112 protein-coding genes, 5 tRNA genes and 1 pseudogene are annotated in these 114,147 nt (G+C 55.9%); 54 read left to right on the top strand and 64 right to left on the bottom strand.

Annotated features, from left to right (window positions below; translation table 11 throughout):
- Positions 1–43: 43 nt before the first annotated feature.
- A complete protein-coding gene (locus CQ011_RS10780) occupies positions 44–700 on the bottom strand; it encodes a TrmH family RNA methyltransferase (protein WP_105677732.1) in 657 nt (218 codons plus the stop codon).
- 136 nt (positions 701–836) lie between these two features.
- Between CQ011_RS10780 and CQ011_RS10775 the strand changes: the two genes are divergently transcribed.
- Positions 837–1,688, top strand: coding sequence for an HAD-IIA family hydrolase (locus tag CQ011_RS10775; RefSeq protein WP_105677731.1), 852 nt, complete (start codon positions 837–839; stop codon positions 1,686–1,688).
- A gap of 409 nt (positions 1,689–2,097) precedes the next feature.
- On the opposite strand, the gene CQ011_RS10770 is transcribed toward CQ011_RS10775, so the two are convergent.
- From CQ011_RS10770 to CQ011_RS10755, 4 genes are read right to left on the bottom strand one after another with little or no spacing between them, the layout of a single operon-like run.
- Entirely contained in the window at positions 2,098–4,428 is a 2,331-nt protein-coding gene (locus CQ011_RS10770; protein ID WP_105677730.1) for a glycoside hydrolase family 3 N-terminal domain-containing protein, read from the bottom strand.
- A 49-nt stretch (positions 4,429–4,477) separates the two neighbouring features.
- Positions 4,478–5,350: a carbohydrate ABC transporter permease gene (locus CQ011_RS10765; protein ID WP_105677729.1), complete on the bottom strand. Its 873-nt coding sequence runs from the start codon at positions 5,348–5,350 to the stop codon at positions 4,478–4,480.
- On the bottom strand, positions 5,347–6,387 hold the full coding sequence (locus CQ011_RS10760) for a carbohydrate ABC transporter permease (protein WP_105677728.1): 1,041 nt from the start codon (positions 6,385–6,387) through the stop codon (positions 5,347–5,349). The genes CQ011_RS10765 and CQ011_RS10760 overlap by 4 nt, the downstream gene beginning before the upstream one ends.
- 6 nt (positions 6,388–6,393) lie before the next feature.
- A complete protein-coding gene (locus tag CQ011_RS10755; protein ID WP_105677727.1) occupies positions 6,394–7,695 on the bottom strand; it encodes an extracellular solute-binding protein in 1,302 nt (433 codons plus the stop codon).
- A 283-nt stretch (positions 7,696–7,978) separates the two neighbouring features.
- Between CQ011_RS10755 and CQ011_RS10750 the strand changes: the two genes are divergently transcribed.
- Positions 7,979–8,971 carry a LacI family DNA-binding transcriptional regulator gene (locus CQ011_RS10750; RefSeq protein WP_105677726.1) on the top strand — a complete coding sequence of 331 codons (993 nt, stop codon included), beginning with the start codon at positions 7,979–7,981 and terminating at the stop codon, positions 8,969–8,971.
- Positions 8,972–9,041: 70 nt separating this feature from the next.
- Here the strand turns inward: CQ011_RS10750 and pyrE are convergent, their stop codons facing one another.
- Positions 9,042–9,599 (bottom strand): orotate phosphoribosyltransferase, encoded by a 558-nt coding sequence (gene pyrE / locus CQ011_RS10745; RefSeq protein WP_170947861.1) that lies wholly within the window; start codon positions 9,597–9,599, stop codon positions 9,042–9,044.
- Positions 9,600–9,845: 246 nt separating this feature from the next.
- Between pyrE and CQ011_RS10740 the strand changes: the two genes are divergently transcribed.
- Positions 9,846–10,280, top strand: a complete 435-nt coding sequence (locus tag CQ011_RS10740; RefSeq protein WP_096256467.1) for a MarR family winged helix-turn-helix transcriptional regulator — start codon at positions 9,846–9,848, stop codon at positions 10,278–10,280.
- Positions 10,281–10,374: 94 nt separating this feature from the next.
- Positions 10,375–11,199 (top strand): NAD(+) synthase, encoded by an 825-nt coding sequence (nadE, locus tag CQ011_RS10735; RefSeq protein WP_105677725.1) that lies wholly within the window; start codon positions 10,375–10,377, stop codon positions 11,197–11,199.
- A 4-nt stretch (positions 11,200–11,203) separates the two neighbouring features.
- Here nadE and CQ011_RS10730 read toward each other — a convergent pair whose 3' ends face one another.
- The 4 genes from CQ011_RS10730 to CQ011_RS10715 form a co-directional block, all read right to left on the bottom strand.
- Positions 11,204–11,503, bottom strand: a complete 300-nt coding sequence (locus tag CQ011_RS10730) for a winged helix-turn-helix domain-containing protein (protein ID WP_105677724.1) — start codon at positions 11,501–11,503, stop codon at positions 11,204–11,206.
- A complete protein-coding gene (locus CQ011_RS10725; RefSeq protein ID WP_105677723.1) occupies positions 11,500–11,937 on the bottom strand; it encodes a hypothetical protein in 438 nt (145 codons plus the stop codon). The genes CQ011_RS10730 and CQ011_RS10725 overlap by 4 nt, the downstream gene beginning before the upstream one ends.
- Complete coding sequence (locus CQ011_RS10720) at positions 11,934–12,131, bottom strand: hypothetical protein (protein WP_105677722.1); 198 nt, start codon at positions 12,129–12,131, stop codon at positions 11,934–11,936. The genes CQ011_RS10725 and CQ011_RS10720 overlap by 4 nt, the downstream gene beginning before the upstream one ends.
- A 126-nt stretch (positions 12,132–12,257) precedes the next feature.
- Positions 12,258–13,400, bottom strand: a complete 1,143-nt coding sequence (locus tag CQ011_RS10715) for an acyl-CoA dehydrogenase family protein (protein WP_105677721.1) — start codon at positions 13,398–13,400, stop codon at positions 12,258–12,260.
- Positions 13,401–13,471: 71 nt separating this feature from the next.
- Between CQ011_RS10715 and CQ011_RS10710 the strand changes: the two genes are divergently transcribed.
- Positions 13,472–13,975 carry a MarR family winged helix-turn-helix transcriptional regulator gene (locus CQ011_RS10710; RefSeq protein WP_105678031.1) on the top strand — a complete coding sequence of 168 codons (504 nt, stop codon included), beginning with the start codon at positions 13,472–13,474 and terminating at the stop codon, positions 13,973–13,975.
- Here CQ011_RS10710 and mmsB read toward each other — a convergent pair.
- Positions 13,970–14,866 carry a 3-hydroxyisobutyrate dehydrogenase gene (gene mmsB, locus CQ011_RS10705; protein ID WP_105677720.1) on the bottom strand — a complete coding sequence of 299 codons (897 nt, stop codon included), beginning with the start codon at positions 14,864–14,866 and terminating at the stop codon, positions 13,970–13,972. The genes CQ011_RS10710 and mmsB overlap by 6 nt on opposite strands.
- Positions 14,863–15,915 (bottom strand): 3-hydroxyisobutyryl-CoA hydrolase, encoded by a 1,053-nt coding sequence (locus CQ011_RS10700; RefSeq protein WP_105678030.1) that lies wholly within the window; start codon positions 15,913–15,915, stop codon positions 14,863–14,865. Before CQ011_RS10700 ends, mmsB begins: the two co-directional genes overlap by 4 nt.
- 105 nt (positions 15,916–16,020) lie before the next feature.
- Between CQ011_RS10700 and CQ011_RS10695 the strand changes: the two genes are divergently transcribed.
- On the top strand, positions 16,021–16,821 hold the full coding sequence (locus CQ011_RS10695) for an exodeoxyribonuclease III (protein WP_105677719.1): 801 nt from the start codon (positions 16,021–16,023) through the stop codon (positions 16,819–16,821).
- Between the two features lie 2 nt (positions 16,822–16,823).
- A complete protein-coding gene (locus CQ011_RS10690) occupies positions 16,824–17,678 on the top strand; it encodes a DUF8083 family protein (protein ID WP_105677718.1) in 855 nt (284 codons plus the stop codon).
- Positions 17,679–17,767: 89 nt separating this feature from the next.
- Here the strand turns inward: CQ011_RS10690 and CQ011_RS10685 are convergent.
- The 4 genes from CQ011_RS10685 to CQ011_RS10670 all read right to left on the bottom strand — a co-directional run bounded on the left by CQ011_RS10685 (position 17,768) and on the right by CQ011_RS10670 (position 18,228).
- Positions 17,768–17,844: transfer RNA gene (locus CQ011_RS10685), tRNA-Asp, on the bottom strand.
- Positions 17,845–17,903: 59 nt separating this feature from the next.
- Positions 17,904–17,976 (bottom strand) — tRNA-Phe (locus CQ011_RS10680).
- A gap of 49 nt (positions 17,977–18,025) precedes the next feature.
- Positions 18,026–18,099 (bottom strand) — tRNA-Asp (locus CQ011_RS10675).
- Positions 18,100–18,155: 56 nt separating this feature from the next.
- Positions 18,156–18,228: transfer RNA gene (locus tag CQ011_RS10670), tRNA-Glu, on the bottom strand.
- 134 nt (positions 18,229–18,362) lie between these two features.
- On the opposite strand from CQ011_RS10670, the gene CQ011_RS10665 reads away from it, so the two are divergent.
- Both CQ011_RS10665 and CQ011_RS10660 read left to right on the top strand, forming a co-directional pair.
- The gene (locus CQ011_RS10665; RefSeq protein WP_105677717.1) at positions 18,363–18,734 is read left to right on the top strand and encodes a metallopeptidase family protein; all 372 of its coding nucleotides are present in this window, start codon (positions 18,363–18,365) and stop codon (positions 18,732–18,734) included.
- Between the two features lie 774 nt (positions 18,735–19,508).
- Positions 19,509–21,269 carry a C40 family peptidase gene (locus CQ011_RS10660; RefSeq protein ID WP_105677716.1) on the top strand — a complete coding sequence of 587 codons (1,761 nt, stop codon included), beginning with the start codon at positions 19,509–19,511 and terminating at the stop codon, positions 21,267–21,269.
- Between the two features lie 148 nt (positions 21,270–21,417).
- Here the strand turns inward: CQ011_RS10660 and CQ011_RS10655 are convergent, their stop codons facing one another.
- A complete protein-coding gene (locus CQ011_RS10655) occupies positions 21,418–22,386 on the bottom strand; it encodes a universal stress protein (protein WP_096256478.1) in 969 nt (322 codons plus the stop codon).
- Positions 22,387–22,556: 170 nt separating this feature from the next.
- Between CQ011_RS10655 and CQ011_RS10650 the strand changes: the two genes are divergently transcribed.
- A complete protein-coding gene (locus CQ011_RS10650; RefSeq protein ID WP_105677715.1) occupies positions 22,557–24,005 on the top strand; it encodes an NCS2 family permease in 1,449 nt (482 codons plus the stop codon).
- Positions 24,006–24,226: 221 nt separating this feature from the next.
- Positions 24,227–24,721 carry a DUF2087 domain-containing protein gene (locus CQ011_RS10645; protein ID WP_105677714.1) on the top strand — a complete coding sequence of 165 codons (495 nt, stop codon included), beginning with the start codon at positions 24,227–24,229 and terminating at the stop codon, positions 24,719–24,721.
- On the opposite strand, the gene CQ011_RS10640 is transcribed toward CQ011_RS10645, so the two are convergent.
- The gene (locus tag CQ011_RS10640; protein ID WP_286161166.1) at positions 24,714–25,538 is read right to left on the bottom strand and encodes a spermidine synthase; all 825 of its coding nucleotides are present in this window, start codon (positions 25,536–25,538) and stop codon (positions 24,714–24,716) included. The two genes, CQ011_RS10645 and CQ011_RS10640, sit on opposite strands and share 8 nt — an antisense overlap.
- The gene (locus tag CQ011_RS10635; RefSeq protein WP_096256481.1) at positions 25,531–26,046 is read right to left on the bottom strand and encodes a GNAT family N-acetyltransferase; all 516 of its coding nucleotides are present in this window, start codon (positions 26,044–26,046) and stop codon (positions 25,531–25,533) included. The genes CQ011_RS10640 and CQ011_RS10635 overlap by 8 nt, the downstream gene beginning before the upstream one ends.
- Positions 26,047–26,187: 141 nt before the next feature.
- On the opposite strand from CQ011_RS10635, the gene CQ011_RS10630 reads away from it, so the two are divergent.
- Entirely contained in the window at positions 26,188–26,565 is a 378-nt protein-coding gene (locus tag CQ011_RS10630; protein WP_096256482.1) for a hypothetical protein, read from the top strand.
- Between the two features lie 133 nt (positions 26,566–26,698).
- Here the strand turns inward: CQ011_RS10630 and CQ011_RS10625 are convergent, their stop codons facing one another.
- Complete coding sequence (locus CQ011_RS10625; protein ID WP_105677713.1) at positions 26,699–27,007, bottom strand: thiamine-binding protein; 309 nt, start codon at positions 27,005–27,007, stop codon at positions 26,699–26,701.
- 86 nt (positions 27,008–27,093) lie between these two features.
- Here CQ011_RS10625 and CQ011_RS10620 point away from each other — a divergent pair, with 86 nt between their 5' ends.
- The gene (locus CQ011_RS10620) at positions 27,094–27,543 is read left to right on the top strand and encodes a MepB family protein (protein ID WP_105677712.1); all 450 of its coding nucleotides are present in this window, start codon (positions 27,094–27,096) and stop codon (positions 27,541–27,543) included.
- A gap of 24 nt (positions 27,544–27,567) precedes the next feature.
- Here the strand turns inward: CQ011_RS10620 and CQ011_RS10615 are convergent, their stop codons facing one another.
- The 3 genes from CQ011_RS10615 to CQ011_RS10605 are packed head-to-tail and all read right to left on the bottom strand — an operon-like array spanning position 27,568 to position 30,150.
- A complete protein-coding gene (locus CQ011_RS10615; protein WP_096256485.1) occupies positions 27,568–27,885 on the bottom strand; it encodes an AzlD domain-containing protein in 318 nt (105 codons plus the stop codon).
- Complete coding sequence (locus CQ011_RS10610) at positions 27,882–28,613, bottom strand: AzlC family ABC transporter permease (RefSeq protein WP_286161165.1); 732 nt, start codon at positions 28,611–28,613, stop codon at positions 27,882–27,884. Before CQ011_RS10610 ends, CQ011_RS10615 begins: the two co-directional genes overlap by 4 nt.
- On the bottom strand, positions 28,594–30,150 hold the full coding sequence (locus tag CQ011_RS10605) for a glycerophosphodiester phosphodiesterase family protein (protein WP_105677711.1): 1,557 nt from the start codon (positions 30,148–30,150) through the stop codon (positions 28,594–28,596). The genes CQ011_RS10610 and CQ011_RS10605 overlap by 20 nt, the downstream gene beginning before the upstream one ends.
- A 73-nt stretch (positions 30,151–30,223) precedes the next feature.
- On the opposite strand from CQ011_RS10605, the gene CQ011_RS10600 reads away from it, so the two are divergent.
- From CQ011_RS10600 to catA, 5 genes are all read left to right on the top strand, one after another.
- Entirely contained in the window at positions 30,224–31,480 is a 1,257-nt protein-coding gene (locus CQ011_RS10600) for a DUF445 domain-containing protein (protein ID WP_105677710.1), read from the top strand.
- 181 nt (positions 31,481–31,661) lie between these two features.
- The gene (locus CQ011_RS10595; protein ID WP_105677709.1) at positions 31,662–32,555 is read left to right on the top strand and encodes a LysR substrate-binding domain-containing protein; all 894 of its coding nucleotides are present in this window, start codon (positions 31,662–31,664) and stop codon (positions 32,553–32,555) included.
- Positions 32,552–33,652, top strand: coding sequence for a mandelate racemase/muconate lactonizing enzyme family protein (locus CQ011_RS10590; RefSeq protein ID WP_105677708.1), 1,101 nt, complete (start codon positions 32,552–32,554; stop codon positions 33,650–33,652). Before CQ011_RS10595 ends, CQ011_RS10590 begins: the two co-directional genes overlap by 4 nt.
- A gap of 31 nt (positions 33,653–33,683) precedes the next feature.
- Positions 33,684–33,962 carry a muconolactone Delta-isomerase gene (gene catC, locus CQ011_RS10585; protein ID WP_105677707.1) on the top strand — a complete coding sequence of 93 codons (279 nt, stop codon included), beginning with the start codon at positions 33,684–33,686 and terminating at the stop codon, positions 33,960–33,962.
- Between the two features lie 194 nt (positions 33,963–34,156).
- Entirely contained in the window at positions 34,157–35,014 is an 858-nt protein-coding gene (catA, locus tag CQ011_RS10580) for a catechol 1,2-dioxygenase (RefSeq protein WP_105677706.1), read from the top strand.
- A gap of 75 nt (positions 35,015–35,089) precedes the next feature.
- Here catA and CQ011_RS10575 read toward each other — a convergent pair whose 3' ends face one another.
- Entirely contained in the window at positions 35,090–35,530 is a 441-nt protein-coding gene (locus CQ011_RS10575; RefSeq protein WP_105677705.1) for a cytidine/deoxycytidylate deaminase family protein, read from the bottom strand.
- A 96-nt stretch (positions 35,531–35,626) separates the two neighbouring features.
- Between CQ011_RS10575 and CQ011_RS10570 the strand changes: the two genes are divergently transcribed.
- The 3 genes from CQ011_RS10570 (at position 35,627) to CQ011_RS10560 (ending at position 37,014) form a co-directional block, all read left to right on the top strand.
- Complete coding sequence (locus CQ011_RS10570) at positions 35,627–36,067, top strand: VOC family protein (RefSeq protein WP_105677704.1); 441 nt, start codon at positions 35,627–35,629, stop codon at positions 36,065–36,067.
- Positions 36,068–36,185: 118 nt separating this feature from the next.
- Entirely contained in the window at positions 36,186–36,716 is a 531-nt protein-coding gene (locus CQ011_RS10565) for a hypothetical protein (protein WP_146112603.1), read from the top strand.
- A gap of 115 nt (positions 36,717–36,831) precedes the next feature.
- Entirely contained in the window at positions 36,832–37,014 is a 183-nt protein-coding gene (locus CQ011_RS10560) for a hypothetical protein (RefSeq protein ID WP_105677702.1), read from the top strand.
- Between the two features lie 28 nt (positions 37,015–37,042).
- Here the strand turns inward: CQ011_RS10560 and CQ011_RS10555 are convergent, their stop codons facing one another.
- The 6 genes from CQ011_RS10555 to benA all read right to left on the bottom strand — a co-directional run bounded on the left by CQ011_RS10555 (position 37,043) and on the right by benA (position 45,674).
- Positions 37,043–39,730: a helix-turn-helix transcriptional regulator gene (locus CQ011_RS10555; RefSeq protein ID WP_146112602.1), complete on the bottom strand. Its 2,688-nt coding sequence runs from the start codon at positions 39,728–39,730 to the stop codon at positions 37,043–37,045.
- A gap of 45 nt (positions 39,731–39,775) precedes the next feature.
- On the bottom strand, positions 39,776–41,119 hold the full coding sequence (locus CQ011_RS10550) for an MFS transporter (protein WP_105677700.1): 1,344 nt from the start codon (positions 41,117–41,119) through the stop codon (positions 39,776–39,778).
- Between the two features lie 151 nt (positions 41,120–41,270).
- Positions 41,271–42,110, bottom strand: a complete 840-nt coding sequence (locus tag CQ011_RS10545) for a 1,6-dihydroxycyclohexa-2,4-diene-1-carboxylate dehydrogenase (protein ID WP_286161164.1) — start codon at positions 42,108–42,110, stop codon at positions 41,271–41,273.
- Positions 42,107–43,654: a benzoate 1,2-dioxygenase electron transfer component BenC gene (benC, locus tag CQ011_RS10540; RefSeq protein WP_105677699.1), complete on the bottom strand. Its 1,548-nt coding sequence runs from the start codon at positions 43,652–43,654 to the stop codon at positions 42,107–42,109. The genes CQ011_RS10545 and benC overlap by 4 nt, the downstream gene beginning before the upstream one ends.
- A gap of 111 nt (positions 43,655–43,765) precedes the next feature.
- Positions 43,766–44,296: a benzoate 1,2-dioxygenase small subunit gene (gene benB / locus CQ011_RS10535; RefSeq protein WP_105677698.1), complete on the bottom strand. Its 531-nt coding sequence runs from the start codon at positions 44,294–44,296 to the stop codon at positions 43,766–43,768.
- Positions 44,297–44,315: 19 nt separating this feature from the next.
- The gene (benA, locus tag CQ011_RS10530; RefSeq protein ID WP_105678026.1) at positions 44,316–45,674 is read right to left on the bottom strand and encodes a benzoate 1,2-dioxygenase large subunit; all 1,359 of its coding nucleotides are present in this window, start codon (positions 45,672–45,674) and stop codon (positions 44,316–44,318) included.
- Between the two features lie 535 nt (positions 45,675–46,209).
- Here benA and CQ011_RS10525 point away from each other — a divergent pair.
- Positions 46,210–46,806, top strand: coding sequence for a TetR/AcrR family transcriptional regulator (locus tag CQ011_RS10525; protein WP_181148082.1), 597 nt, complete (start codon positions 46,210–46,212; stop codon positions 46,804–46,806).
- 47 nt (positions 46,807–46,853) lie between these two features.
- Entirely contained in the window at positions 46,854–48,065 is a 1,212-nt protein-coding gene (locus tag CQ011_RS10520) for an MFS transporter (protein WP_181148081.1), read from the top strand.
- Positions 48,066–48,127: 62 nt separating this feature from the next.
- On the opposite strand, the gene CQ011_RS10515 is transcribed toward CQ011_RS10520, so the two are convergent.
- Positions 48,128–48,907 (bottom strand): hypothetical protein, encoded by a 780-nt coding sequence (locus CQ011_RS10515; protein WP_105677695.1) that lies wholly within the window; start codon positions 48,905–48,907, stop codon positions 48,128–48,130.
- Between the two features lie 133 nt (positions 48,908–49,040).
- Here CQ011_RS10515 and CQ011_RS10510 point away from each other — a divergent pair, with 133 nt between their 5' ends.
- The gene (locus CQ011_RS10510) at positions 49,041–50,231 is read left to right on the top strand and encodes an alanine racemase (RefSeq protein WP_105677694.1); all 1,191 of its coding nucleotides are present in this window, start codon (positions 49,041–49,043) and stop codon (positions 50,229–50,231) included.
- Complete coding sequence (locus CQ011_RS10505) at positions 50,228–51,535, top strand: D-arabinono-1,4-lactone oxidase (RefSeq protein ID WP_105677693.1); 1,308 nt, start codon at positions 50,228–50,230, stop codon at positions 51,533–51,535. The genes CQ011_RS10510 and CQ011_RS10505 overlap by 4 nt, the downstream gene beginning before the upstream one ends.
- Here the strand turns inward: CQ011_RS10505 and CQ011_RS10500 are convergent.
- The 4 genes from CQ011_RS10500 to CQ011_RS10485 form a co-directional block, all read right to left on the bottom strand.
- A complete protein-coding gene (locus CQ011_RS10500) occupies positions 51,532–52,617 on the bottom strand; it encodes a hypothetical protein (protein ID WP_146112601.1) in 1,086 nt (361 codons plus the stop codon). The genes CQ011_RS10505 and CQ011_RS10500 overlap by 4 nt on opposite strands.
- 41 nt (positions 52,618–52,658) lie before the next feature.
- Positions 52,659–54,311, bottom strand: coding sequence for a thiamine pyrophosphate-binding protein (locus CQ011_RS10495; protein WP_105677691.1), 1,653 nt, complete (start codon positions 54,309–54,311; stop codon positions 52,659–52,661).
- Positions 54,312–54,481: 170 nt separating this feature from the next.
- Positions 54,482–55,522 (bottom strand): ECF transporter S component, encoded by a 1,041-nt coding sequence (locus CQ011_RS10490; RefSeq protein ID WP_105677690.1) that lies wholly within the window; start codon positions 55,520–55,522, stop codon positions 54,482–54,484.
- Positions 55,523–56,011: 489 nt separating this feature from the next.
- Complete coding sequence (locus CQ011_RS10485) at positions 56,012–58,846, bottom strand: FAD-binding and (Fe-S)-binding domain-containing protein (RefSeq protein WP_105677689.1); 2,835 nt, start codon at positions 58,844–58,846, stop codon at positions 56,012–56,014.
- Between the two features lie 126 nt (positions 58,847–58,972).
- Here CQ011_RS10485 and CQ011_RS10480 point away from each other — a divergent pair, with 126 nt between their 5' ends.
- Positions 58,973–59,638, top strand: coding sequence for a GntR family transcriptional regulator (locus tag CQ011_RS10480; protein ID WP_105677688.1), 666 nt, complete (start codon positions 58,973–58,975; stop codon positions 59,636–59,638).
- 33 nt (positions 59,639–59,671) lie between these two features.
- Here the strand turns inward: CQ011_RS10480 and CQ011_RS10475 are convergent, their stop codons facing one another.
- Positions 59,672–60,046 (bottom strand): ArsR/SmtB family transcription factor, encoded by a 375-nt coding sequence (locus tag CQ011_RS10475; protein WP_105677687.1) that lies wholly within the window; start codon positions 60,044–60,046, stop codon positions 59,672–59,674.
- Between the two features lie 144 nt (positions 60,047–60,190).
- On the opposite strand from CQ011_RS10475, the gene CQ011_RS10470 reads away from it, so the two are divergent.
- From CQ011_RS10470 to CQ011_RS10450, 5 genes are all read left to right on the top strand, one after another.
- Positions 60,191–61,774 (top strand): ABC transporter substrate-binding protein, encoded by a 1,584-nt coding sequence (locus tag CQ011_RS10470; RefSeq protein ID WP_105677686.1) that lies wholly within the window; start codon positions 60,191–60,193, stop codon positions 61,772–61,774.
- Positions 61,756–62,778 carry an ABC transporter permease gene (locus tag CQ011_RS10465; RefSeq protein ID WP_286161163.1) on the top strand — a complete coding sequence of 341 codons (1,023 nt, stop codon included), beginning with the start codon at positions 61,756–61,758 and terminating at the stop codon, positions 62,776–62,778. The genes CQ011_RS10470 and CQ011_RS10465 overlap by 19 nt, the downstream gene beginning before the upstream one ends.
- On the top strand, positions 62,771–64,336 hold the full coding sequence (locus tag CQ011_RS10460; protein ID WP_105677685.1) for an ABC transporter permease subunit: 1,566 nt from the start codon (positions 62,771–62,773) through the stop codon (positions 64,334–64,336). Before CQ011_RS10465 ends, CQ011_RS10460 begins: the two co-directional genes overlap by 8 nt.
- Positions 64,333–65,064, top strand: a complete 732-nt coding sequence (locus CQ011_RS10455; RefSeq protein ID WP_105677684.1) for an ABC transporter ATP-binding protein — start codon at positions 64,333–64,335, stop codon at positions 65,062–65,064. Before CQ011_RS10460 ends, CQ011_RS10455 begins: the two co-directional genes overlap by 4 nt.
- 187 nt (positions 65,065–65,251) lie before the next feature.
- Positions 65,252–66,235, top strand: coding sequence for a diaminopimelate dehydrogenase (locus CQ011_RS10450; RefSeq protein ID WP_105677683.1), 984 nt, complete (start codon positions 65,252–65,254; stop codon positions 66,233–66,235).
- Positions 66,236–66,253: 18 nt separating this feature from the next.
- Here CQ011_RS10450 and CQ011_RS10445 read toward each other — a convergent pair whose 3' ends face one another.
- The 7 genes and pseudogenes from CQ011_RS10445 to CQ011_RS10415 all read right to left on the bottom strand — a co-directional run bounded on the left by CQ011_RS10445 (position 66,254) and on the right by CQ011_RS10415 (position 71,583).
- The gene (locus tag CQ011_RS10445; RefSeq protein ID WP_105677682.1) at positions 66,254–67,141 is read right to left on the bottom strand and encodes an urease accessory protein UreD; all 888 of its coding nucleotides are present in this window, start codon (positions 67,139–67,141) and stop codon (positions 66,254–66,256) included.
- Positions 67,141–67,752: an urease accessory protein UreG gene (gene ureG, locus CQ011_RS10440; protein WP_105677681.1), complete on the bottom strand. Its 612-nt coding sequence runs from the start codon at positions 67,750–67,752 to the stop codon at positions 67,141–67,143. Before ureG ends, CQ011_RS10445 begins: the two co-directional genes overlap by 1 nt.
- 64 nt (positions 67,753–67,816) lie before the next feature.
- A complete protein-coding gene (locus CQ011_RS10435) occupies positions 67,817–68,512 on the bottom strand; it encodes an urease accessory protein UreF (protein WP_105677680.1) in 696 nt (231 codons plus the stop codon).
- Positions 68,493–68,966 (bottom strand): urease accessory protein UreE, encoded by a 474-nt coding sequence (gene ureE / locus CQ011_RS10430; protein WP_105677679.1) that lies wholly within the window; start codon positions 68,964–68,966, stop codon positions 68,493–68,495. Before ureE ends, CQ011_RS10435 begins: the two co-directional genes overlap by 20 nt.
- Before the next feature lie 37 nt (positions 68,967–69,003).
- On the bottom strand, positions 69,004–70,716 hold the full coding sequence (gene ureC / locus CQ011_RS10425; protein WP_105677678.1) for an urease subunit alpha: 1,713 nt from the start codon (positions 70,714–70,716) through the stop codon (positions 69,004–69,006).
- A gap of 254 nt (positions 70,717–70,970) precedes the next feature.
- Positions 70,971–71,267 (bottom strand): annotated as a pseudogene (locus CQ011_RS18060) (urease subunit beta); the annotation flags it as partial.
- 13 nt (positions 71,268–71,280) lie between these two features.
- On the bottom strand, positions 71,281–71,583 hold the full coding sequence (locus CQ011_RS10415) for an urease subunit gamma (protein ID WP_105677676.1): 303 nt from the start codon (positions 71,581–71,583) through the stop codon (positions 71,281–71,283).
- Between the two features lie 462 nt (positions 71,584–72,045).
- On the opposite strand from CQ011_RS10415, the gene CQ011_RS10410 reads away from it, so the two are divergent.
- Positions 72,046–72,498 carry a hypothetical protein gene (locus CQ011_RS10410; protein ID WP_105677675.1) on the top strand — a complete coding sequence of 151 codons (453 nt, stop codon included), beginning with the start codon at positions 72,046–72,048 and terminating at the stop codon, positions 72,496–72,498.
- Between the two features lie 32 nt (positions 72,499–72,530).
- Here CQ011_RS10410 and CQ011_RS10405 read toward each other — a convergent pair whose 3' ends face one another.
- The 4 genes from CQ011_RS10405 to CQ011_RS10390 form a co-directional block, all read right to left on the bottom strand.
- A complete protein-coding gene (locus CQ011_RS10405; RefSeq protein ID WP_105677674.1) occupies positions 72,531–72,986 on the bottom strand; it encodes a pyrimidine dimer DNA glycosylase/endonuclease V in 456 nt (151 codons plus the stop codon).
- A 17-nt stretch (positions 72,987–73,003) separates the two neighbouring features.
- Complete coding sequence (locus CQ011_RS10400; protein ID WP_105677673.1) at positions 73,004–73,417, bottom strand: DUF779 domain-containing protein; 414 nt, start codon at positions 73,415–73,417, stop codon at positions 73,004–73,006.
- 131 nt (positions 73,418–73,548) lie between these two features.
- The gene (adh, locus tag CQ011_RS10395; RefSeq protein ID WP_105677672.1) at positions 73,549–75,072 is read right to left on the bottom strand and encodes an aldehyde dehydrogenase; all 1,524 of its coding nucleotides are present in this window, start codon (positions 75,070–75,072) and stop codon (positions 73,549–73,551) included.
- Positions 75,073–75,181: 109 nt separating this feature from the next.
- Complete coding sequence (locus CQ011_RS10390) at positions 75,182–76,402, bottom strand: helix-turn-helix domain-containing protein (protein WP_105677671.1); 1,221 nt, start codon at positions 76,400–76,402, stop codon at positions 75,182–75,184.
- Positions 76,403–76,683: 281 nt separating this feature from the next.
- Here CQ011_RS10390 and CQ011_RS10385 point away from each other — a divergent pair, with 281 nt between their 5' ends.
- From CQ011_RS10385 to CQ011_RS10350, 8 genes are all read left to right on the top strand, one after another.
- Positions 76,684–77,022, top strand: a complete 339-nt coding sequence (locus CQ011_RS10385) for an ArsR/SmtB family transcription factor (RefSeq protein WP_105677670.1) — start codon at positions 76,684–76,686, stop codon at positions 77,020–77,022.
- An 11-nt stretch (positions 77,023–77,033) separates the two neighbouring features.
- Positions 77,034–78,005 carry an SRPBCC family protein gene (locus CQ011_RS10380; RefSeq protein ID WP_105677669.1) on the top strand — a complete coding sequence of 324 codons (972 nt, stop codon included), beginning with the start codon at positions 77,034–77,036 and terminating at the stop codon, positions 78,003–78,005.
- A gap of 58 nt (positions 78,006–78,063) precedes the next feature.
- Positions 78,064–78,765 carry a demethylmenaquinone methyltransferase gene (locus tag CQ011_RS10375; protein WP_105677668.1) on the top strand — a complete coding sequence of 234 codons (702 nt, stop codon included), beginning with the start codon at positions 78,064–78,066 and terminating at the stop codon, positions 78,763–78,765.
- Positions 78,766–78,866: 101 nt separating this feature from the next.
- Complete coding sequence (locus CQ011_RS10370; RefSeq protein WP_105677667.1) at positions 78,867–79,685, top strand: CPBP family intramembrane glutamic endopeptidase; 819 nt, start codon at positions 78,867–78,869, stop codon at positions 79,683–79,685.
- A 205-nt stretch (positions 79,686–79,890) separates the two neighbouring features.
- Positions 79,891–81,498 carry an ABC-F family ATP-binding cassette domain-containing protein gene (locus tag CQ011_RS10365; RefSeq protein ID WP_105677666.1) on the top strand — a complete coding sequence of 536 codons (1,608 nt, stop codon included), beginning with the start codon at positions 79,891–79,893 and terminating at the stop codon, positions 81,496–81,498.
- A gap of 72 nt (positions 81,499–81,570) precedes the next feature.
- The gene (locus CQ011_RS10360; RefSeq protein WP_096256816.1) at positions 81,571–81,822 is read left to right on the top strand and encodes a hypothetical protein; all 252 of its coding nucleotides are present in this window, start codon (positions 81,571–81,573) and stop codon (positions 81,820–81,822) included.
- 19 nt (positions 81,823–81,841) lie between these two features.
- Positions 81,842–82,432 carry a dienelactone hydrolase family protein gene (locus CQ011_RS10355; protein WP_105677665.1) on the top strand — a complete coding sequence of 197 codons (591 nt, stop codon included), beginning with the start codon at positions 81,842–81,844 and terminating at the stop codon, positions 82,430–82,432.
- 116 nt (positions 82,433–82,548) lie between these two features.
- Positions 82,549–83,043: a hypothetical protein gene (locus CQ011_RS10350; protein WP_105677664.1), complete on the top strand. Its 495-nt coding sequence runs from the start codon at positions 82,549–82,551 to the stop codon at positions 83,041–83,043.
- 83 nt (positions 83,044–83,126) lie between these two features.
- Here CQ011_RS10350 and CQ011_RS10345 read toward each other — a convergent pair.
- Positions 83,127–83,202, bottom strand: a tRNA-Lys gene (locus tag CQ011_RS10345).
- 225 nt (positions 83,203–83,427) lie between these two features.
- On the opposite strand from CQ011_RS10345, the gene CQ011_RS10340 reads away from it, so the two are divergent.
- The 5 genes from CQ011_RS10340 to CQ011_RS10320 all read left to right on the top strand — a co-directional run bounded on the left by CQ011_RS10340 (position 83,428) and on the right by CQ011_RS10320 (position 88,625).
- Positions 83,428–84,093 (top strand): hypothetical protein, encoded by a 666-nt coding sequence (locus CQ011_RS10340; RefSeq protein WP_096256819.1) that lies wholly within the window; start codon positions 83,428–83,430, stop codon positions 84,091–84,093.
- Positions 84,094–84,178: 85 nt separating this feature from the next.
- A complete protein-coding gene (locus CQ011_RS10335) occupies positions 84,179–85,411 on the top strand; it encodes a glutaminase (protein WP_105677663.1) in 1,233 nt (410 codons plus the stop codon).
- 119 nt (positions 85,412–85,530) lie between these two features.
- Positions 85,531–86,754 carry an MFS transporter gene (locus CQ011_RS10330; RefSeq protein ID WP_286161162.1) on the top strand — a complete coding sequence of 408 codons (1,224 nt, stop codon included), beginning with the start codon at positions 85,531–85,533 and terminating at the stop codon, positions 86,752–86,754.
- A gap of 230 nt (positions 86,755–86,984) precedes the next feature.
- Entirely contained in the window at positions 86,985–87,599 is a 615-nt protein-coding gene (locus CQ011_RS10325) for a hypothetical protein (protein ID WP_105677662.1), read from the top strand.
- Positions 87,600–87,605: 6 nt separating this feature from the next.
- Positions 87,606–88,625, top strand: a complete 1,020-nt coding sequence (locus CQ011_RS10320; protein ID WP_105677661.1) for an inorganic phosphate transporter — start codon at positions 87,606–87,608, stop codon at positions 88,623–88,625.
- Here the strand turns inward: CQ011_RS10320 and CQ011_RS10315 are convergent.
- The 9 genes from CQ011_RS10315 to pstS form a co-directional block, all read right to left on the bottom strand.
- Positions 88,622–90,943 carry an FdhF/YdeP family oxidoreductase gene (locus tag CQ011_RS10315; protein ID WP_105677660.1) on the bottom strand — a complete coding sequence of 774 codons (2,322 nt, stop codon included), beginning with the start codon at positions 90,941–90,943 and terminating at the stop codon, positions 88,622–88,624. The two genes, CQ011_RS10320 and CQ011_RS10315, sit on opposite strands and share 4 nt — an antisense overlap.
- Positions 90,944–90,961: 18 nt before the next feature.
- Positions 90,962–91,795: a formate dehydrogenase accessory sulfurtransferase FdhD gene (gene fdhD, locus CQ011_RS10310; protein WP_105677659.1), complete on the bottom strand. Its 834-nt coding sequence runs from the start codon at positions 91,793–91,795 to the stop codon at positions 90,962–90,964.
- An 88-nt stretch (positions 91,796–91,883) separates the two neighbouring features.
- Entirely contained in the window at positions 91,884–92,081 is a 198-nt protein-coding gene (locus CQ011_RS10305) for a helix-turn-helix transcriptional regulator (RefSeq protein WP_105677658.1), read from the bottom strand.
- Positions 92,081–92,593, bottom strand: a complete 513-nt coding sequence (locus CQ011_RS10300) for a hypothetical protein (protein ID WP_105677657.1) — start codon at positions 92,591–92,593, stop codon at positions 92,081–92,083. The genes CQ011_RS10305 and CQ011_RS10300 overlap by 1 nt, the downstream gene beginning before the upstream one ends.
- A complete protein-coding gene (locus CQ011_RS10295) occupies positions 92,593–93,066 on the bottom strand; it encodes a hypothetical protein (RefSeq protein ID WP_105677656.1) in 474 nt (157 codons plus the stop codon). The genes CQ011_RS10300 and CQ011_RS10295 overlap by 1 nt, the downstream gene beginning before the upstream one ends.
- Before the next feature lie 200 nt (positions 93,067–93,266).
- Entirely contained in the window at positions 93,267–94,046 is a 780-nt protein-coding gene (gene pstB, locus CQ011_RS10290; RefSeq protein ID WP_105677655.1) for a phosphate ABC transporter ATP-binding protein PstB, read from the bottom strand.
- A 49-nt stretch (positions 94,047–94,095) separates the two neighbouring features.
- The gene (gene pstA, locus CQ011_RS10285) at positions 94,096–95,229 is read right to left on the bottom strand and encodes a phosphate ABC transporter permease PstA (protein WP_105677654.1); all 1,134 of its coding nucleotides are present in this window, start codon (positions 95,227–95,229) and stop codon (positions 94,096–94,098) included.
- The gene (pstC, locus tag CQ011_RS10280; RefSeq protein WP_105677653.1) at positions 95,229–96,164 is read right to left on the bottom strand and encodes a phosphate ABC transporter permease subunit PstC; all 936 of its coding nucleotides are present in this window, start codon (positions 96,162–96,164) and stop codon (positions 95,229–95,231) included. Before pstC ends, pstA begins: the two co-directional genes overlap by 1 nt.
- A gap of 106 nt (positions 96,165–96,270) precedes the next feature.
- Positions 96,271–97,386, bottom strand: a complete 1,116-nt coding sequence (gene pstS, locus CQ011_RS10275; RefSeq protein ID WP_105678023.1) for a phosphate ABC transporter substrate-binding protein PstS — start codon at positions 97,384–97,386, stop codon at positions 96,271–96,273.
- Positions 97,387–97,632: 246 nt separating this feature from the next.
- On the opposite strand from pstS, the gene CQ011_RS10270 reads away from it, so the two are divergent.
- From CQ011_RS10270 to disA, 3 genes are read left to right on the top strand one after another with little or no spacing between them, the layout of a single operon-like run.
- The gene (locus tag CQ011_RS10270; RefSeq protein WP_105677652.1) at positions 97,633–98,763 is read left to right on the top strand and encodes an FUSC family protein; all 1,131 of its coding nucleotides are present in this window, start codon (positions 97,633–97,635) and stop codon (positions 98,761–98,763) included.
- A gap of 30 nt (positions 98,764–98,793) precedes the next feature.
- A complete protein-coding gene (gene radA, locus CQ011_RS10265; RefSeq protein WP_096256833.1) occupies positions 98,794–100,188 on the top strand; it encodes a DNA repair protein RadA in 1,395 nt (464 codons plus the stop codon).
- Between the two features lie 33 nt (positions 100,189–100,221).
- Positions 100,222–101,295: a DNA integrity scanning diadenylate cyclase DisA gene (disA, locus tag CQ011_RS10260; protein WP_096256834.1), complete on the top strand. Its 1,074-nt coding sequence runs from the start codon at positions 100,222–100,224 to the stop codon at positions 101,293–101,295.
- Here disA and CQ011_RS10255 read toward each other — a convergent pair.
- Complete coding sequence (locus CQ011_RS10255; RefSeq protein ID WP_105677651.1) at positions 101,292–101,894, bottom strand: hypothetical protein; 603 nt, start codon at positions 101,892–101,894, stop codon at positions 101,292–101,294. The genes disA and CQ011_RS10255 overlap by 4 nt on opposite strands.
- 85 nt (positions 101,895–101,979) lie before the next feature.
- Between CQ011_RS10255 and CQ011_RS10250 the strand changes: the two genes are divergently transcribed.
- Together CQ011_RS10250 and CQ011_RS10245 are read left to right on the top strand one after the other, a co-directional pair.
- Complete coding sequence (locus tag CQ011_RS10250) at positions 101,980–102,888, top strand: iron-sulfur binding domain-containing protein (protein ID WP_105677650.1); 909 nt, start codon at positions 101,980–101,982, stop codon at positions 102,886–102,888.
- Positions 102,889–102,940: 52 nt separating this feature from the next.
- On the top strand, positions 102,941–103,741 hold the full coding sequence (locus CQ011_RS10245) for a DUF1206 domain-containing protein (RefSeq protein WP_181148080.1): 801 nt from the start codon (positions 102,941–102,943) through the stop codon (positions 103,739–103,741).
- Here the strand turns inward: CQ011_RS10245 and CQ011_RS10240 are convergent.
- On the bottom strand, positions 103,738–104,256 hold the full coding sequence (locus CQ011_RS10240) for an amino-acid N-acetyltransferase (RefSeq protein ID WP_096256838.1): 519 nt from the start codon (positions 104,254–104,256) through the stop codon (positions 103,738–103,740). The genes CQ011_RS10245 and CQ011_RS10240 overlap by 4 nt on opposite strands.
- Positions 104,257–104,362: 106 nt before the next feature.
- Here CQ011_RS10240 and CQ011_RS10235 point away from each other — a divergent pair, with 106 nt between their 5' ends.
- The 4 genes from CQ011_RS10235 to CQ011_RS10220 are packed head-to-tail and all read left to right on the top strand — an operon-like array spanning position 104,363 to position 106,859.
- Complete coding sequence (locus CQ011_RS10235; protein ID WP_181148079.1) at positions 104,363–105,562, top strand: MFS transporter; 1,200 nt, start codon at positions 104,363–104,365, stop codon at positions 105,560–105,562.
- Complete coding sequence (locus tag CQ011_RS10230) at positions 105,562–105,951, top strand: helix-turn-helix transcriptional regulator (RefSeq protein WP_105677648.1); 390 nt, start codon at positions 105,562–105,564, stop codon at positions 105,949–105,951. The genes CQ011_RS10235 and CQ011_RS10230 overlap by 1 nt, the downstream gene beginning before the upstream one ends.
- Positions 105,952–105,998: 47 nt before the next feature.
- Complete coding sequence (locus CQ011_RS10225) at positions 105,999–106,406, top strand: VOC family protein (RefSeq protein WP_105677647.1); 408 nt, start codon at positions 105,999–106,001, stop codon at positions 106,404–106,406.
- Positions 106,407–106,418: 12 nt separating this feature from the next.
- Positions 106,419–106,859: an iron chaperone gene (locus CQ011_RS10220; protein WP_181148078.1), complete on the top strand. Its 441-nt coding sequence runs from the start codon at positions 106,419–106,421 to the stop codon at positions 106,857–106,859.
- A gap of 72 nt (positions 106,860–106,931) precedes the next feature.
- Here the strand turns inward: CQ011_RS10220 and CQ011_RS10215 are convergent, their stop codons facing one another.
- The 5 genes from CQ011_RS10215 to CQ011_RS10200 all read right to left on the bottom strand — a co-directional run bounded on the left by CQ011_RS10215 (position 106,932) and on the right by CQ011_RS10200 (position 113,971).
- The gene (locus tag CQ011_RS10215; protein ID WP_105677645.1) at positions 106,932–109,445 is read right to left on the bottom strand and encodes an ATP-dependent Clp protease ATP-binding subunit; all 2,514 of its coding nucleotides are present in this window, start codon (positions 109,443–109,445) and stop codon (positions 106,932–106,934) included.
- Positions 109,446–109,737: 292 nt separating this feature from the next.
- Positions 109,738–110,058: a histone-like nucleoid-structuring protein Lsr2 gene (locus CQ011_RS10210; protein ID WP_105677644.1), complete on the bottom strand. Its 321-nt coding sequence runs from the start codon at positions 110,056–110,058 to the stop codon at positions 109,738–109,740.
- Positions 110,059–110,196: 138 nt separating this feature from the next.
- Entirely contained in the window at positions 110,197–110,364 is a 168-nt protein-coding gene (locus CQ011_RS17825) for a hypothetical protein (RefSeq protein ID WP_181148077.1), read from the bottom strand.
- 5 nt (positions 110,365–110,369) lie between these two features.
- Positions 110,370–111,884, bottom strand: a complete 1,515-nt coding sequence (lysS, locus tag CQ011_RS10205) for a lysine--tRNA ligase (protein ID WP_105677643.1) — start codon at positions 111,882–111,884, stop codon at positions 110,370–110,372.
- 122 nt (positions 111,885–112,006) lie between these two features.
- Complete coding sequence (locus CQ011_RS10200) at positions 112,007–113,971, bottom strand: M13 family metallopeptidase (protein ID WP_181148076.1); 1,965 nt, start codon at positions 113,969–113,971, stop codon at positions 112,007–112,009.
- Between the last annotated feature and the right edge of the window lie 176 nt (positions 113,972–114,147).

Here is a 114,147-nt window from a genome sequence, read left to right as displayed (position 1 = left end):
CTTGAGTAAACTTCTGCTTAAAAATCAGATGTTTGGACTTTTGTTAACCTATGTGTTGCCCAAAGACGTGCCGGCGAACCCATGCGTGCATAGCTATCCCAGCTGCTGAAGCGGCATTTATCGAACGAGTTGAACCGAACTGCTCTATTGAAAGTGTGTCTTTAGCTGCCGCGTGCACCTCGGGGCTAAGCCCAGGACCTTCTTGACCGAAGACCAGAACGCAGTTTCGCGGGAGATCATAGGTTTCTAATGGGACAGAGTCAGGGAAGATATCAATCCCGATAATTGTCAGTCCTTCGCCCTCGGCCCAGGTCACAAATTCATCCACGGTTGCATGGTGGCGTACGTGTTGGTAACGATCGGTGACCATCGCTCCGCGACGGTTCCAGCGTCGACGGCCAATAATATGCACTTCCTTGGCGAGGAATGCGTTAGCCGAGCGCACCACGGTTCCAATGTTCATATCGTGCTGCCAGTTCTCGATAGCGATATGAAAGTCGTGGCGGCGTTCGTCAAGATCTGCAATGATCGCATCCATTGACCAGTACCGGTATTTGTCGGCAACGTTGCGCTTATCGCCTTCGGCCAGTAGCTCCGGGTCGTAGTGCGCCTCGGTGGGTAGCTCTCCTTCCCAGGGGCCGACACCAATAACGTGTGCAGCTGCAGGGTCTACCGTGGGTTCAACAGATTCTTCATTCACCCTTTAAGGGTAGTTGTTCTACGAGGTGTCCACGTTCACGGCGTTCTTGGTGTTTGCTGTGTAGGCTTTAAACATCAGGGAAGTTGATCGATGACGATACGTCCCACCATCACTGCCCAAGGAGGAATAACACCTCGTGACGACCGTAACTCGTGCCGCACGCACTATTCACGACATCAAATGCTGGCTGACCGACATGGACGGCGTATTAGTCCACGAAAATCAGGCTATCAAGGGTGCCGCTGAGCTCATGAAGTACTGGCGCGATAATGACTTGCGCTTCTTGGTGCTGACAAACAACTCCATCTATACCCCTCGCGACCTGCGTGCTCGCCTGTTGGCCTCCGGTTTAGATGTGCCGGAACAGAACATCTGGACCTCAGCACTAGCAACGGCAGAATTCCTTGCCCGCCAGCGTCCCGGTGGACGCGCATTTGTTATCGGTGAGGCCGGGCTGACCACCGCCTTGCATGACGCCGGGTTCATCATGACTGACCAGAAGCCGGATTATGTGGTTCTTGGTGAGACCCGCACCTACTCCTTCGAGGCCATCACCAAAGCAATTCGGTTGATCGAAGGTGGCGCGCGCTTTATCGCCACTAACCCGGATGCAACTGGCCCCTCCGCCGAGGGGCTCTTGCCAGCAACGGGTGCCGTAGCCGCACTCATCACCCGCGCGACCAACCGCGAACCATATGTGGTGGGCAAGCCAAACCCGATGATGTTCCGCTCGGCGCTGAACCGAATCGATGCGCATTCGGAAACCACTGCGATGATCGGTGACCGCATGGATACCGACATCATTGCGGGCATGGAAGCAGGCCTGCTGACCGCACTGGTTCACACCGGCATTACCTCCGCCAGTGACGTTGACACCTTCCCATTCCGTCCGGACCTCCAGTTCTCCTCAGTGGCGAACATTCACGCCGAACTGGTAGCCGATGGTGACAAAGGCTCAACGAAGGAAGCGAAGCCTTCCAAGGCCTAAGCACAAAATCTAAGCCGTATAAGAAACTAATAAATTGACCCTCTGTATCGGGATACTCCGATACAGAGGGTCTTCTTATTCAGTTGACTTTGCAGAATTCGATTCTGCGCCTTGCTACAGGTCCGCCGCTGCTCCAAGCGGTACACCGGTTTAGTTATTTCTACCTCAATGGCGACCTGTAATACGCACGTCATCGATATTTTCGATCTTCTTTCCCTGACTCATACCCGCCTAGGTCTGTACCGCTTCCAAAAAGGTGGTGAAGTTTCATCAAAAATCTTGCTGTCAGGCATGCCCAGGTGTCCCGGCTTAGGAAGCCGGTAAATACTAGCAAGGCCACGTCCTACCCAATGCCAAGGCGTTGGGTAGGACGTGGCCTTCATATTTGGATGGTCACAAGGAAGTATTCTTATTTCACCGTGACCGGGGTATCCATCACTCGACCTTCGGGGACCTCTCGCAAAGGCCCAATAATTCGGAATTCTGCGGCCAGTGGCAGGTCCTCACTGCTGGACCCCACGCGCACGCCAAACACTCCTGGTTCCACCACACGCTGTCCGGATACTCCGGTGAAGGAAGTACGGTCCGCGTGTAGTTCAAATTCCACCCGCTTCGATTCCCCGGCAGCCAACCGGACCTTGGCGAAGCCAGCGAGCCAGAGCCGTGGGCGCACTACTTGTGACACCTTGTCATCAAGATAAAGTTGCACTACTTCAGCACCATCTCGGTCACCACTGTTTGAGACCGTTGCGCTGATGAGAACCGCTGCATCCGAGGAAATCTCGGTGGTTGATAATTCCAGATCTTTGAGCTCAAAGTTCGTGTATGAACTTCCATGCCCAAATGGGTAGAGTGGCCGCGGATCGAGGTTCGATACGCCGTCGTTATTCCAGCCGAGCTGTCCGGTGAGATATGTTCCAGGCTGGCCACCGAGGTGGTCCGGTATCTGCACCGGCAGTTTCCCCGACGGGTTAACCGCGCCACTGAGTACCGATGCGAGAGCCGGTCCGCCTTCAACACCTGGCATAAATGCCTGCACGATAGCCTTCACCTGAGACTCGAACTGTCCTAAGGAATAGGGTCGGCCAGTTACCAGCACCAGTACCGTTGGTGTTCCGGTGGCAAGTACCGCTTCAACTAGCTCGACTTGTTTGCCCGGGAGAGCTAGATCCACCACGTCACAACCTTCGCCGGAAGTGCCCCTGCCAAAGAGTCCCGCCAGATCTCCCACGGTCACTACCGCAATGTCTGCAGCACGGGCTGCTTCTACCGCGGCGTCGATGCCGCTAACATCTGGATGCGTAAAATCGACGCCACGCTCATAGGTGAAGCGGCTATCGTTGAGGTTCGGTTCGCTACGGAGCGCTTCGAGGATAGATTGCATCGCAATTCCATGATCATCATCTGCCGCATACCGTGAATGCACGTGATTCGTAAAGGAATAACAGCCTAGATGAGTGCGCGGTTGGCTGGCCGATGGTCCAATGACGGCTACCGATGCGTGGTTTTTCAAGGGAAGAACTCCCTCGTTTTTCAAGAGCACGATGGACTCTTCAGCCATTTTTCGTGCGTGGGCCCGGTTCTCAGAAGAGTCCAAGTCGACGTCGGACCCAGCCCACTGGCCTTCGGGGGACCACTCGGAATCCAAGAGTCCCAGCTGAGCTTTCTGTGTGAGTACTCGACGTACCGCTTCATCAAGGATGCCTGGCTCTAGTTTTCCTTCGGCAACTGCGCGACCCAGATTACGGAAGGCGTTGGTTTCGGGAAGTTCCACATCCATCCCGGCAGAAAGCGAAATAATTCCGGCATCATTCAAGGTTTCGGCAACCTGATGCATTCCCTGCAAGAAGCTGACCGACCAGTAATCGGAAACGACAGTACCTTCAAAACCCCACCGTTCGCGCAGGATCTGCGTTAATAAGCGATGGCTCGCTGCCGGAGCTTCGCCATCAAGATCCGAGTAGGAATTCATCACCGAATGAACTTTTCCTTCGCGGATGGCTCGTTCGAAGGGTGGAAAGACAACGTCTTCTTGTTCACGTATTCCCATGGAAACCGGCGCGTGATTACGCCCTGCTTTAGATGCTGCGTATCCGGCAAAATGTTTCAACGTCGCATGGACACCACCAGACTGTAGCCCCCGCACATAGGCAGTTCCCAACTCGGCGACCAGGTGTGGGTCCTCGCCCATGGTTTCCTCCACGCGGCCCCATCGGTAGTCCCTGACCACGTCTAAGACCGGAGACAGTCCGAGGTGAACACCCATTTTTTTCATATCTTGGCCAATAAGTTGTGCCATCTTATTCACTAGAGCCGGGTCAAAGCTTGCACCCCAAGCGATCGACGCTGGGTAGCAGGTTGCCGCCATGGTGGTGAACCCGGTCAGGCATTCTTCATGCGCTAAAGCTGGAATACCGAAGCGGTTGGCTGCGGTCACCTCGCGCTGCATCTGTGCCAGCTTGTCGCGTCCTTCTGCCGGGGTCACTGGAAATGATCCGAAGGCCCTAGTGATCTGTCCCAGACCATCCTGAATTTCTTCGGTGAAACTCACCCCATCAACGAAGGTGTCTTCCATGGGTGCAACGTTTCCCTCGCCAGAGTCGTTGTCTTCTTGGGGGCGAATCCAATAGGAACCAAGTTGGCTCACTTTTTCTTCGATGGTCATTTCGCCCATCAGCGCGTCGACTCGTTCTGCGATGGACAGTGCAGCGTTACGCCACGTGCTTTCTGCGATGTTCATTTTGGTCCTTAGTACTGGGCATTAGCCCGAAAAGTGTTTCCGCGAGGCCTTAGCCTTTGACGGCTCCTTGCAGGCCGCTGACAATGCGGCGCTGCATGGCGAGGAAGAAAATCAGCGCGGGGATCATGGCCAAGGTGGTGAAGGCAAAGACTCCTGCGGTATCTGCAGAGTGCTCGGTCGAGAAGTCTGCGACGCCCAACGGAAGGGTGCGCATCTCACCTTGGAGTAGCAACAGCGGGAGCAGGTAGGCATTCCATGAGCCCACGAAGGCAAGTACGCCTACGGTGACCATGCCCGGGCCAGATAGCGGCAATAAGATGCGCCAGAAAAAACCGATGCGACTGGTTCCATCCAGCTGGGCCGCTTCTTCTAGCTCTTGAGGCAACGCCATCAAGAAGGGACGCAGGATGACTACCGTCATCGGTAGTGCGAACGCTGCCTGCGGCAACGCGACGCCCCACCAGGTATTGCCTAGATTCAAATCTCGGGAGATCAGGATAAATAACGGAACGATTGCCACCGTGGCGGGAAAGAGCAGGCCCAGCACGAAGACCATGAAGATCGGTTCGCGGAGCCTGAACTGGTACCGCGCCAATGGGTAGGCCGCCATGATTCCAAAAACCACCACAATCACCGTGGTGAGCACCGCGATCATCGTAGAGTTCAGGGCATACCGCCAGAATTCTGGGTTGTTTAGTACCCCGGTGTAATTGCTCAGTACCCATGGTTCCGGTAGTGCCGCGGGCGCTTGGGCTAGCTGCGCATTCGTACGAAACCCACCAAGTACCCCATAAAGCACCGGCCCTAAAGTAAGTGCTACCACTGCTAGGGAAAGCGCGTACACAAGTACGTTTCCACCATATTTACCCTGAGATTTTTTGGTCTTCATGGCGGGTTTTATTGAGGTTGCTGCAGTGCTCATCGACGCACCTTCTTTCGCTTACGCGAAGTATCGGGCTGAGTATCGCGTTTGAGGATGAACTGCTGATAAGAGACGGCGAGAATCAGCGCAACGATAAACAAGATCACCGATGCAGCCGAAGCGACGCCGAAGTTCTGTCGTTTGGTTCCCTCAGATACGAGGAATGTGGCCATCGTTGTCGTGGAGTTTGCGGGCCCGCCGCCGGTAAGAATCCAGACCATGTCAAAGAGCTGCAAGGAACCGACCATCGAGAGGAAACCCCAGGTGCGCAGGGTTGGCCCCAGCAATGGGATGGTGATCTTGCGTTGGATTTGCCACCATGAGGCTCCATCAATTTGCGCAGCCTCATAGAGTTCATCAGGAACCCCTTGCAGTCCAGCAAGGAACAGAATCACCGCGAGACCTAGGTATTTCCAGGTCAACACGATGAGCACGGTCCACAGCGCCAAATCTGGCGTACCTAGCCAACCTTGCGCAGGACCCTGAATGCCGAGTTTGGCCAATACGGTATCGATCAACCCGTACTGTGGCTGCAAGAGCTGGAACCATACGACGCCGGCGATCACTTCGGACAATACGTAAGGTACGAAGATGATGGTGCGCAGCAACCCTTGAATCTTCATCTTGCGGTTGAGTAACAACGCGATCGCCAACCCCAGCGGCAGCTGGATGATGATCGATCCGGCAATGATGACCAGGTTATGCACTAAAGCGTCGGTGAAGACCTCGTTTTGTAGCACCCTGACGTAGTTCTGCAGGCCGACGAAGTCTACAAGCGGTCCGAATCCTTTCCAGTTGTAGACGGAGAACCGCACCGCTTGAATGATCGGCACCAACATAAACATCGCGATGAGCAACAACGCTGGAGTGACGAAGAACAGGATCTCCAGGTTTTTTCGTTTATCCGCCGGCGCGCGTAGTTTTCGTTTTGGCGATCGGCTCCCACGCTCGGCCGCGGTGTTCCGCGGCCGAGCTTCGGCAGCCGTGCCCTGCCTGGCCGGTACGGTGGCAGAAACGACTTTGACCCCTTCTGTCACCGAGAATCACTTCTCCATATTTGCGGCGTCTTGGCTCTTAGCGACGATGTCTGCTGGTGAGGACTGTCCGGCAAAGAGCAACGCGATTTCGTCATTCATCGCTCCACCAATGGAGGCGCCGAAAGCGGTGTCGAAGTACAGCTGAACGTATGGGGATTCATCGCGGGCCTTGAGCAGCGAGGCGAGGGCCGGATCTGCCACGGAGTCATTGGCCGCCGGGTTAGTAGGCAGTCCCATGTCTAGCTTCGCGAAGCCTTGCTGCACGCTGTCGGAGAGCAGGTACTTGACGAAGTCGACTGCTTCGTCCGGAGCGTCTTGCGAAACACCCCATGCGTCGCCGCCGCCGAGCTGTGCATCCTGCGCTCCGGCACCGCCGTCAATTGTTGGGAATGGGAACCATCCGGTGTCATCGCCCAGACCTTTACCGTCTTCGGTGAGTCCCTGCATAATGCCCGGTTCCCAGTGGCCCGCCAATTCCATGGCTACTCGTTCGGTAGCTAGCAGGCCTGAGGCTGAGGTTGGGCCGGACTGTGCCGGAGTGGAAAGGAATCCGGGATTAAATGGCTCGGCATCAATGACTTTTTTGACATCTTCGCCGGCCTTGACGAAGCACTGGTCATCAAATTCCAGGTTCTTGACCGAGGCGTTGAGTACGTCTTGGGAGCATTCACGAAGTACCGAGTAGTACCAGTAGTGGGCGGCCGGCCACTTATCTCCCGCACCGACCGATACCGGATCAATTCCCGCTGCTTTCAGCTTTTTGACCGCGTCCATCCATTCATCCATGGTCTGTGGTGGGTTAGAAATGCCCGCTTCTTTGAACAGTGCCTTGTTGTACCAGAATCCGGCCAGGCCCACCGAGTATGGCAGCGCGTAGGTTTTCCCGTCGACCTGCCAGCCGGCAATGTTTCCACCAATCATGGAAATCTCGTCCGTGGCCAGCTCGCTGAGGTCACGGGTTAGGCCTGCTTCAACGTGGCCCGCCAGCTCACCACCGCCGCGTTCCATGTAGACGTCCGGAGCATCACCACTTTGGAATGCCGCATCGAGCTTGGTGAGCATGTCTTCGTGCTGCATCGCGCTGACCTCGACGGTTACTCCCTCATGGGCGGCTTCGAAATCGTCGGCTACCTTCTCGTAGTAAGCCTTGCCTTCACCATTATTGGAGTTGTGCCACCAGGTGATGGTCTTGTCTTCGCCGGCAGCAGCGGCGTCGTTGGTTCCTCCTCCGCCCGAACAACCGCTGGCCAACAGTGCGGTGCTGGCGAGCAACGCAAGAATTCCTAATCCTCTTTTTCCAAGCTCCATAGTGGACTCCTCAAGTGTGTTGGGCGACCCGCTCCATGCGGTGTCGGACGGTCTGGCTCACCCAAGAATGTCACCGTGACGCAAGTCATGTCAATCGTTTTCGATAACGTTTTCGAAAACGATGTCGAAATATAAGTTTTTATAACTCCAGACCGAGTTTCCTAGTGGGAATCGCGCCTTAGCGTGAGGTAGCGTAGGCCGAGTGATAACCCCATCGGCTGAAGTCTCCGGCATCCCTGAACAATCGCCTGGCTCTGCCCTGTCTCAAAGTACAACGAACCGCGTGACCATCAATGATGTTGCGCAGGCGGCCGGGGTGTCTGTCTCCACCGTGTCTAAAGTAGTCAACGCACGTTATGGCGTAGCACCGAGCACCATGGAGCGGGTCCTGCAGGTCATTGCCGAGCTGGGCTATGAAACTTCTCTTGTTGCTTCGTCTTTGCGCAGCAGTCGAACCAACATCATCGGGATCTTGGTCGCCGAATTTGAGCCCTTCGCATTGGAATTGCTCAACGGAATTTCGGCAACACTTCGCGGCACCCAGTACGACCTCATGGCCTACGCTGGCAACCTCGCTCCGGGCGGCCGAGCCGGCTGGGAACACCGCTCCCTGTCCCGACTCGGCGGGACCCTCATCGACGGCGCCATTATCGTCACCCCCACCGTCGAGATCCCACATAGTTCAGTTCCGGTGATCGCTATTGACCCGCACGCCGGCACGAGTGGTCCGGCGGCCATCGATGTAGATAACTTCGGCGGAGCCAAAACTGCGACCGAGCATCTGATCTCCCTGGGACACCGGCGCATTGGTCATATCAAGGGACGTTCAGATCTTAAGTCTGCACACTTGCGCGAGTCCGGATACCGCCAAGCACTACAGGATGCAGGAATATCCTATGACCCACAACTGGTCCATGACGGCGACTATCAACGAGATCTGGCGGCAATAGCCGCCACCGATTTATTGACGCTTCCGCAACCGCCCACCGCAATCTTTGCCGCCAATGACCTCTCGGCACTTTCGGCTATTGAAACGGCCAAAAGCCTGGGACTAAATGTTCCCAATGATTTATCGGTCATCGGTTTTGACGACATTCCCGAGGCAGCCCAATCAAAGCCCACACTGAGCACGGTACGACAGCCTATGCATGAGATGGGAGCCACCGCGGTGACCCTACTGTTGAGCATGTTGGCCGGCGAAGAAGTCACGCAACCCGCGCAGATGCCCGCATCCCTGATCCCACGCGAGTCGACGGCCACTGCGCCACAACCCTAAACTCGATATTAAACGTCTGGCCTCGTCCTAAGCTGGTGAGCTTTGGACGAGGCCAGATGATTAGTAGGCTCTAGAGCCCCAACTCGGTCTTCCCATAGGCGAACAGGTAAGGCACGCCAGCTTCGGCTTCGATACGTTCTTTCGCTCCGGTATCACGGTCAACGATTACCGCGACGGCAATGACGTTTCCGCCGGCCTTGCGTACACCCTCAACGGCGGTCAATGCGGATCCGCCGGTGGTTGAAGTATCTTCCAGCACAATCACGTCCTGACCATCAACGCTGGGACCTTCAACCTGACGGCCCATGCCGTAGGACTTCTGTGCCTTGCGCACCACGAACGCGTCTAGTTTACGTCCCTGATTGCGTGCGGTATGCATGATGGCGGTTCCTACCGGATCCGCTCCCATGGTCAAGCCACCGACGTTGGTGAATTCAAGCTTTGCCTCGTCGAGCAGGTCTAACATCACCTCGCCAATCAGCCCGGAAGCTTCCTGTTGCAAGGAGACCCGACGCAGATCGATGTAGTAGTCCGCTTCCTTCCCGGAAGACAGAGTCACCTTGCCACGTACGATGGCAAGTTCTTGGATCAGTTCTTTTAGTCGCTCACGGGCGCTGGTTTCGCTCATGGACATAATTCTAGTCGCCTGCGCATGCCGGGCGTCGCAATCGACATCCCATGTGACGCTTCCTCCAGCACACTATCCGCAGCCGTCCCCGCGTGATGGGTCATCGCGGCATAGCTGAGTCATCTCGGCGCTTTTTCTAACGCCAGACCTAGACACAGGCTGATTTCGGTGAACCGTAATTGAGTTGGCGTAACTGAGTAAAAATAGCCCCTAGCCCCAGCGGGAACTCCCGGATAAGGTGGGATCATGAACGCGACTCGCCCCTTGGGTTTCTGGTTGAAATTGGTAGATTCGCTGATTGACGAGCAGTTTGCAGCGACCTTAGAAGAACACGGCGTCACCCGCCGACAGTGGCAGGTGTTAAACCTGTTGGAGCAAAACCCGGCGTCTGAAGCCAAACTTATTTCTGGCCTTTCTCCGTTTTTTGCCTCGCCGGATGAGCCTCAAAACGTCACCGAGCATTTGGCAGAATTGGTTGAATCCGGCTGGATTTCACACCTAGACGGTGAATACACAATTACCGAACGCGGTCACGTTTCACTGGTGAAGCTCAGCGAACTAGTGGACCGGATCCGCTCACAGTTCGGTGAAGGACTAACCGAAGAGGAATATGCCACGACCGTGAGCTCGCTGGAGCAGATGGCGCGGAACTTTGGCTGGAGCGACGCCGAAACCGATTAATGGTGAATCGCCAAATGTTGAATACAGATTAACTTTCTGTTCCGACTCCGGTTAAAAGCCCAAGCTCCTTGTTCTCTTGCCTAGGATGGTAGGCATGCGTGAACTGCAAGCAGAGATCATTGAAGAACTAGGCGTCATGCCTGAAATCATTCCTACACAGGAGATCACCCGCCGCGTGGGATTCCTGAAGGACTATCTAGCCGCGACGGGAGCCAGTGGCTTCGTACTGGGTATTTCTGGGGGAATCGATTCCACCCTGGCTGGTCGCTTGGCGCAATTAGCCGTCCAGGAAATTCGTGAGGCCGGTGGAGAAGCACGCTTTATTGCGGTTCGGTTGCCTCATGGGGTGCAAAGCGATGCCGACGATGCGATGAAAGCTATGGCTTTTGTCGCCGCGGATGAAGAATTTGAAGTCAACATCGAAAAGCCGGTCAGTGCCTTGGATGCGGCATTAGACGATGCCGGGCACCCTCGCCTGACCGATTTCAATCGGGGTAACGCCAAGGCCCGGATGCGCATGATTGTCCAGTATGCCTTAGCCGGCGACCGCCGCTTCTTGGTGCTCGGAACCGACCATGCCGCCGAATCCGTGACCGGATTTTTCACTAAATTTGGTGATGGTGGAGCAGACTTGCTGCCGCTAGCCGGGCTAAACAAACGTCAGAATCAGGCATTGTTGCGTCAGTTGGACGCTCCCGAATTGCTCTGGGCTAAGGAGCCAACGGCTGACCTATTAGATGGGCAACCTTTACGTAGTGATGAAGACGAGCTCGGGCTGACGTACGCCAATATTGACGACTACCTTGAAGGTCGGGAGGTAGATTCCGCGGTGGCCGAAGTGATCGAGTCCCGCTTCTTGGGTTCGCGCCACAAACGCGCCGTTCCAGCTACCTACCGCGATACCTGGTGGCAGTCTTAGCCGATTACAGTCCGCTGGTGATAGCTCGCAACGCCTGAATATGCTCGGTGAGGCTGGAACGCCCGTGCGCAGAAAGTTTAACCCAAGTGCGCGGGCGTTTACCGACAAAACCTTTGCGGACTTTGAGGTAATTTTTTTCTTCAAGGCCCGTGATATGCCGGGAAAGGACCGAGTCGGAGACTCCGAGAGTCTCCCGCAGAGTCTTAAAATCGATTTCTTCTACTCCCTGCAGTGCAGCCATCAAGGACAAGCGCACAGGGTTAGTGAAGTCATCGTTCATCTGGGTGCGTGGGTGCTCGCTCATCGTTTCATCATCCAAACACCACCGAGAAGCAACGGCAGCGCCACCGCCAGTCCGAGCAATACGACCAGAAGCGGCGCCATCGGCGTGGTGATCAGGCTAAGCGTCACTGCGTAAATACCGAGGCTGGCAAATAGGCTTAGCAAGTATGCCTTACTCATTCCGCGAGGAAGCACACTACGGACCTTGAGATAGCCAAAGCTCAAAGCGAAGATTGCCAGTATGGCCGCTCCGACAAGGATAAAAAATGCGGTCAGGCTACGTTCCGGGTGATACACATGAAGCAACCCGTGCAGCACGCCGAGCACTAGCCCAAGGGATACACAAAGCATTCCTAATTGCTTGGCACCTCGTTTGGCCACCGGGGTCATCTCACGTTGCGCATTTTCAAAAGCGGCTAGTTGTTCCGCCGCGCTGAGTTCTGGTTCGCGGTTCATGCCAGAGCCTTACGATTTTTCTTCTGCTGCTGAACGTAGGCGCTAATTGAAGCGCCAATGGCTGCGAACCCTGACATTCCCGCAACAACCAACGCCGGAGCTTCAGTGGCCATTCCGGACACTGCCATGAACAGGCATCCGAGGGTCATGACGGACCAGAGTGCGACGAACCAAAATTTCTTCGAAACAAACATTGTCTTCTCCGTTGTTGGTGGGGCTTGTGCACTAAGACTAACAAGTACTTTCCATATTGGAAAGTACTTTCACGAAAATCTTTTTGAAGCCCCACCAGCTAGCCAAGCCAGCACCACATTTATGAGTTAGACGAAGGCGCTCACCCCGGTCAACGCTCGCCCGACAATCAGTGAATTGATCTCGTAAGTTCCTTCGTAGGTATGGATAATTTCAACATCGCAGAAGACTTTAGCCATCTCATAGTCGGTCACAACGCCGTTGCCGCCCAGCAATGCCCGCCCCAGGGAAGCCGACCGTCGAGCCAGCCGCGTAGCAGTCGACTTCGCCAACGCGGCATCAACCATTTCTAGCTCACCGCGTTCTTGCTTGCGCGCAACATCCACCATCATCGACAGGCAAGCGGTAGCGTTACCCGCTATCTCGGCCAAAGGTTCTTGCACCAGTTGAAAAGCAGCAATGGGTTGCCCGAATTGCTGACGTTCCTTCGCGTAGGCGGTACAAATATCTAAAGTTGCTAACATCGCTCCGACCGCTTGCCACCCGACCCATGCACGGGATTGCATTAGCAAGGCGTTAGCCGAGGCGAAGTCGACAGCACCAGGAAGCTTGTTTTCTAAAGGAACCCGTACGTTATCCATGACAATGTCGGCATTCTGCATAATGCGCAGGCCAATCTTGTTCTCAATTTTTGTAGCGCTATAACCGGGACGGTCACTCTCTACGAGAAATGCCCCAACCGCACCACCGTCAGGGCATTTTGCCCAGATTAACGCGAAATCGGCAAGAGTTCCCATGCCGATCCAACGCTTGGCGCCGTTGAGCACATACTCCTCACCTTCACGGGTCACCGTGGTGTGAATGCCACCGGCGATATCCGAGCCATGGTCAGGCTCAGTCAAGGCGAAGGCGCCAAAAGCTTGAAATTTGGTAAGTTTCGGGAGCCAGAGTTCACGTTGTTCGGCAGATCCGAGAGCGTCGATCATGCCCACCACCAGCTCGTTATGAATACCAACAATCGACGACAGTGAAACGTCTGCACGTGCGATTTCCGCATGAAGCAGCCCGCGAAAGAGATGCGAGGAGCCGTCGAGCTGGAGCCCGGCTAGCCCTTGACCTGCTAACCCTTGAACAAGTTCTGCAGGAAATTCCTCGCGATTCCAGAATTCAATCGACTGCCGGCGAATATGTTCCTGTAGGAATTCACGCACCTGATCTAGTCGTTTTTGATCGGCCTCGTGTAGTTGGTGTGCCACACCCAATAGGTCCATCAGTTTTCTCCTTCCAAACCCTTGGAAGTCCAAGTATATTGTTGGACTAAGACTTCTTCAGGGGGTAAATGTTGAATTCTCCGTTGCCACGCGACCCGATTGCCGACGCCCGAGAACAGTGGGTTTCCCATGGTTGGGCTTCCGAAGCCGATGCCATGGCGGCGATCACCGCGGTAATGCGCACCGCGTCGATCTATTTGCAGCGAGCCGATGCGATCCTCAAACCGCATGGGCTCACCTTTGCGCGCTTTGAGGTTCTTGCCTTGCTTGGGTTTTCCAAGCGTGGTTCGCTTCCCATGAGTCGCGCCAGCGAACTACTTCAGGTTCATGCAACTAGCCTGACCAATTCCGTAGATCGCCTTGAAGCCACCGGCTTAGTGCAACGCATTGCACATCCCACCGATGGGCGAACCCGGCTTTTAGAGCTAAACCCTCAAGGCTTAGAAGTGCTCAACGCAGCACGGGAGGACCTTAACAAGATGCTCTTCGCCCAAAGCAACTTGGCCCCTAAAGACGCGACGGAACTTTTCGAAATTCTCTCGCGCTTCCGTCGCGCCTCCGGTGATTTTCTATAATGACCCGTCGCGGATCGCATTGATAACACCCGAGAAATCCGTGCCAGCATTGCCCTCGTCACTGAATTTTCGGTAGAGGGCCGCCGCGAGGCTCCCGAGTTTGGCATCGGTCTGAGTATTATCTAAAGCGCTGGATGCTAACCCAAGATCCTTGGCCATCAAGGCTGCGGCAAACCCTGGCTGATAGTCACGATTAGCCGGCGATGTGGGGACTGGCCCCGGTACCGGGCAGTTGGTAGTTACTGCCCAGCATTGCCCCGAGGCCGAGGAGATCACGTCATACAAGGCTTGATGCTCCAGCCCCAAGCGCTCACCTAGGACAAAGGCCTCCGCGGCGCCGATCATGGAAATCCCTAAGAGCATGTTGTTGCAGACCTTGGCAGCTTGACCTGCTCCATGCCCGCCGCAGTGCACGATTTTTTTGCCCATTACTTCAAGCACCGGGTTAATCTGCGCCAAATCTGACTGATCCGCACCAAGCATGAAAGTCAGACTTCCCGCTTCAGCGCCAACAACTCCCCCGGATACCGGTGCATCTGCACTGCGGTGACCGGCGTCCACCGCGAGCTGCGCCGCTTCCCGGGCTTGGGCTACGTCGATGGTGGAGCATTCCAAGAACAGCGTATTATCCTTGGCCGTATCCAGCAGGTACCCCCGGTAAGCATCTAATACATGCTGACCCGTAGGGAACATGGTGAGCACTATATCTACGTCCTGCGCGGCATCGGCGCCAGTCGACACGGTATCTATGCCAGCAGCTTGGGCTGCCTCAAGCGCGGCCGGGACAACATCAAAAGCTTTTAATCGATAGCCTGCGCGATGCAAATTGATCGCCATAGGTAGGCCCATATGGCCTAGACCTAGAAATCCAATGACTGGCTTCTCGTTCATTTTCCGCTCTTCTCTCGTATCCCCTGCTCCAACAGTGCAAAATTCAGTTCTGCTCCCGGTAACGGGGCAAAGTGGCGAGCCGTGCGCTGCGCCGAAGTCAGATTCCCCACCTGCTCACGCCACTGTGGGTTGCGGTCCTTATCGATAACCGCCGCGCGGATTCCTTCGGCGAAGTCAGGATCATCCAGGCGGTTGACGGCTGCCCTAAATTCTCGGCGCAGGTCTTCGCGCAGGTCATCTCCGGCACTAGATAACAGCTGATCAACGAGCCGAACCGAGCTCGGACAGGCAGCACGAAGCGCCTTGGCCGCAATTTGGCTTTGCGACTGATCGCTCGCATTTAGCGCCGCGAGAATTCCGGGGATGCTCGGCTCGGCGAAGGCCATTACCCACTGACCATCGAGCATGCCTGGTTCTGGCTCGGACTTATATCGAGCAATAACTTCCTCGACTTCTGCGGCCTCTAGCTCCGTCAAGAGCTGGGCCAAATTTTCTTGGGGTACATAGGTGTCGGCCAGGCCAAGAGCTATCGTATCCGCGGCCTGAAATTTCAATCCCGTCAGCGCTGCAAGACGCCCTGCGGCCTTGTCACCCTGAGCAAGCAGGTGGGTGCCTCCGACATCGGGGAAAAATCCGATTCCCACCTCAGGCATACCGCAACGACTTGTTTCGGTCACGATGCGGTGACTACCGTGAGCCGATACTCCGATGCCCCCACCGAGCACAATCCCGTCCATCAGCGCCACAAATGGCTTGGGATACTCATCTATGAGTACGTTGAGCTGATATTCAATACGCCAGAACTCTTCGGTGGACCCGTCGCGGTTCAAAATATCGCGGTAAATGGCCACGATGTCTCCACCGGCACACAATCCTCGTTCCCCTGCCCCGGTGATCGCCACATGGCGCACCTGAGGGTCTTCACGCCACGCAAGCAACGCATGAAGCATCTCCCGGCACATCTGTGTGGTCAGTGCGTTAAGCGCGGCTGGCCGGTTCAGAGTGATGAGTCCCAAATGTCCCCGGCGTTCGGTCAGAATGTCGGTCAAAATACCCACCCCTCGGTGATCGCTGTCACAGTTCAATCTCGAATATACTCGGACTTCCAAGTAAATTGAAGTGGCGCATGACAGCAAACTTGATAGGTTGAACTAGTGAAGATTGCAACCTGGAATGTGAACTCCCTGCGCGCCCGGGCTGACCGCGTCGAAGACTGGCTGCGCCGATCCGACGTTGATGTCCTGGCAATTCAGGAAACGAAATGTAAAGACGATAACTTCCCTTGGGAACTTTTCGAGAATAACGATTACGAGGTGGCGCATTTTGGCGTCAACCAGTGGAATGGCGTAGCCATTGCCTCCCGCGTGGGACTTGACGACGTGCAACGCACATTTCCCAACCAGCCCGAGTTTGGTAAAGGTGGGAAAGATCCAATCCAGGAGCCGCGAGCCATCGCCGCCACTTGCGGAGGGGTCCGCGTTTGGAGCTTGTACGTACCCAATGGACGCGCTTTAGACGACGAACATATGGGCTATAAGCTCAACTGGCTCGAAGGCCTGAAGGAAAATTCCACTCAATGGCTCGATGCCGACCCGAAAGCTCAAATCGCATTGCTCGGTGACTGGAATATCGCACCGAAGGATGAAGATGTCTGGGACATCCAATTTTTCTTAGACAACCAGCTAACCCACGTCTCCGCCCCCGAGCGAGCAGCTTTCACTGCTTTTGAAAATGCTGGTTTTTCAGATGTCGTGCGACCGTATACCGAAGGTGAATACACCTACTGGGATTACACGCAGCTGCGCTTCCCGAAGGGTGAGGGCATGCGTATCGACTTTGCACTGACCTCTCCCGCGCTGACTGAGCGCGTAGTGGGCGCAACTATCGACCGCGAAGAACGTAAGGGTAAGGGTGCCAGTGACCACGCACCAGTCATTGTGGAGTTGAACGACTAACAATGACAAAAAAATTGATTGGGCCCCTCGAAGAACTTACAGCCGCCACCGCACATCTGCGCGTCTATGAGCCCTTGGATACCTTCGAAGATTGGGCCCAATCAATTATTCTTCGCAATGGACAACGCAGTGCGAGTCATTGGGATAATTACGAAAATCAGAACCTCTGGGAGCGCACGTTACGAGACGTCTCAGACCCGTTCCCGCATAACGAGATTGAGCACTTCCGCTCGCTAAAGGTTCTTGATTATGAGGGCAACGAGCACACTCGCTACTGCCCTGGGCAGCTAAAGGCGCGTAGCCTTTTAGCAGCAGAACAAGCCGAGGAAGCGATCCGGTCCGAAGTCTTCGATCTTCTTGTACCGCCGGCGGCGCGCAGCGCCAATGCCGAGCGAGTGACTCCAGAGCAACTTGCAGCAGACCTGACGCATTTACATACCCGCACTTCAACGTGGGGAATCCCGTTGAGCTGGTTTGCGCTCTTCCGCGAAGATGATGAGTTCGAGCAGATCCATCAAGATGACCGCCTCATGACGGTGCGCCTCATCGTACCTTTTGAGCAGGCCGTAGAACGCCTTGCCTGGGCAGTTCAGACACTAGTGACCTATGCTCCGCAGGCTCCGCTATTTGAAGAGCTAGGGGCTCTAGGAAGCTGGCTAGAATCCTTCGATAGACGTTCAGTCATCGAGCTAGATTATGGATTACTTGCTGAAATTGTGTGGCCAGATGAGTCGGCCAATGATTTGATGCACGGAATCCAGGCCATCGAGGATGGTGACTTCTCCACTGCTGCAGCCGCTTACCGCCGGCTGACTAATCGCTGGCTAGGCCCTCGTCACTTGGGGCGGGCTAACTAAAAGCTCGAGGCCCAACACTGCAACTCCAACCTTGGCAGGTAGAGAAGATCTTTAAAGTAAAAAGCTCCGGAAAACCGGAGCTTTTTTGTTGGCGACCCTGACGGGACTTGAACCCGCGACCTCCGCCGTGACAGGGCGGCGCGCTAACCAACTGCGCTACAGGGCCATGCATTTTGAAAAACTTTCAAATCACATAGTAAAGCCCTCGGTAAACCGAGGGCTACGTGGCTCCGACCGGCGTCGATCCGGTGACCTTTCGATTTTCAGTCGAACGCTCTACCAACTGAGCTACAGAGCCTGGTACCACTAAGTGGACACCAGATTTATTGCCTAAACAATAAACCGAGCGACCCTGACGGGACTTGAACCCGCGACCTCCGCCGTGACAGGGCGGCGCGCTAACCAACTGCGCTACAGGGCCTTGCTTTCGCAAGCCAATGAATTTCTTCATCTGACAACCAACAAGTTGGTTGTTTGTACCCCCAACGGGATTCGAACCCGTGCCGCTGCCGTGAAAGGGCAGTGTCCTAGGCCGCTAGACGATGGGGGCCTATATCTGCTTCGGTTTCTTGCGTCTCCGTAGCGGACTTCAACAACTATACGTGGCCTTTTTACCTTTTGCAAAATCGGCCTTCGGGGCAATTTTTTCAAGCTCAAAGCGACGCTGAACAGTAGGGTTGAAATATGAATTTGGAGATGAGTGACGACGAGTTTGACGACCTAGTCCAGTCGGCTGTCGACAGCATTCCGCAGAGCGCTATCGACATGATGGACAACGTCATTTTCTTTATCGAAGACGAATACGAGCCACTCCCTGGAGAACCAAAAAACACCGAGATTCTGGGCTTATACGAGGGTGTTGCGCTCACTGAACGTGATCTCGATTGGGCATCAGGCGCCCTGCCAGACCGGATTACAATTTTCAAAAACCCGACTCTAAGAGCCTGTGAAACACGAGAAGATGTCATCCGTGAAGTGCGCGTTACAGTCATGCATGAGGTGGCGCACCACTTCGGAATCGACGACGATAAATTGCACGATTTGGGCTGGGGATAGCAAAATTTCGTAAAAACTTATATTGAGATGTGCGTCACGAATTTTGCTCAAAATAGTGCAAAATTTGTCTTGCCAGCGTTTCTCATATTGTTGACCTCGGCGCCGCGGGGTGGAAAACCGACCTCTGTCGGTGTTTCAGGGCCGGCATGCCGGTATTTTATTTATCTGCGACTGAAGCGAATCGCACCATGGATGCGCTGCATGCACATGCTTAGTCCGCGACGGGCAAAGCTTCGCCCTGACGAAGCCGACTTCCCGCTCAGTGATCATTACTTTCTGGTTCCATCACCTTTAGCCGTTGGGCGCGCTGAGCATCATGGCCAAACACGCTCAATTGGCACTTTCCTAAGCCAAGAACGTTTTAGCCTGCCTATACCTACATAAGGACGCAATAACAGCGCATTTCAGCCCTCATCTTGCTTAGTCGCGCGACAAAGTAACGAACGTGGACCCAGTTCCAACATTTTTGCGTTGGCGCACAGTCAAGATAACGAATCAAACGTCATCAAGCTTGGCACTTATAGGACTTTTACTTCCCGCCAAAAACCCTAAAACCATACCTTTTATGCCACCTTCGCCCATATCACTCCGAAATTAGGGGCAGAAATCCCATCGATGTAATTCTTGTGACTGGTGTGACTAGTGTTGCCAAGCACCTCTTTTTTGGCCTAGTGTGCTATTTGGGACCTTGACCAAATTGCAACATTTCGATCTCGAAAAATTACGATTGGTCCTTTTCCCAACTGTCATCACCTGAATCTAGTGAGGAACGATATGGCGAACCGCCACTCGCTCGGCGTTGCCGCGTGCACCCTGGCCCTAGCAGTCTCATGTCTTGCTGGCGCCGTCCCGGCATCTGCCGCACCGTCGGCAAAGTTTCCCACGGCTATTTCGGTCGCCGCTGCACCGTCAAACACCTCTTTGCCCTCAGCGGCAGAGGTAGCGGCTGCCAAGTCGGACAAGAACGCCACTAACAACATGATCGCCCGCCTCGAAGCATCGCTTGCTTCAAGCCGTGCTGATCTACAGCGTGTTGAGACCGCCGCTCTAGAAGCACAGGAATCGTTGCTGACTGCCGGGCAGGAACGCGATTTGCGTTCAGCCGAGGCTGACAAAGCAGTTGAGCAGGTCAAATATGCGAAGCAGTACCTAGCCCAGAGTCGCAATGACCTCGGCGCTATCGCTTCGGATATGTACCGCAACGGTGCCAGCAACTCCAGCATTGGCATCCTGCTACAGGATGATGAATCAAACGACATCTTCTACAAGGCCGCCACCATGAGCGCCTTGAGCGAGAATCGCTCCCAGACGGTCAACACGGCCTCTGAAGCCGAAGCCCTCGTCACTGCTTGGGAAGAGTACGCAGACACCGCTCAGAAGGCCGCTAAGGCTGCTGCAGCGAACTATGACGAGGCTGCGACTACCGCTACCTCCACTCTGAACACCTACGAATCGTCGATCACTCCTCAGAAGGAACTTCGCGACGAACTTATTGGTCATCTTTCGGTCCTCAAGGAAAAAGAAGAAGCAGTAGTTCGTAAGCAGATCGCCGAGCAAGAAGAAAAAGCTCAGGAAGCGGCCCTGAAGGAAGTCATCGAGACTCCGCAGGCCGATGAGCCGGTCTCGAAAGATGACTTGGCCACTGCGCAACCACTTGCTGTAGAAACTCCCCAGGAATTCGAATCTCTTGATTCCGAAGATGGCGACAACTCAAAGCTAAGAACTTTAACTCCAAAGGTGATCGAGCTCGAGAAGAACGAGCCGAAGGAAACTGAGAAGCCAAAGGAAACCGAGGCTCCAAAGGAAACTGAAAAGCCTAAGGAAACTCAGGCTCCAAAGGAAACTGAAAAGCCTAAGGAAACTCAGGCTCCAAAGGAAACCGAGAAGCCGAAGGAAACTCAGGCTCCAAAGGAAACCGAAAAGCCAAAGGAAACCCAGGCTCCAAAGGAAACTCAGAAGCCAAAGGCTAAACCAAAGCCTAAGGAAACCGAGAAGCCAAAGGTCATGCCACAGGCTCCTGAAAAGCCAAAGGTTATCGAAGCTCCGAAGCCAAAACCTAAGAAGGTTCAGCCAAAGGCTCCTGAAAAGCCTAAGGTTACTCCGAAGCCAAAGCCTGAACCTGAGGTGAAGAAGGAAGAGCCTAAACAGGAGAGCAATAACAGCAACTATTCTGCTGCGATCTCATGGGCTTTGAAAACCGCTGCTGATCCGAGCAAGGGTTATGTCTTCGGCGCCAACGGACCAAATGTTTTTGACTGCTCCAGCTTCTCCAAGAAGGCTTTCGCCCAATCTGGCATCAACCTTCCACGTACTTCTAGCCAGCAGTACGCGAGTGCTCCGCAGTATGTCTCGTTGAGCGAGCTACGCCCGGGTGACTTGGTGTTCTCGTCCTCCAATGGTGGAGCTTCGTTCTACCACGTAGCTATCTACATCGGTAACGGCCAAGTAGTTCACGCTCGTAACCCAGGTGCCGGTATCTCGACGACCCCGCTGAGCTGGGTCAACAACCTACATTCGAAGGCAGCACGCTACTAAGCCCGCTCACCTCCGAAAAAATGCTTCCGTAGTCTGCTGACTGCGGAAGCATTTTTCTTGTCCGTTGCTAGTCAACTAGCCAACGAGCTATTGATCCATGGCAAGAAGTTGGCCCGGAAAGATTTCTCTTTCCGGGCCAACAAGGTTTTTATTCGGCGTTAGTGTCGAAATTCTTTCGGTCAGCCAAACGAGGGTCATCACTGTCTGGTACCACCATGACCGGCCCCTTTGAATGGTGCAATACTCCTTGGCTGGTAGAGCCAAGCAACATACCGGCGAAGCCACCTCGACCACGCGAGCCCGTGACGGTAAGTACCGCATGCTCAGATTCGCGGATCAATACCTCCACCGGAGGTCCTGAAATCACATCAGTTTCCACTTCAACATTCGGATAGTGCGACTTAATCCAACGCTCGCCCACGTCCATTTGGTAGCGGACATCTTCAAGTACCGCTTCTTGATCAACGGTGGCTGGCATCCAGGCCAACGCTGCGGAGACCGGAGAAACAGCGCAAACCACACGAAGTTTGAGGTTTCGTGCTTGCGCCGCATCGGCTGCGGCTAGTACGGCAGACCTGGCTCGTTCCGATCCGTCAACACCAACAACAATTGTCTGACGTTCCGGAGCGTCTTCCTGAGCCTGTTCCTGCTCTTTAGCCATAGACAACGGCACAACAACCGTTGGGCACTTGGCGTGCGCTGGCAATGCGGACGAAACCGACCCCAATAGCCGGCCCACGAAACCGCCACGGCCACGCGTTCCAACTACTACCAGTTCGGCATCTGCACTGAGGTCCAGCAGAACACCGGACGGGTCTCCAGACTCAATATAGGTGCGGATCGTAGCTTCGCTACCTTCAAGCTCTGCGCGTGCCTGACGCACGATGTCCTCGGCGCCTCCACGGATTAAATCATCATCCAAAGTTGAATAGCCTGCGTCCATGGACGAGGCAGCAAAAACTGGAATTGTGTAGGCGGATACGATATTTAACACGCTGCCCCGGCGAACCGCTTCGCGTTCGGCCCACCGCAAAGCGCACTTGCTTTGCTGGGACCCGTCGGCACCGACGACAATACCTTCGATTTTTTCAGTTCCGACTGGTGCTTCGTCACTCATCAGACTCGCTCCTCATTGACCTGTGATGGCATTGGGTGTGACCCCTCTTACAACCAATGTACTTCCAATCTTGTCTCACAGTGTGAGTTGGGTCTAATGATTTCACGCTAAGCCTACTCAGCTGTGAGATCAGTATGATTCCATGCCCAAAACGTCATAGAATTTTTACTATGCCCTCCCCCACCAAAACTGTGACCGAGACATCCTTCCCGGCGCGCGTTGATCGATATTTCAAAATTTCGGAACGCCGCTCAACTTTTGCTACCGAAGTTCGAGGCGGCATCGCCACCTTCTTCGCGATGAGCTACATTGTTGTACTCAACCCGCTGGTGCTTTCCGGCGTCGACTCTTCCGGTGGTGAACTCGGGATCCAACGCGTAGCCGCGGTGACCGCCTTCGTTGCTGGCATCCTGACCATCCTGATGGGCATCTGGGCCAGGCACCCATTCGCCATGGCTACCGGACTGGGCGTCAACGCCTTCGTAGCGATCACGGTGACAACAAATCCGGAACTTACCTGGGCAGATGTCATGGGCCTGGTGGTAGTTGCCGGTATCGTCATGTTCTTGCTGGTCCTCACCGGCTTTAGAACGGCAGTATTCCGCGCCGTTCCTGCGGGACTAAAGACCGCCATCGTGGTCGGCATCGGTATGTTTATCGCACTCATCGGTCTGGTCAATGCGGGCTTCGTTCAGCGCATCCCAGATGCCGCAAACACCACCGTACCGGTGGGTCTAGGCTTTGATGGCAAGCTCATGGGCTGGCCAATCGTAGTCTTCGTCGTTGGTTTGCTGTTGACCATGGCACTGGTAGTTCGCAAGGTTAAAGGTGCCATCCTCATCGGGATTGTTGCCGCCGCAGCACTAGCGAATATTTTTGAAGCGGTCTTCAACGTTGGCGACCAGGAGACGAACAGCTGGTCACTGGTTGTTCCTTCACTTCCAAGCTGGACCCTGCCGGATCTGAGTCTCATCGGTCAGGTTCATCTCTTTGGTGCCTTCGATAAGTTGGGCTTCACCGCCGCTTCATTATTGGCCTTCGTGATCCTACTATCGATTTTCTTCGACGCCATGGGCACCATGGTGGGTCTAGCTTCCGAGGCTGGCGTAATGGACAAGGACGGCAACATCCCGAACGTCGACAAGGTTCTGCTTGTTGACGCCGCAGGCGCCATCGTCGGTGGCGGTACCTCGAGCTCTTCGGCGCAGATCTTCGTGGAGTCCGGCGCCGGTATCGGCGAAGGTGCACGTACCGGTCTAGCCTCCGTGGTGACCGGTCTGCTACTTATCGTGGCGATGTTCCTGACCCCGTTGATCCACCTTGTTCCTTTTGAAGCGGTCGCACCGGCGCTGGTAGTCGTAGGCTTCATGATGGTTTCGCAGGTCTCCAAGATTGACTGGAGCGACTGGGGCATTGCACTTCCAGCGTTCCTCACCTTCATCCTGATGCCATTCACCTTCTCTATTGCCAACGGCATTGGAGCGGGCTTCATCTCGTACGTCTTCATCCGCACAGCGCAGGGACGTGCGAAGGAGATCCACCCATTGATGTGGGCTGTCGCGGCAGCCTTCGTGCTCTTCTTTGGTATCGGACTGATCGAGAATGCCATCGGCATGTAAGTAAAAGTACGACTCATCGGCTCGGCTCGTTTCCACGAGCCGAGCCGATTTTTCTTTGCCCAAAGCATGTTCTTCGCTTACCGACCGAACCGCAAAGGCTCAGCCTTCTCCCCTATTTCGCAGCCATTACCGTGAGTTGAGATTCAGCCATTTCTACGCCCGGTGAATCACACTGGGTAGCATGAGAAATATCCAGATGATCTGAACGTTGAAGGAAGAACATGTCTCAACACAACAAGTGGGTCGAAATCGCTGCGGGATTAAAGAACCCGAATATGCGCAAGGCACTGGGTTTGGTCCTAGCCGGAGAAGGAGCCAAACTCGGCAGCTCTACCCAGAGCCTCAAAGACCTACGTCGTTGGGCCAAGATTGGCTTGTTAGTTGATGCAGACCAGGGTTGGACGCTCAATGAAGAGCTTTTGAATGACACCCTGGAGGCCGCATCGGCAGCCAATACCCAGCGCACCGGAATACTGCGCTTTTTTACAGGCACCCGGCTAAACGCCTTACCGGCACGTCCTACAGACCGCCATGAAGTGATGGTCCATATTCGAGACCAGGTTCTGACCGCCCAAGAATCCTTACGGGAAGATCAGCTCAATGAGCGCTTAGCGGTCATTCATGAGGATGTGGCCTTACTGCGTCGTTACATGGTGGACCATAATTTGGTCCAGCGGGACGCGGACGGCACCGCTTACCGAATGCCAGTTAGCTAATCGGCGTGGCTCCCGCAGCAAATTTGGTAACCCCAGCACCGGCAACCAGTTGCGCTGGCAGCGGGGCAATTCGCAGGTTTCGTTCAAAGCTCGCGCCGAGTGTTAACGGCTCGTCGCTAGCTAGGAACACAATATTTCCGTAACGGCGTCCCTTGAGCATTGGCGCATCAGCAATCATGGCCACGTGGGAAAATACGGAAAGTAGCGTAGCAGCTTCTGCTCGCGCGCCGGCAAGGTCCGCAGAGTCACCGCAGTTCAATAAGTAAACTCCGCCTTGATCCAGTACTCGCTGAGCTTCCTGGGCGTACCCCACGGTAGTGAGCTCGCGCGGAGTAATGCTGCCTGCGAATACATCTCGGATGATGATGTCCCGGCTGTCGTCACTGAGCGTGGGGAGCACCTGCCCGGCGTCACCCACACGTAACCGGACCAAGGGTGCACGCGGGACGTCGAAACGAGTACGCACTAACTCGGCGAGTTTTGCATCGAGTTCAACAACAACTTGGCGCGCGTTCTCATAGGTCGCTGCAACCCAACGAGCCATTGAGCAGCCGCCGCCACCTAGGTGTAACACCCGAAGTTTGCGCGTGCGGCCGTCAAATTCGTCGATGGGAAAACCAATGGTGAATACAGGTTCCATCCAACGCATGTATTCAAAATCCAGGTAGCCTGGGTCATCAAGATCAATAGGCGAAGAAGGCACACCGTTGACCTTCAGAATGTAACGGTTAGCTCCGTAAGGGTCAGGTTCAATTTCAGCAAGCCCGGTAGCGATCTCGTAGCTTCCGACCATGACATTACTTTCGGTCTTAGCCATGTTTACGTACCATCCGTTGCTCACGAAGACCTGCCCAAGATCCGACCAGCTCTTCGCTAGTGCCATCCGGAACAAAACCGTGTTTGGTATAGAAGTTTATTGCTCGCGCATTTCCTTCCAGCACCCAGAGCAACGCGTCACGCCGTGACAGCACGGTGTCCATCAAATGGGCTGCCAGCCCGGTGCCGTAATACTCTTTGAGCACATAAAGTACGCCGAGTTCAATATCGACGCCGGTATCTTGGTCTTCTTCAATGGTGGGGGTTCCGCCGGCTAAGCCGACAATTTTTCCGTCCCCTGTTTCGGCAATCCAGAACTGCGCTCCCCCAGCCAAGCCACGTTCCCACCACGCAAGCTGCTGGTCCAGTTGGCTTTCATGGTGAGCGAAAAATCCTTCGTCACGGAAGGACGAGTAGGCTTCACGCCAAGCTTGCAACTTCATTTCAAGAGCTGCCCGGAGATCTTGCTCCTGGGCCAGACGGATTCGGTATTCGTTCAAAAGTGACACGCTCCTACATTACGTCAGCATCAGGTTCCGCGTCGCTAGGCACCACTGCCCTCCTACTTAAGGACTATTGCTACGGCGGATGGAATTTGGAAAACTAAGTAGATAGTTATTTAAACGTCCGAAGCGAAGGGAAGGTCACGGGTGGATCGTAACGAGAAGTTCGCGACCTTCAGCGGCAGCGTCGTGACAGGTCTAACGCTGGTCTTCTGTTTATCCCCGACTTTTTGGATCATCTGTTTCGGTTCATTGCTACTAATCGTTAGTTTTAGCCTCTTAGCAAAATTTGAAGGGCTCTGGGGGCCAACCACTGCCAAACATTGGTTCTATATTCTGCCCATGGTGCTCGCCCCAACTCTGGGAGGGCTACTTCGCGAAACGAATTATGCACTGTGGCTCGGAGCTCTCGTGGCATTAGCCGGCGGCTTTGCAACGAATTTCCTCGTGCGCCGTTACCCTCCGTTTATGTCTCCGCCTCAGGAGACGGAGACAGCAGAGACCGCAAACTCTATTTCGCGTTAGAACGCTCTGCCGGGCTCAAGTCCATCCCAATCACTTGGAATCAATGGTTTGTGGCCCCGCGAAGAATCACGAAATCTAAGATAATCACCGTTCGCTACGCACTCCCGCTGTGCAGAATGCTGAATCATGACATTTAGGCTTCAGAATCTTCAATCGCGCGCTCGAGACGCTGAATCTTTCCGTCAAGTTCACCGGTATATCCCGGGCGGATATCGGCCTTGAGCACCAGTGAAACCCTGGAACCGTAGTTGCTCACAGCCATTGTGGCGGCTTTAACGACAGCCATGACTTCATCCCACTCGCCTTCGAGCTCGGTAAACATTGAACTTGTGCGGTTCGGTAAACCGGAGGCTCGAACGATTCGTACCGCTTCGGCGACGGCCTCATGAACCGAGGCATCGGGGTTGTCGGTGCTTGGGGCAACTGAAAAAGCTACAATCATGATTCCACTGTGCCACCGACCTCGAAGCTTGTCAGCCTTTATGTTCTGTGTGCGCAATATTTTGTGACTTAACTACAATGGGCTGCATGACCTATAGCGCACTGACTAGATATTTATCGTTAGATTTAACCGCTAGCTCAACACCGCCCGCAATCGCGGCAGAGGAACAAAACAGCGACTACGAATCAGCCGTAGTTCAGCTAGAAAACCAACATTGGAGAATTCGTACCGCGCGCATCACCCCCACCAAACCCGGAGCGTTCCTTGCTTGTTGGACACGCGACGGTGAAGGTCGGACCGTGCCGTTTAGCGCGGGTGAAAAAATTGCGGGAATGCTGGTTTTCGTACAAGACGGGGAACGTTTCGGCGTCTTCAGGTTCACCGAAGATCATTTACGAGAGCTTGGAATCACCACCAGCGATTCCAGTCCCGGGAAACGTGGATTCCGGGTCTACCCAAGTTGGTGCACACAACTCAATCCGCAAGCACAACGCACGCAACGCGCCCAAAGTTCGGCCTTCAGCACTTTAGTTTGAGCGCACCCGCACGCGCAGTGGCGTTTACGCCGCTAATCCAGTGGCACGCAACGCAACCGCAGCCAGTGCTCCGACAAGGACCACTACTAAGTAGGGAGCTTTGAAGATCAAAGCAATCGTTGCTGCCGCCAACGCTCCGATCCGCGCGTCGATGATAAGTTCTTGTCCGCTAGTTACCGCATTCATAGTGACCAGTGAGGCCAGCAACGCGACGGTGAGTGTTGCTGCCACATGGCTCATCAAGGGGGAGTCAAGTACGCGACGAGGGACAAAGTAGCCACTAATCTTCAGTGCAAAGGCGGCCGCGCAAGCGCCCAGGAGCCACCAGCTCAATTCGCTCATGTTTTCTCCTGATCTACTTGTTGCAGCTGTCCGTGTTCGGTAGCCGGTTTGGTGTGACGCCCGGTGAGCACCGCAAAAAGTACTGCGCACCCGGCGGTGATCAGAATAGGTACACCAGGAACCGTCAACGGCACTGCGAACGCGGTAACAATCGCCGCAGCACAAGCGACAAAAACCGGTTGTGCTGATTTTAATCGTGGCCACAACAGTCCCAGGAACGCAGCGACCGCAGCACCATCCAGCCCCCAAGCCGCAGGGTCTCCCATTCGTTCGCCAAGCAGCGCGCCCACGAGGGTAAAGAGATTCCAGAGCACATAAACGCCTAGGCCCGCGGTCCAAAACCCAAGATGCCGTTCACTGAGACTCGCTTGGCCTAAGCTCGTTGCGGTGGACTCATCGATGGTCACCTGTGCCATGAAGGGAACCAACCGTGGGCTAGGGCGAAGCGACTGCTTAATCTGCATTCCATAGACGGCGTTGCGCACCCCCAGTAGGGTCGCCGCGGAAAAGGCGGCTGAGGCTGCACCGCCTCCGGAGAGCACCCCGATGAAAGCGAACTGCGAGCCACCGGTAAACATTAACGCGCTCAAGGCCACCGTTTGCCACAGGTTAAGACCTGCAGCTATGGACAAAGCACCGAATGAGATCCCGTAGAGTCCAGTCGCGAGCGCGATGGACAGGCCCATTTTGGTAGCCGGGGTCAACCAATTATTCTTTGTGCTGGGCATCGTACCGCACCTTGTAAACTCCACGTTTGACTCGTGCCTGGCCGATTTTTACTGCGTCTAACTGGTTCACGTGATTCACATGAGTGCCCCCGCAGGCCTCGGAATTGATCCCCTCGATGGTGACCGTGCGGTGGCCATGCTCATCTATTTGAGTGCTGATTGACCCGCCGTGTGAGATCAGCTCGTCAACGCGTTGCTGTAACCAAGCTTCAGCTGCTGCCTTTTCGGTTTCATCATTAAGCGGCAAGTCGATACTCGCTGGATCAAAATCTAGACGTGCTTGCCCGGGGAAGTGTGAGTGCCCGCGGTGCTCCCATCCGCGATCCTCTCCGGCAAAGCCGAGAATATGCCCGGCGGTATGTAAGGCGGCGTTGCCGCGTCGCTGCGCCTCGTCGATTGTTGCGGTGACGATTTGTCCGTCGCTGAAGGTGGAAGTTGTGTAAAGAACAACCAGCCCGTCATCGGTGCGTCCAACGCTCACCGGCTGCTCGTCAACCGTTCCGTGGTCTTCTTGTTGGCCTCCGCCGCGTGGGTGGAAGATGTTAGGGCTCAGAGCAATCCAGTAACCGGCTTCATCGCTACCCGAAGCGATGATGGTAGCTTGCGTACTGAAAACATAGCTATCGCGCAGGTAGAGATTATCTTGGGTCGTGGTGTTCTTGGTGCTCATTCCTTGGTCCAATTCTTGACGCAGTGCTGCCGGGCGGTTGCTGGTAATTTGGGTGACTCCCAAGTCGATCAGATACTGTGCGTCAGCGGGGCGGTCTACGGTCCAGATTCGCGCGGTGAGTCCCTGTTCTAACCATTGACGCACTAAGTGTTCGTTGGCGCGGACCCAGGCCACGCCTGGGCCAATAATACCGGCACCTCCGGCATCGATCAGCTCCCGTCCTTCAGCCACTGAACGGCGCATCACTTCATATACTCCGGCGCGTATAGTTTCACCGTCGTTGAGAAAGTCCGCTACCCGCCGTGGATCAATCTCGGTCATCAGCTGGCAAAGCAATGCTCGATTCACGGTCTGGGCGAGGAAACGAATTGAGTCAGGCTCAAAACTCATCAAAGTCACCTGAATCTGGCTTCGGCGACCCGCCAGTCCCGTCTGTGGATCAAAATTAAATCCAGCTAAGACCTTCAGTGTTTCTTCTTCGAGCAGGTGCCCGTACGGGCTGGGATGCTTGATTTCTATCGCTAAACCAATGTTGGTCCCACGCTCGTCGATCAATTCAAGCAGCTCCACTAGGCTAAGTAGCTGGTCGCTGATGCTTCCGTATTCTTCCGGTACGGCCACCGGCATATAAGAGGAGAAATCCATCTTTTTGAGCTCGTCGAGCGTAAATCCAGCCACTTCGCCGGTGGTATCGCTGGTACGGTCAACGGTTGGATCATGATGGCAGACCACTACACCGTCGCTACTCAGGTGCACATCACACTCAATTCCATCCGCACCCTCGTCGATGGCTTGCAGATAGGCTGCGCGAGTATTTTCGGCGAATTTTTGCGAACTACCGCGATGTGCGTAAAAGAGCGTGTCCATGTCTCCAACGCTACTGGTTTATGCGCGGTACGCGCGTCATTAATGGCGTGCCATCACAAGTAAAGTGGTGCGCATGCCAGAACTTCTTGATCAGCGCACCGAAGGCCTTCGCAGTATGAAGCGGGTAGCTACCCTGCTGTTCTTACTAATGTGCGCGCTATTTGTTTTTAGCGTGCTGTTCCAAGAGCGAATTCCTGCTTTGAGTTATCTGAAGTCAGCCGCCGAGGGCGGGATGGTCGGCGCGGTGGCCGACTGGTTTGCGGTGACTGCGCTATTTCGACATCCTCTGGGCCTGAAAATCCCTCACACAAATCTGATTCAACGTAAAAAAGATGAACTTGGCGCCTCTTTAGGTGATTTTGTACAGCAGAATTTCCTCACCCCTCAAGTCATCACCACAAAGCTTCGTCAAGCACAATTGGGGCTTCGTGCCGGTAGCTATCTTGCTAGCGAGAAGGGTTCTACTGCCGCGGCCACCCAGCTTTCGACTCTGGCCGTAGGCGCATTAAATTCCCTGGATGATGAGCAGGTACTCACCGTCTTGCAGGTATTAGCCAATGATTATGTGGTCGCCCCAGAATGGTCCACAACTCTCGGAGCACTAGGCCAGAAACTCATCGACGATAGCCATCATGAAGTCGCCGTAGAACTGATCGCACAGCGGGCCGGAACCTGGGTGTCCGAACACCCTGAGGTGTTCTTAGATGTGGTTTCTGGTCGATCCCCTTCATGGGTTCCACAAATGGTCGACCAGCTGCTGGCGCAGAAAGTGCATCAAGAATTACGCGGATTGCTCTTCGCAGTGGCAAATAATGTGCAACATCCATTGCGTCTGGCGCTGACCGCTTGGCTGGCGGATTTCACTGTGGCCATGCAGCATGACCCGGGAACCATCAACAAGGTCGAGGCATTTAAGCACTCACTGCTTGGCGACCAACAGTTACGTGAACTAGCTGTTCGTGGCTGGGATTCTTTGAAGACCGGGTTGATTCAGTCCTTGCAGGATGCCGAGTCTCCACTCAATATTGCGCTTCGTTCAGCTTTGGGTACTTTTGGCGAACGTCTACAAAATGACCATCAGCTCCGTGAGAATTTGGAGGACCGCTTAGTTTCTGGCGTTGCTTCACTGACCGAACAGCATGGAGCGGCTTTGGCTGGACTAGTCAGCGATACTGTTCAGGCCTGGAATCCAGCGGAAACCAGTGAAAAGCTTGAGCTTCAGGTTGGCCGTGATCTGCAGTTCATTCGGATCAATGGCACCGTGATCGGCGCACTAGCAGGCGTCGTAATTTTCTCCGTGGGCGAGCTCATCATGGTCATCTCTGGCTGACGTGCCAGAATACGTATTCAGGGACGCGTAACAACGCCTCTTCCCTGCAAGCCATCGAGAGATTAGTATTTATTCAGTCTCAATAACCTTTGAATAAGTATTTCTCACTATCGAACCGGCTGACTAGAGTTGCCATGAACGTCGCTACAGCTTTAAGCGCGGGTCGACGATCGGAGCATCCATGGAAACTAGACTTTTACGTTATTTCGTCGCAGTAGCCGAAGAACGACATTTCGGCCGCGCTGCCGAACGCCTGCATATGGCTCAGCCACCGCTCTCTCAGCAGATCAAGCAGCTCGAAGAACAACTGGGAACGAAGCTTTTCATCCGCACTACCCGCAAAGTGGATCTCACTCCTGCCGGCGAATTGCTGTTGACCCGAGCCCGCGCGCTCCTCGAAGAACATAGCCAACTTGCACGCGATGTACGCACCGTCGGGGACGGTGCGAGTGGAGTGCTCCGCTTAGGTTCCACCGGCAGCGCCACCTACCGCATCATGCCCAAGGTGATCGCCGCGACCACCGAGCATATGCCGGGACTTCAGCTCAACGTTCAGGGCGAAATGCTTACCCCGGAAATGGAAGAAGCGCTGGCTGAAGGCCGTCTTGATATCGCGATCTTGCGCCCGCCAGTACACAATGACGAGGTCGAATATTCGTTATTAGAGAAAGACTTGCTCGCTGTCGCGTTACCCACCGGGCACCGTCTGGCTTCACAAGAAGTTATCGACATCCAAGAGTTGCGAACCGAAAATTTCATTTGTTACCCCGCCACCTCTGCGGTAAACACGATCTTCGTTGAAGCCTGTCGCAGCGCCGGATTCATTCCGCGCACCGCGCAGATAGCCCGCGAGACCTCTACCCTACTGACCTTTGTGGCCGCGGGCTTAGGCATCGGCATGGTTCCAACGTCCAATTACCTGCCACACAGCGAGCGGATCATTTTCCGTCCACTGCGCAACGCCCCTTCGGTCGATCTTGCGGTCGCGTGGAAGCTGGGCAATCAGTCACCGCTGGTACAAAACTTTCTAAAACTCTGCACCAACTTGGCTCCTGAGGAAGGACACTCCGAATGAAAATTGCTCGCATAGAAGCGATCCCTTACGCCATCCCCTACACGCACCCATTGCGTTTTGCCAGCGGCGAGGTACACACGGCCGACCACGTACTGATCCGTGTACACACCGAAGACGGAATCATCGGCATCGCCGATGCCCCACCACGTCCGTATACCTATGGCGAAACCCAGACCTCCATCCGCACCATTGTGCAGGATGTCTTTGGTCCACAGGTGCTTGGCTTGGATATCTTTGACCGCGAAAAGATTCGTCAGGTCATGGATCGCACGATACACAACCAGGTTGCCAAGGGCGCCCTGGATATCGCCATCTGGGATGCTATCGGCCAAGCGGTGAAGACCCCGGTACACAAGCTTCTCGGCGGATTCACCGATTCCATGCGAGTATCACACATGCTTGGCTTCCGTCCGGCCGAAGAACTCCTCGAAGAAGCCCTACGCTTCGGCGAGCAGTACGGCATCACCACCTTCAAGCTGAAGGTGGGTCGCCGACCTCTGGCGCTGGATATCGAGGCATGCCGAGTGTTGCGCGAGGGCCTAGGTGAAAACGTCGAGATTTATCTAGACGCGAACCGTGGTTGGACCGCGAACGAGGCGATGGAAGTCTTACGTCAGACCGAGGGTCTTGGCCTCACGATGCTCGAAGAGCCGTGTGATGCCAAGGAAACCCTGAGCCGCAAGCGACTTGTTGAACGCTCACCAATTCCAATTGTTGCCGACGAGTCCGTCCCGACTGCCGGTGACGTCTCACGCGAACTGCTCTCCGGTGGTGCCAACGCCATCTGTATCAAGACCGCGCGTTCGGGGTTCACCGAAGCCACCGAAATCCTGGGGCTCTGCACCGGGCTCGGCGTGGATGTCACCATGGGCAATCAGATCGACACTCAAGTCGGCTCACTGGCCACTGTTACCTTTGGCGCGGCCCACCAGGCCACTACCCGTAAGGCCGGCGAACTGTCGAACTTCTTGGATATGACAGATGACCTGCTCGCGGATCCGCTGGTGATCAAGGACGGGCGCATCTCGGTGCGAAACGTTCCCGGCGTAGGCGCCGGAATTGATGAAACCAAGCTGGCGCATTACCGCCAAGACTAGAATCACCCCCACTTACTTTTAGGAGAACCCAATGTTGTTTCTTGCACGTATGGATGTATCGTTCCCGGCTCACCTCACGACAGAGCAAGTTGCAGATTTCCAGGTCCGCGAGAAGGCCTACTCGGCTCAGTTGCAGGAAAGCGGCAAGATGCAGGGCATCTGGCGCATTGTTGGCGAGTATGCAAACCACTCCATTTATGACGTCGAATCCAATGATGAGCTACATCAGATTCTCAGCGGATTCCCGATGTACGCGTACATGAAGATCAAGGTGACCCCTCTGGCAAAGCACCCAAACTCAATACGCTAGATGCAATTTGAGTGCCCCGTCACCAGCTGTGCGCTAACCCACAAGGATTGATATTCAAATGATCTCAGTGGACGGTAAATAAGTATTTTACTCGGCATAGACACTGCACTACATTGAATATCAATCGCACGAGATGATGGGGATCACAATATAGATCCGCGTCAGTCACATAACACACGTTTAGGGGAGTCATTATGACCATCGAAACTCCACAGGATGCAACGGCAGCAAAGTCGGGCAACGCCGCCACCGACAAGTTCCGCACCTCCGGAAAGCTTAACGCCATCGAGACCTCCGTCGAGCGAGTGAACCTGCTGGCTTCCAAGCTTGTAAAGGCCGCAACCGACATCATCCTCGAAGAGCGTGTGAGCTACGACGAGTTCAACGCCTTGAAGGCATGGCTGATCAAGGTTGGCGACGATGGCGAGTGGCCACTGTTCCTAGACGTATGGCTGGAGCACGCGGTGGAAGATGTTGCCACCGATCACCGCGAAGGCAACAAGGGTTCTATCGAGGGCCCTTACTACGTGCCAGAAGCTCCTTCCCAGGACTCCCCTGCCACTATCTCGATGCGCGAAGACGAGAAGGGCACCAACTTGCTCTTCCAGGGTCAGGTTCGCTCCACCGATGGTTCTGCATTGAAGAACGCCAAGATTGAGCTGTGGCACGCTGACGAAGAAGGCTTCTACTCGCAGTTCGCTCCTGGCATCCCAGAGTGGAACCTGCGCGGCACCTTCATCGCTGATGAGGAAGGCAACTTCCAGATCAACACCATGCAGCCAGCTCCATACCAGATCCCTACCGACGGTGCCTGCGGTCAGCTGATCGCTGCGGCCGGTTGGCACGCATGGCGTCCAGCCCACCTACACCTGAAGGTTTCGGCTGAAGGTCACGAACTACTCACCGCACAGCTGTACTTCCCAGGCGACGAGCACAACGATGATGACATCGCAAGCGCCGTGAAGCCAGAGCTGCTGCTGAACCCTCAGCCAGCCGAGTCCGGCAACGGTCAGCAGGTCACCTACGATTTCGTACTTGACCCAGTGAAGTAAAGCAGAACTTAGAAGCACCGTCTGACGCTGTATGGGAGCGTCAGACGGTGCTTTTTTATCTCCAGCTCAGGAGCTTCAAATTTGTTCGGCGCGATGGTCAAAGGCTAGCGGCAACAGATCTTGGGCAAGCACGCTGACTGCCCCCTCAGGCGCTTCGAGAATGACACGGATGCTCGGATAATAGTCCGCAAGTATTTGTCGGTCTTTACCGCAGGGGCTCTTCACTCCCCGACCATGATTTCCCACCGCCACGATGTGTGTCAGCTCGACTGCTCCGGCGGCACGCGCTGCGCCGAGCGCCACAAGCTCGGCGCAAGGGCCACCGGTGAAGTGGTAGATATTTACCCCGCCGAACATTCTGCCGTCCGCTGCCCGCACCGCCGCGCCCATCGTATGAATACCGTCTGCATCTGCACCTGCATCGGTGGTCGCATCAATCGTTTCGCGCGCAAAGTTGATGAGCTCAAGGTCGCTGACTGTCAACGGAAGCGCAGAGGCAGGAATGTTAATCGGCATACTTTATCGTAGGCGCTAGACCCCTTCCTTAGCCTCGAATACCTTCGTAGACTCAACTTTGAATCAGCAAACGTTTCCCTACCGGAGGTACTCCTTATGTCGCGTATTTTGAGGTTTGATCATGTTGGTATCACCGTTCAAAATCTTGAGAAAGCCACGGAGTTTTTTGTTGGGCTCGGCCTTGAAGTCGAAGGGAGTACCTTCGTGGAAGGCGACTTCATTAACACGGTCACGGCACTGCCCAATGCGCGGTCCGAAATCGTGATGTTGCGAATCCCGGGTGGTGATACGGCAATAGAGCTTTCTAGCTTCGTTCGTCCCGCACACCTAAACGGATCTCCGCAGAACATGGCCAACGAGTTGGGGATTCGGAGTCTGTCTTTCGAAATTGATGATCTACAGGGACAGGTCGAGCGCCTCAAGTCCCAAGGTTATGCCCTCGTGGGCGGTGTGGGTGAGTATGAGGGTTCATGGAAAATGGCCTACATCCGCGGCCCTGAAGGAATTCTTGTGGCCCTCGCGCAGCGTCTGGGCTGAGAACCTTCCCCTGATTTGCTTCGGTTGTTAGGATTCGAGAAGGTTGGCAAAACACCTTGTGAGATGTTCTTTACACATTCTTTGCCGCCATCTTATTTCTAGCAAAGGCATCTACAATATGGCAGCAACAGATGGGTTACTTCAACAACGCTTGCAGACCTACAAGCCTCGTCTTAGTTCAGGGGCCTCGATACTTGGGCTCGCGCTCTGTGCGGGGCTTATCTCGGGATGTACGGCCTTTGGCAATTACTCAGACGACACCTGTACTGGAGAGAAGCCCGTGGCCTCCCTCGAAGAAGCTAGCCGATCCTTGGTCACCGCCGTCTACGCCGGCGACCTCGACGGCGTATGTCGTGTCACTTCCACACCTGCCGACGGTCAGCCACTCAGCGATCAGATGGTCGCCGCAACTAAAGTCATCTTCCAGGAGCAAGGAATCACCCCGGACGATCTGAAGATTACCGTTGGCGAACAGCTCGGCAGTGGCATCTTAGTAACGCTCAGCGATGGGTCAGCTAATCGTGCACATTCTTTAGAACTAATTGGCACGGTCGTGCGTGCCGAAGGCTTTACTATCGGCCTCCCAGCGCAGGTATTTCCCGGGGAACCTATCCATCCAGCTTCTCAATCAGCGAGCGTAACGGACTAACTTTGGTGCCGTGAACGCAGCCGATGAATTGTGAATAATTATCTAGGAAACCAACCAACGATAAGAAATAGCGGCTAGACTCGGCAGACACCGTTGCCCCGTAGGAGGCCACATCATGTCAAAGGTCTATCAAAGTGCCCCGCTCATCTTGCTGGTTGCAGCGTTGATAATTTTCGCTTTCACCCAGTGGTTACCGTTGCTCTTAGTCATCCCCGGCACAGCTGCGGCGATGCTTGTTGGTAGGCAACATTTCATGCCCGGACCAACACAGAACTCCTCGAAAACAAACCGGGACTAGTCCGCTTCCTGCGCGTTAGTATTGCGCATTACTCGGCGAATCCCTCACGGGTTAGTGCAGCAAGTTCGGTACGAGTTGAAACGGCCAGCTTCGCGTAAATTTTTGTCAGGTGGTACTGCACAGTTTTGGTGCTGATAAATAGTTCTTCGGCTACCCGGCGGTTGCTGGCGCCCTCGCAGACAAGTTTCGCAACGGTCTGCTCTTGCGCCGTGAGTGTGGACCAGTCGGTCGCATCTCGGCGCGACATACCGGTACCGCTAGCCTGCAATTCGCGGGTGCAACGTTCGATGTAGGCGGTGGCATCAAGATGTGTGAACGTGGCCAACGCTCGAGTTAACGGGGCAACGCATTCGGCGCGTTTTCCGGCTCGGCGTAAGCACTGCCCATATGAGAGATCAATTCGAGCTCGATAGTACGCGGCGCCGATGCCTTCTAAATGCCTTAAAGCCTCTTCGAAGATCTCACGCGCACCATCGATATCTCCGCGAGCTGCTAACAGCATGGCTTTCACACTCAGATACCGTGCGCTACTGCTGTGATGACCGGTTGCTAGGGAGGCTTCTAAGAGCGGAGAAATAAACGCTTCGGCCTCATCCAATCTTTCGGCCCGAATTAGCGCACCGGCATAGGTGTCTTGCCATGTCCAGAATCCAGGTTCATCGATCCCTTGTGTGCGGTCCAAATTAAGCAGTGGTTCTAAGACCAAAATGACTTCTTCATGGTTTGCTTGGGCTCTGGCAACTTCCGCGCGTGCCATCCGGTAAGGAACCTCCATCACCGGATAGCTACCAATTTTGGCCCACGCTTTTGCCAAGTGAACTTCGACCAGGTCCCAATTTCCACGCAGGGCATGGATGAGGACGGCGGTAGCTTGAATAAGCGGCCGAACCACCTGAATTTCAGAACGCTCCTGAAGCACCTGCGCCGCTCGTACGGTCTCTAGCGCTTGGTCCCAATCTCCCATCAAGAATTCCGCGCGGGCTAACCACGCCTTAGCCCAGAGGGCAATACGCAGTGAACCCTCGCTGAAGTCGGTGGAGCTGGCGGCAGTTAGCTCATGACGAGCCAGTTCCACCCGGTCAGAAGCTAAATACACCCACCCCAACGACATTTCTGCGCGTTGGCGTTGAGCCCCGGTGGGCAGCTTTGCGAGCAGACCAAGAAGCACCTGTTCACCTTCGTCACGGCGTCCCATCATTGCCAAACCCAGGCCCTGAATGGCTGCGCTTTCAATCGCCAGTGGACTGCCAACCTCGGCTAAATTCAGCGACTGCTCGGCCCAATCTAGAAGTTTTTGACCTTCCAATTGGCAGAGGGAATGTAATACCCGACGCTGCGAGATGACCGCCATGGCATCGCTGGCCTGAGCTTGAACAGCACTCTGCCAGGCGCTGGTGAGCCACCGATTAGCCGTATTCGCGCACCCCTGCAGAATGGCTATATAGCCGGAGAGTACATCTCGTTCAGGACTGCTCGCTAAACTCGCAAGCTGATGTGAAAACGTTTGGGCTCGGCGCAATTCACCGGCAGCAACGATGGCATCTACCGCCTTGAGCAGCAGGGAATCACGTTCTTGCGGGTTGGGTGTTAGGTGGGTGGCGCGGAAGAAGGCAGTTGCCGCCGAAGACCATTCACCACGTTGCCCTTGGGCCACCGCATACGCCGCTAACGCACGGGAGAGACCAACGTCAGGCAAGAGGCTGGCATCGGCCCGATGGCCGAGTATGGCACCGTGGTCCTCCACAATTTTCGCCGCGGCGGTGTGCAACCTAATTCGCGTGCTCAAAGGAATCTGGTGGTAGACCGCCATCCGAGTGAGCTGACTTTCAAATCCGAGCCGCACCATGCCGCTGTGTCCGTAGGTTTGCACCAGAGAAACATCGACCAGCTGTTGTAGCGGGCTTAATGGCTCGGTGACCTGCGCAAGTCTGACGATTAGATCGAGCCTGGCTTGTACGCCTAACACCGCGGCCGCTTCCAGAATGGCGCGGGCCTGTGGCTCAATTTCTTCGAGTAGGCGTTTGATGTGTAACGACAACGCCCGTGGTGCCGGTGGCCACCGATTCCATTGTTCCCAGCTTTGTTCCGGGTTCTCCTGCGCTAAATCAAGGATCGTCTGAAGATTGCCATGGGTATACTCCACCAGTTGCTCGGCAGCCATCGCCGGCAGTTCAATACCCAAGCGGGTAAATACAATCTCACCGATTTGCGCCGATGTTGGCAGAGCCAGTTGTACACGGCTCAATTCACTGTCATCAAGAAATTCGCGGGCTTCGGGCGGCAACATGGCCACATCACTATCTCGGATTGCCAAGACGATAAGCACTCGTTCGGTGCGCAATCGCCGCCAGGCATAGCGCACCGCCGCCAGACTCTGAGCATCGACCCACTGCGCATTTTCAATCACCAATACTCGGGCGCGCTCTGGTTCCGCACGGAGGAAATGCAACAATGCGGGGCCCAGATCCGCTGGTGAGCCAAAACCAATAGGTTCTAGCAACGGCCCCAGTGCCGCCGCTGGCTCGTGGGCCTCCCAGCGAGAAGCGGTCACCACGCTGACGGTCGCCGCGCGAGATCTGGTGTGCATCCGTCGGATGACGGTACTCTTTCCACTACCCTGTGGCCCTTGCAATACGGCGAGGGCACTGCGCCCCTGTTCCGCGTCACGCAAAAGGGTGGCGAGTGTGTCTTGAGCTTCCTGCTGGCTCAATTTCACACCCACCACCCCTTTGTTAATATTTTTCACCGAATCGATGTGCAACTACTTTTCTGTGCCGGTCACCAAGAGCTCACGCGCAGGCTGCAGCGCGTTGGATCGAGACATAGGTACAAAGGTGGTGACCAATGTTCCAACGATAGCAACAGCTGCAAAAACGTAGAACGCAGTTCCTGGGGTCGCTCCCGCGCTGAGCAGCAGTCCCCCGGCCAGCGGACCGAAAATACCGCCGAGGCGGCCGAACCCAGCGCACCAGGCAACGCCTGCTCCGCGAGCGGCACTGTGGTAATAATTTGAGACAAATCCATAGATCAGCACCTGAGTACCGATGGTTCCCACACCAGCCACCGCCACTAGTGCCAAGAGCAACAACAGTGGCAGCTTCAACGTCATTAACACCATTGCAAGGGCAGCTAGGAAGAAGGTCACCGCGATGACCTGTTTGGGGCCGGTTCGGTCTGCTGCGACCGAGGCAAGCAGTCCGCCAAACACCGCTGCAAGGTTGAGCACCAAGAGGAATAACAATGAGTGGGATTTACCGTAGCCGGCTTGCAACATGATTTCCGGCATCCAGGTGTTCAAGCCGTAAGTAAGCAACAATCCTGCAAAGCTCATCATGCCCAGCAGTGCTGTTGGCAAGGCGTAGCGTTTGGTAGCCAGAGCTGCGAAGCCCACTGCTTCTGCTTTAGAGTTCTCGGTTTTAGCATCAATTGGTAGTTCGAGAACAATGCCGGTGCGTGCCGACAGTTCTTGTGCTTCGGCTACCCGACCACGTGACAACAGCCATTGTGGGGATTCCGGAAGTTTGAACCATGCCATAGGCAGGAGGAAGAGCAACGGCAATGCACCGATCATAAACAATCCACGCCAGCCGATGAGGTCGGTGAGCACCATTGCCAGGAGCGAGGCAAGCACACCACCCATGGGCACGCCGGAATAAACGATGGCGTTGTAGTAGTTACGGCGGTTTTTCGGTGCAAATTCAGCGACGATGGCACCAGCGGTGGCGACCAATGCGCCCACTCCCATGCCCGTGAGGAAGCGCAAGATCCCGAACCAGAATGAGTCTGGAGCAAAAGCGGTCAGCGCCATGCCAATGGAGAACCAGATAATACCGGTGAGCATGACCTTGCGGCGGCCTAGGTAATCGCCGACGGCGCCTGTAGTCAGCGCACCAACCATCACACCGAGCAAGGCGTAACTTCCCAGCAGTCCTGCGGCAGCCGCATCAAGCTGTCCTAGCTGGCTGGGATCTGCGAGCAGGGTGGAAACGATGGTCCCAAAAACTACTAGGTCATAACCGTCAAAGATCAGTGCGATGGCGGCGATAGTGACCACCCAACGTACCGTGCTCGCTTGCTTGGAACTGTTTATTGTAGGGCTGGTCATCACGTGATTTCCGTTCATTTGCGGTATCTGGGGGCACCTCGTTGTGCCCCCAGAAAATACGTGCCCGGCGGGTACAGCTACTGCACCGGGATCAAGATGATTAACGAAACGGCCCGTCGTAACGGGCCGTTTCATTCGATATTCAGTCGAACTATCCGAGGTCTCCGCCGGCCACCGCGAGGGTTGCACCGGTAATATAGGAGGCTTCATCGGAGGCTAGGAACACGATCGGAGCGGACTGCTCGTCTAAGGTTCCGTACCGTTTGAGCAACGTTGAGTCCACGGTCTGGTCAACAATTGTCTGGTACCAGGCCTGCTCCTGCTCGCCCTGTGGGGCGGGGCCGCGCTTGACCTGACGTTCAGGTGCTTCGGTGCCGCCTGGGGCGGTAGCCACCACACGAATTCCGTGCGGTGCTCCTTCCATGGCCAACGCCGAGGTAATGGCCTTCACCCCACCCTTCGCTGCCGCGTAGGGCACCCGGTTCATGCCACGGGTGGCCACCGAGGAGACGTTAACGATGGTGCCGCCACCGGCGGTAACCATCACTTCGAAGGCAGCACGGCACATCCACAGGGTGGGGAACAGCGAACGCTGAATCTCCTTTTGAATCTCCTGTGGCGTGTAATGCTCATAAGGTTTAGCCCAAATGGTTCCACCCACGTTATTGATCAGCACATCGATCCGGCCGAATTCATCCATGGCAGCGGTAACCGCCGCCAAGGCGCCCTCGTAGGTTTCCAGATCCGCGGTAACACTCAACGCATGCGCCGAGTGGGCTCGCAAACCCTCTGCCACGTCATGGATCAATGGGGCTCGGTCTACCAGCACCAAATCACCACCCTCGGCGGCGATGCGCCGAGCTACTGACCAGCCGATGCCCTGTGCGGCACCGGTGACCATCACTACCTTGCCGGCAAAACGTCCGGCATGGAATGACTCGGGCAAGCCCGCAGCTTCGGTCACGTTGCTCGTGGTGTCGGCCCCGCTCACTTGTTCAATTCCTTGGATGCGGCAGCCATGGTGGCCTTGGCATGCTCGTTGTGCGCGATGATTGCGGTACGCGCCGCGGAGATGTCCTGCTTTTCGAAAGCTGCCACGATGGCCAGGTGGTCTGCGTCTACCGCGCCATCGATCCAGTGTTCTTGGCGCAGGACCTTGGCCATAATTGCCGGTACTTCGAGGCGGGTGTAAGCCTGCAGCAGGTGTTCGTTGCCCACACAGGTGAACAAGAACTCGTGGAATGCGTCGTTGGTGACGGTAAATTCGTCGGCATTGACGAATTTTTCTCCATCGAGCGTCTTTCCTGCAATTTCTGCAAGGATCTTAAATTCTCCGAGCTGCTGCTCGGTCAACCGACCCATGGTCAGTTCCACAATCGCCAGTTCCAGCGCCATCCGGGCATCAAACTGCGCCTGGAAGGTTGCGTGTTCCTCACCGATTTCGTATTCGGTGACCGCCTGCGCAACTACCTCCTCGGCTTGTTCCACAGGGGCTGCAACCTCGGTAGCCGGCGCGGCATCTGGCACTACCGCGAGGGCGAACTTCTCGTAGTAGAAGTTCTGCGGCTTGATGCCTTCGGTTTCCAGGTGGCGGCGTACGCCTTCGACCATCGGAGGCGGGCCACAGAGGTAGATATCAACGTCGCCCTCGGCCAGGTGCTGTGGTTGGAAGTGGTTGGTGACGTAACCCTTCTTTTCCGCGGCACTGTTTGGGTCGCCCACTACGGTATCAAAGCTGAATCCTTCGATACGCGAGGTGTAATTTTCTAGCACATCCAGCTCGACCAGGTCGGTATCGGTGTTCACACCGTAGATCAGGTGGACCGGGTGTGCGTTGTCCATGCCGACAAGTTTTTCCAAGATGGAAAGCAGGGGCGCTAGTCCGGTGCCTCCGGCCAGTAGCAACGACTGGCGTTTTGGTTCGCGCAGGAAGAAGCTGCCCATTGGTCCGGTGAACGAAAGTCGATCCCCCACCTGCGCCACATCACGCATGTAGGTGGACATCAGCCCACCATCGGTGATGCGGATCAGGAAGGATACCGTAGCAACCTCGGGTCCGGAGCTGAAGGAGTAGGAGCGGGTCTGTCCGCCAGAACCCGGAACTTCGATGTTCACGTACTGGCCGGGCAGGAAGTTTAGCTCTTCGCGGTTATCTACCTCGAGGCTGAAGGCGTAGGTGGTTTCGGAAATACGGCGGATCTCGGTCAGCGTTGACTCGTAGACGCTCGCCGCGGTTTTAGCCACATCCGAGGTGGTTGGGATCTGCAGGACCAGGTCCGACTCCGGAACCATCTGGCAGGGAAGGCAGAAGCCGGCCTCGGCTTCGTCATCGGTCAGCGCCTCTTCGATGTAATCGCCACCGTCAAACTTGCCCGATTCACAGAACGACTTGCAGGTGCCGCAGGCGCCGTCACGGCAGTCCAGCGGGATGTTGATCCTTGCCTTGTAGGAGGCATCGGCGACGGTTTCGCGGGGGCCAACTTTGATGAAGCGGGTGATCCCGTCCTCGAAGGTTAGGGCGACCTGATAAGTCATAATGGGGGCTCTTTTCAAAATGATGCTGACAGCGCAGCGGGAAGTTCTTGGCCGTGATGCGCCGAGCTTAAGCTCGACGCATCACGGGCTGACCGGGTGTTCTCGGCCGAATTAGATGTGGTAGATATCCACTACGTGGTGGATGTAGTCGTTCTTCAGCACTACCTTCTTCGCGGTGATCACCGGCTGAGTGCCCGAGTAGTCAATCGTGTAGAACGAGGTACCGAAGTAGGTGTCCACGTTCTGGTAGCGGTAGTACAGGGTGAACCAGTTGAAGCGCACCTCAACCTTGTCCCCATCAACCGCAACGATCTCAATGTTGTTGATGTTGTGTCCGGTGCGTGGCTCTGGCAACGAGGTGGCCGAGGAACGGTCGGTCTTGATACGGAAGACACGGTCTTCCAGACCGCCACGGTTTGCGTAGTAGATCAACGAGATCTCGCGCTGCGGGTCCTCGGTGAGCTTGTCATCGTCGGCCCATGCTGGCATCCAGAAGGTAGCTTCTGGGTGGTAGCAATCGATCCAGCGATCGAAGTCACGGTCATCGAGGAAGCGGGCTTCCTGGTAGAGGAACTGTGCGACATCGGCGGTGGTGATGGTGCCGTTGGACGTCGCTGCCTCGGTTAATGCAATGGTGCTCATGTGAATTTTCCCTTCGGCCTTAGTTCTGTGCTTCGCGTTCGGCTGCCAGTGCGGTGCGCATGGCCGAAAGCCAGTAGCCGTGCTGGATTGGGTACAGCCCCTCGTCTTCGGTGCGCGCACCGGAGGCGATTGGTTCTAGGCCAATGGCCTTGGCACGCTCGTCTGCGCCGGTGATCTGGTGTGCCGCGCCGCGGCTCATGTCATTCCATTTCGCTGCGGTAGCCATGTAGGTCTTCTGGCAGGAGCGGAATTCTTCGAGGTCATCCGGAGTGGCCATACCCGAGGCGTTGAAGAAGTCCTCGTACTGGCGGATGCGGTTGGCGCGAGCGGCGTCTGACTCGCTCTTAGGTGCGATGCAGTAGATGGTGACCTCGGTCTTGTCCACAGCGACCGGACGGAATACGCGGATCTGCGAGGAGAACTGGTCCATCAGGTAAACGTTCGGGTACAGGCACAGGTTGCGCGAGACACCGATCATCCAGTCGGCCTTGGCTTCGCCATACTTGGCAACCAACGCGTCGCGCTGTTCGGCCAAGGGACGGTTTGCGGCGTCTAGCCATTCGGTCCAGAGCAGCAGGTGGCCGTTGTCGAAGGAGTAGAAGCCGCCTTCCTGCTTGTCCCAGCCGCCGGCATCCATGGTCTTGGTGTCATTGGTCGACTCACCGGAGGCACGACGGGCCTGAGTGGCCGCGTAGTTCCAGTGCGTTGCCGAGACGTGGTAGCCATCGGCGCCGTTCTCGGCCTGTAGCTTCCAGTTACCGTCATAGGTGTAGGTCGAGGAGCCACGCAGGACTTCTAGGCCTTCTTCAGACTGGTCAACGATCATGTCGATGATCTTTGCCGCTTCGCCCAGGTGTTCTTCCAGCGATGGAACGTCGGGGTTCAGCGAGCCGAAGAGGAAGCCGCGGTAGTTCTCGAAGCGGGCAACCTTGGTCAGGTCGTGCGAACCATCTTGCTTGAACTGCTCCGGGTAACCGGCTCCGCGGGAATCCTTAACCTTGAGCAGCTTGCCCGAGTTGTTGAAGGTCCATCCGTGGAATGGGCAGGTGAAGGTGGTGCGGTTATCGGTCTTGCGACGGCACAGCATTGCGCCGCGGTGGCTACAAGCGTTGATGATGGCGTTGAGCTCATCCTGCTTGTTGCGCGAGATGATGATCGGCTGACGGCCGATGTTGGTGGTGAAGTAGTCACCAATGTTGGGGATCTGCGATTCGTGGGCCAGGTAAACCCAGTTGCCCTCCCAGATGTGCTTCATTTCCAGCTCGAAAACTTCTTCGTCGGTGAAAATGTTTCGGTTGGTGCGGTATTCGCCGGTTTCGGGGCTGTCAACAAGCGCGTTGTCGAGCACCTCGGATACGGCGTTTAGAGTCTCAGTCATGATGTGGTTTGCTCCATCCTTCATATGGGGCCCGACAGGGCGCAACCGCTGCTTGGCGGCCATTGATGGATTCAACCTTGACAGGTTGTGCGCGCCATCACACTAGGCATCTGCCTAGCCTTGGCCTAGGCATTTTTACTAGGAGTTTGCGCATATCAAACACAATTTCTAAAGTATTTGTTGTTTGCTTGGCACCTGCGTACCCTAGACGGACGAAGTGCCGATCAAGGAACGGGCACGCCCTGATTCCCCACGCATCAAAGGTCAAAAATCGCGCTACCCGCTGACTCGAACGCGAGACTTTCCGCTCAGAAATTTGTGCTGGATTTACCACACCAAGCGGGGCCTACGCCGGTTCACTGCCGGTAAATTGGCAGGCGGCGCAGCACGCCGGGCGCACTGCACGGCTCCACGCTTTGGGCGGCATCTACGAGCAGTGATTTCCTTGGACAGAGAGCCCTAACGCCCACTAAAGGTCACAGATTTCGGATAATTATTGGTAAACTAAAGTGACACTTTAGTTTTGAGGATTGCCGTGAATCAGGAAATTTGGCCGGTCAGCACCCGCCCACGCAGTGTGGCAACCCACCAAAAAGTCCTAAAGGCTACAGCTGAGCTACTACACGAGGTCGGATTCCGTGGAATTTCAGTTGAACGCATCTCTGAATATTCGGGAGTCAGCTCGGCGACGTTATATAAGCATTGGCCTACCAAAAATGCGATAGTTGCCGAAGCTTTTGGACGTGTCACAAGCGAAGCGCTGCAATTCCCCACAGCTGGTGACCCACTGACGGATCTCGTCAATTCCACGGTCGCATCACTGACTTTTCACAGCGTGCAGAGCGGCCGAGTATTTTTCCAGCTTTTAGCCGCTTGCTCCTTGGAACCACAAAGCGCAGCGTACATCGATCAGTTCTATATGGCACCCCGGCGAGAAGCCCTCAAACCACTTTTCGCTCGCGCCCTAGCCTCGGGTCAGCTGGCGCCTGGGCTGAATATAGAGATGGCCATCGACGTGGTTTATGGAGCCGCGGTCTTTCGACTGATGCGCGATGCCGACAATGTAGCTGTCGCAGACATCGAAGAAACCGTACGTTGGTCCGTCCGCGGCCTCTTAGCTGAACAACCCTAGGCATTCGCCTCATAGTCCCTAACCAATTCAACACAGAACGAGATCTCGTGGCACACGCCAATAATTTCGTCGCCGATAAATTCGGCTTCACCACCGCACTAATTGGCCTTTGCCTCATCGCCGCACACTCCGGCACTCCCTCGCCACTCTTTCCGCTCTACTCCGAGCAATGGGGATTATCCCCACTAGAAGTCAGTAGCGTTTTCGCCGTATATATCCTTGGCCTGTTGGTCACCTTGCTGACCTGCGGGGCACTATCGGATCATATTGGTCGGCGCCCCGTAGCCTTTTGCGCGTTGCTGGTCGCCGCCGCATCGATGCTGGTCATGGCGTTCGCCGATTCGCTCAACGCCCTCTTAATTGCCCGAGTCCTGCAGGGTATCGCCTCGGGCCTCGGGTTTGGCACCTTAGGCGCCGCGCTCTTGGATTACTCCCCCGCATCACGCCACGGCACAGTAGCAATGCTCAACGGCGCGGTACCACCGGCGGCTATTGGATTCGGCGCATTACTTAGTGGAATTCTTGTCCAATTCGCACCACATCCATTTCAGGTTCCATACCTGGTGGTGGCCTCGCTTCTGATCCTTGCCCTTATCCCTGCATGCTTACTCAAGGAACGTCACCCGCGCCGTCCAGGCGTACTTCGTTCGTTGGTCCCCTCGGTGCTGATCCCCAAAGAAGTACGTCGCGAATTCTTCGTTGCCGTGGGCGCGCTGCTTGCCAGTTGGGCCTTGGTCGGGATGAATTTGGGACTCGGCGCGAGCATCAGCAAAACATTGCTGAATATTCAGTCGCCCACGCTAGGCGCTTTAGCCATTATGGCGGTCACCGGTACCAGTTCAATACTCGGCGTGCTCACCTTCCGGTCCAATGCACTGAAGGTCATGATCCTTGGCTGTGCGGCATTGATCGTAGGTTCGGCTGGCCTCGTTCTCGCGGTTTATACGGAAAGTATCGCTGTATATTTCATCGCAAGCATCATCGGTGGCATTGGCTTGGGCGGCGCCTTCCAGGGTGGCTTACGAACCATCGTGGAGCGAGTTCCAGCGCTACAACGCGGAGGCACGCTTTCCTCGGTATACCTGGTTAGCTATCTAGCATTTGGGCTACCAACGCTCATTGCCGGACTGCTAATCCCGAGCTTCGGATTGAAGAATGTCACTTACGGTTATGCCGGTTTTGTCGTGCTGTTGTCACTGATTGCCTTGGCGTTGATTGCAGGGACTTCGAGACAGAACCGTCTCATTCCAAAGCGTTAATAGTGAAAAACAAGCGTAAATGTTTCATGTGAAACATTTACGCTTGTTTTTCAGTATAAAAACTACTTGCGCTTTCGCTTCTTCTCCCCGATCTCGGTATCGAGAATATCTGGGTCATCCAACTCCAGCTGCCCCGCTGAGACGGTATCGATTCCTTCGAAGGCCACTGCTGCGTTTTCAATAACCTTCTTAGCAAGAAAACGGTTGCCCGCTCCGCCGATTACCGCGCCAATGCCAAAAGGAACTAGGCGTCCAAGCATACTGACACCTTGGGTACCGACCATTTTGCGGATGAATTTTTTCTGCAGACTCTTCTGCGCCGTCGCCATCAGACTAGTAGGTTTATGAGATCCAAAGGAGCGCGCCCAACCCTGTACCGGTCCGGATCCTCGTCCCGCCGCTTGACTTGTCAATGCCGAGATCATCGAGCTACCTTCTTCACCCATCAGCACGCCCATGACCAGCAAACGAGACCTGTCGGGGTCATCAATGGCGATACCGTGTAGCTCCGCCAACGACTGCGCATAGAGCGCAGAGGCTTCTAAGAAGCCAATCGTGGCGGCCAAGGAGAGTCCCAGTGCTACCGCGGTGCCAACGGCTGGAACGGCAGCAGTACCGCCGACGGCAGCACCTGAACCTGTAACCACGACCAAATAATCGCGCTCAACGATCTTTGCCAGCTCCGCGGCCGAGGCCTGCGGATGTTTGGCGCGCAAACGTTTGAGGTATGCCAGCACTAATGGTCTTTGCACACCAACGCCCCGCATGATGGCGTCTTGAACGGCCGAGCGCGGCTTGCCGCTCGAATCAATAAATGTCATCGAAATGGGATCTTTGCTCATGATGTAACCAGACTAATGGCTCGAGCCTGATAGTTCCCGAGAAAATGCCGGATTTTCACCGCAAAGTTATTGAATCTCTATTCCCGCAGATTTTCCCCTTGAATCGTCCGGACCACGGTGCAAGAGTTGGTTTATGAAGAATGCACAGGCCAAACGCTACAATCAGGCACTAGAAAAGGCTGGAATGGGTGAACGTCCACTGGCCCTGCTCGATTTGGAAGCGTTTGATAATAACCTGATCGCCCTACGCGAACGGGCGCAAAACCTACCTATTCGAGTGGCTTCCAAGTCACTTAGGGTGCGTTGTGCACTAGACCGGGTGCTGGAGCAACCTGGATTCAAGGGCGTTTTATGCTTCACCCTTGCCGAGGCCCTCTGGCTAGCAAGCCACGGTTACAAAGATCTGGTTGTTGCCTACCCGCAGTCAGACCCAGCGGCCATCAGTAAATGGGCAGCCAGCGAACAAGCACGACAAGAGATCACGGTGATGATCGACGATATCGACCAATTAGATTTGATCGACAAGATCGCGGTGGGGCATCAGGAATTGAAGGTAGCCCTAGAGCTTGATACTTCCTACTACCCCACAGCTACTTTCCGGCTGGGCGCCGCTCGTTCACCATTGCATGATCCCCAAGACGTGGCAGCGTTGGCACGGCAAGTCGTTAAGCGTAAGGGATTTAAAGTTGATGGGCTGATGGGCTACGAATCGCAGATCGCTTCGGTTCCCGATGGCGGTTTTGGCCTCAAAGCCGCGCTCGCTCGCAACATCCGTAAACGCAGTGCCGCTGAACTGGCCGAACGGCGCGGGGAAACGATCAGGCTGGTCAATGAGGTGACGAACCTTCGGTTCGTTAACGCCGGTGGTACCGGTTCACTTGAAACCACCGTACAAGAGAACGCGATTACCGAAGTGGCTGCCGGCTCTGGACTCTTCGCCCCGGCGTTGTTCGATTCCTTTAGATCCTTTCGGCCCGTCCCCGCCCTCTATTTAGGTTTTAGTGTCGTGCGTCGTCCCGAACCCGATGTCGTCACCATTCTTGGTGGCGGCTGGGTTGCTTCCGGACCAGCTGGCAAGAGCCGGTTGCCACAGATTGCCTGGCCTAAGAAACTGAAGTATCTGCCGATGGAAGCCGCTGGCGAGGTGCAGACCCCGTTAAAGGGAGCCACCGCTAGCAAACTCAAAGTTGGCGACACGGTCTGGTTACGCCACGCTAAAGCCGGAGAACCGGCCGAACGGGTCAATCGGCTAGCGGTCTATTCAAAAGGACAGATTATCGATGATTGGCCGACCTACCGCGGCGAGGGAAAGGCGTTCTTGTGAGGCGCTTTGCCAACTTTTCGCGTACCGTCACCGCGACTCCGGCCCACTGGCATAACATCTCAGATCCGGGGCAGCTTCCACAGATTCTTAGCGCCGCGTCAGATCAGGGACTGACGGTTCGTACCGTCGGCGCCGGACATTCTTTTACTCCTTTGGTCCAAACCAACTCAGTACTACTGAGTCTTGATGGCTTTCAAGGAATCGAAGAAGTCGATGCCTTCACCCATGAAGTTACCTTCCGGGCTGGTACCCGTTTATGGCAGATTCCACGGCTACTTGAACCATTTAATCTGGCTCTTGAAAACATGGGTGACATCGATCGGCAATCCGTTGCTGGTGCCATTAGCACTTCAACGCACGGGACCGGACTGGGCTTCACTGGTTTTAGTGGTGCCGTCACCGGGATTCGCATCATGCTCGCCGACGGGACTCATCAGCGAGCCTCAGCGACGGAAAACCCTGAACTTTTTCACGCCGCCAGGGTAAGCCTTGGTGCGCTGGGCGTGATCACACATGTCAGGTTGCGTTGTGTCCCGCATTTCTTACTCCATGCGGTAGAACGGGTGGAAGGCATCGAGCAAATAGCACAAAGCTTTATCGGACGTTCCACTCAGCACGACCACGTGGAATTTTTTTGGTTCCCCGGTACGACTCAGGCGATTGTCAAAACTAATACACGTTTAGCAGCGGGCAGTACCCTACCAAAAATAAACTCCTTCTCCCGGTGGGTCAACGATGAACTGGTTTCAAATGGAGCCCTACAAGGAATTAGCACCCTCGGCGCATTACGCCCGCGGTGGATCCCTAAGCTGAACCGACTTGCTACCGCGGTACTTTCAAATAGGGAGTACACCGACCGCTGGGACAAGGTGTTCACCTCGCCTCGTCGCGTTCGTTTCACCGAGATGGAATACGCTATTCCACTGGAGAACTTCAGTTCGGCTTTCGCTCAACTACGCTCGTATTTGGATAGTATTCCTGCTCAGGTGGTGTTTCCTGTAGAAATTCGGACCGCGGCCGCGGATGACACCTGGTTAGGCACCGCCAGCGGACGAGACAGCGCATATATTGCAGTGCATCAATATATTCATGATGACGTTCCACAGTACTTTCCCGAGGTGGAGAAGATACTGCGCGGCTTTGAGGGGCGCCCGCATTGGGGCAAAGTACATTCTTTGGGTGCAGCAGATTTATCTGCGTGCTATCCGCGCTTTGGTGATTTTCAAACTGTACGTGCTGCAGTTGACCCCAGTAGTTTATTCCTCAACAAGTATCTTAGAGGCCTGTTAGTGGGCGAAGCCTAGAACTGAACGTCGGTCCAAATTAGTGCAGGGTCAGGATTATTGAGCTGTGGTGGGCCGTCCACAGATTGAGCCTGCACCGGCTCCTGGTCGCCAATATGTCCCTGCCCAAGTACTTGCCAAGCCGAGCTTGGAACGAGGTAATTTCCCGAATCACTGATGGCATCCGGACGGTTTATCTGTTTCAGTAAACCATCACGAGCGGTCAATGTGGATGGCTGTTGGCCTAGTGCTCCGGCAACAACGTACGGGGCATTCCCGACACCATTGATTTTCTTGGACTGATCATCGCGCAGGTACTTTTCTCCGTTGAGGTAGTCATCAATCACACGCAGTTGATCCAGTTCTCGTGATTCGGAGAATGAGTATCCACCGAAGTTGTCGTCGGTTTGCACCGCGATCAGATGTACCTGTTTGCCACGATACTCAATGGGGATATCCCAGAGTCCGCTACTCATTACGGGAATTGATGTTGCCAACGCGCCGCTGAGACCAGAGTCTTCAAGACGGCTCTGCGGCATTTGGTCCCATTTGAATTCTGAGACGCTGGTGACCTGATCAGGGGTGATCTGATATTTGGAGAGCACTACGACGGATCCTTGACCCTCAAAATCAGCTTGCCCCCAAGCATCCTCGGGGCCACCAACAATTCGATCCCCATTCAGGTCTGCTCCGCTGGGTTTACCCTTGGACCCCACACCTAAGTACATGTAGTCGTACTCGACATCCACACGCGCATCATCTGGGTTATTGAGATAGCGATCTTGGAATACTTCGACGGCCTGCTCATTTGCGTCCATACCGGTCAAGACCACAACATCCGCGTTGGCGGCGGTGATGTTATCTGCCGCTAGCGACGCCTGCCTGTCGTTGCCTTGCAAAAGGTCGGTGGCTAGTTGCCCGTCAGCTTCGCGGGAAATGCGCGTATCAATGGTCGCGATGCGTAGCGATGTCTCTGAGGTTTCTTGACTCGGCGCAGGGTGCGGATCTTGCGCTTCCCAGGGGGCGGCATTTGCGCCAGCGGCGGGAAGCATTAAAAGCGCTCCCAAACCTAGGCTTACCGTTCCTGCTAAAACTTTGCGCACTCTGCCACCCTACGCCGGATCAGTACTACTTTTCCAGCATCTTAATCGGATTGTGATGACTGTGCCGCGGCGGATTTAGCGTTAGCCGCCAGCACTTCTTCCATATAAGGTGCCCGAACGTTCGGTGAGATACGCGCATCGACAAGGCAAATGCCCTTCGAACCGTCCTGTACCCACTGCTGAACCTTTGCAAAATCAGCCACGGATTGCACCCGGATACCGGTGGCTCCTACCGCGCTGGCAAGCGCCGCAAAGTCGACGGTTGGAATGAGCATGGGGTCCTCGTGCAGACCAATCGAGCCGTACTGGTGAACTTCTGCGCCATAGGCGGAATCGTTGTAGATGACGATGACGCCACTGCTAATAGTTCGAACTATCGACTCCAGGTCTGCCAGCCCCATCAAGAAACCTCCGTCTCCGGCGGCTAGCACTACGGTACGTCCCTCGGCCGCGACTCCTGCTCCCACCATCGAAGCAATGCCTAGACCAATTGACTGATAAGCGGTGCCAACACAGGTCAACGACCTGGCACCCGTAGTTGACCAATACATTGGTCCCCAGCCAATGAAGTGTCCCCCATCTTGAACCAGTACCCGGTTTTGCGGAAGAATTTTCTCCAATTCACTAGCTACACGTCGTGGATCAAGTAGACCATCGGCGGCAAGCTCATCACCTAGCGGGCGTTCGCGCACCAAGCTCAGGTCTACCGAGGAAACCCATGCAGATTTCGGGGCGTCATAGGAATCAAGCAAGCCACGCATTGCTGCCTTGATGTCACCCGTGGCGAAGTAATCCACGCGGGGATTTGTGGCGGTGGCCGCTAGATCAATCTGTACCACCTTCGCCTGCGCATTCATTAGCTCTCCAAAGCGCATGGTGAATTGATTCAGCCCCGCACCAAGCACCAGCACGACATCAGACTGCTCAATGATTTGTGCGTTTCGTTCCGTGGAGAAGCCTCCGGTGATACCCAGATCATAGGGGTAGTCCAGCAGATCTCGGGCTAGCAAGGTTCCGGAGGTCGTAGCGCCCAGACGCGTGGCAAGTTCAGTGATCTGCGCGGCAGCGTCGACGGCTCCGCGGCCATAAAGAATGTGCGGGCGTTGGGCTCCAGCCAGAATCTCTGAGATGGCGCTGATCTGCGAGGCGTTCAGTTCTGGTGCTGGCGGGGTGCTACGCAAAGATGCAAAGTCTGGCAATTCCCCTTCAAGGCTTGATACCGCGGCGAGGTCATATGGGATAGCAAGAACCACAGGTATCTGCTCGCGTAGTGCGTGAGCGGCGGCCTGTAGTGCAGTGGCACCCGGAGTATGACGATCCACCACGTAGCGAACTGCTCTCACTCCGGCGTCGATGGCCGCCTGATCAATATCCCACGGGCGCAGACCCGTGGTTGGCGCATCTCCGGTGACAAGCAGCAACGGGGTGCGTGCTGCGGCGGCTTCCGCTAGTGCAGTGACGGCGTTGCTGTAGCCCGCCCCGTAGGTGGTTGAAGCAATCGCTAGACGATTTGAGAGTCGGAAGTAGGCGTCTGCCGCGGAAACCGTTGCGGATTCGTGGCGTACCGCGGTGTAGTCAAAGCCGGCACGAACTGCGGCGTCGAGGAAGTGTGCGTTGCCGTTGCCCATGAGACCAAAAATCTGTGGCGCAATGGGCTTAAGGGCATGGGCGATGGCAGCTGAAACGCTGGACATAATGGACTCTTTCCCTAAAAAGGAGTTGAAGAAATTTCCATATATGTCTGCCGTTACCGGTTGTTATGAGCAACGGGTATCGCCCCTTTTGAGAGCGCCGGAACCTTTTTGAGGCGGTCCCTGACAGATTCAAGAGTAAGGCACAAATCCTTGATCGCGCTAGCGCGAGATCATTTTGAGAGTTCCCCATCTTTAAGCCGACGTGAAATATCGGCTTCCAGCTCAACGGTGTCTGGACCGTTCTCCCAGTGCCTTAGTCGCACCAAGACCATCACAGCTAGAAAGGCGGTTAGCATTTTATCGGCTAGAGAATAAAGAAGATTCGACGCAAATACGGTCACAATCAACGGCATTCCATAGGCATCCAAATTTGCCCGGGTTATTTCTGAGGCATGACCTGTTCCACCATGAAAAACAAAGAACAATATAATTGTCGCGACCACGCTGCAAGACAGTGCGACAAAAAACGTCAACAGATAGTACCGTTTCAGACTTCCTCCACGGCGTACCCACCGAAATCCGTATCCCCAAATTAGGGCACCGGTGACATTGACCAGAATGAATGCCAGCGAAGAAGAATCTGTAATCGAAGTCCCCACGAGGTTCGTTGCAATAGCCACGGCAACCGCCGCCCAAGGCCCTAGAATCATCGCGATGATCGCAGTGCCCAGCATGTCTAGGTACAGCGGAATCCCCAGTGTTGCGACCAGCCAGAACCCTAGTAAGTTGATCGCAATACTGCTCACAATCAGCAGGATTCTTCTGCCTAGACGCCGCCGCCTACTAGGTTCCTCACTTTGTGTGCTGTCCTCGACCTGCTTAATGCCCGGGCTTTCAACCACGTCTACACCTTGAGAATTCGGATGATTTTCAGGTTCCGGCACATAAGTTACTCGGTCAGCCCTGGCTCGTAAACATCGGTTGCGCCAGTTTTCAACGTCTTCATCTGTGCCCCCTAAGGCACGGACAATTTCAGAAATAAGTTCCACGTTGAGTCGGGTACGCCCAGCTCGAAAGGCATCGTAGACCGTTGATCTTGCTGGTCGAGACGCCCCAGGGGCAACACCTTGTGAAATACGATGGCTAGAGATCCGTCGAACGATTTCAGCGTAGGGAACGTCTCCGGCGTCAAGTCGCAAACGCTGCAGATCTTCGGCAATGAGATCAAAAGCCGACAGTTCCGAGCGAGACTGTTCCTCAGATTTCGACACCGTTGCGTCCTTTACTTATGGCGCCCGATGAAGTTCCGCGCTGTGAATTAATTCTACGACGGAAGATTTATTAAATTGCACCGATATCAGTTATTTATCACACGCTATCTACCTAAGGGTAGAACAATAATTCATGCCTGAATCCGTATATACGAATTTACTGCCCTGAAAGGCGCTAAGTAGTCAATTATTGTTGTTCGGAGTTGTACGGAGATGAGTTTTTGTTCAGTTATAGAACAATTTCATAGATAAGATTGTTGTAACTTGAGGTTTCCGGCCATGAGAGGTGTACCGATTACGGCCCGAACTCGCACGGTGGCTAAAGTTATCATCTGTAAAACTTGGGGGCAGATGTTAACTGGTCACGGAAACATCAGAATCCTTTAGCGCTAAAGGATAACAGTCAGGCACCTTCGAAATTCCTCGAAGGTGCCTAACTATTTAACTTCCTGCCAAGAAACGCAGGCCCGACTAATGCGCAGGCCCTGGCTAGTGCGTTGCGGTTGCCTGAGCCAGTAGTTCAATCACATGACGGTAATCCTTGCCGGTAGCGCGACTCATGCCCAACTCGCAGGTGCGGTTACACGAGGCGTGAGCACTAGCGTCTATCTCACGTACCTCCGCAGCTTCGCGAGCAGTAGCGGACTCGGTCAGTTCCGGGTGCAACATGCCGCGATCTCCGGCGAAGGCACAGCATCCCCAGTTCATTGGGATGTTTACTTTCTGCGCCACTGCCTCGGCGATCTTTTGCAGATCCCCATTGAGCCCCATTTGAGTCGAGGAGCAGGTGGGATGCAAAGTTAGCGAGTCAATCTGCGTGACCGGTGGGAGTTTGCCCAACAGGTGACGGGAGGTGAAGGCCAACAGGTCGACAACTTCAAAGCCGTGCTCCTCTAATGTGTGAGCGAACCCTTCGGTGCAGCTGGTGGCGTCAGAAATGACCGGCAAGCGAAAACCTGGCTGGGCTGCATGAACTTGAGCGCGCACTCGTTCGGCCATAAGTACATGGCCATCCTCATATCCTTTAGAGGTCCATGGGGTGCCACAGCACATCGATTCGATCCCTTGCGGAACCAGCACAGAGACGCCTGCTTGCTTCAGTAGTTGTTCAAAGGCTGGCGCTACGCCTTGCCCCTCACCGCCAGGCCCAAACATGGAATTTACACATGCGGGCAGGTAGATAGCGATGGGCTCTACGCCGGGTGCGCCAAGGTTTCCCGTCAGCGGCTTACGTGCCTTGCCACCCCTAGGAAGGTCCGCGTCGTACCGCGGCATGGTGTCTTCCCCCACCACCTTGCGGGCAATCTCGGTAGCACCGCGAACCAGCGGGGTAGGGAATTTATCTGCCACGCTCAGTGCCACCGAGCCAACTCGGGTTGCCGCACCCCAGCCCTTGGCGGCCGCCTTGAATCCGGCAGCCATGGCTGGTTTGGCATCTTCGCGGCGTAACCGTTTGACCAACAGTCCTGTGTTGATTTGCACTGGGCAAGCAGTGACACACATACCGTCTACCGCGCAGGTTTCCACCGCCGAGTATTCATAGTCGCGCTCAAGCTCCGCAACGAGTTCCTTATTTCCCTCGGCCTCTGCCTTCGCAATAGCCCTGCGTACGGCGATACGTTGACGAGGGGTAAGCGTCAGATCTTTGGACGGGCATACCGGCTCGCAGTAACCGCATTCAACGCAGCGGTCTGCCTCAACTTCAATGGTCTCGTTGAGCTTGATATTGCGGATGTGCGCGGCATGATCCTCATCGATAATAACGCCCGGATTGAGCATCATTCGTGGATCGCAGGCGGTCTTTAGTTCGACCATTACCTCGTAGAGTTCGTCGCCGTATTGGCGGCGCACAAATGGTGCCATCGCACGGCCCGTGCCGTGTTCTGCCTTGAGGTTTCCGCCCTTGGAAAGTACCAGTTCAACCATCTTGTCGTTGAATGCGTTGTACCGGTTCAGCGCGGTGTCACCTTCAAAGCGGTCAGTCAACATGAAGTGGATATTTCCGTCCTTGGCGTGACCAAAGATTACCGAGTCCTGGTACTCATACTCGTCAAAGAGCTCTTGCAGCGTGCCACAGGTTTCGGCCAGCGTATCGACGGGGACAGCTACGTCTTCGAGTAGTGCGGTTGTGCCTGAGACACGCGCCCCGGCCACCGAAGCGTAGAGCCCCTTACGGAATTTCCATGCGGCTTGACGGTTTTTAGCGTCCTGGGACAGGATTGCTGGCGCACGCAGGGCCGCGGAATCTATCAAACGCTGGCCGGCACTTTGTAGTCCGGCAAGTTCTTCGTCTTGGTCGGCATGGTATTCAATGAGCAGTGCCGCTTGTTCTTTGACTTCAAACCCCATAATTGCCTCAGGAACTCCGGGTAGATTTTGGCCTACGCGAAGTGAGGTGGAATCCATGAGTTCCAGCGTTGCCGCCCCAGAATCCAGCAGGTCCGGAAGTGCCCGGGTGGCCTGATCTAAGGAATCAAATACCGCCAAGGTTGCAATGGCGAGCTTACGGATGGGAACCGTTCTAAAGACCGCTTCGGCGACAAAGGCCAAGGTGCCTTCGGAACCAATAATCAGATGGGCTAGCAACTGAGCCGGTGAATCGTGATCCAGGAATGAATTAATGCCATAGCCCATGGTGTTCTTCAGCGCGAAATGCTTCTCAATGAGAGCTACCGAATTCTTATTTCCGCGGACTCGATCGCGCAGTCGGGTCAGCGTCTGCACAAGCTGCGGCTCGGCGGCGGCGAGTTTCGCATCTGCATCGGGGGCAGCGGTATCAATCATGGTCCCGCTCGGCAGCACAAAGGTCATCGATTCCAAGGTGCGGTAGGTGTTAAATTCGGTGCCGCATGCCATGCCCGAGGAGTTATTTGCGATCACTCCGCCAATGGTGCACGCCGCTTCACTGGCGGGGTCAGGGCCTAGCTTGTAACCGTAGACCGAGAGCCTCGCGTTGACCTGACGCACCGTAGCACCGGGCTGCACACGCACACGCTTTCCCTGGTCCAGCACGGTAATGCCGCGGAAGTTTCTCCGCACATCGAGCATCAGCCCGTCACCGCTGGCTTGACCGGCCAAGGAGGTTCCACCCGAACGCAAGGTAACCGGTTGCCCTGCACGCATGCTGGCTGAGAGCAACTGCGAAACTTCCTGCGCATCCTTGGTGATCACTACAGCTTCAGGGGTGTAGAGGTAATGCGAGGCGTCCGAGGCGTAGGCCACCCTGTCGATGGACGTGGTTTTGACGCGGTCGGGCTCTGCGACCAGATCAAGGATGCTTCGTGAAACCTTAGTTTCTCCGAGTGCCGGCGTGCTCAATGCCATGATGCGCTCCTGTGCGGTTGGTAGGCCCAGCCTACCTAAAATTAATATTGTCTAACAAGTACACATGCTATGTTAGTACCTTTCGTGGGATACTCAATGGGTCAGCAAGTTGCTTAAAGGGGAATCATGTCCGCAAGACTCGGTGTCGTCTCGGTAGTACAGGCGATAATCAATGATTTGCGAAGCAGAATTTTTAACGGTGAGCTGACACCCGGGACCCCTTTGGGCGAAGTGGACGTGGCCGCACACTATGGCGTCGCACGCCCCACCACGAAGGCAGCATTAGAAAACCTGGTCGCCAGTGGACTGCTGTCTCGAAACGCGCACCAGAGCGCACGCGTTACCGTTCTGGATTCAACGGATGCCCGAGACATCTACCAAACACGCGCAATCATCGAAGCCGAGGCCGTGCGCTTATTGGCAAGCACCGGCCATGTCCCGCCGGCCGCGCTCGAAGCAAACGCGCAGATCACCGCCCTGACCAACGCTTCGCCCATCGACATCGTGGAACCTGACGTTAGGTTCCATTCGGCGCTAGTCAACGCCCTGAAGTCCGCTCGAACTAGCGCAATCTACGCGCAGCTCAGTGACGAGATCCGCTTGTGCATGACGCATGTACAAGACGCAACCCTGCTTAGCACCGAGGACATCGCTGCAGAGCATCAACGGCTTCTGACCCAGATCGAATCTCGTGACGAGCAAGGCGCGGCCAGTACTTTAGCCGAGCATCTGAACCGCGCAAGCAAGAAGCTCGAAGCACACCTAGATCTCATTCAAAGCAACCCTAAATAGCCTTAGTAAGCTCGGTCGGCGAGCGCGTAGGTTTCAGTCCAGCGAAGTTCGTCCGGGTTCACTTACCAGATGTTCGGGATGAAGCTCGGAATGCGGTGCCTCCATTTGATGCAGTAGCTGGTGCACGCCTGCATGCACTAAGCGCCAACGCCGAAAACGGCCGTCTGGCTGAGATTCAACGACCTGTGCGCGCTGCAGTGTTGCCAATGCCTGAGTCACTGTATTGGGGCTCAACTCGGCCGCTTGGGCTAGTTCGTTCACCGAAGAATCCGGGGCTGCATGAATGGCGAAGAGTATTTTGATTCGAGTGGGATCGGCACAGAGCGAAAAAACTTCTGCCCACTGCGCGATGCGCAGCTGCGCCTCATTAACCGCATCCACGGCGATCTGACTGCGCTTATTTTCCATCCCAGAATCCCCTCTTCATGGTTCAGGGTTTCGCTACTACATCTGTTCAGCTAGACACATGTATCCTGTGAACATACCCCCATCTAGAGTAGCTAAGGATTCCCTCTGCGTACCCCTTCACCTCGCAGCCGCGTCATTGCTTTTATGGCGCTTCCGTTGATTTTGCTCACCGCCGGATGCCAACCTGCGGGTAGTCAGCATGCATCCGAACAGCCCATTTCTTTACTCACCGCGGCTCTGCCGGAGACGTTGAACCCGTTGGCCGGATTCGACAGCTACGGACTTGGAAAAATCAACGAATCCTTATTCACCCTCGAGGGTGAAGAAGACCAGCTACCTAAGCTCGTCCCGCTGCTAGCGGCCAAGGAACCGAAAATTTCAGCAGATTCACGCAGCTGGGAGATCCAGCTTCGAGAAGACATCAAATTCAGTGACGGTACGAGCCTTGATGCCCAGGATGTAGTGGCCAGCTACCGCGCAGTTCTAGACCCCCGTACGGCTTCCCCGCTGGCTGGCAGCCTAGAAAATCTCGCCTCGGTCTCCGCGCCCACTGAGAACACCGTGCGCTTTCAGCTCAAAGAGGCACAGGTATCCTTCAAAACCTCACTGCTGATCGGCATCGCTCCCTCCGAACTCGTGGATCCAGCCCAACCCGTAGCCGAATCTACGCTTAGCCGCACCCCCATAGGCACCGGCCCTTACCTCGTGGAAGATTTCTCTTCCGCTCGGCTAGTACTCACCGCAAATCCGCAGTACCGTTCCGGTCAGCCGCAAGCAACACCTGTCATCTATGAGGCGGCACCGGATGACAATGCCCGAAGCCAACGCCTAGCCACCAGCGGATTCACCGGAACGACTCTTCCTCCGCGACTTGCCCACAGTTTTTCTAGCCGCGAAGGATTTGAGGTGTTCAGCGCAGTCTCGGCCGATTGGCGTGGAATCTCCCTGCCCGCGGAGAACCCCTTGACCAGCGATACGAAGGTGCGTCTTGCACTAAATCTGGCGATTGATCGCCAGCAGCTCATCGACGCGGTACTCGACGGCAGCGGCCGGCCAGCCTACACTTTCGTCTCCCCCGAATACGGCGCAAACTACGCGCCAGATGCCATTTTCACCCACGACGTGCAACGCGCTTCAGCATTACTCGACGAGGCAGGCTGGATGCGCAACGGCGACGAGGTGCGCTCCAAAGACGGCAGCGCGGCGGCATTCACCGTGTTGTACAACCCGGGAGATACGCTTCGACGGGACCTGTCGCTGGCGGTCGCCGCGCAGTTGGCGGAACTTGGCATCGCCGTCGAGGTACAGGCCGCGACCTTTGACGAGGCCGAACCGCGCAGCGCCAAAGACGCCATCATGCTCGGTGGCGGCGATGACCCTTATGACGTTGATACCCAGCTATATAAGATGCTTCATTCCTCTTACCCCGAGGCCGGGGCTTACTACGACAATCCCAGCCGGTATTCCAACCCGGAAATGGATGAACAACTGCATCTGGGACGCACCAGCTTGGATCCACAGACACGATCCGCGGCCTACCGCAAAGTCCAGCAACTCTACGTGGCGCAGCCGTCTATGCTCTTGCTTGCGTTTCTTGACCACATCTACGTTCAGCGCAGTGACATCGAAGAGAACTGGAATACCTCCGGGTTGCTCTTAGAACCCCATGATCACGGGACCACCTGGGGACCTTGGGCAAAGATTCATGAGTGGACACCGAAGCAATGATGCAGCTGGCAACTAAAGGTGTTGAACAAAGACTGCGGGTCCGCGCGGCTGGGCTCATCCTTATACGTCGTATGCTGCTGGCGTTGCCGGTCACCGCGGGCATTACAGCCGTAGTTTTCTGGCTGGCTTCGATAGCCCCATTCAACCCTTTGGTTAGTTATCTCGGCTCGCGATACGAACGGACTACTACCGCTCAACGCGAGGCCTTAGGAGAACAGCTGGGGCTAGATGAACCTTGGTACCTCACATGGTGGCGTTGGGTAACCGATGTACTGCATGGGGACCTGGGATTCTCTCGGCTCTACGTGCAGCCGGTGCGCGAAACCCTAGCTGAAAAGCTGCCCTACACTGCGTTGTTAACCTTGACCGGACTGTTGCTTGCGGTGATCCTTTCGCTGGTACTGGCTTGCCTGGCCGCACGATACCGGGGCGGTTTTCTCGACAGAGCAGTGGTGTTCTTTGCACAGGTAGCCCAAGCACTGCCTCCTTTTGTGCTGGCCCTGCTCGCAATCGTCATCTTTGCCTTGGGTATGGGCCTGCCCGCAGGAGGAGTCGCCTTCGCCGGACAGGCACCGACCGTTGGCACCGTTGCATTGCATTTAGCTCTCCCCGCGACGGTGCTGGCAGTTAGCCTCTTACCCTGGCTGCTGCTGAACCTGCGCAGTTCTATGTTTGAGGTTTTAGAATCTGACGCCGTCCTCGCCGCCCGTGGACGAGGGGTCAGCGAAGCGCAGATCTTGCGCCACGAAGTCTTACCCGTCGCGGCCCTGCCCTTTTTAACCGTGGTGGGTAGCAGGTTAGGCGAGTTGGTGACCGGAGCGTTGCTGGTGGAGAGTGTTTTTGCTTGGCCTGGCATCGCCTCAGCCGTCATCGATGCGGCAGTGGCGGCAGATTTTGCGTTGCTCGCCGCGGTAACCGCATGCTCCTGCTTAATGGTTTTTGCTGGCAACGCCCTGGCCGACGCCGGGTACCTACTGGCAGATCCGCGGGTGCGCGATGTCTAAAAGACAACTCTCAGCCCTGCTGATTCTTGGAGCCTTAGTGCTCTATGCGATCTGCATTCCACTGTTTAACCCGCAGGCGGTTCAGGGAACAAATTTGACCGAGGTCTACAGCTCACCAAGCCTTGAGCACCTCTTCGGTACCGACCAGCTGGGCCGTGACCTCTGGGTACGTTCGGCACAGGCACTACGGCTATCGCTGCTACTCGCACTGACCTCTGCAGTCGCCTCAACACTGATCGGTGTGGGGGTCGGCGTGCTTGTCGCCTATGCCGGAGGAATTATTGACCGGCTCGCCATGCGCTTGGTTGACGCCCTTAACGCCGTTCCACATCTACTGCTCAGCGTTGTTGTCTTATCTATGTGGCCCGGTCACTGGTGGGCTATCGTTGCGGCAATTGCGTTGACCCACTGGACCCAGGTGGCCCGCATTGTTCGCGCACGACTCATCAGCGAACGGGAGTCGCAGTATGTGGCGCTTTCATGTGCTGCCGGGGCCAGGCCCACCGCGATTTGGGTCAACCATCTGATTCCGGCCGTGGCGCCGCAGGCGGCAATCGCCTTAGTTTTACAGTTGCCCCACGCCATTTGGCATGAATCCGCGCTATCGTTCCTCGGCGTGGGTTTGCCCCCGCAGACCGCATCCTTGGGACTCATCTTGGAAGACGCCCGCGGCGGGGTGCTCTCCGGTGCTTGGTGGCTGTTGGTGATCCCAGCAGGGTTATTGGTCCTGCTCAGTGCAGCGTTGTCCGCACTGGCCAAAGAACCTTCTTCGCGAGTAAACAGCAGGCAGCCTGTGGCTCCAAGCGGGCCGATGCCAGCTGCCGACACTGAATTAACGTCTGGTGCGCTTGAAGTTCAAAACTTACGACTTTGGACCGAAAGTCCCAGTGGAGCGCGGACCGAGATTCTGCACGAGGTGAATTACCGGGCCATATCGGGAAAAATTAACGTGATTTTAGGGCCTTCCGGTGCAGGCAAAACCATGTTGCTTCGCGCCATGGCAGGCCTGTTACCGCCGAAAATACGAGTAACCGGTCAGCTACTGCGACAAGGAAAACAAATTCCGTTGCAAACACTGCCTGCTACACACGCTGGTGAGCTAGTTTTCGTCCCAGGTTCGGCCGGCACCGCACTGAACCCGGTACGTACTGTCGCTTCCACCGTACGTCGCGAATTGCGACGCCATCGAAGCGATGCCTCCCCCGAGGCGATACGCCAGGCTCTACAGCGGGTAGGACTTTCACCCGAACTTCTTTCGCGTTATCCCCATGAGCTCTCTGGTGGCCAGGCACAACGAGTATTACTTGGATTAGCCCTGATCGGTGAGGCACAAGTAATCCTCTTAGATGAGCCGAGCTCGGCATTGGACCCGAGTAGTCAGCAGCATCTTGGCGCGGTATTGCAGAAGTTGGCGGGCAGCGGACGCACCATCGTGATGGTCACCCATGACCGGGAGCTAGCAGCCCTCTTGGCGGACGAGGTAAGTATGATCCATGACGGTCATTTTGTATCTGGCGCACACCAAACGCTTGCTACGCCGAAGGAACAAACTCCATGAGCTTAGAACTGCGTAATGTTTCTTACCAATATCCTAAGAGCTCGCAACAGGTTCTTCAGGCAGTAAATTTACGCCTGGAGCCTTCAGAGATTGTTGGTCTGCGTGGTGACTCAGGTTCCGGCAAAAGCACCCTATTGAACATTGCGGCATTACTCAAGACGCCAACTAAGGGACAAGTACTAATATCGGGGCAACCAGTGGATGCTACTCGCACCGTACCCCTAGCCACCCGCATCAATATTGGAATCGTGCCGCAATCTCCGCGCGCAGCAACGGACCCACGTCAGCTTTTAGGAACCGTACTGGCAGCCCCCTTGGCCTTCGCCGAACGGTCCGTTCGGATTCGCCCGGAGCGCTATCGCACCCAACTTAGCCAGTTGTGCTCACTGGTTGGCTTGGACCATGCCTTATTGCATCGTCGCGCATCCGAAGTATCCGACGGGCAACTTCAACGTATCCTTCTGGCCCGGGCGCTAAGCCTTAATCCCCGCGTGCTGATCTGCGATGAACCCACCGCACAACTCGACATGGAAACCACACACATCATCTTGATGTTGCTTGCCAAACATGCGAATGCTGGCGCGGCGGTGCTGATCGCTTCGCATGACAGTTCCAGCCTTCAAACGATTTGTTCCCGGGTACTGGATTTCCCTGAGTCATTCGGGCCACTCGAACTACCTCATTACGATTCGTCCGAAACAGGCCCATTGTCTACGAAGACACTCTGACCGCTCTACGCCACTTCACAATTTTGGCGTGCCCACGGAATTTAACATAGCTACAAGCTATTCACGCTTCCATCTGATTCTTTGGAATACTTCCTATTATTGGCACTTCGCCATCTGCGTCCATCGCCTCATTTTTATCCGGCCTGGTCATTGGCCTGATACCTGTCAATGAAGGACTGTGAATCAAATGTCTTCAAAAATCCGCATCGGCATTGCCGGATATGGAAACCTCGGCCGCGGCGTGCAAGCCGCAATTGCCAAAAATCCAGATATGGAACTGGTGGGCGTCTACAGCCGCCGCGATCCAGATACACTCCAGCTAGCTCAGCCTGCACCACGCTACTCGGTGGATGTTCTGGCGGACCACGTAGATGATATCGACGTGCTGATCCTCTGTGGTGGTTCGAAATCGGATCTACCAGAACAAGGCCCCCGCATGGCTGCACTGTTCAACACCGTCGATAGCTTCGACACTCACGCGCGCATCCCGGAATACTATGAAACGGTCAACGCACCAGCAAAGGCAGCCGGCAAGACCGCACTGATCTCCGCCGGATGGGACCCAGGCATGTTTTCAATTAATCGTGTCTATGGCGAAGCGCTGCTTCCTGACGGAGAAACCTACACCTTCTGGGGCCGCGGACTGAGCCAGGGCCACTCCGACGCGGTGCGCCGCGTGCCTGGTGTTGCCGGCGGCGTGCAGTACACCATCCCTAGCCCGGAAGCGATTGAGCAGGTACGCTCGGGACTTCGCCCGACGCTGAGCACCCGCGAGAAGCATCAGCGCGAGTGCTACGTTGTTCTCGAAGACGGCGCGGATGAAAACTCCGTGCGTGAATCAATTGTGAACATGGAACACTACTTCGACCAGTACGACACCACCGTGAACTTCATCGATGCGCAGACCCTCGCAGCCGAGCACTCGGACATGCCCCACGGCGGTTTCGTGATCCGTTCGGGCAACACCAGTGAGAGCCAGAAACAGGTCATCGAGTACTCGTTGGCGCTGGGTTCAAACCCGGAGTTCACCTCCAGCGTGCTGGTGGCTTACGCTCGCGCGGTGTACCGGATGAACAACTCCGGAATCACTGGCGCACAGACCGTGTTTGACGTTGCCCCCGGCTTGTTATCACCACGTAGCGCCGCCGAGCTTCGCGCCCAGATGCTCTAAACAAATGCTAAACCTGCGCTAATACTTGCGCAGGTTTAGCGGTTCTTGACCTCTAAAGCGTTCGCGCAGCAGGTTGACGATCCCCAGCATTACCGCAGTAGCAGACTCGGTTGAGCTTCCCAGCGTACGTACCGCTACCCCCGCGGTGGCGGTAGCGGAAACACCGACGTGCACCGGGTGGCGCTGCTGCGCGGCGATTGCATAAGCCTCGTCACGTAGCAGTTGCACCAGCTGTTCATCGATGCGTGCGTCAACTGCCAAGAGCATTCCCACATGGGTGTGATCCTGAAAGTAGAGTTGCGAATCAATCGATTGTTCCTCGGGCTGCACCCAGAGGTTGTCCAGCACCGCAAGTTTTCCCTCTACTCTTACTTCGGTGCGCAAACGTAGCTGGTCATAGCGGAAGAGTTTGCCGTCCGGGCTCCAACCCGGAGTGAGGATCTCGAACAACACTAAGGAAGCATCTGCCGCCATATCCACCACGGTGTCTTGGCGGTAACTGGCCTCCCGGTAAGCGATCAGCTGATCCGGCACATACTCAAGAACTGCGCCGGAACCTAAACGGATGACCATGTCCTGGGTGGCTTCACCCTGCGGTGTCCGATAGACCTTGGTTGCCGACTGAGTGGTCAAAAGCAGGCTACTGCCCGCCTCCACCTCAATCTCGATGCCATATCGATCCGCACCTAGATAGCCTCCACCTGGATTCACAATCGTGTAGCAAACTTGAGCACTGCCATCGAGGTAATGTGGTCGCAGCACTCGCAGGGCACCTTGATGGTATTGCGCTGTGGCGATGTCCTTGCCCGAGCGCCGTCCAATGTGTAACCGCAGCTCGCCAACTAGCTTTCCGGTAAAGGGTGTGGGACCCAGCGCCGAAGCGCGCGACCTGGTCGGCGCCGCCATTAGCCCAGGTCCGTCATCAGCACGTCGCGACGCAACCAGCCAATGACTTTGTCCAATCCATCATCGGTCTTCAGGTTCGTGAAGCAAAACGGTTTATCGCCACGGAACTGCTTCGAATCTGATTCCATCACCGACAGATCAGCTCCGACGTACGGAGCCAAATCGGTCTTATTGATGATGAACAAGTCGGACTTGATCATCCCCTGCCCGGCCTTGCGTGGAATCTTCTCCCCCTGAGCTACATCGATGATGTAAATCGAGAAATCCACCAGTTCCGGGGAGAAAGTAGCCGAAAGATTATCTCCCCCGGACTCAACGAAGATAATCTGCAAGTCCGGATGGAGCAGCTTCAACTCCTCGATAGCAGACGAGTTCATCGAGGTATCCTCGCGGATCGCCGTATGCGGGCAACCTCCGGTTTCAATGCCCACAATACGATCCAGCGGCAGCACCCCGTTAGCAGCCAGAATCTTAGCGTCTTCAATGGTGTAAATATCATTGGTAATTGCCGCCATGGAAATCTCACCATCCAGCGCGCGGGTGATGCGCTCAATGAGCTGCGTTTTACCTGCCCCGACGGGGCCTCCAACACCAATACAAATTGGTTCCATTACAGTACTCCTCAAATCTTGTTCATGACCACCAGCAGGCGGTCAACCTATCAAAGCCTCAGCGCTAAGACATGAACATGCGCGCACGTAAGTGTTCGTGGCGCATCTGCGCAATTTCGAGTCCGGGGACCGCTGCACCTAGATCACGATCTCGCAGACTGAAAATCTTCGCCACGCTGCGCGTGACCGGTTCATGCATAGCGCGCAGTACTCGTTGCCCCGCATTCTGACCCAAAGGGATGGCACGAATCGCATTCTGCGTCAGGCTAGTCACCGTGGAGAACAGGTAGCTGTTGACCGCATCTGCGACCGGTGCCCCAGCCGCCCGGGCACCCAACGCGAAGGCAATCCCAGGGTGTCCCGCGCACTGCCCAGAGCCAACCGCCTGGCGGTATTCTTCCAGTTCTTCGCTGGGAGAAACCACCGAGGCAACTTCAAGCATGCGCTTGCCCATTTTTGTGGCTGCCTCACGCAGTTGCCGTGGCAATGCGGAGGCATAAATCATTGAATCCAGTTCTCTGATTCGTTGCCCGCTCAATGCCTCGTGTCCAAGCCGAACTACTAACCCGTCCGTGTAACTCAGCGACTGTGTAAGAAACAATTCCAGCCATAGCGCAAAGCTCGTCTCGTCATGCACCAACCCGGAATCTAGATAGCTTTCCATTCCAAAGGAATGGCTAAAGGACCCGGTGGGCAATGCCGAGTCGGACAGTTGCATCAGAGTCAGCAGGTGCGAGGCGCTAGTGGGTATGTTCGGCATGACGGAACGGTACCGGCATCACACGTTCTTGCCGGTTATAGGGGGTGAGATGGTGTTCTAAGAAGTCGGCCACGGTGTGATCGTATTGGACCACCATGACCTGCGCGGCATATTCGGACTCCTCACCAAAAAACTGCGCTTGAAGGTGCCGATTGCCCAACGCGTGCGCGACCTGACCCATTTCCAAAATGCTGCGTGGGGCGATGACCAGCACATCGGTGGGAAGCACCGACACGGTGATCATTTCGGTATCTGTGAGATACAGGATGTCCCCGTCACGCAGGTCTGGCCCGGGAGCCAGACGGATCCCTAATTCCCTGTCGTGGTCGCTGGTAACCCGTTGAATTCGTTTGACCAGAGCGGAACTGGGCAAGACGACCTTTTCGTGATGCCTTCCGGCGTACTGCTCGGCCGGCAGCTCATGGACGTTGCCCACAAGTTGTTCAATGATCATTACTCTCCTCAAAAATTTGTTGCACCGGCGCGGATCCTTAAAACAGGAAGTAACGCTGCGCCATGGGTAGCACCTCGGAAGGTTCACAAGTTGCCAATTCCCCGTCCACGGTGACCTGGTAAGTCTGCGGGTCAACAAGGATCTCCGGGGTTTCGCTGTTGTATTTCAAATCCGCTTTAGTCAACTCGCGGATACCAGAGCAGGCCCGGATGACCTTACGCAGACGCAACCGTTCGGGAACACCTTCTTCAATAGCCGCCTTTGAAAGGAAGGTAATCGAGGAAGCCTGCACCGCTGTACCCAGCGCGCCGAAGTTCATTCGCATGGTTCGCGGCTGTGGGGTCGGGATAGACCCGTTAGAGTCCCCCATGACCGACTGAATGATCTGTCCACCCTTGATGATCATCTCTGGCTTCACTCCGAAGAACGCCGGATCCCAAAGGACCAGATCGGCAAATTTGCCCTCTTCGATGCTGCCAATGGAATCGGCGATGCCGTGTGCGATGGCCGGATTAATCGTGTATTTCGCGACGTAGCGTTTGAGTCGGAAGTTGTCTCCCACCTTGCCGTCGCCTTCCAGCTTGCCGCGTTGGCTCTTCATCGCATCGGCGACCTGCCAGGTACGCAACACCACTTCACCGACACGCCCCATAGCTTGGGAGTCCGAGGAAGTAATGGAGAAGACGCCCATGTCGTGCAAGACGTCTTCCGCGGCAATGGTCTCCGGTCGAATCCGAGAGTCGGCGAAGGCTACATCTTCTGGGATATCGGCATTCAAATGGTGCGCCACCATGAGCATATCTAGGTGCTCATCGACAGTATTAACGGTGTACGGAAGTGTCGGGTTGGTGGACGCTGGCAACACGTTTGGTAGTCCGGCCATGCGGATAATGTCCGGGGCGTGACCGCCTCCGGCGCCTTCGGTGTGGAAGGTGTGAATGACTCGTCCGGCAATGGCGTCGATGGTGTCTTCCACGAAACCGCATTCGTTCAGCGTGTCCGCGTGGATAGCAACCTGCACATCAAATTCGTCGGCCACTTTCAACGAGTTATCGATGGAGGACGTTGTCGCACCCCAGTCCTCGTGAATTTTCAGGCCGATAGCTCCTGCACGGATCTGCTCCGCCAAGGGTGCGCGTTCGCTTGCGTGGCCCTTGCCCAGCAAGCCGATGTTGATCGGCAGATTCTCTACCGCCTGCAGCATGCGGGCAATATGCCATGGGCCAGGAGTCACCGTGGTGGCTTTCGACGCGTCCGAAGGTCCAGCACCACCACCAATCAGCGTGGTGGTTCCGGCCGACAAAGCTACGGGTACCTGATCTGGAGATACAAAGTGGATATGAGTATCGATGGCGCCAGCGGTGAGGATCTTATGTTCCCCGGCAATAATGTCGGTGGCGGCGCCGATGATGATGTCTACGCCGTCCGAGATATCCGGGTTTCCGGCCTTGCCAATTTTGAAAATGTGGCCGTCGCGCAGGGCCACGTCTGCCTTGTAAATACCGGTGTAATCCAGCACCACCACGTTGGTGATCACGGTATCTGGGACATCCTGATCACGGGTTAGACGACCGTTTTGCCCCATGCCATCGCGGATGACCTTACCGCCGCCGAAAACTACCTCTTCGCCGTAGGTGGTGTAGTCCTTCTCGATTTCAAGGAAAAGTTCGGTGTCTGCCAAACGAATTGCGTCGCCGGTGGTGGGCCCGTACATTTCCGAATACTGCTTGCGACTAAGTTCGAAGCTCATTTTTAGTTCTCCTGCTCCTCGTCCGAACTCTGCGTCTGCGTCTTTTCGGCCTGTCGCAGCTTATGCGGCTGTGGTGGAAGGGCTTCATCAACTTCGTCAACACCAAATGTGGTGTGGAAGCCGATGGCGGTTTCGCTCTGATTCGGCAAATCGATGTCGTAGTCGGCAACCACGTCGGCTTCGATTACCGGGTCGATACCCGCACTACCGCCGATGGCTTCGGTTTCAACTACCGGGATGGTGCGACCGACCGGACCGTTGACTCGATCTTGGAATCCATGCACCTCACGCGCTCCGGCGTACTCCACCAGGTGGACCGTACGCGCATCCCCTGGTTCGAAACGCACCGCGGTGCCGGCAGGGATATCCAGGCGGAACCCGCGCGCTGCCACACGGTCGAAGTCAAGTTGCGGGTTGGCCTCGGCGAAATGGTAATGGGAGCCGACTTGGATGGGGCGGTCGCCACGATTGATCAGGTTGAGAATTCGGGTCTGTTGACTCGCATTACAAACGATTGGATCATCGGCGAGGATGTATTCTCCAGGTTTCATCTCTGCTCCCGTCCTAACGAATCGGATTGTGGACGGTTACCAATTTGGTTCCGTCGGGAAAGGTGGCTTCGACTTGGACGTCGTCAATCATCTCGGAGATTCCGTCCATCACGTCTTCGCGGGTCAGAATCGTAGTGCCATAGCTCATCAGGTCTGCAACGGTGCGTCCGTCGCGCGCCCCCTCGATGAGTTCGTAGGTAATGACTGCCACGGCTTCGGGGTGGTTTAGCTTCAAGCCGCGTTCTTGTCTGCGACGAGCGAGATCGGCTGCAACGACGATCAATAATTTCTCTTGCTCGCGGGGAGTTAAATGCATCAGGTCCCTTCCAACGTATATACAAATTGACGGTAGCTTGATGCTGTCAGATTTGCTTTAAATCAGGCTTACAACCTGCATTTAAGGCAAGGATAGCAGAGCCAGCACGAAGGTCTCTGACCTCAAGAAAGTGCATCAGGTATCGCGCAGGTCGGATTGCACCACCCATTGTCCCAATGCATAAGTTTCTCCTTGTCAAGGCTTGATTAGAATGAGGATATTGTTGCCACTACGCTGTTCGTGAAAGACGCGCGTGAGATGGGGAACCTATCCACCGACGGGATCTTAAGTCACTTAACAGTCGAGAGTCCACTCAACATTTCGGGACGCGCTCACAGCGAGAAGGACAACTCATTTGCATTGGCGGTTTCAAGACGACTTGCAGATTGCTCCTGCGGCCCGCACGGCTAGGGTTAGTCTCAAAGACACTAGGCACCACCGCGGATTAAAAGGAAAATATTTTTGACTTGGTTCAAGCGTAAAGAGAGCATCAACCCCGAATCCTTCAACCTCGCTCTAGCCCAAGTGCCACAGCTTGAAGGCCCCGGATTTGTTCTACGGGCAACAAGTGCCCCGGCTGGATTCAAATTTCGTTCGTTGGCCATAGTCGCGGAATTCAAGGTGACTCTTGGCGACGGTTGGTTTCTTGCCGAGGATTTGAGAACTTTTTTTGACGGAAAAATTTCTGTTGCCGAATCGTGGGCAGGTAGCCAAAGCGACCTGTTTTTGTGCCGCCAGGCCGATATTCCGCGGGACTCAATCGCCGCTACTGCCGTTCTAGCTCAGCCGGAACTGCCTACGGACTCTGCGGTCCTGCTGCGTCAGATAGAGGAAAAATTAGAGATCGTCTTGTATTTGGATATTGCCCAGCTTGAGCGAATCAACTCGTGGGTTCAGGCCCTTCCAAAACTCTGAGTAACCCAAAAGCCCGAGTTGCTCTGCACTATTTAAACCGCTTGAGAATCTTTTTCCCATGATGCGATTGGGCCGGCAATGACATGGAAAAGTGGGTGGACGGGAATTTCAGTCGCGTGCCGTTCAGCAAGCATCAAGGCATCTTGTGGTGAGCGTACTTCGAGTTTCCGCAGCAGGTGACGATATTCGAAATTCAGTTGTTCGCTGGTTACCGCTAGCTGACCACGCTGGGCCGCGAGCTCCGGACGCAAAATTTTGGATGCGTCAAAATGATAACCACGGCGTAGCGACTCATCCAAGATCCCCTGCAGGTAAGCCCCGACAGTTGCTAATGGCTCGGCTGTGGACTGCAAACGCGCTAGCTGCGGGTGGTTCGTGTAACCGGAGGACTGCCCGGCTAACACTTTCTGTGCCAGTAAGGTCTCGCGCCAACAGGCGACGAGACCTTTTGTGTCTAACAATTCTGGATGTAAGGACCAAAGGCGCATCACCCTAGTTTAGGTGGTCACGAGGTAGGAAATTCGATGATCTCGCTACGAATAAGGAACCGTTTGCCCTCTGGTGCTTCCAACGAAAAGCCAGACCCCCTGCCACTAACAACGTCTATCGTCAGTTTGGTGTGCTTCCAGTATTCAAACTGCTCTTTAGACATCCAAAAATCAATTGGTCCTAGTTCTTCACCGGATGCATCGTTGAGTTCTAGGACTCCGAGGAGAATATCCGCATTACCGGTTTTGAATTCGCCTGCCTGAAAACACATAGGGGAAGAACCATCACAGCAGCCACCGGACTGGTGGAACATCAGCGGGCCATGAATGGTCCATAGTTTGCGCAGCAGTTCTAGGGCTTCTTCGGTAAAGGCAACGCGAGAAAACCCTTCTCCAGCAATGACCGCCCGAGACTCTGTAGCCGTGCTCATGGTGTGCTCCTTTGCATTTTTTTGGTTAAGCATCACCGCCCGAATGCAACGACTATTCGATGCATCCGGGCGACGACCCTCAGCTAGCCCGTTAAGGCCAGTGTCCTACTCTTACAAGCGGTAGTCCACGTTTAGAAGAATCCGAGCTTGTCTTCCGAGTATGAGACAAGCAAGTTCTTGGTCTGCTGGTAGTGGTCCAGCATCATCAGGTGGTTCTCGCGTCCGATACCCGAAGACTTGTAGCCACCGAAAGCCGAGTGAGCTGGGTAGGCGTGATACTGGTTGACCCACACACGGCCCGCCTGGATGGCGCGCCCCGCACGGTAGGCCACGTTGCCGTTGCGGCTCCAGACGCCCGAACCCAAGCCATACAGGGTGTCATTGGCGATCGTGATCGCCTCGTCATAGTCCTTGAACTTGGCGACTGCTACCACGGGGCCGAAGATCTCCTCTTGGAAGATGCGCATGTCGTTGGTGCCCTCAAAGATGGTCGGCTGCACGTAGTAACCACCGGACAGTTCCCCGCCCAGATCCGCGCGTCCTCCACCAAGCAGCACCTTGGCGCCCTCGGCCTTACCGATATCCATGTAGGACAAGATCTTCTCGAGCTGGTCATTGGATGCCTGGGCACCCATCATGGTTTCGGTATCCAGCGGGTGGCCCTGTTTGATGGCCTTGGTACGGGCAATGACATCGCCCATGAAGCGGTCGTAAATACTTTCCTGGATCAATGCACGCGATGGGCAGGTGCAAACCTCACCCTGGTTTAGCGCGAACATGGTGAAGCCCTCTTGGGCCTTGTCGTAGAAGGCATCATCCTTGTCCGCGATGTCCTCGAAGAAGAGATTCGGGGACTTGCCACCAAGTTCGAGGGTGACCGGGATCAGATTTTCCGAGGCGTACTGCATGATCAAGCGACCTGTGGTGGTCTCACCGGTGAACGCGATCTTGCGGATGCGCTTGTTGCTGGCCAGCGGTTTGCCCGCCTCGACGCCGAACCCGTTGACGACATTCAGGACGCCGGCAGGCAGCAAATCACCAATCAATTCCATGAGTACCAGGATCGAGACCGGGGTCTGCTCCGCGGGCTTGAGCACAATGGCGTTACCGGCGGCCAAGGCTGGCGCGAGCTTCCACACGGCCATGAGGATAGGGAAATTCCAAGGGATAATTTGGCCAACTACGCCCAGCGGTTCGTGATAGTGGTACGCGGTGGTATCTTCATCCAGCTGGGAAAGGCTTCCTTCTTGGGCGCGAATAGCGCCAGCGAAGTAACGGAAGTGGTCCACAGCTAAAGGCAGATCGGCGTTGAGGCACTCGCGAATGGCTTTGCCGTTGTCCCAGGTTTCAGCCACGGCCATCATTTCGAGGTTTTCCTCGATGCGATCCGCAATCTTGTTTAGGATGACCGCGCGTTCGGCCGGGCTAGTCTTGCCCCAGGCTGGAGCCGCTGCGTGGGCTGCATCCAGGGCTACCTCGATGTCTTCTGCAGTGGAACGCGCCACTTCGCAGAACACCTTACCGGTTACCGGAGTGACATTTTCAAAGTACATGCCCTTAACCGGAGCAACCCATTCGCCACCAATGTAGTTCTCGTAGCGTGGCTTAAAATCGACCAATGCCCCATCGGTGTTTGGATTTGCATAAACGCCCATTGCTGCACGACTCCTTAGTCAGTCATCCTGGCCACGGTGTCTTCACCGCGGAACCTTGAATGTGACTCTAGTCACGCAAAGGTTGCAAGTAGGTTGCAGCCAAGTTCCGCTATTCGTCCAGCCCTTGAACCTCGGCAACGATGAGCGAACGAGCCGGCGAATCTGCTGGAAGTTCCCGCAAGGCCGCACGCAACAAATCGGAGTCAGCCAATTGACGGCCCAGGTTCAATAGTTGATGGGCAGTGCCTCGATCCAGAACCATTTCTCGCAACGCAGCTTCGGCACGGTAGCGCAGCAGCATGATTCCTGGAGCTTGCGACCGCGCGAGCATCCCTGGCGAATATATCTGCAATGCGGCGCCCAAGTCACCTTCTTCCAAAGCCTTCCAAAGCCGTCCAATTGTTGTTTGCAAACCCCATTGCAGCCGATAGGGTCGCGAGGTCAATGTTCTCCCAGGGACCATCGCAAGCACCTTGCGTAACCTGACTATTTCAGCTCGTGCAGTGCCTTCTGCCGCCGCATCAGGCCTCTCAAATAGCTCTTCGACAAGCTGAGCCGTACTCAGCCCTTCACGATATTGGGCTAGCAACGTCAGAATTTCAGCGTGGCGCAGGGAGATCGGAACGGAACCTAGATGAGCACCATCGGAGCGACCAAGATCTAGATAGTCCGGGTCTGCCACTACCCCAACACCAGGCAGGAGTAATTGAGTTTCTGCCGCCATCACCGCCGCTTGCAGTAGCGGTAGCGAATGCGTCGCAATGGCATCCGGCCCGCCAGTCAGATCAATTGCGCCGATCACTTGCCCGGTGCGTGGATCTCGAATGGGGACCGCGGAGCAGCTGTATTGGTGAGCCCTTTCGTAAAGATGCTCTGCACCTGAGACCTGGGATCCAGCACCGGTAGCTAACGCCATTCCCGGCGCGGATGTTCCCACAGTCTTTTCCGCCCAGTCTGCGCCGGCCATGAAGCCTACGCCCTCTGCTTGGCTTAGAGCACCATTGCTGCCCGCGACCCACAACAAGGTGCCGCCGGCGTCAGCTAATGCGACTAAGAGGTTGGCGTCGGTTGCGGCTGGGACCAAGAGTTTTTCGAAAACCGGCCAAATGCGCTGCAACTCGCTGCGTTCGCGAGCAAGCCTGAGCCGATCATCACTGAGCACCGAGGGGACTTGAACTGCAGTAAGTGATGCCAACGAGCGCTTCCAAGATTCACGCACATCACTGCGCAGCGGCAGTTCCGCCACCCCCGCCTCCTGGGTCTCCAGAAGCTCGTGCGCGTGCTCGGCACGGCGTGATGCGCCGGTCCAATCTATGGCGGACTCGCCCATAACTCTCCCCTATCCAGCGACCTGGATTTCTGCATTGTTCACAAGCCTAAGTGAATGCTGGTGGCTTGAGAAGAGTCATACCCACGTCAGAGAGCTTGCCCGACTTTGCACTGCAAAACTCCAAAACCTACCTAAACGCTCTCGGATCCATGAAAACAGTAGGATAAATCCCCTATAAATAACTCAATATCTGGGCGACAAGTTTACTAACAAAACTTTTTGAACACTCTCCCCTGCACCGCTCTTGTAAACCGTTCACGTCAGGAGTATCGTACAACCAAATGGTTGTATATGAGTTGAGCGAAGAACAGACTAACAAGGTCTTCCGCGCCTTGGCAGATGCCACGCGACGAGACATCGTGCGGCGGACTCTTCATGCCGAGGTGAGCATTTCGGAGCTGGCAGCAAGTTACGACATGTCTTTTGCAGCAGTGCAAAAGCATGTTGCCGCATTGGAAGTCGCCGGTCTGGTCAGCAAAATCGCACGTGGCCGCGAACGTATAGTTCGCGGGCAGCCAGACACCATCCGGCATGCACAAGAACTACTCACATCCCTAGAAGATATCTGGCGCCAGCGCATCAGCAGGCTCGATGATTTCCTCTCCGACGAGGCTACCTAAGGAGCATTCCCATGCCCGTCACATCAGTTGTCAAAGATCCAGAAACCCTCTCGCTGACCGTCCATGCGGAGTTCCCGGTCAAGGTATCCCGACTTTGGGAGGCCTATCTAGACGCGCGACAAATCGAGAAGTTTTGGGGGCCGGTCGAGTACCCAGCAACTTTCACCCGTCACGATGCCACCCCAGGCGGTCGCTCGAACTACCACATGACTTCCCCCGAGGGCGAAGAATTCCATGGCTACTGGGAGTGGAATGAAGTTGTCGACCAGAAGTTCTTCGAAGTCACCGATGGTTTCGCAAATACCGACGGTACTCCGAACGCCGATTTGCCCACCACACGTACGGTCTTTTCCTTCGATCCAACTCCCGAAGGAACAAAACTGACGATTACTGCCAACTTTGATTCAGTTGAGGAACTGGAACAGATCGTAAAGATGGGCATGATCGACGGAACCCGCTCGGCGATGAGTCAGATCGAACAGGTCCTCATCGATCTACGCAACTATGCGCAAACTTTCAGCACTGATGCTCAGATTCTGTCCGACACCAAGGTACGCATCAGCCGGCTGGTTCGCGGAACCCGCGACCAGGTCTGGCGCGCACATCATGAGGTGCAGCTTATGAAGCGATGGATGCTGGGGCCGGACGGTTGGAGCATGACCGAATGCGTCACCGCGCAAGATGTCGGAGACACCTACCGATATTGGTGGGAGCCACAGTCCGAGGAAATCGGTCAAGGGTTCGGTTTCACCGGAGCCGTGCTTGAGTCCTTGCCACAGTCCTACGAGCGGACCACCGAGCAAATGATCGATACCGATTATCCGGCGACCGTCAATGAGGCAACATTCACCGCGACTATCGCGGGCACCTTACTGTCCGTAGTCGTCACCTATCCAGATATTCAGACTCGGGACATGGTGCTGGCCACCGGAATGATCGATGGGATGGAGGCCAGCTACGCACGTCTCGAATCGTTACTCTGAGCGCGATTCGCCCCACATCCGGCGTGCGTTCACGCGCAAATATGAAACACTTGGAACTATGACTTCCCATAATTCACGCGCAGGTCTGGATAAGCAGGCCACCCAGGTCCAAGACATGTTCGACAAGTTGGCACCTCGTTACGACTTGCTAAACACTCTGATGACCGGCGGCATCGTGAATTACTGGCGCAAGATCACCACCGAGGCGATTGCTCCGAAGCCCGGCGAGCGCATTCTCGATCTCGCCGCGGGCACCGGCACCTCTTCAGTACCGCTGGCCAAGGCCGGCGCCACGGTGACCGCCTGCGATATGTCCCATGGCATGCTCGCTGAGGGTCGCAAGCGCTACCCGCAGCTTGAATTCGTCTACGGTGACGGCACCGATCTACCATTCGAGGACAATTCCTTTGATGCGGTCACCATCTCTTACGGACTACGCAACATCTCCGACACCGAGAAGGCCTTGTCTGAAATGCACCGCGTGACCAAGCCCGGCGGTCGCATTGTGGTGGCTGAATTCTCCACCCCCACAATGACTCCGATCAAGCAGGCTTACAAGCAGTTCTTGCCTCGCGTGATCCCAGCCTTGGGATACATCGTTTCACCAAACCCTACGGCTTACGCCTACCTAGCCGAGTCGATCGCTGCCTGGCCAAACCAGCAGGACCTAGGGCAGAAGTTCATCAACGTCGGTTGGAAGAACGTCGAGTTCCGCAACCTGACCGGCGGCATTGTCGCCGTACACCGCGCTTGGAAGTAACCCTTCCGCAGAATTAACCTTTCGGTTCGCATCCAACGCTGGATGCGAACCGATAGCTTTTAACGCTGTTTTTCTTTTGTGTTGCTGGCATGCTTAGGTGCATGAGCCTGCTCCCAAGTGAAGCACCCCGCACCGCCCTGAGCTGGAAACTACTGCCGGCGGCCTTACTCTCGGTCTCCGGCGTACTACTTTTCGGAGTTGAAAACGATCTGCTGGGCTATGGCCTGCTTGTCTTGAGCCTGCTCACGGCTGCAATAATTGACCGCAGACTCGCCCTCCATCTGACGCTCATAGCCGCAGGGTTGGCCATCATCAGCCTAGTCCCGTTAAACGCCGACTTAAGCTTGGGACATATGGCGCTAATGGGCAGTGCGCTGGCACTGGCCGTAGTGGTTCCTTGGCTGGTTTCGCGGTTCGTATACCGCGAGAAAATCATCAAGTTCCCGGTGAATACCGGGCGTAAATGGCCGCTGACCGCCAAACTGTATCTGCTCGGGGTCGTGGCTCTGGGCTACTTCATCTTGCCGGTGTATCTGATCAGTACCGGCGTCTATCAAAACTGGCCGGACGCCTCGGATCCAACCATCTTCTGGCGACTCTTCCTCGGCGTTAACTCCGTAGGTATCTGGGACGAGCTATTTTTCATCTGCACCACCTTCACGTTGTTGCGACAGCACTTCCCTGACTGGCTAGCTAACCTCTTGCAGGCGGTGATCTTCTCCTCGTTCTTATGGGAGATCGGCTACCAATCTTGGGGCCCCTTGTTGACCTTCCCTTTCGCATTGCTTCAGGGATACACCTTCAAACTGACCAAGTCACTGACCTACGTCATCTCGGTACACCTGATCTTTGACTTCGTGCTGTTCTTGGCGCTGGTTCATGCGCACAACCCGGGCTGGCTGCCGATTTTCTTATACTGACTATTCAACGGCTCAGACTGCCCTGTTACACTCAAATACATGGATATCCGCTAAGCCCGCCAATGACCTCGCACCACAGTTCGGTGCACCTCGTTCATTTTGGCTACCGGCTTCGGTATCCCTTTTTTGTTGGTTCCCCTTGGGTTGAGCCAGCTGCGCGGTCCCCGTGTTCGGTAGCCTCTTCACACCCGTGGGAGGACCAAATATGTCTTTGACTCCACCAATAAAATTACACAACCTCAGTTTCAGCTGGCCTACCGGCGAGCGCGCCTTGACCAACCTTGAAGCTGTCTTTCCATCCGGACGCACCGGGCTGACCGGCATCAATGGCAGCGGTAAGTCGACTCTCTTGCAGCTCATTGCTGGCCAGTTGACGCCCACTGCCGGATCCGTGGAGGCCTCCAGCGATCTTGCCTATCTGCCCCAGACACTCACCCTTCACCAGGACACCACCGTGGCCGAGCTGTTAGGAATTGATAACACTTACCGTGCGCTAAAAGCTATCGAATCCGGAAGTATAGATCCGGCAGATTTTGACGCCGTTGGCGCCAATTGGGATCTCGAAGCCCGGCTGGAAGCCGAACTTAGTCCGCTGGGGTTGGAATCTCTAAACTTCGAACGTCAGGTCAGCACGCTTTCCGGCGGGGAGGCAATGTTGCTGGCAGTAATCGGTCTGCGGCTAGCGGCATTACCAATCACGCTGCTCGATGAGCCAACGAACAATCTCGACGTACCGACTAGAGAATTGCTCTATGGACTGGTGCGTACATGGAAGGGAACGCTAATCGTAGTCAGTCATGACATCGAGCTTCTTGAACTTATGGACCACACGGTAGAGCTGTATGCAGGAAAGCTACGTCTTTTCGGAGGGCCATACAGCGTGTACCGCGAACAGCTGGCGACCGAGCAGCAGGCAGCCGAACAAGCCGCGAAAACGGCGAACGCTTCATTGAAGGTAGAAAAGCGTCAACGGGTAGAAGCCGAAACAAAACTCGCCCGCGCCAAACGCAAGGGGCGCGCTGAACAGTTAGGTGGCGGGCTACCGAAAATCCTAGCCAATCACCTGCGCCAAAAGTCCGAGGCGAATGCCGGAAAAATGCGTTCGAATCTGGATGGAAAGGTAGAGCAGGCGCAGAGCAAACTCGAGCAGGCTGAAATTCGTGTCAGATCGGAGGAGCACATCAATGTGGAGTTGCCAGATCCAAAACTTCCCGCCAGCAAACAAGTAGCTCAGTTTAGCTACCCTAGCGGGCAACACATCATCCAAGGTCCCGAGCGGGTGGCTCTTACTGGACCCAACGGTTCGGGTAAAACCACCTTGCTAAACCAACTACTGAGCACCGAACCGTCCGAGGCTGAACTCTCGGGCAAGCTTTTCCTCGAACGCGTTGGGTACTTGCCGCAGCGTTTAGTGGGCCTCGACGAAAGCCGCAGTGCGGTCGAGAATATTAGTCAGGTAGCGCCCTCAGCCACATCGGGGCAGATTCGAAATATGCTCGCGAGGTTGTTATTGCGTGGCACTAATGCAGACCGCCCGCTATCTGCACTGTCCGGCGGAGAACGTTTCCGCGTCTATTTAGGTTCGCTACTCTTAGCTGAGCCCACGGCTCAGTTGCTGATCCTTGATGAACCCACAAATAATTTGGATATCGATAGTGTGCGTCAACTCTGTGAGGCGTTAGGGGCCTATCGTGGCGCGTTGCTGGTAGTCAGTCACGACCACAAGTTCTTGAACCAGCTGGGACTTGATTACTTATTGGAGCTGAGGGCAGATGGTTCCATGACGAAGTCCTACCCCACAGCGGTTTGCTAACCCGATGGCGGTGTGTTGCCGGTTTACACTAGATCAAAGCACACCGCCGAGGACCCCGAAAGCAAGTTGAACATGTCCTACCCCCAGCGCACCGTCGAAGTAGTCACTACCGGCCTGGTCATCGATCAGTCCGCAACCCTGCTCTGGACCGACATTCGACGTGCCTTCATTTATGAAACAGGCTCCGGCCACGAAGCACTAACCTGCGCCGAGTTCATGCTCACCGAGGGCTACAGCGTAGAAATTAATAGCCAAATGCCCGGCTGGGATCTGGCAATCGAGCACCTGCCTCAGCGCATCGAGAATCTAGTCGACGAACGCTAGCAACTACGAGGAGTAATCCATGGCCACGATAGTTCTTTTCCACCACGTCCAGGGGCTCACCCCCGGAGTTCAAGCTATGGCCGCCGAATTACGCGCAGCTGGCCACAGCGTACATACTTTGGACCTGTTTGCAGGAAAGCTTCCTAAAGATATCGACGCCGGAATTCGCATGGCCAACAAGCTAGGCGAAGATAAGATCCAGGAGCGCGTCGACAAGTTTTTCTCGAAGCTTCCCGAGGAATTGGTTTATATCGGCAGCTCATGGGGTGCCGCTCTGGCGCAACAGTGCGCCCAGCAACGGCCAGGAGCTCTCGCAGCGGTCCTCTTAGAATCCTTCGTGGACGTAGAAGCAGACTGGAGCTTCGGCCCATGGCCAGAAAACGTTCCGGTACAAATTCATGGCATGGATGAAGACCCATTTTTCGCCAAGGAAGGCGATTTAGAGGCTGTGCAACGCTTTGTCGAAGGCGAAGGCCATGAGCTCGCACAGCTGTTTACTTACCCGGGCAACAAACACCTGTTCACCGACTCCTCACTGCGTTCCCACGATCTTGAAGCACGCGCTGTGGTCATGGAACGAATGATCAAATTTTTGGAACCTTTCGCCTAAAGCTGGCGCATGCCGAACTGGTTATCCACATATTTTCCTAAGTGACCCCAGATTCTTTGAGGTACTCCTAGGCTGAGCTGACTAACACCACCTCTCTCAGCTCTGAGGAGCAGACCATGTCTGTCAGTAAAAAACGACATTCCCGTAGCGCGCAGCAACGTCACCGCGAAAGAGAACGGCTCGAAATAAAGGATCGAGCCACTTTTCGTCAGCACCGGTTCAGTCAGGCCATCGATAAGCTCTGCGAAGCCGATGGGACCATTGAATTAGAAGCGGCTATACGCTGCGTGCAGAAGATTGCTCCGGATAAAACGGGACTGCTTTCGACTTTTCTCTACGCCACGCCTACAGATATTCTTGCCGATCGCCGGGGCTGGAAATCCATCACCAATGCTTCTGACGATGACGACGCAGAACTGTGGATCTACACTCCATCTATTCCCAAGGATTGGGATGAGCGCTCGGTCGACCAACCCACGGAGCTAGCTTGGGACGGTGACTATTACACACTAACTCCCGCGATTCGAGGCGGTACACGGTCAAGCAGAATCGTTTACTACGACAACCCGTTTCGGCTAGTTCGAGAAATAAACGATATCGAAAGCTGGTGAGGATCAATTCGCCGCAGTGCCGGGCTCAAATTAAAGAAGAATCCCATCACCCCTAGTCAATCAAGGGTAATGGGATTCTTATATGGTGCGCCCTGCGGGGTTCGAACCCGCGACCAATGGATTAAAAGTCCAGTGCTCTACCAACTGAGCTAAAGGCGCACGGCCTAAGCCAAAGTCCATAATACCCGAAGTATCGTTTCATGTTTAATCGAGTGAAATTTGGCAGTGTCGCGGCCACATCCAGTACCGCGTAAACGTCGAAATAATGAGTGCCTGAGCCCTGCGAAATATGAGTATTTTGCAACGTCATCCACTTTGTTCTAGTGCCCAGATTCACTCGCCATAGTGGAGCAGAGTGAGCTAAATGCGAGTAGTCTCGAAGCCATGAAAGGTGCACGCGCAGGTTCCACAGTTGGTCAGGTCTCCGGATTTCGCCATCACAAACCACGTCCATTCGCTCCGCAGGATTTTAATCCTTATGAGGGCGGCGCCGATCCTGCTCGCATCTCTGAAGCAGCTCACCTTTCGGCTCAGGCTTTTGTGCGTAAAGGTATTGCCAACGAGGACCCTGACATTTCAAACAGATTGGTCCAGGTCGCAGAGACCGAAGGACTAGAGGTTCTTGCAGAGCTTTGGTCCGCAGCTCCCGCGCGTTCGCTTCCTGGAGCACTGTGGCGTCTTTACGCCGTACGCACGGCGACGCTTGATAACGCCGAGACCATGTCAGCACGTTTTCGTGCCGGTGCTCATCGCGCAGAAGTTGAACGTCTGGTAGCGGGCGTTGCCGAGCCGCCCACGGCCGAAGAACTTAAAAACATGGCAACTTCTATCCTTACCGGCGCCTTCGAAGGCGACTTCGCCCACGCCCTGGAGCGTACGGCTGCCTACTGCAGGGTACTGGCCCTGGGCATGACAGAGCATGCAGATGCCGCGGATCTTGCGAATGAAACTCGGGGCACAAAACTTACCGCGCGGGCCAAATCAATGGTGAACACCGCCGAGGATCTCGAAGCCTGCGCAAGGTTGTGGCGTCAGGATTTATTGGACTGATCACGACTCGGACTACACAAGACATCTTGGGCTCCAGCGGTTAGGTTGGAACCAAACCATGTCTTAGCACTAGAGATCGGTAAGTATGCAGACTCCAGTTCCCGACTACCTTCACGAAGTTCTCGATTCCCTGCGTGAGGACAATTCCGGCGAAACCGCCCAATACATTCCGGAACTGGCCAATGCTGACCCAACACCATTTGCGGTGTCAATCACCACCGCGACGGGCAGCACCTACTGTGCCGGTGACAGCGATACGCCATTTAGCATTCAATCCATCTCCAAGCCTTTTGCCTACGCGGCTGCCATTATGGACCGGGGGCTAGACCATGTTTTGAAGACAATTAGTGTGGAAGCCTCAGGCGAAGCCTTTAACGAGCTTTCCCTGGAAGATGGCACCAACCGTCCTAAGAATCCGATGATCAATGCCGGCGCTATTGCCGCGCATTCATTGCTCGTCGGGAAAGACGCGACCGCGGCAGCTAGGAACCAACGAGTATTAGACATGTTTTCATCCCTTGCTGGACGAGAACTATCCGTAGATGAAGATGTCTATCGTTCGGAACTGACCACCGCTGACCATAATTTCGCTATGGCGCATATGCTTCGAAAATTCGGAATACTCACCGATGACGTGCACGAAGTAGTCGCTGGATACACCCGACAGTGTTCCATCTTGGTGACGGTCAATGACCTGTCCATGATGGCCGCAACATTAGCCAATGGTGGAGTTCAACCGGTGACTCGCGAGAGAATTATCGATGCCGATACCGCGCGACAGGTTATGTCAGTCATGGCGGTAGCCGGCATGTACGACGGTGCTGGAGACTGGCTCACGCGTGTGGGAATCCCCGCTAAAAGCGGGGTTTCCGGAGGACTTGTGGGCGTCTTACCAGACCAAGTGGGTGTTGCTGCGTTCTCACCGCGTTTGGACTCTCATGGTAATAGCCAGAGGTCGCGCCGGATCTTTGAAAGATTGTCCTCAGATATGGACATGCACCTCTTCGCACCAAGCCACGGTCGACTTGACGTTGTCGGGGTAACTCAAGAAGGAAGTCGGGAGATTTTTTATCTCCAAGGCAACGTACGATTTCCTGCAGCCGCCGAATTACTGGATCTGCTCTCCGAATCAGACTTTGACGGTGCCGTTCATTTGGATATTTCTCGGGTGTATTCCTTCACCAAAGTTGCCCGGCGAATGGTGCTTGAAGCCCTGCGCAGGTTGCGCAATGAAGGCCGCAGGATTTTTCTCCATGATCCACTACAGTCCTTGGCCAATCCCGACTTGGGCGATGGAACCTTTCCAGAAACTCCCTAACGTGCGAGTTCGCTAAACAGTTAGCCGTACTCGTGCGCAAGAGAGTGCCGGTGACACTTGCTCGCTCAAGAGCACCTAAACTTGAGCTTGGATAGCAGCACCAAAAGAAAGTAGGCACAGTGGGCGCGGAAGCAAACAATTCGGCTTCCGGAACACTGCGGTGGTTACTTATTTTGATCGCTACCGCACTGTTGTCGCAAACCACGCTCAACTTGGTTCGACCGGTCACCACTTACAAACTAATTTCCTTAGACGCTGGCCCGGTAACCGTTGGTGTCACCACCGCTGCCTTCGCACTGTTGCCAATGGTCACGGCTGTATGGCTTGGTCGCATTAGTTCACGAATTCCAAAGATTCGTTTTTTGATGCTCGCCGGCGCCGGGCTCATGGGACTAGGCTCCTTAGGCGTCGCGGCAGCCAACGGCTTTGTCATGGTTGCCATTGCCAGCGCCGTACTAGGTATGGGGCACTTACTGTTCACCATTGGTGGTCAGTCATCTATCGCGCGTTATTTCCCAGATGACCAGCTCGATAAGGGTTTCGGTTGGTTCACCGCGGCGTACGCCGCAGGACAGTTCCTCGGCCCGCTGATTGCTGGAGCCATCCTCGGGACCACTTCCTCTGCTGATTCTCCCGAACGTGTTGCCGACATTTCTCTTTCCTTATGGATCGGTGCCGGCTGTGCCTTGCTAGCCATCCCCTTGCTCTTGCCAAATCTTCAGCCACGGCTATCTAAGAGCGCCGCGGCTACACCGGCCCCCAAATCCGAAGCGTCAATCATTTCGATCCTGCGCATCAAATCCATTCCTTCGCACATGCTCGCTTCGCTGGCGTTGCTTTCAATCATCGATATTCTCACCGCTTTCTTGCCCTTGGTTGCCGAAAAACATGGCGTTGCCCCAGCCATGGTGGGTATTTTGCTGGCCCTGCGCGGCGGCGCCTCGGTTATTTCCAGGCTCTTCCTGCCATGGATTTCAACTCACTTCTCCCGTGAGTCAATGTTGCTGACCAGCCTGTTTGCCGCCGGAATCTCCATTGCACTTGCCCCGCTCTTCATTGACGTACTTTGGTTAGCGGCTTTAGCCCTAATCGTGGGCGGTTTCTTCCTAGGCATGGGACAGCCGGTGACGATGACCATGGTGTCAACCTCCGTGCCCGCACAGGACCGTGGAGCGGCCTTAGCGGTCCGCTTAATGGGAAACAGGCTAGGACAGGTGCTCCTGCCTATTGCGGCCAGTACGGTGGCTGTGGGTACGGGACCAGCGGGTGCCATTTGGTTCTGTTGCGGACTGTTATGTGTAAGTGGTCTCGAGAAGTCCTTGCGTAAAGAACGTGAGAATTAGCACCAGTCACCAGATGTGGTTGACAGCAAGCGCTTAGTACGAGAAAACTAGTAGACGGTGCCGGGCCGCTGGTAACCCCGGGCTCCAATATTCTGCCGCTTCGAGCGGCCTTCCGCCGAGAGGCGTTCCCGGTCCGGCATCACTAACGTTTCGTCGTTAACCTTCGCGACGTAAACTGTTCAGCGTCAGTACCAAAACGATGGCCTAAGACGAATGGTGCGCCGAACAACGTGAAGTTCCAAATCTTTCCTTCAGCCACGCGTGGCATTGAATTGCTCAGTGATCTGGCGAGCACAATCCGTAACTCGGTGGCAAGTGTCTCCGAGATGATCGGCAACCCGGATGGCCGTGCAGCCCAGCTCAAAGATCTTGCCAATGCGGAAGCTCAAGCCTCGGACTTGCTTCACGCCTTGCTCACGCATCTGCGGACCAGTTACATCAGTCCACTACCGCGTGAAGATATGTACACTTTTTCCCGCCTGCTTCACGAGACCATGGAACACCTGCGCGGCATTGGCGAACTTATCAACACCTTAGGTTCCACTCCGCTCTCTGAGCGCGCTGCGGAGCAGCTAGAACTAATTTCACAGCTCGCCGAACTCGCGTCACACTCCGTGCGAAGCTTGAACAAACTCGACGATTTGGAAGACAACTGGCTTCAGATGTTGCAGTATTCCAAACGTGCGGCCCGCACTCACTTGGTCTGGATCAATGAAATTTCGAACTTCTCCAAGGCCTCCACGATTCACAAACATCAGCGTGTAGCGGACCATTTACTGCTGACCGCTAATTCCTTGCGCCAGTTCTCCGACCACCTCGGCCGCGTGCTGGTCAAGGAATCCTAGAATCCGATGGACTTACTGCCCTTATTCACCATCATTGCTATCGCCTTAACCCTGAGTTACGCGGTACTCAATGGCTTCAGGGACTCTTCCACCGCGGTCGCAGCTGCCGTACGAACCAGGGCACTACGCCCAGCGGTCGCAGTAGTTGTCGCGGCACTATTCGCTTTTATCGGCACCATGGCAACCACCACCCTGAGTACCGTGCTGATCAGCCGACTGAACCTGCAGTTGCCCGAGGGTGCCGTGGGGATGAAGTTGCTCATTGCCGCGTTGTTAGCCGCCGGAGCATGGCTAATACTGTGCTGGTGGCGTGGCATACCTGTTTCGTCCACTCACGCCTTGATGTCTGCATTAGTTGGTGCTGGCGCGGCTAACTCTTGGCTCGGCAATGAATCACTTGGCGGTGCAGTTCAGCTGTTCACTGGCTCGGTACTTCTGCCCTTACTCATCACTCCGGTCATCGCCTACTTCGCCTCATTTTTGCTGGTAGTTCCGGCCACGTGGTTGATGCGCCACGATACCGCGAGAGACGTGAACGCTCGTTCGCGCGCCGGACAGGCCATCGCCGCCTGTGCCGTGGCGCTTGGCCTCGGTTTGCAGGACGGCCAGCGCACCGCTGCAATGATCTCCCTGGTGCTCATCACCGGTGGGCTGATGGACCCTGGGCCGGTAGCAGTGGCCATCCAGCTGGTGGCCGCTAGCGCCTTGTCCTTCGGCGTGCTCCTGGGCGGCTGGCGAATCACGTACACACTCTCACGTCGCTTGGTGAACTTTGATCCCCTGCGCGGCATGGTCGCGCAGGGGGTCGCGGCCACCATGCTTTACGTCGGGTCGCTGGTGTTGCACCTACCGCTTTCCACCACTCAGGCGGTGACCAGTTCGATTGTGGGCGCCGGCGCTAACCAGCCCTTCGAATCGGTTGTCTGGTACCGCGTAGCCAAAGTGTTTGGACATTGGCTGCTCACTCCGGTCGTTTGCATTTTGGCCGCAGCGGTCTTAGCCCTTGCCATGGACCCGGTGGGTTAACTATCTAGCGTCGCGCCAGGTTGCTGGGTGTGCGGAACAAAACGCACGCTCATCGCCTTGAAGCCCGGAGTATTGGACTCGCGAGCCACCAAACCTCGGTGTACTAACGCGTTAGCTTCCGGGAAGTAGGCAGCAGCACAGCCCTTCGCCGTAGGGTAGGACACCAGCCTAAAACGGTTCGCCCGACGCTCGGTACCACCGAAGGTCGAAATCACATCCACCAGATCGCGGTCTGCAAAGCCCATTTCTTGCAGATCGTCAGGGTGGATGAGGATCACTCGCCGCCCGTCTTTAATGCCGCGGTAGCGGTCATCAAGCCCGTAGAACGTGGTGTTGTACTGGTCGTGACTGCGCATGGTCTGCAAGATCAGGTGACCGGCTGGGGGCTTGAGCGCTTCAAATGGTGAGACCGTGAACCGGCCCTTGCCGATATCCGTGGCGAAAGAACGTGAGTCACGTGGTGCGTTCGGCAATACAAAGCCGTTACGTTCGCGAACCCGCCGGTTAAAGTCTTCAAAACCGGGCAAGACTCGTGCGATATGGTCACGGACCACGTCATAGTCATCGGCCATGGCACGCCAGTCGATGACATGGTCATCACCCAAGATGGCCTGGGCCATGCGTGCCACGATGACAGGTTCGGCTAGTAGGTGCTCGGAGACTGGGGTGAGCCGCCCCTGGGTCGAGTGGATCACCGACATCGAGTCCTCCACGGACAAGAACTGAGCGCCCTTAGGGTGCTTATCATCTTTGTCGGTGCGGCCAAGGGTGGGCAGAATCAATGAGGTCTGTCCGTGCACCACGTGCGAGCGGTTTGGTTTAGTGGAGATATGCACGGTCAGCTTGGCGCGCTGCATACCTGCTTCCAACAATTCTGTTTCCGAGTTCGCTAGGGCAAAGTTGCCGCCCATGGAGACGAACACGTCCACGTCATTATTTTCGAACGCATCTAAGGCTTCGGTGGAATCATAACCATGAGCACGCGGTGAATCGATACCAAACTCTGCGTCTAGGGCCTCAAGTAGCTGCTCAGTTGGTTTCTCCCAGATCCCCATGGTGCGGTCACCCTGCACATTGGAGTGTCCACGGACCGGGCACGCACCGGCGCCCGGCTTGCCAAAGTTGCCCTGTAGGAGCAACAGATTGATGATCTCCTTGAGCGTGGGCACCGAGTGCGGTTGCTGAGTTAGACCCAGCGCCCAACAAAAGATGGAGGCCTTAGATTCAATGAGCAATCTAGCCACTTCGGTGATCTGCGTGCGCGTCAGCCCGGTGGCTTCCTCGGTAGCATCCCAGTCAATTTCGGCGCGAGCACTCTTGTAGGCCGCAAAACCGTCGGTGACTTCGTTGATGAACGCCTGGTCCACTACGGTTCCGGGGTTCTTCTCTTCCTCAGCTAGCAAGAGATGCCCAAATGCCTGGAATAGCGCTAAGTCTCCGCCAACCTTGATCTGCAGGAAGTGGCTGCTGATCTCGCTAGACTTGCCGAGCATACCGCCGATGGTCTGCGGGTCTTTGAAACCAAAGAATCCGGCCTCGGGCAAAGGGTTGACCGCCACAATTTTGGCTCCGCGCTTACGCGCGTCGGCCAGTGCGGACAGCATCCTCGGGTGGTTGGTTCCCGGGTTTTGCCCCACGACAAAGATTAGTTCGGCATGGTCAAAGTCTTCGAGCGACACTGTGCCCTTGCCGATTCCAATGGTGGGGTTCAACGCCGAACCCGAGGACTCGTGACACATATTTGAGCAGTCTGGAAGGTTGTTGGTACCCAGCGAGCGAGCGAGCAGCTGGTACATGAACGCCGTCTCGTTGGCCGTGCGTCCAGAGGTGTAAAAGACACACTTATCCGGGGTGCTGGCGTTAACGTGTTCCCCAATGGTGGCGAACGCCTCCGCCCAACTGATTGGCTTGTAGTGGGCGTCGCCCGGTCGGATGATCATTGGCGCGGTGATGCGTCCCTGAGAACCTAACCAGTATTCGGTTTTTTCGCGCAGCACACTGATTGGGTGTTGTTCCCACCATTGCGGGGTGACGGTGCGGGCGCTGGCTTCTTCGGCCACGGCCTTAGCGCCGTTTTCGCAGAATTCTGCAGGCTTGCGGGCACCGGTAATCGATTCGGGCCAGGCGCAGCCCGGGCAATCGAACCCACCGTGCTGGTTAATCCGCAGCATGGAGCGCAAGGTACGGCTCGGTCCGGCTTCCGAAAATCCGCGCTCCATGGAGACCATCACGGCCTTTAGCCCGGCGGCGCTATGTTTCGGTTCACCGACCTTAAGGTCATCTTCGTTGATGTCATCTTTGGGTGCTGGACGATGCATGGTGTTCCTCCGCCTGAGCTACTTGGTGCCTAATATGCGTTGTGCATGAGTGTATAAGTTGATGCTTTGCCCGCGAGAGAATCCGGCCAAGGTAAGCCCACATTCATCCGCTAGCTCTACGGCTAAGGAGGAAGGCGCACTGACCGCGCTAAGTACCGGTATTCCCGCCATGGCGGCCTTCTGTACCAATTCGAATGAGGCTCTGCCGGAGACCTGCAAAATGCTCTGCCGAAGAGGTAAATCGTTTGCCCGCAGGGCGGCTCCGATGACCTTGTCCACGGCGTTATGACGTCCCACGTCTTCGCGCAGGATCAACAGCTCCCCTTCGGCATTAAACAGGCCCGCCGCGTGCACTCCACCGGTGGAATCAAAGAGTCGCTGCGCGTCACGCAGTGTGTCCGGCATTTTTAGTAGCGCCTCGAGCTGAACCTGCCCGTCGTCTGGATTCAGCACGTAGTTGGACTTCTTATGCACCTCATCGATCGAGTTCGTCCCGCAAATCCCACAGGCCGAACTTGTCACCACGTTGCGGGCGGCCGACAGATCCGGAACCTGTGCACCGAAGCCCAGCTGCGCTTCAATCACGTTATAGGTCTGGTTGCCGTCCTCGTCAGTTCCTGAGCAGTAGCGCATCGAGGTCAGCTGTTCAGCGCGGGCAATGATTCCTTCGGCATGCAAAAAGCCTGCCACTAGATCAAAGTCATCTCCCGGGGTGCGCATCGAGGTAGTAAAAGCAGTAGAGCCGAACCGGATCTCCAGCGGCTCTTCACCTGCCAGTTTTTCTTCGCGCACGAAGCTACTACCGCCCAACGTGGCGCGGATGATGCGCCGTCGCAATATTTTGCGTCCCATCGCGGTTTTCCTATTCTTGCAAGTGCTCCGAGTCACTTACAAACGTATCCCAGAATCCTAGCGCCGTGGGCACTTGTGACCTTTTTTATTATTCGGCGTCAGGCTGGAATAGATCCTCTATTTGGCACCCAAAGAGCGCACTGAGTTTAAACGCCAGCGGCAGCGAGGGATCGTAGCGTCCCTTCTCCAAGGAAATGATCGTCTGTCGCGAGACCCCCAACGCGTCGGCGAGCGCCTGCTGAGACAGTCCCCGCTCTTTACGGTGATCAGGAAGGGAATTTTTCATTAGCCCTCGGCCCGCTTATTCATTTGGTACCTAATCATGTAATCGCCAAGTGCGAACCACACCAGCCCTGCACAGACCAATGATAGTGGCCAGGAAATCACCACGTCTGCGAAGAGCATTAACATTGCACTCGCGAAGCAGCCGACGCTAAAGAGGATGATCAGGTCACGCCACACTGTCGCTTGAGCACGTGTGCGCCAGCTCTGCTCGATGGTTTGTTCCGGATTTTTCACGGGTTTCGGCAGTGAGCTTCGGTCAACGAAGACGAACCATGCAATAACTGCAGCGACCATCCAGAAGGCTAACGTCAGATTGATCCACCCTGGCCAGAAGCCTTCTTGGAAATCGACCAGCAAGCTGAATACCGCGCTCAACCCGGCGGCGAGAAACAGGCTGGTCCCCAAGACTAGAAGCAGTAATTGTCCAGCCCCACCACCAAAGCGTGAACGTCCTAGTGCGAGGGCACGTGGTTGACGATCCGTACTACTTTGATTCCTATTTGTGTTGCTCATTAGCCCTCGGCCCGCTTGATCAGGAGGTAGCGCACGCCGAAGTCGGCCATCGACAATGCAACCACGCCAGCCAAGACTAAACCGATGGAGGCCTGAACCTCGATAAACGAAAGAACCGCTGCACCCAGACCGCAGACGAGCAAGATGTCTTGAAAGACACCCACCGCAGCCTTGCCATACCACTGGGATTCCACTGAGATCTCCGGGTTTTTGGTAGCCCCACGCAAGGTGGAGCGATCCAGCAGTAAGACCCAGCAAAGACCGAACATTGCAGGCAGCATGATCAGCCCAAAGGCCAAAGCTGCCAGAAGCCTCCGCTGAGGATCGCCCGATGGTCCGAAGTTCCACCAAACCAAGGTCAATGCTGCCGATAGCACCGCACCGGCGAGCAGCGAAACGATGATCAGCATCGCTTGGCTACCGCCAAAGCGTGAGCGTCCCCAGCGGGCTTTGGTTTCTTGTTCCGTGTTCATAACATCCTCCTCGTAATGTAAACCAAACTTTACAGACAAGGGAGCTTTACAGTCAAGCGACCTTTACAAAGAAGTTTAAAAACCAGCGGCGCCGTGCTTTCGCATGGCGCCGCTGGCGGTGATCCCCTCCAGGATCCCCGGAAGACCCCCCTTCCGGTCCGTCTACCGCCCCATCGCAATAGGGGCAGCATCCGAAATCTTTATCCGAAGCGTCCTGAGACGTAATCTTCGGTGGCCTTCTGCTCCGGGTTGGAGAAGATGGCGGCGGTGTCGTTGTACTCGATGAGCTTGCCTGGCTTGCCGGTGCCGGCAATGTTGAAGAACGCGGTCTTATCCGACACGCGCGCGGCTTGCTGCATATTGTGAGTCACGATCACCACGGTGTAGTCACTCTTCAGCTCGTTGATCAAGTCTTCGATAGCCAGTGTGGAGATTGGGTCCAGGGCTGAGCACGGCTCATCCATCAAGATGACGTCCGGCTTCACCGCAATGGTTCGAGCGATGCACAGACGCTGCTGCTGGCCACCGGAAAGACCCGAACCTGGCTTATCCAGGCGGTCCTTGACCTCATTCCACAGGTTTGCACCGCGCAACGACTTCTCCACTAAGGAGTCGGCATCCGAGCGGGAGATCTTTTTACCGTTGAGCTTCACACCGGCCAGCACGTTGTCCTTGATGGACATGGTGGGGAACGGGTTCGGACGTTGGAAAACCATGCCGATTTGGCTACGCACGGTCACCGGGTCAACGCCCGGGCCATACAGGTCATCTCCGTCCAGCAATACTTCACCCTCGACGCGGCCGCCGGGGATCACCTCGTGCATACGGTTCAGCGTGCGCAGGAAGGTGGACTTGCCACAGCCCGAGGGACCGATGAATGCGGTGACTGACTTTGGTTCGATGTTGATCGAGATATCTTCAACGGCGAGGAACTTGGAGTAGTAGACGTTCAGCGCGTTGACGTCGATGCGTTTTGCCATGGTGTATTCCTTGGAAATCTAGTGTGGATAAGTGCCGGAGCCTTTAGGCTCAACGGCCCTTCTTCGGGGCGAACAGCGAAGCGATCAAGCGGGCACCGAGGTTCAGTGCCATCACCATCAGGATCAGCAGCAGGGCCGCAGCCCAAGCACGCTGTACCGACGGGTCAATATTTGTCGGGCTGGTCGGGGTGAGAATTTGGTAGTAAATAAAGGTCGGCAGCGTGGACATCCAGTTTGCGAACACGTTCGTGTTGATCTGGCTTGCGATACCGGCGGTCACCAGAATTGGCGCGGTCTCACCGATCACACGGGCAATCGCCAAGGTGACACCCGAGGCGATACCGGAGATAGCGGTCGGGATCACTACCTTCAAGATGGTGCGCCAGCGGCGCACACCCAAGGCGTAGGCGGCTTCACGCAATTCATTAGGCACAATCTTGAGCATTTCCTCGGTGGAACGCACCACCGTAGGAATCATCAGCACGCTCAACGCGACCGCGGCGACGATACCCATGCGGGCGTTAGGACCAAGGATCAACCCGAAGAAGGCGGCGGCAAACAAACCGGCAACGATCGATGGGATACCCGTCATCACGTCAACGAAGAAGGTGATCGCCTTGGATAGCGGACCGTTCTTACCGTATTCCACCAGATAGATCGCGGTGAGCATGCCCACCGGAACCGAGATGACCGTTGCCCAGAGGGTGATCAGCAACGTGCCCATCAGCGCGTGGTAGGCACCGCCAAGAACGGGGGCTCCATCGGCTACGGTCTGATTATCAACCGCACCGGTCACGCCGTTCATGGAAGTGAACAGGAAGTGACTGCTCATTCCCGGAAGTCCCTTTTCCAGCACCGTGTACAGTACCGAGGCCAGCGGGATCAGGGCCAATAAGAAGGAGCCGTAGATCAGGTAGGTCCACATCGCATTGCGCCCTTGGCGCTTGCCCTCAACCACCGAGGTAATCACGGTAGCGGCGATGACAAAAAGTACCGCAGAGTAAATTGCGAAGGTTGCTACGCTGAACCCGGTCAGCGTGGATAGTGCCGCTCCGATGATAATCGCGCCGGCAGCGGTAGCCGGCACGGCCCAACGTGGAAGCTTGCCCTTGGACAGAGAGTTGCGTTTGCGGCTTGGCGGGGTCGGCGTGGCCGAGTGCTTATTGCTAGTCATGACACTCATCAGTTAGCTCCCGAGAATTCCTTGTGGCGGGCGATGATGCCACGGGCGATCATATTCACGATCAGCGTGATCAAGAACAGCACCAGGCCGGCGGCGATCAGTTCTGCCAGACGCAACCCGAAAGCCTCGGGGAAGTTCAACGCGATTTCCGCGGCGATCGTCTGGTTACCGGATTTGATCAGCGATGGGATCAGGTTGCCGGTGGACAATACCAAAGCCACCGCCATGGTTTCACCCAGTGCGCGGCCCAGCCCCAGCATGACCGCCGAGATAATACCCGGACGCGCGAAGGGGATCACCGACATCGTGATCATTTCCCAGCGCGTAGCGCCCAATGCCAGTGCGGCTTCCTCGTGGAGCTTGGGAGTTTGCAAGAAAATTTCACGGCTCAGCGAGGTGATGATCGGCAAGACCATCACCGCGAGCACAATACCTGCGGTAAACATGGTTTTACCGGTCTGCGAGGCAGGACCGGCGAAGATTGGGATGAAGCCCAGGTTTGCTGCCAACCATTCAAAGATTGGAACCAGTGCCGGGGCGAGCACCATATAACCCCACGCGCCGTAGATCACCGAAGGGATCGCGGCTAGCAGGTCGATCACGTAGCCCAGTGGGCCGGCGACCTTACGTGGAGCAAAGTGCGAAATAAACAGGGCCACACCGATACCAATCGGGGTGGCAATCAGCAGTGCGATCGCCGCAGCGATCACGGTACCGATAACAATCGGCCAGATGTAGGCGAAGAAACCTTCCCCGCCGGAAATGTCGGCCGGGTCGGCGACAAACGTCGGCAGGGCCTGGATGAGCAAGAAGATCGCAACGGCGAACAGCGTGACTAGGATCAGCACACCGGCAGCCAAAGCGGTGCCGGAGAAGATCTTGTCGCCCGCTTGACCCGAGGTCGATGACTTGCTCTTCAAAGCATTAGTCGTCATGGCAGGAGCCTTTACAAGGAGGGGGTTACGACTGCGAGGTCGTGGGGGTGGAGGGGTTTTGCGTGGGCGGATCACTTTAATCCGCCCACGCGGTCATGCTTGGATACTACTTGGCTACGGTGATGCCGTCGATCGACTTGGCAGCCTTCTCGGAAATTGCGGCCGAGATTGGGGCGTTACCGGCAGATTCCTGTGCGGTCTTCTGGCCTGCGTCGGAGATGACGTAGTTGCCGAAGGCCTTGACCAGGTCAACGGTTGCCTGATCCTTGTAGGAGCTGCAGAAGATGTGGTACGAAACCAACACGATTGGGTAGGTGCCAGCCTCGGTGGTGTCACGCTCAAGGTCCAGTGCCAGATCGATCTCGGCTGCGTCCTTGACCGGGGTTGCGGTCTCTAGAGCCTTGGCTGCAGCCTCGGCCGAAATCTTGGTGTATTCCTCGCCAACCTTGACGTTCACGGTGGACAACTTGCCCACTGCGGAGAAGTCAGCGTAGGTGATAGCGCCGTCGGTGGAGGTGGTGGTGGAGACCACGCCGGAGGTGCCCTTAGCGTTTTCCGACTGGATGTCACTTGGCCAGTCACCGGAAACATCGTAGTCCCAGACGTCGCCAGCTGCTGCCTTCAGGTATTCAACGAAGTTCTCGGTGGTGCCGGACTCATCGTTGCGGTGTACCACGGTGATCGCGGTGTCTGGCAGTTCCACATCTGGGTTCTGCTTGGCGATAGCCTCATCGTTCCACTTGGTGATTTCCTTCTTGAACACCTTGGCGATGGTTGCTGCGTCCATGTTGATCTCTTCGACGCCTTCAAGGTTGAAAGCGATCGCGATCGGGGAGACGTAGGCAGGAATGTTGAATGCGCCCTCTGGGCCGCAAACTTCCTTAGCCTTTGTGGCTTCTTCTGGCTTCAGGTAGGCATCCGAACCGGCGAACTGTGCGCCGCCTGCCAAGAATGCTTCGCGGCCAGCGCCGGAACCATCTGGGGAGTACTGCACATTGGCGTCCGCGTTCTCGGCCTTGAAGCCGGTAATCCAGGCTTCCATTGCCGAGTTCTGGCTGGAAGCGCCGACACCGGTTAGCGTGCCGGTGACGCCTGATGCAGCCGAGTTGCTGGCCGACTCCGAGCCAGCGGCTGCGGTTGGGTTATCTGATCCGCAGGCGGTCAGTGCGAGCGCGGCGACGGAAAGAACTGCAGCAGCGCTGCCAAAACGATTGAGCTTCACGAGTATTACTCCCCATTTATAGATGATCTGAGTGGGACCAACAGCGGACATCTGCCACGCTTCGTATACGACGTTAAACGCCGTAGGTAACCAGATCACCCAGCCAAGGTGAACGGAAGGTTAACAACCCACACAATCTCACGTGAGCTCGATCACCTCATTTGTTTTTGGCGTTTTCATCACCAACCGACGCAACATCGCCGACCTAAGGCACCCTCTTGCGGCGTGTCATGGAACACTAGTGATATGTCCCAAGCAGGAATAGCGCACCGCGCGTGGAAGTTTCTGAGCCAACGCAACCGCTCCGGACTGGTGCGCACCCGAAACTCACTACCGCGCATCTCGCGTATGACGCTGGGCGCAATCGGCGCATTCTGGATCGCTTCGGCAATCTGGGGACATACCGACCCAATCTTCGCCGCCACCAGCGCGCTGGTATCTCTAGGCTTCGGATCGGCCACCACCACCCGGCGCACCGCAGAGGTCGCGCTAGGCTGCACACTGGGTGTGGCCTTGGGCGACATGCTGATGCATTGGTGGGGGCAGGGTATTTGGCAGGCAGCCGCGGTGATGTCGCTATCTCTAGTGGTGGCCCGATACCTGGATTCTGGCGCAATTTTCTCAACTCAACTGGGTATGCAATCGGCCCTAGTGGTTTTGTTACCGATTAGTGCCGACGGGCCCTTCGCCCGCTCAATTGACGCGATGACCGGCTCGGTGCTGGCGTTACTCATCGTGATCTTGTGGCCCAGCGACCCGCGACGCACCCCCGTCAGCGGCCTCTCTGACCTACTCAAAGAGTTATCCGAGGTGATGATCGAATGCTCCTGGGCGGTCCGCGACAATGACCACCGCGCAGCATTCCACGCACTGATCAAGGCTCGCGCCACCCAACGCCATCTCGATTCCCTGCCCGGCGCCTTCCGTACCGCCCGTGAAGTCGCCACCCTCTCCCCCACCGGACGCCGACACCGCCATGAGCTCAGCCGGCTATCCTCACGCTTTGAACACTTTGATCGTGCCACCCGTAACTGCCGCGTTTTCGCCCGCCGGCTGGCCTCGGTGCTCAGTAATAGCGCACTGACCGAGCAGGGCGCGCAAAGCCTGGCACCACTGCTGCGTGACGCATCCGAAGCGGTTAATACGATGGCCCATTCGGTGCGCGAACCAACCGTGGCCGGACAAAGAAAATTTGAGAAAGCCGCCCGGCTCCAGCTCGAAGAGGTAGCGGCTCAACTTGACCCGCGCGAACTTGGCGTTGAAGGGTTACAAGGTGAGGGACTGGTCTTGCTGCTTCGCCCGATGGTTGTCGACCTATTGCAGGCGGCCGGCCGAGATCACGAAGAAGCTGTGGGGCCACTGCCTCGCCTGAGCTGAATTGTCCGTTTAGCTAGATAACATTGAGCTATGGCCAAGACCTCCACACGCAGTAAGCCTTCCGCAAGCTACAAATGCGCCGAATGTGGCTGGACAACGGTTAAATGGGTTGGCCGTTGCGGCGAATGCCAGGCTTGGGGTTCGGTCGACGAGGTTGGTGCAGTCACCGCGCGCACCGCACCGGCCGCGAAGGTGGCACATATTGCCCAACCTATTGCGCAAATTGATGGTTCGGCAGCAGCATTTCGCACCAGCGGGGTTTCCGAGCTGGACCGCGTACTCGGTGGCGGACTCGTCCCGGCCGCGGCGATCTTGCTTGCCGGGGAGCCCGGGGTAGGAAAATCCACCCTGCTACTTGACGTAGCTGCCAAGGCGGCGGCAACCGGCCTGCGCGTACTTTATCTGACCGGCGAGGAGTCCGCGGCGCAGGTTAAATCACGTGCCGAACGGATCAACGCGGTCGCAGATAATCTGTACCTAGCCGCGGAAACCGATCTGTCTCTCGCGCTGGGCCAGATTCGTGAAATTGACCCCCAGCTTTTGGTGTTGGACTCCGTACAGACCTTCTCTTCGGCGGAAATCGACGGGTCAGCCGGCGGCGTGTCACAGGTGCGTGAGGTCGCGGCCTCAATCATTAATGCCGCCAAGACCCGGGCAATGACCACCATTATGGTCGGTCACGTAACTAAGGAAGGCTCGGTTGCCGGACCGCGCCTGCTCGAACACCTAGTGGATGTGGTCTGCCAGTTCGACGGCGAGAAACACTCCCGGCTACGCATCCTACGTGCGCTAAAAAACCGTTACGGTGCCACCGATGAGGTGGGCTGCTTTGATTTGAATGAAGATGGCATTCATTCACTGACCGACCCCTCAAAGCTTTTTGTCACCCGCACCCGCAACCCGGTACCAGGTACCTGCATTACCGTGACCTTGGAGGGCCGCCGTCCCTTGGTCGCCGAGGTGCAAACCCTGCTTTCACGCTCCAGTGCACCGGCTCCGCGCCGCGCTACCAGTGGCTTAGATCCGGCGCGCGCGCAAATGGTGCTGGCGGTACTGCAGGCCCGAGCCCGCATGGATCTGTCCGCGATGGACTCTTATATCGCCACCGTGGGTGGGGTAAAAATTACCGAGCCCGCAGCGGATCTCGCCTGCGCCCTAGCCATCGCCTCGTCAATGAACGACTTCCCGCTTCCTCAAGACTTTGTCGCATTCGGCGAGGTGGGGTTGGCCGGTGAGGTGCGTCAGGTGCCAGAAATTTCCCGACGAATTACCGAGGCTGCCCGGCTGGGGTTCTCTTTCGCCATGGCACCTTCTACCCCAGAACCGCTAAAAAATATCCCAGACGGTATTCGCGTTTTTCAGGTCGAATCGATCACCGAGGCGCTAGACGTCGCCTTTACGCAGCGAAAGAATCCAACAGGATAAAATGGTGGTTGCTGCCCGCTGAAAGGACGCACGGTGAAACTGCACCCCACCCCCGCACTGTTAACCACTCTGGCCCGGATCGCACCGGGAACCGAGCTTGCTCAAGGGCTTGAACGCATCCAGCGTGGACGTACCGGAGCGCTAATAGTGCTAGGTCATGATCGGGTAGTTGAATCCATCTGCTCCGGCGGTTTTCGGATAAACACCGAATACACACCCACCCGGATTCGCGAACTAGCGAAGATGGACGGGGCGATTATTCTTGACGCAACGGGAAAACAGGTATTGCAAGCAGGCGTACAGCTCATGCCTGATGCTGCAATTGAAACCCAAGAATCCGGTACCCGGCACCGCACCGCCGAACGTGTGGCAGTACAGACCGGTTTCCCGGTTATCTCGGTCTCCCAATCGATGCATACCATCACGCTATATGCGGCCGGCGAGCGCCACGTGCTGGAAACTAGTGAGCGCCTACTGGCGCGCGGTAATCAGGCGGTAGCCACCCTAGAGCGCTACCGGCACCGGTTGGACCAGGTCACCAGCGCCCTGTCTGCCGCGGAAATTGAAGATGTCGCCACGGTTCGCGAGGTTCTTGCGGTACTGCAACGCACCGAGATGTTGCGCCGAACCAGCGAGGAGATCTCCCGCCATGTCCTAGAACTAGGCGTAGACGGCCGCCTGCTTGCGGCCCAGCACGCGGAACTGCTCGCCGGGGTGCAGGCCGATAATCAGCTGATCCTGCGCGATTATTCAAATGCAGAGGGTGTGGAGCTAGATATTGACGCGGCGCTGAAGAAGCTCGCCGAGATCACCGACGCACAATTGGTCGAGCTGGAAGCGCTCACCAAGATCCTGTTCCCAAATTCGACCGTGAGCCAAGATGACCAGCTCACCCCCAAGGGTTACCGGCTGCTCTCACAGATCCGCACGGTGCCCAAGGCTATCGGTGAGCGACTGGTGGCGGCCTTCGACAATTTGCAGCACCTGATGGCGGCGTCCACCACCTCACTGATGGAAATCGAAGGCGTCGGCGAACAGCGCGCGCGTTCGATCAGGGAAGGTCTAGCCCGGATGGCCGAGTCCTCACTTTTGGACCGGTATATCTAGTCCAGCTGGAAGGTCACCGGCTCCGAATTATTTTCACCTAAGGCTGCCGTGAATTTGTAGGTTCCCGGACGTGGTTTCACGTTGACTGACTTGCAACCCGGGGCCGAGCGCTGCCGGGACCAGGTGAAGCGAGCGGATTCTTTTTGTCCTGGCTTCATTTTCATTGCCACATCTTCACCATCGGTTAGACAGTCGAGGGTGGAAAAGATGCGGTCGTTGCCACTGGTGATCAAGAATTCTTGTTGCGTGGTGCCCACGTTTAATTCGCACTCACGCTCTGAGCTGTTCTCAATACCAAGGATCAACACCGGCTGCTTATCGGTAGGGTACGAACCAGCGTCGGTGCTGGCGGTAATCTTTACCTCATCCGAAGAGCATTTGTCCCCCGTGTCAGGTGTCGCGGACTCATTGGGGCTTGGCGAACTGCTCGGCACCGCCTGTGGTTTATTTTCGGCTGGCGTGCTGGCTCCAAGAATTCCGGCCAAGGCTACGCCGCCCCAAACCAGCAAGCCGACGATTGCTAAAGCGATCACGGCCACGGCAATGCGCCGGCGGCGATAGACGCTGGCCGCTGATTTTCCCCCCGATGCATTACTCATGACTTAAGGCTAGTTCATTGCTGAGCCTCAGCCCGGTAATGCGGGCCGATTCCACACCGTGAATCGGCTCGCTTAGAGTGGATATGTGCAAGAAATCCACCAACAAATTAATCACTGGTACCAGCTCAATGCCCGCGACCTCCCGTGGCGTCGTCCTGGCGTCAGCGGCTGGGCCGTGATGGTCAGCGAATTCATGCTGCAGCAAACCCCGGTGGTGCGCGTACTACCGGTCTGGGAGCAGTGGATGCACCGCTGGCCACGGCCGCAAGATCTGGCCGCCGAGCCCTTGTCCGAGGCGTTAAAAGCCTGGGGCCGTTTAGGCTACCCGCGCCGCGCCATGCGTTTGCATGCGGCCGCCATTGAAATCACCACCCAGTACAACGGTGAAGTTCCCGAAACCGAACAGCAGCTGCGCGCACTTCCGGGGGTGGGCGAGTATACCGCTGCCGCCATTGCCTGTTTCGCCTATGGACAACGCACAGTAGTAGTTGATACCAACATCCGCCGGGTGCACGCCCGGTTATTTGGTGCAATGGCCCTACCCGAACCAAATCCGCGGGCCAGCGAGTTCGCCCGCGCCAAACAGGTGCAGCCCGAAGAGCACTCAAGCGCTAACCTGTGGAATATTTCGGTAATGGAGCTCGGCGCGCTGATTTGCACGGCACGCTCACCAAAATGCGATGCCTGCCCGGTCTATGAACACTGCGCGTGGATTAAAGCCGGACAACCCGCGCCGCATTACGCGCCCAAGGGGCAAGCGTGGAAGGGCACCGACCGCCAAGTTCGTGGGGCGATGATGGCAATCTTGCGGGCCCATGAAGAACCCGTACACCGCGAAACTTTCCTGACGGATTTAGCGCTTCAAAACCACAGCGACTTTGTAGCCCTGCACAAGCTTGATGCTCCGCTTGAGCAACGTGAACGCGCACTGGCCGGGCTGCTGAGCGACGGATTAGCGCTTGCCGAAGAATCAGGCATCCGACTACCAAGTTAAGCAACGCGCGCCAGTTATCGTATTTGGGGCACTACCGTCCTATGCTATGGCTATGAATGCAAGCGCAGACGCGGCTAACGCCGCCCGCAGGGCAGCCGATCACCCCTGGTTTGAGCGATTGGCCAGATTCGGTTACGTGGCCAATGGAATATTGCACGGCGTCTTAGGCGCGTTGGCCTTGGTGCTCGCCACCGGTGGATCCGCACAAGCAGATCAAAGCGGTGCCATCCAGGCTCTCGCGTCTCAACCATTTGGTGAAGTGTTGTTATGGGTCTGTGCCGCCGGATCCCTGCTCTTGGGTTTGTGGAATATTTCTCAGGCATTCCTCCACAGCGACAAGCTCCGTACGCGCATAAAATTTGTGTCCACCGGGTTAGTTTTTCTGCTTACCGGCGGCGCCTTTGGCCGTTATGCTATCGGCAGTGGCAGCGATTCAACGAAGACAGCTACAAGCCTCAGCGGTGAGCTGATGGGGCATCCGGCCGGGCAGATCGCATTGATTATTTTTGGCGCCACGGTGATCGGCATAGGCGGGTTTTTCGTCTTCCGCGGCGTGACCCGCAGGTTCCTAAAAGACCTAAAAACCACTGGTGGCACCGCAATCTCCCCCGCAGTCAAAATCACCGGAACAGTCGGCTACATCGCCAAGGGCCTGGTGCTTGGGGCTCTTGGCTTACTGTTTATTGTCGCCACAATTCAGCATGACCCAGAAGAAGCAACGGGAATTGATGGGGCGCTCAAAGCCATTCGAGACCAAAGCTTTGGTTCTGTCGCGCTAGCGGCCATCGGTGTTGGACTGCTGGCCTACGCGGTATATCTACTTTTCCGTGCACGCTACGATTCGATGGACTAGAAGGTCAAGATCATTCGGGTATTGCCCAAGGTATTTGGCTTCACCCGCGCGAGGTCCAGGAATTCTGCCACGCCCTCATCGCGCGAGTGCAGCAGTTCCTGATACACCTCTTGGTCGACCGCGGATTGATCGGCCATCACGGTGAACCCATGACGTTCAAAAAATTCCACTTCGAAGGTCAGGCAGAATACCCGGGATACTCCGACTTCTTTGGCTCTGCGCAGTAATTCTTCAATCAGCACATGCCCAACACCCTGACCGCGGTATTTGGTGCTGGAGGCCAGCGTGCGGATCTCTGCGATATCTTCCCAGATCACGTGCAGTCCACCACAGCCGACTACTTCGCCACCGCTAGCGTCTTCGGCGATGACGAACTCTTGTATGGACTCGTAGTAGGTTACCGCTTCCTTATCCAGCAAGATTCGGTCTACCGCGAGCGGGCGCACAAGGTCCCTAATTTTCGCGACATCGCTGGTACGGGCTGAACGGACGGTAAAAGTATTCACCTGCCACATACTATTCCCGTAACCAAGCCCACCCAAGCGCTGAAGTCTTTTTTGTGACATATCAGCCAAGCAATATGCAACACTAAGGACGGACAACCACAAATCAGGGAGCACGATGCAACAGCATATGGCCAAACCCGGAGCCGGCTTGCTGCTGGTGCTCCTGGCCTCAGTGGGTATCGCCCCGTTGTTTACCTACGGGCTCAGTGCCACCAGCGACCTGGTTATTTCGGACCTGCAAATCAGCGAGACGCAGTTCGGTTTACTTGCCACCGTATGTTTCGGTTGCGCGGCTATAGGTAACGCCGCCTTTAGTAAGTTTGCGGATCGGCGTACCGACGCCAGCTTATTCATCATCGTCTTTGGACTATCGGCTGCCGCACTTGCCTTGGCTGCTATTCCCAGCGGCTACGCGTTGCTTCTCGTGGCCGCGATGTTCGCTGGCTTCGCGCAGTCCTTCCCCAACGGGGTAACCAATCGAGTGTTGGTCCAACGCGTGCCAGGGGCACAACGCATCACGTGGACGGGTGTCAAGCAATCTGGTGTGCAGGTAAGCCAGCTGGTGGGCAGTCTCGGATTCCCGTTGCTGGCCGCCTGGATTGGCTGGCGCGGAGCTTCACTGGTCGGAGCGCTGCTTGCCGCGGTACTCGGGGTGCTGACGGTCAGGCTGATCAACGCCACCGCCCTACTTCCGGTCCCGGCGAGCAAGCCACGGAAAAATACGGCAACCACCACCGGCCCTTCCACCCGTTTTATCGTTATCACGTTGACCGCTTTTGGCTTCATTAACGGTATGGGGGTGCAGGCAACCAACGTGTACCTTCCCTTGTTTGCGGTGCGCGAATTGCACTTTTCATTGCTTTTAGGCGGTCTGACCGCTGCCGTGGCAGGAGCCTTCGGCGTGGCCGCACGTATCGGCTGGGGAGCACTGATGTCTAAAGGAGTCTCTGCACCCAAACTGTTGCTCACCTTAGCCCTGTTAGCCACCAGTGGTGCGTTGACCTTTTGGCAAGCCCAGGTACAGCATTCTGCGCCTCTGTTATGGATTGCTGTGCTCTTACATGGTGCTGCGGCCCTTGGAGTTTCGGTGGTGTTGATGGCCGCGTTGTTACGCGCGGTTCCAGCAGCTTCGCTAGGTAGTTCCACCGGCATTGTCTCGGCCGGGCAGTTTGCCGGGTTTACTTTTGGACCACTGGCTATGGGTGCGTTAATCTCCTCACCAGGCGGGTTCACTACCGGCTGGCTGGCGGTAACCGGGGTGTACCTGTGCTGTGTGGGTCTCGGCCTGTACTTAGTATTGCGAAAACGCAGCTAATGGATCTGGCCACCTTGGCTCACCTGCGCCGGGCACGAGACCTCATGGATCGGCATTTTGCGGAGCCGTTAGATGTTCCTGCAATGGCGGGGCGTGCACTGATGTCCCCCGCCCATTTTTCTCGGGAGTTTAAGCGCGCTTACGACGAGACACCCTACTCATACCTGTTGACCCGCCGGATCGAACGAGCCATGGTGCTCTTACGCGCCGGAGTTTCGGTAACCGACGCTGCCATGGCTGTCGGGTGGAGTTCGCTTGGTTCCTTTAGCAGCCGATTCACCGAGATAGTTGGTGAGTCCCCTTCGGCTTATGCGGCCCGTGAGCATGTAGCGACCGAGGAGATCCCAGCGTGCATTGCCAAGATCCTGATGCGCCCTCCACGATTTTGAGCAGTTTTGAAGAAGCTCAGAATTTTCCCCGACGCTAGGCTGAGTTCATGACAAATATTAGTGTGCAATATATTCCGGTCACCGTACTTGATGTTGATGAAGCCTTAGTTTTTTACCGCGACGCGTTGGGTCTTGAGGTGGTCTCGGATGTAGCTCACGGCGGGTTCCGCTGGGTATCGCTAGCAATATCTGGGCAGCCCGGTCTGAACTTGGTACTCTCTGCGCCAGGCGCTGGACGCTCTGAGCAAGACGCGGCCGCTCTCGCGGAACTCGTTGCCAAGGGAGCACTAGGTGGCCTGGTGCTTTCCGTCAATGATTTGGACTCGGTGTTCCAAACCGTCAGCGCCAGCGGGGCAGAAGTCTTGCAGGAACCTATCGAGCAACCGTGGGGACCTCGTGATTGTGCCTTCCGCGATCCGTCGGGAAATATGGTCCGCATCAATCAAAGCGCTTAGGAGTATATGAACATGTCGGACACTCAGGGATTCAGCGCGGCAGAAAAAGCCGCAATGAAGGAACGTGCGGCCGAGCTAAAGGCTCCGAAGAAACGCATGAGCAAGGCCGAGAAGCAGCAGGCCGCGCGAGCGGATCTGGAAGCAAAAATCGCTTCCTTTGAAGGAAGCGACAAGGAACTAGCTCAGCGACTGCACCAGCTGATCACCAGCACGGCCCCACAGTTGGAGCCAAAGCTCTGGTACGGGATGCCCGCTTATGCTCTTGATGGCAAGGTTTTGTGCTTCATTCAAGATGCTAAGAAGTTTGAGGCACGCTATCTAACTTTCGGCTTCAATGATGTGGCGCGGCTAGATGAGGGCACCTTGTGGCCAACTTCTTTTGCGATCACCGCGCTGGAAGAAACGCATCTCAAAATGCTCACCGATTTGGTGGCCAAGGCAGTGAAAAACTAGGTTAAAAGCACCGCGGGTGAGGTAGTCGGAAGTTATCCGAATACCTCACCCGTGGTTTTTATTGCCTAGGTTTTAGCTTTCCAACGCAGCTGGTGCCGGTTCGCCTTCCAGCTCACCGGTTCCACCTTCTGCGTGGAAGACAAACTTGCGTGTCTCCGCTTCGCCTTCGACGTCAACGGTGATCTTCTGCCCTGGGACGATCTGCCCGAAGAGGATCTTCTCAGAGAGCTGATCTTCAATATCGCGCTGGATCGTGCGACGCAATGGACGAGCACCCATGGCTGGATCGTAGCCACGCTCGGCCAATAGCTTGCGTGCGGCCGGAGTCAGCTCGATGGTCATACCGCGATCATCTAGTCGCTTGGCCAGACGTCCGACGAACAGATCAACGATCTCTTCGATCTCGTCCTGGTCCAGCTGTGGGAAGACCACGATGTCATCAACGCGGTTCAAGAATTCCGGACGGAAATGCTGACGCAGTTCTTCCTGAACCTTTGCCTGCATCCGCTCGTACCCGGTACGAGTATCGGCCGATGCCTGGAAACCTGTCATGACACCCTTGGAGATATCTCGGGTACCAAGGTTGGTGGTCATGATGATGATGGTGTTCTTGAAGTCGACCACGCGACCCTGCGAGTCGGTCAAACGACCGTCTTCCAAGATCTGCAGCAACGAGTTGAACAGGTCCGAGTGGGCCTTCTCCACCTCGTCAAAGAGCACTACGGCGAATGGACGACGTCGAACCTTCTCGGTCAGCTGTCCGCCTTCTTCGTAACCGACGTAGCCCGGAGGGGCACCGAAGAGTCGCGAAACTGTGTGCTTCTCGGAGTACTCGGACATGTCCAAAGTAATCAGCGCGTCTTCTTCACCGAAGAGGAATTCGGCCAAAGCCTTTGCCAGCTCGGTTTTACCTACACCGGTTGGACCGGCGAAGATGAACGAGCCGCCTGGGCGGTTTGGATCCTTCAGACCTGCACGGGTACGGCGGATCGCCTGGCTAATCACCTTGATTGCCGAATCCTGGCCGACCACACGCTTGTGCAGCTCGTCTTCCATGTTCATCAGGCGCGTGGACTCTTCCTCGGTCAGCTTCACCACTGGGATACCTGTGGAGTTAGCCAAAACCTCGGCGATGAGTTCCTCGGTGACCTCGGAGATTTCGTCGAGGTCGCCATTGCGCCAGGACTTTTCCTTCTCGTTACGGGCCTCGATGAGCTTGGATTCCTTATCGCGCAGCGATGCGGCACCTTCGAAGTCCTGCGCATCAATCGCAGCTTCCTTCTCCAGTCGCACGGTAGCGATTTCCTCGTCCATTTCCTTCAACGCCGGAGGTGCGGTCATGCGCTGAATGCGCAGTCGAGCACCGGCCTCGTCGATCAAGTCAACGGCCTTATCGGGCAGGAAACGATCCGAGATGTAACGGTGCGCCAGCGTGGCAGCTGCCTGCAGTGCACCGTCGGTGATGGTCACGCGGTGGTGCGCTTCGTAGCGGTCACGCAGGCCACGCAGAATCTGCGTGGTCAGCTCGACCGAAGGCTCCTTGACCTGAATCGGCTGGAAACGACGCTCAAGCGCCGCGTCCTTCTCGATGTTCTTGCGGTACTCATCCAAGGTGGTTGCACCGACGGTCTGCAGCTCGCCACGAGCCAGCATTGGCTTGAGGATCGAGGCAGCGTCGATAGCGCCCTCGGCAGCACCTGCACCCACGAGGGTGTGGATCTCGTCGATGAACAAGATGATGTCTCCGCGGGTACGGATTTCCTTGAGCACCTTCTTCAGGCGTTCTTCGAAGTCACCGCGGTAACGCGAGCCGGCCACCAGTGAACCGAGGTCCAGGGTGTACAGCTGCTTGTCCTTGATGGTTTCCGGGACGTCTCCACGCACGATCGCCTGGGCTAGGCCCTCGACTACCGCGGTCTTACCGACGCCTGGCTCACCAATGAGTACCGGGTTGTTCTTGGTACGACGCGAGAGGACCTGCATAACGCGTTCCATCTCGTGTTCGCGACCGATCACCGGGTCCAGCTTGCCTTCGCGGGCTGCTGCGGTGAGGTTGCGACCGAACTGGTCCAGTACTGCAGATCCCGCAGGGGTTCCCTCGGACTGTCCACCAGAGCTAACACCAGCCGAGGCGGTGTCCTTGCTTCCCTGGTAGCCCGAGAGCAGCTGGATGACCTGCTGGCGCACGCGACCAAGGTCGGCACCCAGCTTCACCAGCACCTGGGCTGCGACGCCCTCGCCTTCGCGGATCAAGCCGAGCAGAATGTGCTCGGTTCCAATGTAGTTATGACCCAACTGCAACGCTTCGCGTAGCGAAAGCTCCAAAACCTTTTTGGCGCGTGGAGTGAAGGGGATATGACCGGAAGGGGCCTGCTGGCCCTTACCGATAATCTCCTGCACCTGCTCACGCACGGCACCCAACGAAATATTCAGCGATTCGAGCGCCTTGGCGGCCACCCCATCACCTTCGTGGATAAGACCGAGCAGCAGGTGCTCGGTGCCGATGTAGTTGTGGTTGAGCATGCGCGCCTCTTCTTGGGCGAGCACGACAACTCGACGGGCACGGTCAGTAAATCTCTCAAACATCTTCGGCACACTCCTTGCTTACCAATAGTTCGATGCTACGCACCAGACGGCCACAATGCGCCCTTGTTCGCCATAGGGATAACCGGAAGACGTAGATTTCCCCATAATTGAATGGCAGGCCAATATTTGGTGCGCTAATTAGTTCATTAAATTTCAGACTTATTTCAACAAGCATGTACATTCATTGGTACACCAAACAAATGGACCGTGATTTACCCGTTATACAAGCAAGGGGCCGAAGTATCTTTCGATACTTCGGCCCCTTGTAGAGACTTATTGAACACCCAGTAAATTACTTGGCGCGACCTCGGCCACCCTTACGCATTGCTGCGTTGTAGGCATCCACAACATCAGCATTCAAACGCCCGCGAGCGTTGACCTTGATGTTGTTTTCTTTAGCCCATGCGCGAATTGCAGGGGCTTCACTCGTGCTGCTCTGCTTGGCTGAACGTGCAGCATCGATATATGGCTCTAAGGCCGCACGGAATTCGTCGGCGTGCTCCGCATTCAAATCCATTTCGAAGTGCTGACCAGCAACACTAAACGAAATGGACTCAACGGCTTCGCTACCATCAATGTCGTCAATCAGGGCAATCTGAACCTGACGTGCCATTATTCTATTTCCTCCATGCGTGGATTTGCTGAACTAAGCTCCAAAGAACTCAATGTTCATTGCAGAAATCAAGTATAGTCAAATTTCGCAATAAATCCGAACGCAACAAAGAATTAAGAGGGAATTACTAGACTTATCTTATTTCCCAGGCGTTCCAGATTCTGAATTACCACGATCGATGAATTTTGCCTCGGCTTCAGCCTGAGCCTTACGTTCATTTCTATCAGCGTTTGTAATCGCTTTCATCGCGTACCAAAAAATGAGCGCCAAAGCGATAGTCGGAACAATAGCCTCTACATATGGCATGGGCTTTAGGCCTCCGGCTTGAGCAGTGGGAACAAAATAGTTTCGCGAATACCTAGATCGGTAAAGAGCATCACAAGGCGGTCAATGCCCAAGCCGATACCACCCATTGGTGGGGCGCCATATTCCAGTGCACGCAGGAAGTCTTCATCAAGCTGCATCGCTTCGGTGTCTCCGCCGGCAGCCATCAGCGACTGTTCGGTGAGGCGTTCGCGCTGGATAACCGGGTCAATGAGCTCGGAGAAGGCGGTACCACGCTCCATGCCACCGATAATCAGGTCCCAGGCTTCGATCACTCCAGGCTTCGAGCGGTGCGGACGAGCCAGTGGCTGTGCCAGCGGCGGGTAATCACACACGAAGGTTGGGTCGATCAAGTTTGGCTCGACGATCTCACCGAAGAGTTCAATAACCAGTTTCTGCGCGCTCCACGACGGATCAATCTTAACTTCGTGTTTTGCGGCGACTTCGCGTAGTACCGAGGCATCCGTCTCCGGGGTGATTTCCACACCCACGGCTTCCGAGAGTCCCGGGTAGACGCTCAACCAGCGCCACTCACCATCAAGATTGATGGTTCCCTTGGCGGTCTCCAAGGTTCGGCCAGCACCGATGGCGTCCGCCGCGTTGAGGATGATCTCCTGCATGCGCTGCGCCATTACGTACTGATCTGCATAGGCTTCATAGCATTCGAGCATGGTGAACTCTGGCGAGTGCGTGGAGTCCACGCCCTCGTTACGGAAGATTCGGCCAATTTCGAAAACTCGATCCACGCCGCCAACCACAGCGCGCTTCAGGTATAGCTCAAGCGCGATGCGCATGGTCATTTCCTGATCGAAGGCGTTCAGGTGGGTTTTGAACGGGCGGGCCGAGGCGCCACCGTGCACCAGCTGCAACATCGGGGTTTCCACCTCGACGTACTCGTGGTTCTCTAGGGTGTTGCGCACGGCGCGGATGATCGCTGCACGCTTGTAAACCATCTCGCGGGCTTCGTTACGCACGATCAGATCTGCGTAACGCTGACGCACACGCGTTTCTTCGTTCAGGTCTGCGTGCAGCACTGGAAGCGGGCGTAAGGCCTTGGAAGCCATTTCAAACCCCTCGGCCATGACCGAAAGCTCGCCGCGGCGCGAGGAAATAACCTCACCGGTGATAAATACGTGGTCCCCGAGGTCTACCAGGGACTTCCACTGAGCTAAGCGCTCCTCGCCGACATTGGCCAGCGAGAGCATTACCTGCAGACGTGTTCCGGCGCCCTTTGGGCCGCCTTCCTGCAAGGTGGCGAAGCAAAGCTTGCCGGTATTGCGCATGAAGACGATACGTCCTGCAACGCCGACGCTCTGACCGGTTGCTTGGTCCGGCTCCAGATCTGGGAACAGTTCACGGACCTGCTGCAAAGTATGAGTGCGTGCCACCCCAACCGGGAAGGCTTCCTCGCCGTTTGCCAGCAGGACGTTGCGCTTATCGATGCGGACCTGACGCTGGTCGTTTGGATCGGTGCTATCTACGGAATTATTTTGGGAAGTCACAATAGTCCATTCTACGTGTCATTCATTGCTCTGTGGCCTGATCATGATGCGACTTACATGGTGATCTTTATGCCTTAACGAAAACAAGGTGCCGGGATCGCTCCCTGCACCTTGTTTCGGTACTACCAGATGGTTACGCGGTCAGCCGGGTCTAGCCACATTCCGTCGCCGGGCTTCGTGTCAAATGCCTCGTGGAAGGCTGCCAAGTTTTTTGGCACCTGATTACAGCGGAATTCGCCCGGAGCATGTGGGTCGGTGGTTACCCGGATAACTGCCGTTTCCGGGCGGATCAGCGTACGCCAGCATTCTGCCCAAGCGTAGAAGAAGCGCTGATCACCGGTAACACCGTCGATCACTTCATCTTCTGCGATACCCCGTGCTGTCAGCTCTAACTTGTAGGCCTGGTACGCGATACCTAGCCCGCCAAGGTCGCCAATGTTTTCACCGAGAGTCAGTTGGCCGTTGACCTGGTGATCGGGTGCTTCCGTAGGGCTCAGCGCGTTGTACTGCTCGATGAGCTTTCCGGTGAGCTTTTCAAAGGCAGCTCGGTCTTCTTCGGTCCACCAGTTTGTTAGCTGCCCGGTGCCGTCATACTGCGATCCCTGATCGTCAAAGCCGTGACCGATTTCGTGTCCAATGACCGCGCCGATAGCGCCGAAGTTCGAGGCGATGTCGCGATCTTTGTCGAAGAATGGCAGGCGCAGGATAGCAGCCGGGAAGGCGATCTCGTTAAGCAGTGGGTGGTAGTAGGCGTTGACGGTCTGCGGGTACATGAACCACAGCTCTCGATCCACCCCGTCATCAATCTTCTTTAGCTCACGCTTAAATTCGAATTCGTTGGCCGCTGCAAGATTAGCGATAACGTCCAACGGGTCCGTCGTGATCGATGAGTAGTCGATCCATTCATCGGGGTACCCGATCTTTGGCCGGAACATCGACAGCTTTTCCAACGCCTTCACAATGGTTGCAGCGCCCATCCACGGCAGATTGGAGATGGAAATACGATAGGCCTCAGTGAGTCGCTCAACTAAAGCATCCATCGCGGTCTTAGCTTCTTGCGGGAAGTGCTTGGCTACGTAAAGCTGACCGATATCTTCACCTACACCACCCTCGGTGAACGAAACGCCGCGCTTCCAACGCTCCTTGAGGGTTTCCACTCCTCCCAGCTTCGCTGAGTAGAAGGAGAAGTTTTCGTTAACAAAAGCGCTAGACAGATACGGCGCGAACGACCGCAGGACCTGCACAGTGAGCCAGTTCTTCCAGCTCTCTAGTGGCTCAGTGTTTAGTAGTTCAGACAGTGCCTTGAAGTAGCTTGGTTGCCAGAGGACTACCTCAGCGCTGTACTTCGAACCGATACCCGCGCCCTGCAACCAGGAACGCAGCTCAGGGAACAGAGCAAGAACTTCGTCTTGGTTCATCAAGTTGTAGCGTGCTTGTGCGTCGCGGACCTTAACTCGGTCCCAATGGTGACCGGCAATCTTAGTTTCCAAGTCCACCACTGAGCTCGCCGCGTTCTTCGGAGATTCAATGCCACCGAGTTCCAGCAATCGGCCCAGGTGCTCCTGATAGTCCTCGACCGTCTGGGAGAACTGCTCTTCACGGTAGTAAGACTCATCTGGTAGCCCAAGGCCGGCCTGTAAGAAGGTTAGAAGGTTGCGCTCTGGATTTCCTGCGTCGTTCATCGCACCGGAGGCGAGGAATCCGCTGATGCCCCTGCGGTAGAAAGATCCAGAGAGCTCAATTAGCTGATCTACGGTCGAAAGTTGCGCAATTTCGCGTAGGTACTGCGCGACAGGCTCGGCGCCACGTGCTTCAATCACTTCTTCATTCATGAAGCTGCCGTAGAGCTCTGCAATACGCTTGGTGGGGCCCTCAGTCTGGGTGCCCGACTCGTAGGACTGGACCGCTTCGGTGATGATCGCGTGAACCGCGTCTTCTGCGTCATCACGCAGTTCCATGAATGATCCGTAGAGCCCCTGATCGCTTGGAATCGATGCCGAGTCGAACCACTTGCCGTTCGAGTGGCGATACAGGTCATCCTGAGGGCGGATGGAATCATCGAGATATTTCAGCGCATCAGATGTCAACGAGGGGCTCCCTATATAGCAGATCTAGTAGTATCTACTATTCACTGTAGCTATTAGTTCTTTGCCCTGAACTAGCTGAGCCATATATGCGCCGACGGCTTAAACAGGTGAAGCCCCGAACACCACAGTGTCCAGGGCCTCAAACCATCATCATTACTGACTTTCACTTACTTCAA

The sequence above is a fragment of the Arthrobacter sp. MYb213 genome, from assembly GCF_002979915.1.
GTDB lineage: Bacteria > Actinomycetota > Actinomycetes > Actinomycetales > Micrococcaceae > Glutamicibacter.
The sequence above is the reverse complement of the archived record's forward strand: the minus strand, read 5'-3'. Positions and strand labels throughout refer to the sequence as shown.

Excerpts from the sequence above, each read along its gene's own strand:
- CQ011_RS10770 (WP_105677730.1), bottom strand. The coding sequence starts at position 4,428 with ATGAACATCGCAGAAAGCACGTGGCGTAACGCTGCACTGTCCATCGCA.
- CQ011_RS10765 (WP_105677729.1), bottom strand. The coding sequence starts at position 5,350 with ATGAGCACTGCAGCAACCTCAATAAAACCCGCCATGAAGACCAAAAAA.
- CQ011_RS10755 (WP_105677727.1), bottom strand. The coding sequence starts at position 7,695 with ATGGAGCTTGGAAAAAGAGGATTAGGAATTCTTGCGTTGCTCGCCAGC.
- pyrE (WP_170947861.1), bottom strand. The coding sequence starts at position 9,599 with ATGAGCGAAACCAGCGCCCGTGAGCGACTAAAAGAACTGATCCAAGAA.
- CQ011_RS10740 (WP_096256467.1), top strand. The coding sequence starts at position 9,846 with ATGAACGCGACTCGCCCCTTGGGTTTCTGGTTGAAATTGGTAGATTCG.
- nadE (WP_105677725.1), top strand. The coding sequence starts at position 10,375 with ATGCGTGAACTGCAAGCAGAGATCATTGAAGAACTAGGCGTCATGCCT.
- CQ011_RS10730 (WP_105677724.1), bottom strand. The coding sequence starts at position 11,503 with ATGAGCGAGCACCCACGCACCCAGATGAACGATGACTTCACTAACCCT.
- CQ011_RS10725 (WP_105677723.1), bottom strand. The coding sequence starts at position 11,937 with ATGAACCGCGAACCAGAACTCAGCGCGGCGGAACAACTAGCCGCTTTT.
- CQ011_RS10720 (WP_105677722.1), bottom strand. The coding sequence starts at position 12,131 with ATGTTTGTTTCGAAGAAATTTTGGTTCGTCGCACTCTGGTCCGTCATG.
- CQ011_RS10715 (WP_105677721.1), bottom strand. The coding sequence starts at position 13,400 with ATGGACCTATTGGGTGTGGCACACCAACTACACGAGGCCGATCAAAAA.
- mmsB (WP_105677720.1), bottom strand. The coding sequence starts at position 14,866 with ATGAACGAGAAGCCAGTCATTGGATTTCTAGGTCTAGGCCATATGGGC.
- CQ011_RS10690 (WP_105677718.1), top strand. The coding sequence starts at position 16,824 with ATGACAAAAAAATTGATTGGGCCCCTCGAAGAACTTACAGCCGCCACC.
- CQ011_RS10665 (WP_105677717.1), top strand. The coding sequence starts at position 18,363 with ATGAATTTGGAGATGAGTGACGACGAGTTTGACGACCTAGTCCAGTCG.
- CQ011_RS10660 (WP_105677716.1), top strand. The coding sequence starts at position 19,509 with ATGGCGAACCGCCACTCGCTCGGCGTTGCCGCGTGCACCCTGGCCCTA.
- CQ011_RS10655 (WP_096256478.1), bottom strand. The coding sequence starts at position 22,386 with ATGAGTGACGAAGCACCAGTCGGAACTGAAAAAATCGAAGGTATTGTC.
- CQ011_RS10650 (WP_105677715.1), top strand. The coding sequence starts at position 22,557 with ATGCCCTCCCCCACCAAAACTGTGACCGAGACATCCTTCCCGGCGCGC.
- CQ011_RS10645 (WP_105677714.1), top strand. The coding sequence starts at position 24,227 with ATGTCTCAACACAACAAGTGGGTCGAAATCGCTGCGGGATTAAAGAAC.
- CQ011_RS10640 (WP_286161166.1), bottom strand. The coding sequence starts at position 25,538 with ATGGCTAAGACCGAAAGTAATGTCATGGTCGGAAGCTACGAGATCGCT.
- CQ011_RS10625 (WP_105677713.1), bottom strand. The coding sequence starts at position 27,007 with ATGATTGTAGCTTTTTCAGTTGCCCCAAGCACCGACAACCCCGATGCC.
- CQ011_RS10620 (WP_105677712.1), top strand. The coding sequence starts at position 27,094 with ATGACCTATAGCGCACTGACTAGATATTTATCGTTAGATTTAACCGCT.
- CQ011_RS10615 (WP_096256485.1), bottom strand. The coding sequence starts at position 27,885 with ATGAGCGAATTGAGCTGGTGGCTCCTGGGCGCTTGCGCGGCCGCCTTT.
- CQ011_RS10610 (WP_286161165.1), bottom strand. The coding sequence starts at position 28,613 with ATGCCCAGCACAAAGAATAATTGGTTGACCCCGGCTACCAAAATGGGC.
- CQ011_RS10605 (WP_105677711.1), bottom strand. The coding sequence starts at position 30,150 with ATGGACACGCTCTTTTACGCACATCGCGGTAGTTCGCAAAAATTCGCC.
- CQ011_RS10600 (WP_105677710.1), top strand. The coding sequence starts at position 30,224 with ATGCCAGAACTTCTTGATCAGCGCACCGAAGGCCTTCGCAGTATGAAG.
- CQ011_RS10595 (WP_105677709.1), top strand. The coding sequence starts at position 31,662 with ATGGAAACTAGACTTTTACGTTATTTCGTCGCAGTAGCCGAAGAACGA.
- CQ011_RS10590 (WP_105677708.1), top strand. The coding sequence starts at position 32,552 with ATGAAAATTGCTCGCATAGAAGCGATCCCTTACGCCATCCCCTACACG.
- catC (WP_105677707.1), top strand. The coding sequence starts at position 33,684 with ATGTTGTTTCTTGCACGTATGGATGTATCGTTCCCGGCTCACCTCACG.
- catA (WP_105677706.1), top strand. The coding sequence starts at position 34,157 with ATGACCATCGAAACTCCACAGGATGCAACGGCAGCAAAGTCGGGCAAC.
- CQ011_RS10575 (WP_105677705.1), bottom strand. The coding sequence starts at position 35,530 with ATGCCGATTAACATTCCTGCCTCTGCGCTTCCGTTGACAGTCAGCGAC.
- CQ011_RS10570 (WP_105677704.1), top strand. The coding sequence starts at position 35,627 with ATGTCGCGTATTTTGAGGTTTGATCATGTTGGTATCACCGTTCAAAAT.
- CQ011_RS10565 (WP_146112603.1), top strand. The coding sequence starts at position 36,186 with ATGGCAGCAACAGATGGGTTACTTCAACAACGCTTGCAGACCTACAAG.
- CQ011_RS10560 (WP_105677702.1), top strand. The coding sequence starts at position 36,832 with ATGTCAAAGGTCTATCAAAGTGCCCCGCTCATCTTGCTGGTTGCAGCG.
- CQ011_RS10550 (WP_105677700.1), bottom strand. The coding sequence starts at position 41,119 with ATGACCAGCCCTACAATAAACAGTTCCAAGCAAGCGAGCACGGTACGT.
- benC (WP_105677699.1), bottom strand. The coding sequence starts at position 43,654 with ATGACTTATCAGGTCGCCCTAACCTTCGAGGACGGGATCACCCGCTTC.
- benB (WP_105677698.1), bottom strand. The coding sequence starts at position 44,296 with ATGAGCACCATTGCATTAACCGAGGCAGCGACGTCCAACGGCACCATC.
- benA (WP_105678026.1), bottom strand. The coding sequence starts at position 45,674 with ATGACTGAGACTCTAAACGCCGTATCCGAGGTGCTCGACAACGCGCTT.
- CQ011_RS10515 (WP_105677695.1), bottom strand. The coding sequence starts at position 48,907 with ATGAGCAAAGATCCCATTTCGATGACATTTATTGATTCGAGCGGCAAG.
- CQ011_RS10510 (WP_105677694.1), top strand. The coding sequence starts at position 49,041 with ATGAAGAATGCACAGGCCAAACGCTACAATCAGGCACTAGAAAAGGCT.
- CQ011_RS10495 (WP_105677691.1), bottom strand. The coding sequence starts at position 54,311 with ATGTCCAGCGTTTCAGCTGCCATCGCCCATGCCCTTAAGCCCATTGCG.
- CQ011_RS10485 (WP_105677689.1), bottom strand. The coding sequence starts at position 58,846 with ATGGCATTGAGCACGCCGGCACTCGGAGAAACTAAGGTTTCACGAAGC.
- CQ011_RS10480 (WP_105677688.1), top strand. The coding sequence starts at position 58,973 with ATGTCCGCAAGACTCGGTGTCGTCTCGGTAGTACAGGCGATAATCAAT.
- CQ011_RS10475 (WP_105677687.1), bottom strand. The coding sequence starts at position 60,046 with ATGGAAAATAAGCGCAGTCAGATCGCCGTGGATGCGGTTAATGAGGCG.
- CQ011_RS10470 (WP_105677686.1), top strand. The coding sequence starts at position 60,191 with ATGGCGCTTCCGTTGATTTTGCTCACCGCCGGATGCCAACCTGCGGGT.
- CQ011_RS10460 (WP_105677685.1), top strand. The coding sequence starts at position 62,771 with ATGTCTAAAAGACAACTCTCAGCCCTGCTGATTCTTGGAGCCTTAGTG.
- CQ011_RS10455 (WP_105677684.1), top strand. The coding sequence starts at position 64,333 with ATGAGCTTAGAACTGCGTAATGTTTCTTACCAATATCCTAAGAGCTCG.
- CQ011_RS10450 (WP_105677683.1), top strand. The coding sequence starts at position 65,252 with ATGTCTTCAAAAATCCGCATCGGCATTGCCGGATATGGAAACCTCGGC.
- CQ011_RS10445 (WP_105677682.1), bottom strand. The coding sequence starts at position 67,141 with ATGGCGGCGCCGACCAGGTCGCGCGCTTCGGCGCTGGGTCCCACACCC.
- ureG (WP_105677681.1), bottom strand. The coding sequence starts at position 67,752 with ATGGAACCAATTTGTATTGGTGTTGGAGGCCCCGTCGGGGCAGGTAAA.
- CQ011_RS10435 (WP_105677680.1), bottom strand. The coding sequence starts at position 68,512 with ATGCCGAACATACCCACTAGCGCCTCGCACCTGCTGACTCTGATGCAA.
- ureE (WP_105677679.1), bottom strand. The coding sequence starts at position 68,966 with ATGATCATTGAACAACTTGTGGGCAACGTCCATGAGCTGCCGGCCGAG.
- ureC (WP_105677678.1), bottom strand. The coding sequence starts at position 70,716 with ATGAGCTTCGAACTTAGTCGCAAGCAGTATTCGGAAATGTACGGGCCC.
- CQ011_RS10415 (WP_105677676.1), bottom strand. The coding sequence starts at position 71,583 with ATGCATTTAACTCCCCGCGAGCAAGAGAAATTATTGATCGTCGTTGCA.
- CQ011_RS10405 (WP_105677674.1), bottom strand. The coding sequence starts at position 72,986 with ATGCGCCTTTGGTCCTTACATCCAGAATTGTTAGACACAAAAGGTCTC.
- CQ011_RS10400 (WP_105677673.1), bottom strand. The coding sequence starts at position 73,417 with ATGAGCACGGCTACAGAGTCTCGGGCGGTCATTGCTGGAGAAGGGTTT.
- adh (WP_105677672.1), bottom strand. The coding sequence starts at position 75,072 with ATGGGCGTTTATGCAAATCCAAACACCGATGGGGCATTGGTCGATTTT.
- CQ011_RS10390 (WP_105677671.1), bottom strand. The coding sequence starts at position 76,402 with ATGGGCGAGTCCGCCATAGATTGGACCGGCGCATCACGCCGTGCCGAG.
- CQ011_RS10385 (WP_105677670.1), top strand. The coding sequence starts at position 76,684 with ATGGTTGTATATGAGTTGAGCGAAGAACAGACTAACAAGGTCTTCCGC.
- CQ011_RS10380 (WP_105677669.1), top strand. The coding sequence starts at position 77,034 with ATGCCCGTCACATCAGTTGTCAAAGATCCAGAAACCCTCTCGCTGACC.
- CQ011_RS10375 (WP_105677668.1), top strand. The coding sequence starts at position 78,064 with ATGACTTCCCATAATTCACGCGCAGGTCTGGATAAGCAGGCCACCCAG.
- CQ011_RS10370 (WP_105677667.1), top strand. The coding sequence starts at position 78,867 with ATGAGCCTGCTCCCAAGTGAAGCACCCCGCACCGCCCTGAGCTGGAAA.
- CQ011_RS10365 (WP_105677666.1), top strand. The coding sequence starts at position 79,891 with ATGTCTTTGACTCCACCAATAAAATTACACAACCTCAGTTTCAGCTGG.
- CQ011_RS10360 (WP_096256816.1), top strand. The coding sequence starts at position 81,571 with ATGTCCTACCCCCAGCGCACCGTCGAAGTAGTCACTACCGGCCTGGTC.
- CQ011_RS10355 (WP_105677665.1), top strand. The coding sequence starts at position 81,842 with ATGGCCACGATAGTTCTTTTCCACCACGTCCAGGGGCTCACCCCCGGA.
- CQ011_RS10350 (WP_105677664.1), top strand. The coding sequence starts at position 82,549 with ATGTCTGTCAGTAAAAAACGACATTCCCGTAGCGCGCAGCAACGTCAC.
- CQ011_RS10340 (WP_096256819.1), top strand. The coding sequence starts at position 83,428 with ATGAAAGGTGCACGCGCAGGTTCCACAGTTGGTCAGGTCTCCGGATTT.
- CQ011_RS10335 (WP_105677663.1), top strand. The coding sequence starts at position 84,179 with ATGCAGACTCCAGTTCCCGACTACCTTCACGAAGTTCTCGATTCCCTG.
- CQ011_RS10320 (WP_105677661.1), top strand. The coding sequence starts at position 87,606 with ATGGACTTACTGCCCTTATTCACCATCATTGCTATCGCCTTAACCCTG.
- CQ011_RS10315 (WP_105677660.1), bottom strand. The coding sequence starts at position 90,943 with ATGCATCGTCCAGCACCCAAAGATGACATCAACGAAGATGACCTTAAG.
- fdhD (WP_105677659.1), bottom strand. The coding sequence starts at position 91,795 with ATGGGACGCAAAATATTGCGACGGCGCATCATCCGCGCCACGTTGGGC.
- CQ011_RS10305 (WP_105677658.1), bottom strand. The coding sequence starts at position 92,081 with ATGAAAAATTCCCTTCCTGATCACCGTAAAGAGCGGGGACTGTCTCAG.
- CQ011_RS10300 (WP_105677657.1), bottom strand. The coding sequence starts at position 92,593 with ATGAGCAACACAAATAGGAATCAAAGTAGTACGGATCGTCAACCACGT.
- CQ011_RS10295 (WP_105677656.1), bottom strand. The coding sequence starts at position 93,066 with ATGAACACGGAACAAGAAACCAAAGCCCGCTGGGGACGCTCACGCTTT.
- pstB (WP_105677655.1), bottom strand. The coding sequence starts at position 94,046 with ATGGCAAAACGCATCGACGTCAACGCGCTGAACGTCTACTACTCCAAG.
- pstA (WP_105677654.1), bottom strand. The coding sequence starts at position 95,229 with ATGAGTGTCATGACTAGCAATAAGCACTCGGCCACGCCGACCCCGCCA.
- pstC (WP_105677653.1), bottom strand. The coding sequence starts at position 96,164 with ATGACGACTAATGCTTTGAAGAGCAAGTCATCGACCTCGGGTCAAGCG.
- CQ011_RS10270 (WP_105677652.1), top strand. The coding sequence starts at position 97,633 with ATGTCCCAAGCAGGAATAGCGCACCGCGCGTGGAAGTTTCTGAGCCAA.
- radA (WP_096256833.1), top strand. The coding sequence starts at position 98,794 with ATGGCCAAGACCTCCACACGCAGTAAGCCTTCCGCAAGCTACAAATGC.
- CQ011_RS10255 (WP_105677651.1), bottom strand. The coding sequence starts at position 101,894 with ATGAGTAATGCATCGGGGGGAAAATCAGCGGCCAGCGTCTATCGCCGC.
- CQ011_RS10245 (WP_181148080.1), top strand. The coding sequence starts at position 102,941 with ATGAATGCAAGCGCAGACGCGGCTAACGCCGCCCGCAGGGCAGCCGAT.
- CQ011_RS10240 (WP_096256838.1), bottom strand. The coding sequence starts at position 104,256 with ATGTGGCAGGTGAATACTTTTACCGTCCGTTCAGCCCGTACCAGCGAT.
- CQ011_RS10235 (WP_181148079.1), top strand. The coding sequence starts at position 104,363 with ATGCAACAGCATATGGCCAAACCCGGAGCCGGCTTGCTGCTGGTGCTC.
- CQ011_RS10230 (WP_105677648.1), top strand. The coding sequence starts at position 105,562 with ATGGATCTGGCCACCTTGGCTCACCTGCGCCGGGCACGAGACCTCATG.
- CQ011_RS10225 (WP_105677647.1), top strand. The coding sequence starts at position 105,999 with ATGACAAATATTAGTGTGCAATATATTCCGGTCACCGTACTTGATGTT.
- CQ011_RS10220 (WP_181148078.1), top strand. The coding sequence starts at position 106,419 with ATGTCGGACACTCAGGGATTCAGCGCGGCAGAAAAAGCCGCAATGAAG.
- CQ011_RS10215 (WP_105677645.1), bottom strand. The coding sequence starts at position 109,445 with ATGTTTGAGAGATTTACTGACCGTGCCCGTCGAGTTGTCGTGCTCGCC.
- CQ011_RS10210 (WP_105677644.1), bottom strand. The coding sequence starts at position 110,058 with ATGGCACGTCAGGTTCAGATTGCCCTGATTGACGACATTGATGGTAGC.
- CQ011_RS17825 (WP_181148077.1), bottom strand. The coding sequence starts at position 110,364 with ATGCCATATGTAGAGGCTATTGTTCCGACTATCGCTTTGGCGCTCATT.